The sequence below is a fragment of the Arthrobacter sp. zg-Y916 genome (assembly GCF_020907385.1).
GTDB lineage: Bacteria > Actinomycetota > Actinomycetes > Actinomycetales > Micrococcaceae > Arthrobacter_B > Arthrobacter_B caoxuetaonis.
The window spans coordinates 1-115,343 of sequence record NZ_JAJJOD010000003.1; the positions used below are offsets into that span (position 1 = coordinate 1).

The following is a 115,343-nucleotide window of genomic DNA, read 5'->3' on the forward strand; positions in this document are numbered from 1 at the left end:
CCGGCGGGGGGGGGCCCCGGCCTCAAAAAAAAACCGCCCCGCCCGCCCACCGCTGGCGGGGGGGCCCGCCCGTTTCTGGTGGATGACTCAGCGCTTGCCGAGCTCCGCCGTCGGGGTCCGGAAGGACTCCTTTGCGGTCAGGGCTGAAATGGTGGCGATCAGGCAGATAGCTGCGGTGAACCAGCTGATCACGACCCAGCCGCCGGGCTGCAGGCCGCCCAGGGCAGCCACGATGGACGGCGCGAAGCCGGCCATGAGGAAGCCGAGCTGGGTGCCGATGGCCAGGCCGGAGAAGCGGACCTTGGCGCTGAACATTTCAGCGTAGAAGGACGGCCAGACCGCGTTCGCAGCGGCGTAACCGCAGCCGAAGACCACCACGGAGAGGGTGAACTGCAGCAGCGAGTTACCGGATTCCATGGAGAGCAGGTAGAACGGCATCACGATCGCGCTGGACAGGGCGCCGTAGATGAACACCGGTTTCCGGCCGAAGCGGTCCGCCGCCATGCCGAACAGCGGCTGGGTGAACAATGCGGCGATGTTGCCTGCGACGACCAGCCACAGCGTGATGGTGGCGTCAACATTGCCCACCTCGGTGCCGTACTTGATGGCCAGGGTGCCGTAGACAGTGGAGACTGCGGCGATGAAGGCGCAGCAGATAACGCGCAGCACGTCGCGCCAGTGGTGCTTCAGCAGGTCGCCGACGGGAAGCTTGGAAATCTCGTTGTTGGCCTTGGCTTCCTGGAAGGTCGGCGTCTCGTGCAGGGTGCGGCGGATAAAGAACGTCACAATCACGACGACGGCGCTGAGCCAGAACGGGATGCGCCAGCCGATGCTGTACTTGATGTCGTCCGGCAGTGCCATGACCGGGATGAAGACCATGGCAGCGAGGATCTGGCCGCCCTGGGTGCCGGTGAGGGTCCAGGAGGTGAAGAACGCACGGCGGCCGTCAGGCGCGTGCTCCAGGGTCATGGAGCTGGCGCCGGCCTGCTCTCCGGCAGCAGAGAGGCCCTGGGCCAGGCGGCAGAGGACCAGGAGCGTGGGCGCCCACCAGCCGATGGTGCTGAAGCTCGGCAGGCAGCCGATGAGGAACGTAGAGGCACCCATGAGGATCAGGGTGAACATCAGGATTTTCTGGCGGCCGACACGGTCGCCGAAATGGCCCAGGATGACCGCGCCGACGGGACGGGCGATATAGGCGAAACCGAAGGTGGCGAGCGACATGATGCTCGCCTGTGCATCCGCGTCCGGGAAGAAGACGTGCGGGAAGATCAGCGATGCCGCAGTGCCAAAGATGAAGAAGTCGTAGTACTCGACCGCGCTGCCCATGAAGCTTGCCGCGGCGGCCTTCTTCGGGGTCTTTGCGGTGGCTGAAGCGGTCTGTGCGGGCACAGCGCTCATGGGGCCTCCAGGTAGTGATGTGTGCGTAAAACGCACGATTGTTTTACATGCGAACACCACAAGTTATACCGGCGGGTAGTGAGACGCAAGCCATATGTGCGCTGTACGCACAATTGTGCAAAATGTGAACAGCCGGTACCGTTGGCGTTGCCCGGCGTACGGGCGCCGAAGGGAGAACCACTTGAGCACCATCACTGAATCCCTGCTCGTCGGATTGATTGGCGACGGGATCACCGCATCGCTGACTCCGCCCATGCATGAACGGGAAGCAGCAGCGTGCGGGCTTCACTATCTGTACCGGCCGGTGGATCTCGCCGTGAACGGCCGTTCCGCCGCCGACGTCGGAGACCTTTTGCGCTACGGGCGGGATCTCGGCTTCAACGCATTTAACATTACGCACCCGTGCAAGCAGCTGGTCCTGGAGCACCTGGACGAGGTTTCCGAGGACGCCGCCCGGCTGGGAGCAGTGAACACTGTCCTGATCCAGGACGGACGGTTCATCGGCCACAACACGGATTACTCCGGGTTTGCCACCGCCCTGGCCCAGGGACTGCCGGATGCTGCACTGGATGCAGTGGTACAGCTGGGAGCCGGAGGCGCCGGTGCTGCAGTTGCCTACGCCCTGCTGAAGGCCGGAACGCGGGAACTGACCCTGATCGACCTGGATCCGGAGCGGACGCGTGAACGCGCCGCAGCCCTTGCCGCTCTCTTCCCTGATGCGGTTGTCCGCCCGGGGAGCCGTGAAGATCTTGGGCCGGCCCTGTCCTCGGCAGACGGATTCGTGCAGGCAACACCTGTGGGAATGCACTCGCATCCCGGCCTGCCGCTGGACCCGGAACTGCTCCGTCCGGAGAGCTGGGTGGCGGACGTGATCTACCGTCCCGTCCGCACACAGCTGGTTGACGCGGCTGAGGCCCGCGGCTGCAGGGTGCTCGACGGCGGGCACATGGCGGTGGGGCAGGCTGTGGATGCCTTCCGGCTCATCTCCGGAGTAGAACCTGACGCTGCCCGCATGCGGGCCCACTTCCTGGAACTGGTCAACAGCGGCCGCTGAGCCGCCTTCGAAAGGACTCCATGCGCACCTCTATTGCCACGGTCTGCCTCAGCGGCACCCTGGAAGACAAACTGCGCGCCTGCGCGGCAGCCGGTTTCGACGGCGTGGAGATCTTCGAACAGGACCTGGTGGTGAGCCCCTCCAGCCCTGAGCAGATCCGCAGCCTGGCCGCCGGCCTGGGACTGACGCTGGACCTCTACCAGCCCTTCAGGGACTTCGAAGGGGTGACCGAGGACCTGCTGGCGGAGAACCTCCGCCGCGCCGAAGCCAAGTTCCGGCTGATGAACCGGATGGGAATCGACACCATGCTGGTCTGCAGCAACGTGGCCACGGCCACTGTCGATGACGACGCCGTTGCCGCGGCCCAGCTGCGGCGCATGGGCGAGGTGGCCGCGCGTTACGGGATCCGCCTGGCGTATGAGGCCCTGGCCTGGGGACGGTTCGTCAGCGACTTTGAGCATGCCTGGCGCATCGTCGAAATGGCAGACCACCCCAACGTGGGCACGTGCCTGGACAGTTTCCACATCCTTTCCCGCAGGTGGGATCCGGAAGCAATCGAAAAGATCCCCGCTGAGAAGATTTTCTTTGTGCAGCTGGCGGATGCGCCCGAACTTTCCATGGACGTGCTGTCCTGGAGCCGCCATTACCGGGTATTCCCGGGAGAAGGCGCGTTCGACCTCGTGCGGTTCATGGGCCATCTGGTCCGGAGCGGGTATGACGGACCGGTTTCGCTGGAGATCTTCAACGACGTCTTCCGGCAGGCCGCCGAAGAACGGACGGCCGTCGACGCCATGCGTTCCCTGATCAGGCTGGCCGAGCGGACCTCGATCCACCTGCAGGAGGAAGGCAACGGACTCGGCACCATGGAGCTGGCCACGCTCCCTGGCGTGGGCGAACCGCTCGGATTCAATTTCGCCGAGGTGAAGGCAGGCGACCCGGAGCATATCCGGACACTGCTCTACCAGCTCGGATTTACCAGCCTGGGACAGCACCGCACCAAGCAGGTGGAACTCTGGGCCCAAAACGGCGTCCGGATGATCATCAACAGCCAGCAGGCCGACGGAATGTCCCCGGGCATCTCCGCGGTGGGGCTGGATGTTCCTGACGCACCTGCCGCGGCATCACGCGCGCTGCAGCTCAAAGCGACCCCTGTGACCCGCCGCAGCCAGGCGAACGAGGAAGTGCTCCAAGTCGTCGCCGCGCCGGACGGCACCGAAATCTTCCTGTGCCAGGCTGAGCCCGCGGGCCCGGGCTGGATGAGCGAGTTCGGCGGCGGCACCACCGTTCCGGCTCCCGGCAGCATCACCGCGATTGACCACGTCAACCTCTCCCAGCCCTGGCAGCACTTCGACGAAGCCGTGCTGTTCTACGAATCAACCCTTGCCCTCTCTCCCCGTCCCAGTGTGGAGGTGCCCAGCCCCATGGGCCTGGTTCGGAGCCAGGTGATGCACAGCTCAGACGGGGCTGTCCGGATCGCACTGAACATTGCACCGCTGGTGTTCGACGGTGCCGGCGACGGTTCCGGGTATCCGCAGCACGTGGCGTTCGCCTGCAGCGACCTCGTCAGCGTCGCCCGCACCGCCGTCGCCCGCGGCCTGGAGTTCCTCCCGGTTCCGGAGAACTACTACGAAGACCTGGAAGCCCGTTTCGGGCTGGACCAGGCGTTCCTGGCAACGCTCAGGGAGCTGAACCTGCTGTACGACCGGGACGCCGACGGCGAGTTCCTGCATTTCTATACCGCCACGATCGGCAACGTGTTCTTCGAAGTCGTGGAACGCCGGACCGGCTATGAAGGATACGGCGCGCCGAACGCACCCGTCCGGCTTGCGGCACAATATCAGGGGTCCCGCGCCTGACCTGCAGGGATGCCCGCCCTTAGCCTGCTCGTCGGGTAGGATCGTGCTCGGCGCCCGGAGCGGGGGCAGGAGGGCAGGGGGACGTGGTGCGCAGCAGTCAGGCCTGGTACGTAAAGTCGGTCGAGAAGACCTTTGCCGTCCTTGGTGCCTTCACGGCAGAGTCTCCCCGGCTGAGCGTGAGCGAGGTTGCGGCCGCTGCCGACCTGAGCCGTGCCGCGGCACGGCGGTTCCTGCTCACGCTGGCAGACCTTGGCTACCTGTCCGGGGACGGCGCACGCTATCAGCTGGCTCCGCGTTCATTGAACATCGGCTCTGCTTTCCTTTCGAGCCTCACTCTCCCGGCCCTTGCGGAACCGCACCTGAAAACCCTCTCGGCGGATCTGCAGGAGACGGCGTCGATCTGCATCCTTGACGGAGAACACATCGTCTACGTTGCCCGGATCACATCCCCGCGGCTGGTCAGCGTTGCGGTGCATGTGGGTACGCGGTTTCCGGCATGGGCGACTTCCATGGGCCGGGTGCTCCTCGCCGCCCTTGAGCCTGAAGACATGGAGTCCCGGCTGGACCGGTCCGACCTGCGTCCCTACACGCCCAACACACTGTGGGACCGGGCGGCGCTGCTGGATGAAATCGACGGCGTGCGCCAACGCGGCTGGTCCGTTGTTCTTGAAGAGTATGAGGAAGGCCTGAGCGGAGTGGCAGTTCCCATCCATCAGGGGAACGCAGTCGTGGCCGCCGCGAATGTCTCCCTGCACCACCGGAACCCCACGGGCCCGGCCCTGAGCGAGACGGTGCTGCCCCGGCTGAGGGACGCTGCTGCTGCCATCTCCGCGGACTACGGAATCCGGGTTACGGGCTAGCCCCGGCGGCCAGGGTACCGGCCATGTTCCGCGCTTCCGCGCTTCCGCGCCGGGCAGCGAACTGCGGCGGAGGCCCGTTCGCCAACCTCCACCGCAGTCCGGTCTCATCCGGATTCGCCTGTCCCTTTACGCTGAGGCGTAATCCGAGGCGCTGTACAGGTTCAGGTTCAGGGCCGAGGCAATCTGCGCCACGGCCTTGCGTGCGCGCACGCTGTTGCCTGCGGCGTCCAGGGGCGGGGAGAACGCCGCGATGGCCAGGACCCCGGGCATGACCGCGAGGACACCTCCGCCCACGCCCGATTTACCCGGCAGGCCCACCCGGTAGGCCCAGTCGCCGGAGGCGGTGTAAAGCCCTTCCATGGTCATCTCCGCCAGCATGGGCGGAACAATATCCGGGTGGGAGATGGCAGCCTTCTTCGTGACGGGGTTGGTACCGCGGGCGGCGATGGTCGCCCCCATGGTGGCCAGATCAACCGCGGTCACCAGGGTGGAGCACTGACGCGTGTACACGTCACAGGCTTCCATCGGATCCGAGTACATCGTCCCGCCCGAGTAGAGCAGCCACGCGATGGCACGGTTATGGAAGTTGGTGGACTGCTCCGAGTTATTCACGGCATCGCTCATCTTGATCTCCCGGCCCGCGAACGCAGACTGGGTGGCCAGGATCTTCTGCCAGCGCTCTTCTGCGCTTCCGGCCGGGATGAGTGACACCGTGGACATGGCTCCGGCGTTGACCAGCGGCGAGAGGGGTTTGTCTCCATGGAGGGCTACGGCGATTACCGAGTTGAACGGTTCTCCGGTGGGGTCCGCACCCACCTTGTCGTGGAACTGGGGCAGTCCCACTTCATCCATGGCCCGGGCCATGGAAAAAACTTTGGAAATTGACTCCAGGGCGAACTCGAAGTTTGAGTCGCCGGTTTCGAACACCTCGCCGTCGACGGTCACTACGCTGATGCCGAACAGGGCAGGATTCACCGAGGCGAGATAGGGAATGTAGCTGGCATTCTCTCCGCCCTGGTCCGGCCTGAAGTCACGGTGGGCAGCGTTTACGGCAGCCTGGACCGCTGAGCTGTCGACTTTCATACCGCTGTACTCCCGCCTGCTGCCGGGCCGGGCCGCGGCCGGTGCGCCCTGGTGCGCCCTCCCTGCTCCGTTCCCCGGGACCCCGCACCGGCTGCCGAAGGCTTTCCGGAATGCTTCCCGGCTGTTGTGCCGGGACTTGCGCCGGCTGCGGCTCCGCCTTCTGTGGTGGCGTCAAAAGACTGCTCCCACTTTTCGGACAGCTCGGCGGTGGCAGTCGAGGATTCGTTGACTGTCCCCGGATGCTTGTGTTCCAGCTGCCAGGTGAAAGGCACAAACTCCGTCTGCGGATCCTTCCAGTGCGGCTTCCGGAACGCGTAAATGACCATGGGAAGGATGATCAGCAGCACCGCGCCGCCAACGAGGATGCCCACGTAGGTTTCCGGGGATCCCACGGAGATCTGGTCTGGCGGAATAAAGCTGAAGACGAATGCCATCAGCGATCCCAGGAACCCGACGCCGCCAATCAGCCACATCCCAATGTCGCCGCCGGGCACCCGGTAGGGGCGGGGCCGGTTCGGCTGGCTGTAGCGCAGGTAGATGGCGGCAGCGAACATCAGCAGGTACATGACCAGGTACAGGATCACGGTCAGCTGGCTCAGGATCTGGTAAGCCGCCTGAACCGACGGCAGGACCACGTAGACAACACCCAGGGCCGTGACCATAAACGCCTGGAAGAGCAGGATGTGGGTTCCCATGCCGTGCTTGTTTGTGTGCTGCCAGAACCGGGGAAGATACCCGGCCCTGCCCACAGCGAGGAGGCCGCTGGATGGTCCGGCGACCCAGGTGACCACACCTGCCAGCACGCCGATGAGGAGCATGGCAGCGACAATCGGAGAGGCCCAGCCGATGCCGGCCCATTCGAACATGTCATTGTAGGAGGTCAGCAGGCTCTGGGTCAGGTTGATGTCCGCCTGGGGCACCACGAAGGCGATTGCCAAGGTTCCCAGGACAAAGATCACCACCGTACCGGCCGCTGCTATCAGCACTGCCAGCGGATAGTTCCGTGTCGGGTTCTTGACGTCCCTGACGTGGATGGCGTTCATCTCCATGCCGGCGTAGAAGAGGAAGATGCTGGCTGCCAGCACAACGTTGGAGAAGTTGGAGAAGTCCGGCAGTACCTCACCCCAGCCCATCTCGATCTGCGGCGTGTTGCCCGCGAAGTAGTAGGAAAAGCCCAGGACAATCAGGATTCCGGCAGGGATCAGGGTGCCGATAATGCCGCCCCACTGGGCAACCTTGGAGAATGCAGCTGCACCGCGGAAGGCAATGAAGGTGGCCAGCCAGTAGACCACCAGCACCACAGCCAGGACAAAGGCTTTGTTCCCCGAAAGCTGTGCATCGATGTTTTCGTCGGTTCCCGTGTAGGCCAGGGATACCGCACCGAAGGTCAGGACCGTTGGGAACCAGATGGTGACTTCTATGAAGAGCATGAACATCGCCAGGAAGGCCCAGCGCGGACCGAAAGCTTCGCCAACCCAGCGGAACACACCTCCGGTCTCCGGCCAGCCGGTCGCAAGTTCGGCCGCCACGATGGAAACAGGGACCAGGAAAACGACGGCGGCAAAAACGTAGTAGAAAATCGAACTCAGTCCGTATTCGGCCTCCGCCGGCAGTCCGCGAAGGCTGACAACGGCCACGATGTTCATGACTGCGAGTGCGCCGATGGTGATCGACGCGTTCTGCTTGGCGCGGCTTTTGCGGTCCGGTGCTGATCCGGCGGATGCGGTCGATGCAGTGGAATCGCTCATACCACTCACCTCCTGGATCTAGTGATGGAACCCCGGGTGCTCCTGCTCCGCGGGCATAGGGGCACTGAGATTCTCCAGATAGGAGGTCTCGGCCTGGATATCAGCCAGCAACCGTCCCGCGAGATCCATGCTCAGGCCGTTGCGCACCACGATCCGCTCGACCGTGAGATTGCTCAGGTTGTCCGGCATGGGGTAGGCCGGCACCAGCCAGCCCTTGAGCCGCAGGCGGTCCGCAAGGTTGTAAAGCGTCCACCGGTCGGTGTGGCCCTCCTTGAGGCGCCAGGCGAAGACCGGAATATCCGAACCGTCGTTCCATAGTTCGAACGGTCCCATCTGCGAGATCCCGTGCGAGAGGAAGAGCGCCACGTCCTGGCTGTCCTGCTGGACTTTTTGATACCCGTCGAACCCGAGACGGAGGAACATGTAGAACTGCAGAACCACCTGCGCCCCAGGCCGGGAGAAGTTCAGTGCGAACGTCGGCATGTCGCCGCCGAGGTAGCTCACGTAGAAGATCAGGTCCTCCGGGAGCCACTGCCGTTCGCGCCACACCACCCAGCCCAGTCCCGGGTAGACCAGTCCGTACTTATGGCCTGACGTGCTGATCGAATGCACGCGTTCGATCTGGAAATCCCATTCCAGGTCCGGCTGGATGAAGGGGGCGATCATGGCACCCGAAGCACCGTCCACGTGAATGGGAATGTCCAGTCCGGTGGATGCCTGGATCTCGTCAAGCTTGGCGGCAACCTGCTTCACGGGCTCATACATCCCGGTGTAGGTCACGCCCATGATGGCCACGACGCCGATGGTGTTCTCGTCAACATACTTTTCAAGTTCAAACCCATCGAGGCATTTGTGCTCCTCGCTGATCGGCACCAGCCGGGCCTCGACGTCGAAGTAGTTGCAGAACTTCTCCCAGCAGACCTGGACAGCCGAGCTCATCACCAGGTTCGGCTTCTCGGTGGACTTGCCCTCAGAACGGCGCTTGTGCTGCCACAGCCGTTTGAAAGCCAGGCCACCGAGCATGCACGCCTCGGACGAACCAATGGTTGACGTTCCGATCGTGCCCTCGGGATTGGGGGAGTGCCACAGTCCCGCAAGCATCTTCCAGCAGTACTGCTCGATTGCAGCGGTCTGGGGATACTCGTCCTTGTCGATCATGTTCTTGTCGTAGGTCTCGGCGTAGAGCCGGTTCGCCTCGTCGTCCATCCAGGTGCTGACGAAGGTGGCCAGGTTCAGCCGGGCATTTCCATCCAGCATCGTCTCGTCGTGCACGATCTGGTAGGCCGTTTCCGGCATCATCTCGTGTTGCGGAAAGGTGTGCTTCGGTGCTTGCGTGGACTCTCCCGGCCGGGAGAACACCGGGTTGACCGTAAAAAACTCCTGGGGTTCGTTCTGCGGCATGGCTTCGACCTCTCGTAAGGAGTGTCCAACGTGATTACCGGCCGCGGTGGGCGGCGCTAAAGGCCCCACAGGTGTGCGCGCGTTCGACTATACGCGCGGCTGATCGGCCATTCTAGGTATCAGAGGGCATTCTGCTGCGTAGCGCCGGGACATCATGCGAGTAACTCAAAGCTGGCCCTCCGGCAGCCTTCCCTGCCCGCCTCCCGTTGAGCGGGGGTGCTGCCGCGCGTACGCTCTGATGACTTATTCGTTTCCCGCAGCAGTCCCGGTACCCGGAGGCTCCCCAGGGAGCCGCGGGGAAACCGGGGGAGCGGTGCAACCGCAGGAGAAGCCATGGCTGGACTAAGCCGCCGAGACCGTTTTGACCTTCCAGAACCCATGCGCCGCCTGTTTGAAGGGGACTGGGAGATGCCCGCCTTCAGGGTGGAGGAGTATCGGGACACCAACGCGATGGTGGTGCGGGCAGAGCTTCCGAGCATAGATCCGGAGAAGGACCTGGACGTGACAGTTTCGGACGGCACCCTGCGGATTAAAGGCGAGCGCCGGGAAGAGACCTCGAACCGGTCCAAGAACGGATACCGCTCCGAGTTCAAGTACGGATCCTTCAGCCGGGATATCCGGCTGCCTGCAGGCAGCAGCACCGATGAGGTAACAGCGTCCTACCGGGACGGTGTTCTGGAGGTTCGGGTGCCGCTCCAGGATGAGGGCAGCACCGGACGGAAAGTACCGATCAGCCGAAGCTGACGTCCGGCGGCTTCCGGTCCGCCGAGGGAGACGCCCAGGCCGTTTCGACAGTTCGGCAGGGGACGGCAGCTACGAACTGCCGCTGCCGTCCCCTGGCCGGTACGTGCTCAGTGTGGCCGAAGCGTCAGGGGCCACCCACACCCGGCTCATCCTGCTGCCCGCGGCAGACACTGAGGTGGACGTCGAACTTGGCGGGGACCCGCCGTCGACCATCCTCAGGGTCTAGGCCGGAGCACCTGCGTATTCGGGGTAATCCGTGTACCCGTCCGCACCGTCAGAGTAGAAAGTTGACGGGTCCGGTTCATTCAGGGGCAGGCCGTTCTGCCAGCGGAGCGGAAGGTCCGGGTTGGCAATCGCGGGACGGCCTACAGCGACGGCGTCGCACAGGTCCCGCTCCAGCAGTCCGGCGGCTTCTTCCCGGGTGGTCACGACGGCGAAGCCGGTGTTCAGCAGAACGGGCGATCCGAAGCGGCGGCGGAGTTCCTGCACCAGGCCGCCCGCCGGATCGTCGTGGAGGACGCTCAGGTATGCCAGCCCCAGCGGGGCGATCTCATCCACCATGGCACCGTAGGAGGCCAGGGTCTCCTCGGCGTCCCTCTCCCACACGTCCTGGACGTTGTGTTCGGGGGAGATTCGCAGCCCAACCCTCTCCGCGCCAACCGCGGCGGCTACGGCGGTGACGACTTCCACCACAAAACGGGCGCGTGCCTGCGGCGAACCGCCGTAACCGTCCGTGCGGCGGTTCGAGGACGGGCTCAGGAATTCGTGCAGCAGGTAACCGTTGGCCCCGTGGAGTTCGACGCCGTCGAACCCCGCCTCCACGGCAGAGACGGCGCCGCGGACAAAGATGTTCCGCATTTCATCCAGTTCCAGTTCACCGAGCTCGCGCGGCTGGACGTGCGGCAGCTTGCCCGCCGGCGTGCGGATAACGCCGTCAATGGCGACGGCGCTGGGAGCCACGGTCTGGAAGCCGCCGTTCAGCTCCGGGTGGGAAACCCGTCCGGCGTGCATGACCTGGGCAAAGATCCGGCCGCCGGCGTCATGCACCGCATCGGTCACCTGCCGCCAGCCGGCCAGCTGCTCCTTGGTGACGAGGCCCGGCTGTCCGGAGAATCCCTGCCCCTCGCGGGAGGGGTAGGTTCCTTCGGAAACAATCAGGCCCAGGGACGCGCGCTGGCGGTAATGCTCGGCCACGAGCGGACCGGGGATCCCTTCGGTGCCGCTGCGCACACGGGTCAGGGGCGCCATCACCAGGCGGTTGGGCAGCTGGAGCGAGCCGAGGGTCAGGGGAGAAAACAGATCTGTCTGCACGTACTTCCTTTCGGCAGGCACGGCGAAGTCACCTGCGCATTGGGGATACCTGCCCAAACTCCCTTTGCCCCGCGCCTATTCCCGTGAGGGCGCCTACCGAACCTCACGGATGAGGTTGGTGATGCGGGCGGTGGAAAGCCGGCGCCCCTCTTCGTCGGTCATGACAACCTCGTGGGTTGTGACCGTTCCGCCCAGATGCACGGCTGTGGCGGTGCCCGTGACGAGACCGGTTGAAACAGACCGGTGGTGCGTGGCTCCCACCTCAATGCCGACGGCGTAGCGCCCGGGACCGGCATGCAGCGAAGCGGCGAAGGAGCCCAGGGTTTCGGCCAGGACCACGTGGGCGCCGCCGTGCAGGATCCCCGCAACCTGCTGGTTTCCCTCCACCGGCATGGTCGCCACGATGCGGGAGGGGGACATTTCCGTGAACCGGATGCCCAGCTTCACCACCAGTGCCCCAACCCCCGATTCCCCCAGCCAGGGATGCAGTTCGGCCGGCACGCCGGCGTCGATCAGTTCCTGCAGCTTGGGGACCTCGCCCTGCGCGGGGCCGGCCTGGCCCGGCGTGAAAATGTCGCTCATGCCCACTAGGCTTACACCTGTGAGTGAAACTGCCAAACTGGCCTCTGCCCCTGTCTCTTCAACCGACTCCGGAACCGTCGCCGACCCCGCGGATTCCCTTGACGGGCTGGGGATCGCCGAGGTCCCCGAGTCGCCGGACACCGCGGCTGATGCCCCGGTCGGAAGCCACGCGGCACCCACGCCTTCCGCAGTACCGCTCGGTACCCTCAACGCCGCCGGGAACAACCGCCTGCTGGTCCTTGACGGGCACTCCATGGCCTTCCGTGCCTTCTACGCCCTCCCGGCGGAGAACTTCTCCACGGACACCGGCCAGCACACCAACGCCGTCTACGGCTTCACCTCCATGCTGATCAACCTGATCAAGAATGAGGAGCCGACACACATCGCGGTGGCCTTCGACCTCGACACCCCGACGTTCCGCACCGAGGAGTACTCGGAGTACAAGGGCGGGCGGAACAAGACGCCGGAGGAGTTCCACGGGCAGGTGGACCTGATCATCAAGGTCATGGAAGCCATGCGCATTCCCACCATCTCCCTGGACGGCTACGAAGCCGACGACATCCTGGCCACGCTTGCAGAGCAGGCCTCGGCCCGGAACTGGGATGTCATGGTGGTCTCCGGAGACCGGGACGCGTTCCAGCTGGTGGATGACCGCGTCACCGTTTTCTATCCCAAGAAGGGTGTCTCCGACCTGCCGCGGATGGATGCTGCCGCAGTGGAAGAGAAGTATCTTGTGCCGCCGGACAAGTATTCGGACCTGGCTGCGCTGGTGGGGGAGTCCGCTGACAACCTGCCGGGCGTCCCGGGTGTTGGCCCCAAGACTGCTGCCAAGTGGATCAAGCAGTACGGCGGACTCGAAGGAATCCTCGAGCACCTGGATGAAATCAAGGGCAAGGTCGGCGACTCCCTCCGCGCGAACATTGAAGACGTAAAGCGCAACCGGCGGCTGAACCGGCTGCTGCGCGACCTCGACCTGCCGGTGGACCTCGACGCCATGGCTGCCCAGCGGCCCGACCGCGAGGCCATCGAGGAACTCTTCGACGCACTGCAGTTCAACGCGCTGCGCAAGCGTCTCTTCGACGTCTACGGCGAAGAGGAGATTCCCGGGGACCATCCGGAGCTGCTGCCTCCGGCCCACAGCACGCTCACGTCCGCGGATGACCTCCAGGCCTGGTTCCAGGCCACCAACCAGAAACCGGCCGGGATCCGGCTGGTCACGGAAGGGGCCGGTGAATCCCGGGAAGCGACCGGACTTGCCGTCGTCACCGACGAGTCAGCGGCCTATATGCCGCTGCTTGAGCTGGACGCTGAAGCGGAGCAGGTCCTTGCCGGCTGGCTGGCGGACAGCAACGCCCCGAAGGTGGTCCACGACTTCAAGGACGCCTACAAGCTGCTCTCCCGCCGCGGACTCCGTCTGCGCGGGGAGATCGATGATCCCGCGATTTCGGGCTACCTCATCCAGCCTGACCGGCGCAGCTACGACCTGGCGGACCTGAGCCTTCAGCACCTGAAGCTGTCCCTGGATTCCGCGGCTTCGGCCAGCAACCAGCTGGAACTCTCCCTGGACGGCGAGGACACAGCCGCTCCGGCCGTGATGGAGGCCTTCGCTGCGCTGCGCCTGAGCGAGCACTTCTCCGGCCTGCTGGTTGAGCGCGGAGCCAACCAGCTGCTCGGTGGGCTGGAACTGCCGCTGTCGGAAGTGCTGGCAGAGATGGAGCTGGCCGGGATCGCCGTCTCGACCGACAAGCTGGACGGCCTGCTGGACGAATTCGGGCGCACCATCGAGGTCGCCAAGGAGGAGGCCTTCGCCGTCATCGGCAAGGAAATCAACCTCGGCTCCCCGAAGCAGCTCCAGGTAGTGCTCTTTGAGGAACTTGGCCTGCCCAAGACCAAGAAGATCAAGACCGGATACTCCACCGACGCCGATGCGCTCTCGGACCTGATTATCAAGACGAACGGCCATCCGTTCCTGGCCCACCTGCTGGCCTACCGTGACGCCTCCAAGCTCCGGCAGACGGTGGAAGGCCTGCGCAAGTCGGTGTCCGACGACGGCCGGATCCACACCACCTACGCGCAGACCGTTGCCGCGACTGGCCGTCTGTCCTCCATCAACCCCAACCTGCAGAACATCCCGATCCGGTCCGAGGAAGGGCGCCGGATCCGGGAAGTGTTCGTGGTCGGGGAGGGTTATGAAACCCTGCTGACGGCGGACTACTCCCAGGTGGAAATGCGGATCATGGCTCACCTCTCCGGTGACGAAAGCCTGATCCAGGCCTTCCGCGACGGCGAGGACCTGCACCGGTTCGTCGGCTCGCACATTTTCGGGGTTCCCCCGGAAGAGGTCACCAGTGCCATGCGTTCCAAGGTCAAGGCCATGTCCTACGGCCTGGTCTACGGCCTGAGTTCGTTCGGCCTCTCGAAGCAGCTCTCCATCCCGGTCGACGAGGCACGCACGCTGATGCGGGACTACTTCACCCGCTTCGGAGCCGTCCGCGACTACCTGCGCGGCGTCGTCGAGCAGGCGCGCAAGGACGGCTACACCTCCACGATCGAGGGCCGCCGCCGGTACCTGCCGGACCTTGCCAGCACCAACCGGCAGCTGCGCGAAATGTCCGAGCGTGCCGCCCTGAACGCACCGATCCAGGGCTCCGCAGCGGACATCATCAAGAAGGCCATGCTGGGCGTGGACGCAGAATTGAAGAAGCAGGGCCTGAAGACACGTATGCTGCTGCAGGTGCATGACGAACTCGTCCTGGAAGTCGCCCCGGGTGAGCGGGAGGCAGCGGAGAAGCTGGTCCGGGAGCAGATGGCCGGCGCCGCTGACCTCTCCGTACCGCTGGATGTCTCAGTGGGCTGGGGCGCAAGCTGGCACGAGGCAGGGCACTAGGACAAACCAGCCAGGGGGAGACAGATGACGGCGGAAACTGCGGGCACAGCCCTGCGCACGGAACGGTTCGCGGCGGGCCTGTCCCACGCTGACCACCAGCGTGTCGATGAGCGCACCGCGGACTGGCTGCAGGCCGTCAACCTGGGGTTCCACGATCCGGCCTGGAAGCCGGAACAGATGGCTTCCATCGTCGAGGCGTACCGAGCTGACGGGCGCATGCTCACCGGTGTCTATGACGACGCCGCACCGGAGTATGCCTGGAACCCGGCAGCACCCGTGGCGACGTACGCCACCATGTCCAACGGCCTGAATGCCGGCGGCACCCTCCTGCAGGCCCACCAGATCACTTCAGTGACGGTCCGCCCGACCCACCGCCGCCGGGGAATCCTGAACGGCATGATCACTGCGGACCTGCTGCGCGCGGGGGAGGAAGGGTTCGCGGTTGCGGCACTGCTTGCCTCCGAGGCGGTCATTTACGGGCGCTTCGGATTTGGTGCAGCGACGGCCGAGGCCACGGTGGAAGTCGACGCGCGCGGCCGGCTGGAGCTCAAGGTCCCGCCGTCGGGTTCCACAGTGCTCGCCGACGCCCCGAAGATGGAGGAACTGGCCCCGGAGATCTTTTCCCGGCACCTCCATGCAGCCCGGGGCGCGCTGGGACGGCAGGCCGGGTACGCCAAACGGGCGGCAGGGTTGTGGGGAGACGTTCCCGAAGTGCAGCAGGATGTGCGGGCCGCCGTGCACTACGACGCCGCGGGGACGCCGGACGGCTACGTCACCTACCGCTTCCTTCCGTGGGAAACCGAACCCCATACCCTCAAGGTCCTGGACCTGGTGGCAGTCGATGACACTGCCCGGCTGGAACTGTGGCGGTATCTGGGTTCCATTGACCTCGTCGAGAAGATCACGGCATCGGCACCGGTGGCGGATCCGCTTCCCTGGGCCCTGGCCGACCGGCGGCGCTATCAGGTCACGGGTGTCGAAGACACCCTGTGGCTGCGTCCGCTGGATCCGGCCGCAATGCTCCGCGCCAGGGGTTTCGAATCCGACGGCACAGTTGTCCTCACGGTCGCTGACCCGCTGGGCATTGCTGCCGGCCGCTGGCTGGTCCAGGTGGACGGGACCGCCGTTACTGTCACCGAGCTCGTTCCAGGGGAAGACGGACCGTCCGGCGTGCCTGCTGTCGAAGCGGATGCGGCGGCCTTTGGTTCCCTGTATCTCGGCGGCGTCAGCGCACAGGTCCTGGCCGTTTCCGGCGGGGTGCGGGGCACGGAGGAGGGCGTTGCAGCCCTGGACCGTCTCTTCGCCGTGGCCCGGCCGCCGTACTGCAGCACCCATTTCTAGCCGGGGGCTACGGGTATTCCGTACGGATTCGGTCGGGTCAGGCAATTCGGGTACTGGTTTTACCAACCGGCTTTGACCTGACTTGGAGGCTGCGGCTAGACTAAACAGGCGCGTTACGCGTGCTGGAGAGGTATTCCGGTCGCCACCGTGCAGCACCAAGATTCATAATTCTGTCCATCTCCGGACAAACAAGCACCGTCTTGAACCTGGTTTCTCCGGGTTGCACGCGAGCCGGTGGGAGCAACATCCGGAATTACATCAACTTCCACATCGGAGTCCCAACTACATGACCATCACCACCACCGAGAAGTCCGGTACCCCGCAGGTCGCCATCAACGACATCGGATCCGCCGAGGACTTCCTCGCCGCCATTGACGCAACGATCAAGTACTTCAACGACGGCGATCTCGTCGAAGGTACCGTCGTCAAGGTTGACCGCGACGAGGTTCTGCTCGACATCGGTTACAAGACCGAGGGTGTCATTCCTTCCCGTGAGCTTTCCATCAAGCACGACGTCGATCCCGGGGACGTTGTCTCCGTGGGCGACCAGGTCGAAGCTTTGGTCCTCACCAAGGAAGACAAAGAAGGCCGTCTGATTCTCTCCAAGAAGCGCGCACAGTACGAGCGTGCCTGGGGCGACATCGAAAAGGTCAAGGAAGAAGACGGCGTCGTTACCGGTACCGTCATCGAGGTTGTCAAGGGTGGTCTTATCCTCGACATCGGGCTGCGCGGCTTCCTGCCCGCATCCCTCGTGGAGATGCGTCGCGTCCGCGACCTGGCTCCGTACATCGGCCAGCAGATCGAAGCCAAGATCATCGAGCTGGACAAGAACCGCAACAACGTGGTCCTGTCCCGCCGTGCATGGCTCGAGCAGACCCAGTCCGAGGTCCGTTCCACGTTCCTCAACAAGCTGGAAAAGGGCCAGGTTCGTCCGGGCGTTGTTTCCTCCATCGTCAACTTCGGTGCTTTCGTGGACCTTGGCGGCGTAGACGGTCTCGTCCACGTTTCCGAGCTGTCCTGGAAGCACATCGACCACCCCTCCGAGGTCGTTGAAGTTGGCCAGGAAGTCACCGTTGAGGTTCTGGAAGTTGACCTCGACCGCGAGCGTGTCTCCCTGTCGCTGAAGGCTACGCAGGAAGATCCGTGGCAGACCTTCGCCCGCACCCACGCCCTGGGCCAGGTTGTGCCGGGCAAGGTCACCAAGCTGGTTCCGTTCGGTGCGTTCGTGCGCGTCGAAGACGGCATCGAAGGCCTGGTCCACATCTCCGAGCTGGCTGTGCGCCACGTTGAACTGGCAGAGCAGGTTGTCTCCGTTGGAGACGAGCTGTTCGTCAAGGTCATCGACATCGACCTCGAGCGTCGCCGCATCTCCCTGTCGCTGAAGCAGGCGAACGAGGGCGTCGATCCCGAGGGCACCGAGTTCGATCCGGCTCTGTACGGCATGGCCGCAGAGTACGACGAAGCCGGCAACTACAAGTACCCGGAGGGCTTCGACCCCGAGTCGAACGAATGGCTCGAAGGCTACGAGACCCAGCGTGCAGCTTGGGAGCAGCAGTACGCTGACGCCCAGGCCCGTTGGGAAGCTCACAAGAAGCAGGTTGCCCAGCACAACTCTGAAGACGTTGCTGCAGCTTCGGACTCCGTTGAGTCCAGCTCCACCAGCTACTCTTCCGAGCCTGCTGCATCCGAGTCCGCTGCCGGCACCCTGGCATCCGACGAGGCTCTTGCGGCACTGCGCGAGAAGCTGACCGGCAACTAATTTCTGTTGCTAAGGCACTAGCTGCCTGAAAAGGCGGGTTTCCACTTCGGTGGGGACCCGCCTTTTCTTTATGCCCGGCGCTCCGGTGCTCCCTTGGTAGGCTGGGTGCGCCGTAAGGGCTGGAGGACAGGGAAACAGCAACAGGGGGAAGCACATGCAGGGCCACGATTCGATCTCACCGCAAACCGCAGAAGTTGAACCGGAGATCCGGCGCCGGACGCAGGCAGCGGCCAGGCTCCTGACACCGGTCCAGGCCGCCAATCTCGTCAACGGAGTCGCCGCGGCGGAACGGGAAGCTGAGTCGTGGGAGGAGATCAAGGCCTCAGAGCAGCTGGAAAGGGACCTTCACGAGCGGTACCCGGAGTACTTTGAGGCAGCAGAGGCCGTACGTGACGGAGAAGCGCGTGCCGACCTGCCCCGGTTCCGCGCCTGGGGCCGGGAACAGCGGCGGCTGGCGCGGGAGGCGGACGGCTGGCTGGCAGGCAACGCTGCCCGGATAAGAACCATTGGCGGCGTCCTGCTTGGGGCGGCCCTGCTGGCCAAACCGTTCGACCTCATCTCGAGTGAAGTGTTCGGCGCTGCCGCCGCCGTTGCGGCCGCACTTCTGGTGCTGGGAACCCAGCTGCTCAAGAAGCGCCGAAGCCCCCTGTGGAACGGTGTCTTCGCCGACCCCAAGATGGCTTCCGCCTACGTGTGGGGGTGCGCCTCACGGGCAGCCGCAACAGCCCTGATCAGGACGCGTGAGCCTGATGCCGGTGCATGGGAGACCAATATGCTCCAGATTGAGGCCATGTGGGACCGCCGGACCCGCCGCAGTGAGCTCTTTGCCGAGGAAGACTACAGCGGCATCCGCTACACGTCCGCCTAGCTGTGTGACCAGAGAAGCTAGGCGGACTCCCGCACCACGAGGGACGTGGGCAGCCGGCAGACCCTTTCCGCCGCGCGGCCCTCGATGAGTTCCACCAGCATGCGGGCCATCTTTTCGCCGAGTTCAGCGATGGGATGGTGGACAGTGGTTAGGGCGGGCTCGACGCCGGTGGCGAACTGGTCGTCATCAAAGCCCACCAGGGCGATGTCTCCGGGGATCCGAAGACCGTGCTTCAGGATGACGGCGTGCGCACCCGCAGCCATCTGGTCGTTCGCAGCGAAGACGCCGTCAACAGGCTTTCCGCGGGCAAGCAGGCGTTCCATCGCCATCGCGCCGGAGGCGACGGTGAAGTCACCGTACTCCACCAGTGCATCATTCATCCCGGCACGGTGCAGCCCGGCCCGCCAGCCGGCAAGCCGGTCGACGCCCGGAGGCATATCCTGGGGGCCCGCGATCGTGGCGATGTTCTGCCTGCCGGTCTTGATCAGCCGCTCGACGGCAGCCAGTGCACCTTCCTCGTTGTCCACCTCTACGTAATAGCTGTCCGCGGCATTAAGCAGGGGACGGCCGGCGAACACGATGGGCAGGGCATCGCTCAGGTGTTCCCAGGAATGGTCCCCGCTGTGGTGGGAGACCACCAGGACGCCGTCTACGTTTCCGCCCATCAGGTAGCGCTGGGTCTTGCCCGGATTCGCCTCCGAGGAGGTGACCATGTTCAGCATGTAATCCGTGGAGTTCAGGTACTTCGCGACCCCTTCGACCACAGTGGCGAAGAAGGGGTCGGCGAAGACCTTGGATGTCGACTCAGGAACCAGCAGGGTGATGGTGTAGGTACGCCGGCTGGCGAGGCTCCGCGCTGCCCGGTTCGGCACATAATTCAGTGTCCGGACGGCCTGCTCCACGCTGTGCACAAGTTCGGGCGCTACCGAAGTTGAACCGTTGACAACCCGTGACACCGTGGCCCTGGAGACGCCGGCCAGTGCAGCCACCATTTCCAGGGTGGGAGCAGGCCGCACCTGGCCAGTCTCAGTACCCAATGCGGTCTCCTTTTCCTGGCGTCCTCTGCCGTTTTCCGAAGCCGGGCTCAGCTTTCAATCGTAGTTCCCCTACCGCGCGCCGGCCGCAGCCGGAGAGCTTTCGAGGGTTCCAGATTCCGTGCCCTGCCGAACCTGCCCGATGAACCGGCCGTAGGCCAGCCCGCTGTCCTTGATGATGCGTTCCTGCGTCTGGTAGTCCACGTGGATGATGCCAAAGCGCTTGTCGTATCCCCAGGACCACTCGAAGTTATCCAGCAGGGACCAGACAAAGTACCCCCGGACATCGGCCCCTTCGGCAATGGCCTCACCGACCGCCTGGATGTGTTCCAGGATGAAACTGGTGCGTTCCGTGTCATGGACCGCCCCGTCTTCCGTCACTTCGTCGTCGTAGGCTGCACCATTCTCCGTGATGTACAGCGGGGGCAGCTGCGGGTATTCCTTGCCCAGGCGGACCAGGAGCTTCCGGAGGCCATCAGGATTAACTTCCCAGTTCATCCCCGTCCGCGGCAGTCCGCGGCTGGGGAACGTGATGTGTTCGGCGCCAATCCAGGGCGAGGCCTTGGGCAGCACACCGCCGCCGCCGTGGCCGTCCTCGCCCGAGGTATCCGGGTGCCCGCTGATTTGGTCATCGTGGTAGTGATTGACACCCAGGAAGTCGATCGGTGCTCCGATGATCTCCATGTCTCCGGGCAGGATCACCTCGTGCAGTCCGTACGGCTCCAGGTCCCGGAGAGAGTCCTCAGGATAGGCTCCCCGCAGGATCGGATCCAGGAAGATCCGGTTCTGGAGAGAGTCGAATAGCCGGGCAGCTTCTACGTCTACGGGATCCGCCGGATCCTTTGGAATGGAGTTGCTCAGGTTCAGGGTGATGCCGATTTGTTCAGCTCCCAGGCTCCGCAGCTCCGAAGTGGCCATGCCGTGGGCCAGGTGCTGGTGATGCACGGCCGCGATTGCTGCACGCGGCTCCTGCCGGCCCGGTGCGTGGACTCCTGAGCCGTAGCCCAGCAGGGACGAGCAGAAGGGCTCGTTAAATGTGGTCCAGTGCCGAACCCGGTCACCGAGCGCGGCGTATACGTCCTGCGCGTACTCCACGAAGCGGCAGGCCGTGTCGCGGTTGGCCCAGCCGCCCTTTTCCTCCAGCCCCTGGGGGAGGTCCCAGTGGTAGAGCGTCAGCCAGGGGAGGATCCCTGCCTCAAGCAGTTCGTCCACGAGACGGGAGTAGAAGTCCAGGCCCGTGGGGTTCAGTGCCCCGCCGCCCGGCCTAACCCGGGCCCAGCTGGTGGAGAAGCGGTAGGAGTCCAGCCCCAGTTCCTTCATCAGGGCCACGTCCTGCGGCATACGGTGGTAGTGGTCCACTGCCACGGCCGGGGTGTCCCCGTTAAGGACGTTCCCAGGAACGGCCGCGAAGGCATCCCAGACCGAATCCTCTTTGCCGTCTTCCCTGGCGGCTCCTTCTACCTGCGCGGCAGCGGTTGCTGACCCCCAGATAAAACCGGGCGGGAAATTGCCGTGGTTCCGAGTAGAGGAATTGTTCGTCATTAGCCCTTCACTGCTCCCTGCATGATTCCGGAAATAAGTTGCTTGCCTGCTGCCACGAAAAGAACCAGCAGCGGAATGGTTGCCAGCACAGCGCCTGTCAGCACGATCGAGTAGTCGACATAGCGGGCCGACTGCAGCTGGCTGAGTGCCACCTGCAGGGTTGGGTTGTCTGCCAGCACGAGCATTGGCCACATAAAGTCGGTCCACGCGGTCATGAAGGTGAACAACCCCAGGATGGCCATGGCGGGCCGGGCCGCCGGCAGTGCCACATGCCGGAAGGTTCCGAGCATGCTGGCCCCGTCCATGCGGGCGGATTCGATCAGTTCATCAGGGATGACGTCCACCAGGTACTGGCGCATAAAGAAGACGCCGAAGGCGGTCACAAGCCCGGGCACGATCACCGCACCGAGTTCTCCGGTCCACCCAAGCTTCTGCATCACCATAAAAAGCGGGATGATGCCCAGCTGCGTGGGAATGGCCATGGTGGCAATGACCGCCACCATAAGGACCCCGCGCCCCCTGAATCTGAGCTTCGCAAACGCGTAGCCTGCCAGCGTCGAGAAGATCACCACGGAGACGGTTATGGTGCCGGAAATGATCAGGCTGTTCCCAAGCGCCTTCCAGAACGGCACGGTGTTTACGACCTCGGAGACGTTACTCCAGAAACGCCCCCCGGGAAGCAGGGGAGGCCATTCCTGGCCCAGCGCAGGATTTCCGTTGCTGCCGATGAGGACGGACCACCAAAGGGGGTAGGCAGAGCAGAACAGGAAAACCAGAAGGATGCCATAGGTCAGGAACCCGGGACGCCGTCCGCTCCCGAAAGACTGCCCCTGGCGCCGTTTGCGAATCGGTTTCCCGGCCCCTGACCCGGTCCCGGTGCCCGGGACAGCCCGGGCTCGCTGCAGGACGCTCATGACTTTCTCCTTGAAACACGTGGCCGCTGGGAATCCCCGGTGGCGATCCGCTTGGAAATGAAGAAGTTGACCAGGCCCACCAGCACAATGATCAGGAACAGCAGCCAGGCCACGGCGGAGGCCTTGCCGAAGTTCTGCCTCTGGAAGCCCATGTCCCACAGGAACAGCACAGTCGTCTGGAACTGACCCTGGATTCCGCCGGCGTTAACCGGGTCGAACAGCTTGGGTTCGGCAAAGATCTGCAAGCCGCCGATAGTGGCGGTGATGATAACGAAGATCATGGTGGGGCGGATGCTCGGCAGGGTAATGCTGAAGAATCGCCGGAAGGCACCGGCGCCGTCGATCGCTGCTGATTCGTAAAGGTCGCGGGGAACGGCCTGCATGGCGGCCAGCAGGATGAGGGCGTTGTAGCCCGTCCACCGCCAATTGACCATGGTGGCGATCGCTATATGGCTGGGCAGTGTGCCGTTCTGCCACATGATCGGGTCAACGCCGAAGTTGCCCAGCAGGTTGTTCAGCAGTCCGTTCTCCTCGGCAAACATCTTGGAGAAGATCAGTGCCACCGCCACGGGCGTTACAACGTAGGGCAGCAGCACCGACATGCGCCAGAACGTTTTCGCCCGCAGATGCTGGTCCAGGATGGCGGCGAGGAACACGGCCACTATCAGCTGGGGAATAGCGGAAAGCAGGAAAATCGAGAAGGTGTTGAATAGCGAACCCCAGAATCGGGTGTCGCCCAGCACGCCTGCGAAGTTCTGCAACCCGACAAAGTCGCCCTGGCCCTTGAGGAGGTGCCATTCGTGCAGTGACACCCAGAAGGTATACACCAGGGGGAATAAGCCGGTAATGCCGAAGAGAATAAAGAACGGAGAAATGTAGAGGTAAGGGGACGCCTTCATATCCCATTTGGAGAGGCGCTGGCGGAACGTTGTCCGCGGCTTAACCGGCAGCTTCTGGACAGGCCGGTTCAGTGTGGCGGTCATGGCAGACTCCCGTGCTCCGGACGGGGCCCCCCGGAGGAGGCCCCGTGTGCGGTGCTGCTAGTTGTTGATGACCAGGTCGTTGAGGAGCTTCAGTGCCTTCTCCCATGCCTGGTCCGCATTCGCGGTACCTGTCTCCATGTCATCGATGGCCGGGCCAAAGACCTTTTCCTGGATGACTGAATCGTCCGGTCCCTTGAACTGCGCCACAACGTTTTCGGCGCGCGAGGCCAGGATGGCTCCGGTGGGAGCGTCGTTGAACCACTCGTTCGGAGTTGCGTCGGAGGCAAGCTGTTCCTGCGCCTCAAGGGTGCTGGGGAAGTTACCGGCTGCTGCGGACTGCTTGATCTGCTGTTCGGGGTCTGTCAGCCAGGCAGCGAGCTTGGCTGCTTCCTCCTTGTGGTCCGAGCTTTCAGGAACCGAGAGGAAGGCACCGCCCCAGTTTGATGCACCGCCCGGGAACACGTCTGCAAAGTCCCAGCCGCTGTCAGTTGAGCCGCCTGCGGTTTCAATGCCGCCCTGAATGTTCCCAAGCATCCAGCCGGGGCAGACCATGGTGGCGAAAGTGCCGTCCAGGAACGACTGCCCGCTGTTCCACTTCCACTCTTCCTGGTTCGCGGACAGTCCGTCCTCAATGGAACCGGAGAGCATCTTGAAGTTTGCGATCATCGCATCGTTGCCCTCGATGTTCAGCTCGCCGTCCTTCGTGTAGTAGCCCTCCTCCATCTGGTTCACCATGGAGTTCCATACGAAGCCGGCCTGGTCGAACCAGGCTTTCCCGCTTGCGGCCTTGTACTGGTTTCCGACTTCGAAGTACTTCTCCCATGTGGCGTCTTCCCCGCCCAGGAGTTCAGCAACGGCTTCGCGGTCACTCGGCAGCCCCGCTGCTTCGAAGAGCTTTCCGTTGTAGCAGATGCCCTGCGGTCCGATGTCCGTGCCGTAGCCGATGACGCGGCCGTCGGGGTCTGTGCCCTGCTTGTACTTCCAGTCGACCCAGTTATCCTTGAGGTCCTCTGCGCCGTATTCGTTCAGGTCCACGAACTTGTCCGAAACCTCCATGATGGCGCCTAGCCAGCCCTCTTCAATGGCCACCACGTCGCTGACGCCTGAACCTGCGGCAAGCTTCGTGAAGAGATCAGTCCGTGCGTTGCCGCCGGTGTCGATGTTGTTGGCCTTGATGGTGATGCCCGGGTTGGCCTCCTCGTATTCCGCGTAGAGATCGTCGTAGCCGAAGGTTCCGAACGTGGTGACGGAGAGTTCAATCGGATTCTCCTCCGAGGCGGGCTCGCCGCTGTTGCTGCCTCCGCCGCAGCCGGCGGCGAGCAGTGCAAGTGCCGCAGCACCCGCCACGACACCTGCTGAATTTCGGAACTTTTTCACGGTCACTCCTTTGTGTGTGTCTTGCCGGTTGATATCCCGGGGAGGACCGTGCCGAATGGAAACTGGGCTTGTCCTGGGACGGGACGCTAACTGTGGATCCTGTCCAGAGAGCCCGTTGCGGTTCGAAACGCCCGACCCGCTTCAGAGAGCGCTCTCTGATCTTGCTCAGAGCCTAGATGTGACACGCTTCACTGTCAAGAGAGCGCTCTCTCAGATTTCCGGGAGTCAGGTTGCTGTTACGGCCGTTGCCCCAGTTGGCCCGCCGGGAGCATGGCTAGCGCCGAGTCGACACCGTGACCGTGAACCGGGGATTCCGGGCTACCTGCCGCGTGGGCCCCACCAGCCGGTTCAAGGCTGGCCGATAGGCCAAATGGGAGTTCCAGACCGTCCACAGTTCTCCACCCGGGCGAAGCACGCGGGCTGCGTCGGCAAAGAGCTTGTGGGCAATGCCGGTGTGCACACTGGCACCGATGTGGAAGGGCGGATTAAGTACCACGAGGTCCTGGGACCGGTCCGGGAGCCAGGTCAGGGCGTCTGCGCGCCGTACTACGGCATGGTCCGAAACGCCGTTGGCTGCCAGAGTCAGCCGGGTGGAGGCAACGGCTGCTTCGGATTGGTCGGACGCCAGCACCCTTATGCCCGGACGGTGGAGTGCCAGGTACGCCGCAATCGCGCCGTTGCCGCAGCCCAGGTCCACTGCTTCACCGGCCCCGCGGGCCTGGGCCAGGAACGGCAGCAGGAACCGGGTACCGGGATCCAGCGATGCTCCGCCAAAGGCTGCCCCGCGGGCCCGCAGCTGCAGCGGAACCGGCAGGCCGACGTCGTACGCCGCCTCCAGAGGGAAGCGGGATACAGGGAACCTTTCCGCCGGCAGCGGGCTCATCACAGTGAGCACGCGGGACTTCTGCCGTGCGAGGCCCGCCGTTACGGACTGGAAATACCGGCCCAGGACGTCGTTCATGGCGGTAGTCATGTGCTTGATCCGTCCGCCGGCATAGATCCGGACACCGGACGGGGCATGTTCGGCGACGAGCCGGGCAATTTCATCAAGGGCATCCAGTGAGCGGGGCAGCCGCAGCAGGATGACGCCGGCCCCGGTTACCAGCCCCGGCTCCAGGGCCCAGTGTGTGTAGCTTCCTGCCAGGCCCAGAGCTTCGGCATTGCGGTCCAGTGCGAGCTCCCCAGAGAAGGGATCCTGATGCACCCGGATCCCGGTAAGAGAATACCGCGCTGCAGCTCCGAGCGTGAGCGCTCCATAGGAATCCCCGATGACGACGGGCGCACCACTGCCGCTTGAGGCCGCGGGCTCAAGGTCACCGGCAGCGGTGTCCAGCAGCAGCTTGTCAGCGGCGTCGAACGCCTGCAGGTTCTCCGCCTCCACATCCGGAGCCCGCCCCAGCAGGTCGAAATCGAACGAAGCTTCGGAAGCAGTGCTCACAGGTCAATCCATTCAGTGGCTAGCGGTTCGGCTTCGACGTCGCCCGCGCTGAGCGCAGCGAGCCGGTCCTGGAATGCGGAGCCGGACCCGGCGGTGTCGGGAAGTGCGACCGTGATGACGGCGCCGCCGGCGCCGTACTCGGTCCCGCGGACGGTATACCCGGCATTCCGGAGGTCATTCTCCAGGCGTCCGGCACCGGCGTGGGAGGCCGGCACCGCGTAAAGCTGCATGCGGGCGCGCCGCAGGAGGGGAGCGGTGGATAAAGCCGACGAGACAGACTCGGAGTATGCGCGGACCAGCCCTCCGGCGCCGAGGAGAATCCCGCCGAAATAGCGCACTGTCACAGCCGTGATGTCGCTCAGGTCTGCCGCGCCGTCAAAAGTCTCGCGTTTGGTCAGGGCCTCGAGCATGGGAAGGCCGGCGGTTCCCGAGGGTTCCCCGTCGTCACTGGAGCGCTGGACCTCCCGGCCGGGCCCCAGGACAAAGGCGCTGCAGTGGTGCCGGGCATCGTGGAACTCCCGGCGCAGCTGAGCCACCAGCGCGCGGGCCTCTTCTTCGGTTTCAGTGCGCCGCAGCACGGTAATGAAGCGGGAACGCTTGATCTCAAGCTCGGTCCGGTGCTCTCCGGCGACGGTTGTATACCGTCCCTCCACCGCACCCAAATCACTCACTGACCCAGTCTAGTTTGTGGTGCCGCCGAAGAGCGCTCCGGGGGAGTGCCGGGGAGCCGGGGTAGGGTGGTGGCCATGCTGAAAGTTGGTCTCACCGGCGGAATTGCCGCCGGCAAATCCCTGGTCGCCCGGACGCTTGTGGACTGCGGGGCGGTGCTGGTGGACGCCGATGCCCTGGCCCGCGAAGTGGTGGCACCGGGCACTGAAGGCCTTGCCGCGGTCGTGCGGGAGTTTGGCCCGGAGATCCTTGCCGCTGACGGCAGCCTGGATCGCCCGGCCCTGGCAGCTCTGGTCTTTAGCGACGCTGCAAAGCGGGAAACGCTGAACGCCATCGTCCATCCGCTGGTACGGGCCCGCGCTGCGGAGCTGGCAGCCCAGGTACCCCGGGACGGCATCCTGGTCCAGGACATCCCGCTGCTGGTGGAGACCGGGCAGGCCGCCGCGTTCGATTTCGTCCTGGTGGTCGAAGCACCCGAAGCGGTCCGGCTCGAGCGGATGGTCCGCGACCGGGGGATGGACCCCGCCGACGCGCAGGCCCGGATCAACGCACAGGCCAGTGCGGAACAGCGGGCAGCTGCTGCCGACGTCGTGCTCCAGAACACCGGAAGCCCTGAAGAGCTGGTCGGGGCAGTCCGCGAACTGTGGCGGACCCGCCTTGTTCCGCTGAACCGGGAACGCCTGCGGGCAGCGCAGCAGGAGTAGCTCGGAAGCAGGTCCGCACGTTATGCCGTCAGCAATACGGACAGCACCTGACCGCGTCCCGGAGTAGCGTTGAACCATGAGTCTTGCGCAGGACATCAAACGCGTTGTCGCCCCTTTTGAAGTCATCAGTGACTACTCGCCCGCCGGCGACCAGCCGACCGCCATCAAGGAACTGGCAGAACGCATCCAGGCCGGTGAAAAGGACGTCGTCCTGATGGGCGCCACCGGCACGGGCAAGAGCGCCACTGCTGCCTGGCTGGTGGAGCAGGTGCAGCGGCCCACGCTGGTGCTGGTGCAGAACAAGACCCTGGCGGCCCAGCTGGCGAACGAGTTCAGGGAACTGCTGCCCAACAACGCCGTCGAGTACTTCGTGTCCTACTACGATTACTACCAGCCCGAGGCCTACGTCCCCCAGACGGACACCTTCATCGAGAAGGACTCCTCCATCAACGAGGAAGTCGAGCGCCTGCGCCACTCGGCCACCAACGCCCTGCTGACCCGGCGTGACGTCATCGTCGTCGCAACGGTCTCCTGCATCTACGGCCTTGGAACGCCGGAAGAGTACATCAAGGGCATGGTGACGCTGCGCCGCGGCATGCAGATGAACCGGGATGACCTGCTTCGCCGGTTCGTATCCATGCAGTACGTGCGCAACGACATGGATTTCCACCGCGGCACGTTCCGGGTCCGCGGCGATACCGTGGAAATCATCCCGATGTATGAAGAACAGGCACTGCGCATCGAGTTCTTCGGTGACGAGATCGAGAGCATCCAGACGCTGCATCCCCTGACCGGTGACCTGATCCAGGACGAGGAGGAGATGTACGTCTTCCCGGCCTCGCACTACGTTGCCGGACCGGAGCGGATGAACCGCGCCATCACCGGGATCGAAAACGAACTCCGCGAACGCCTCTCCGAACTGGAGAGCCAGAACAAGCTCCTTGAAGCGCAGCGGCTGCGCATGCGCACCACGTATGACCTCGAAATGATGCAGCAGATGGGTTTCTGCAACGGCATCGAGAACTATTCTCGCTGGATTGACGGGCGCGGGCCTGGGACGGCACCGCACTGCCTGCTGGATTACTTCCCGGATGACTTCCTGCTGGTCGTGGACGAGTCCCACGTGACGATCCCGCAGATCGGTGCCATGTATGAAGGTGACATGTCCCGCAAACGGACGCTGGTGGAGCACGGCTTCCGGCTTCCCTCGGCCATGGACAACCGGCCGCTGAAATGGGACGAGTTCCTCGAGCGCATCGGCCAGACGGTCTACATGTCCGCCACCCCGGGCAAGTACGAGCTGGGGAAGTCCGACGGCGTGGTGGAGCAGATCATCCGGCCCACCGGGCTGGTTGACCCCGAGGTTGTGGTCAAGCCCAGCAAGGGCCAGATCGACGACCTCCTGGCGGAGATCCGCACCCGCACTGAAAAGGACGAACGCGTTCTGGTCACTACCCTGACCAAGCGCATGGCAGAAGACCTCACCGGTTACCTACTGGAAAACGGGGTGAAGGTTGAGTACCTGCACTCCGACGTTGACACCCTGCGCCGCGTGGAGCTGCTGCGCGAACTCCGGCTGGGCACCTTCGATGTCCTGGTGGGCATCAACCTGCTCCGTGAAGGCCTGGACCTGCCCGAAGTCTCACTCGTCTCGATCCTGGACGCGGACAAGGAAGGGTTCCTGCGCAGTTCTACCTCCCTGATCCAGACCATTGGACGTGCTGCTCGAAACGTCTCCGGCCAGGTGCATATGTATGCCGACCGGATTACGGACTCCATGGCCCACGCCATTGACGAAACGAACCGGCGCCGGGCCATCCAGGTCGCCTACAACAAGGAACGCGGCGTGGACCCGCAGCCGCTGCGCAAGAAGATTGCGGACATCACCGATTCCCTGGCCCGGGAAGACGCTGACACCAAGGCCCTGCTGGCGGAAACCGCCAAGACAGGCAAGGCAGGCAAGGGAGGCAAGGGAGCCAAGGGTATCCGCAAGGATGGCCTGGCCGCGGCTCCCGCGGAGGACCTCGCCGGACTGATCGCGTCGATGACCGAGCAGATGCACGCCGCTGCGGCTGAGCTCCAGTTCGAGCTGGCGGCCCGGCTCCGCGACGAGGTGGGGGACCTCAAGAAGGAACTTCGGCAGATGCAGAACGCCGGGCACGCCTAGGCAGTGCGGTAGACTGCTTGCCGGTGGTGGGGCAGCTTTCGTAGTCACGGAGGCTCCCCGCCTTTTTCCGTGCTCTGAAAGGTCTGTTTCCCATGCCCGCATTACCTGTCGTCTTCGAGGTCGGCACGTTCATCATCCTGGGACTGGTCCTGCTTTTCGACCTGCTCCTGGTCGTCAAGCGCCCCCACGAGCCCTCCATGAAAGAAGCCGGCCTCTGGGTCGGCTTCTATGTCGGGCTGGCGCTCATGTTCGCCGTGATGATGTTCATCTTCACCGGCCCGGAATACGGCAGCCAGTTCGTTGCCGGCTGGGTCACTGAGTACAGCCTCAGCATCGACAACCTTTTCGTGTTCATCATCATCATGGCCCGCTTCTCGGTACCGCGTAAGTACCAGCAGGAAGTGCTGATGTTCGGCATCATCATTGCCCTGATCCTGCGCGGCATCTTCATTCTCATCGGCGCTGCGGTGATCGAGAACTTCTCCTGGGTCTTCTTCCTCTTCGGTGCCTTCCTGCTGTGGACGGCCTGGAAGCAGGCGACGGACAACGGTGAAGACGAAGAGGGCGGCAGCGACAACAAGCTGGTCCGCAAGCTCACCGGCTTCCTGCCGATGACCGAGAACTTCGACGGCGGCAAGATCCGCACGGTGGTGGACGGCAAGAAGGTCTTCACGCCGATGGTCATTGTCTTCATCACCATCGGTGTCACCGACCTGATGTTCGCCGTCGACTCCATTCCGGCGATCTTCGGCCTCACCCAGAGCGCGTTCATTGTCTTCACGGCCAACATCTTCGCCCTGATGGGCCTGCGCCAGCTCTACTTCCTGCTTGGCGGGCTGATGGACCGGCTCATCTACCTCAAGCACGGTCTCTCGGTGATCCTGGCGTTCATCGGCGTCAAGCTGATCCTGCACGCGCTGCACGTCAACGAACTGCCCTTCATCAACGGCGGTGAGTCCGTAGCCTGGGCGCCGGAGATCCCGACCTTCGTTTCGCTGGCCGTCATCCTCGGCACCATCGTGATCGCCACCGTAGCCAGCCTGCTGAGCCCCAAGGCCAAGGCCGTGCACGCGGTGGCCTCTCTCGAAGCCGCATTGAGCGTCTACCGCAGCCTGGGCGAGGACGCTCCGCACCAGGAACGGACCCAGGCCTACAACGACGTCACCAAGACCTACCGGGCCGCGGAAAAGGCAGCGGAAACACGGTCCGACGTCGTACTGCCGGAGATCACGGATGAAGCCCGGGCAAGGTTCCTCGCCTCGGATCCCCGCGATCCCGGCGCCCGGCAGTAACCGGCAGGCACAAACAAACAGCAGCAGGACGACGGCGGTTCCCGGCCATCAAGTCGGGGGCCGCCGCCGGCGTATCCAGTGCCGGCGTATTGAGCGTCGGGACTCTCGTAGTTTGCGCCTGACGGCGCCCGCCGAAGGCAGTCTGGATCTTCTTCCTCCTCTTCGTCCCCTACATCACAGCCCTGGTCTACGTCATTGCCCGCGGCCGCGGCATGGTATCAAGGAGTGCCCGCAGGGCCAGCGAATCCCAGGAGCAGGCAGACGCCTACATCCGGCGCGCTGCCGGCAGCCAGAGTGCGGCGGAGCAGATCTCGTCAGCGAAATCCCTGCTGGATGAAGGCCTGATCACCAACGACGAGTTCGGCCGCCTCAAGGCCAAAGCCCTCGTCTGACCGGATCGCCAGTCTGACGGGTTCCTCTGTCTGGCCGGATCGTAAGCCGGCTGTTCTTCACGCCGCCGCCAGCGGCGTCCGGGAACGTCTGCCCAGCACCTCCAGGACGACGATCACGCCTACCATCACCAGGGCAATGCCGATGGTGGTCCCGGCGGTCAGGCCGGGCAGGAAAAGCACCAGCACGGTGATTCCTGCGGCAACGCCCTGGCACACCCGCTGATGCCGCAGGGCCCACGGTTCCCACCGGCTGGTATGTCCGGCGGCCCAGAGCACCAGCACCGCCAGGACGGACAGGACCACGACTGTCCGCAGGGCGGCTGCCAGCGGATCCAGGAATGCGCCCGTGAGTGCCGCAGCGGCATCCGGTGAGAGGGCACTGCCGGTCACGGAATCGATTCCTGCCTGCTGGCGGACCCGCAGCACCAGTACCGCTGCCAGTCCGGCGGCAGCACCGGACACGGCGATGACCAGTCCGGAGCGAAGCCGCCGGCCCTTCGGGGCCGTTAGGACAGCGCCGGCGGCGGCCGCTGCGGCCAGCCACGGGAGGACGGCGGCGACCGTACCCAGAGTGTTCAGCGCGGACAGCGACGACGCGAGTCCCGGAGCGTTGAAGACGGTGTAGTCCCGGCCGGCATCATCCGGAATGGCTGAAGCCGCGGACACGCCCTGGGCCAGAAGTCGGGACTTCACTTCGCCGATCATCGCCGTGGTGGAGACAGTGATGTCTCCGTTCGGCGCAATGGCGGCGACGCCGCCGGGATCGTCCTGCACGGCCCGGACCAGGACTTCATGGGCCCTGCGGTTCGCGTCGGTCCAGAGGCTGGCGAAGGCCGGGCTGGCGACCGCCTTCGCGACGGTGTTGTCGATGAGCGCGTTGGTCCGGTCTGCGACCATGGGTGCGATGGCAGCTGAGAGTGCCTGCGCTGCCCGTGAGTCGTCAATTCCGGAGAGCGCATCGTTGACGGAGGTGCTCACATCCAGCCGGCTGGTGACCTGCTCACTGATCTGCCCGGAGAGGTCGGACTGCACCGCCGGGTCGTGGATCACCGGCCCGACCGTGGCCACGTACCGGTCGGTGTTGGCTACCAGGCTGCCCGCGTAACCGGCCGTTACCGACGCGACGAGCAGCAGCGCGGCCAGTACGCCCAGCACCGTTGAGGTGATCCGGCGCCAGGTTGGGGCCTTCGGAGGGGCTGCACCGGGCCGGGGCCGTGATGAAATGTAGTAACGCTTGCTGGGTGCCATGGCCGGGCCTTCCGCCGCCGCTGTTCGCTGCCCCAGCCAGAATATTCCCCAATCCTGGCGGCAGCCACAGCCTGCCCGATCTCAGCGCCCTGGAACCGGAAGATCCGGCTTAGGGCCTCTCGCCGCGCACCATGCCCAGCAGCCGGTTGAAAATGCCCTCGCCGTCATCGGCAATTCCGTCGTGGTGGAACTCGTCCGTCTCCCACACTTGCAGTCCCTGCACCGCGGCGGCTGTCTCCAGCGACAGGTCCCGGTCCACGTAGATGTCGTGGGTGTACACGGCAGCCGCCGCCGGAACAGGATTGCGTGCCAGCTGCCCGGGATCGTAGAGAGCCGGCCAGTCGGACTTCGCGGCCAGCAGCTCGGCGGTCCGCTTCAGCGGACGCAGCGCCGGATCTTCTTCGAAGTACCAGGGGTAGACCATTTCGCCCGTGTACAGCGGTTCCGCGGCGTCTGGCAGGAAATCCGGCCGGGACTGCAAAACCCGCCAGGCGGCCCATTCGGTTGCCTGCCCCTGGGCGTAAATCGATTCGTGCATCAGGGCGTACAGCGGGTTGGTGGAACGCTCGGCAAGCTGCCACATGCCGGCCAGGAAGGTGTCGGAGAGACGCATTCCGTCCGGGGTGCCGATGAAAGCCTCTTCCAGCAGATGGTGCAGTCCGTCCATGCGGGTGTTGCCGCCAAGATAGGACCCGGCCATCTGGAACCGCCGAGGCGTCAGGCGGGTGCCGTCGGGCAGCTGTTCGGGCACAGTGTCCAGATGGCGGGTTATTCGGGTGGTGAGCTCCCGGTCGCCCGGGTACTTGGCGAAGTACTCCGCGTTCCGTGCCGCGACCCTGCCGAAGGTGGCCTGGTAGACCCGGTCGGCGGGGCCGGACAGGGGCGCCAGGCCACCGGTGACCAGGACCTCCTTCAGGCCCGACGGCGCGAAAGAAAGATAGGTCAGCGCACAGAACCCGCCGTAGGACTGTCCGAAGATGCTCCACGGACCGGAGCCCAGTGCGTTCCGGATGAGTTCGGCGTCCGCAACGATTGAATCCGCGCGGAAATGGCTGAGGTATTCCGCCTGGGCTGCCGCATCCCCGCGCAGGGCAAGGCTCTGCCGGTTGGCAGGTGTCGAGAGTCCAGTGCCGCGCTGGTCCAGCATGAGGATGCGGAAGCGGCGCGAGGCAGCCTTGGTCCAGCCGCCGAACTGCAGCAGCCGGCTGCCTTTGCCTCCCGGTCCGCCCTGCAGGTACAGCAGCCAGGGAAGGTCGGAGGCGGGGGAGACCCCCGGGTCTGAGTACTCACGGGCAAAAACAGTGATCTGTTCGCCGTCGGGCTGCGCATGGTCCAGCGGAACAGTGAAGCGGTGCTCCACGACCCGCATGCCGCGGACATTCACCGGCTTGGAAGCGGTGTGCGGCACGCTCATGCCGCGTCCGGGGTGCCGAAGTCCTCCAGTGCTCCGCCGGTGAGGCGGTAGGTCGTCCACTCATCCATGGGCTGGGCCCCCAGGGACTTGTAGAAGGCAATGGACGGCTCGTTCCAGTTCAGGACGCACCATTCCACCCGGGCGTAGCCGCGCTCGACGGCGAGCTGGGCCAGGCTGCGCAGCAGCGCTTTCCCGTATCCGCGGCCCCGGGCCTCCGGACGTACGTAGAGGTCCTCCAGCCAGATGCCGTTGACCCCTTCCCACGTGGAGTAGTTCAGGAACCACAGGGCAAAGCCCTGCACGCCTGCCTCGTCCTCAAGCACGTGCGCGAACACTGCGGGGTGCTCGGCAAACAGGTGGCCGGCCAGGGCCTGCGGGGTATTCCGAACCGCGTCCGGTTCCTTTTCGTAGACGGCCAGCTCATGGATGAGCTCGAGGATTACGGGAACGTCGTCTTTGCGGGCGGCTCGAATCTGCATGGTTTCCAGCCTAGTCCAGGCGCCCTGCGTGGATAATTCGGATGACGGCGGAGCCGGCTTCGTCCGACTCGGCGAGGTCGACTTCCGCATTGATGCCCCAGTCCAGGTGCCCGGCAGGGTCCTTGAAGATCTGCCGGACTTCCCACTTATCGGCCAGTTCCTTAATGATCAGCAGCGCCGGGCCCCGGGCCTCGGGTCCGTCGTCAATGTCCTCGTGCTCCTCGAAGTAGTCATCCAGGACCCCGGCCCACCGTTCCGCGTCCCAGCCCGAGCCGCCGTCCAGGGCGCCGAGGGCGGCGTCGTCCTCATCCGCGAAGAGCTTGACCCGCTGGAACATCTCGTTGCGGACCATCACGCGGAACGCCCGTGTGTTGGCCGTGAGCTTGTCCGGTGCAGGCGGCAGGACAGGTTCGCTGCCCGCTGAGGAATCGACCCCGGCCGCCAGCTCCTCCCATTCGTCCAGCAGCGAGGAGTCCGTCTGGCGGACCAGTTCCCCGAGCCATTCAATGATGTCGGAGAGGTCCTCGCGCAGGGCTTCGGGCGGCACGGTCTGCAGCAGCGCCTTGTAGCAGTCCGACAGGTAGCGCAGCACCACGCCTTCGGACCGGGCCAGGGAGTAGAAGGCCACGTATTCGCCGAAGCTCATGGCGCGTTCGTACATGTCACGGACGATCGACTTGGGCGTGAGCTCAAAGTCGCCGAGCCACGGGGCCGAGGAACGGTAGACCTCGAAGGACTGGAAGAGCAGCTCTGCGAGCGGCTGGGGGTAGGTGACCTCCTCCAGCATGGCCATCCGCTGCTCGTACTCGATGCCCTCGGATTTCATCGCTGCCACGGCTTCGCCGCGGGCCTTCTTTTCCTGTGCGGAGAGGATCTGGCGCGGTTTCTCCAGCGTGGCTTCAATGACCGACACAACATCGAGGGCGTAGGAGGGGCTCTCCGGGTCAAGGATCTCCAGGGCAGCCATGGCGAACGGGGAGAGCGGCTGGTTCAGTGCGAAGTTCGGCTGCAGATGCACCTTCAGCCTCACGGTGCGGCCGTCCGGCTCGGGCGCGGGGAGCTTCTCAACGATTCCGGCGGTCTTCAGTTCCCGGTAGATCCCCAGCGCCTTGCGCATCAGCTTCAGCTGCGAAGCCCTGGTCTCATGGTTGTGGGTGAGCAGGTGCTTCGCGGCCCGGAACGGATCCCCGGGACGTTCCAGGATGTTCAGCAGCATGGCGTGGGTGACGTTGAAGCTGGAGGTCAGCGGCTCGGGAGTACCCTCCACCAGCTTCTTGTAGGTAGGTTCACCCCAGGAGACAAAGCCTGCCTGCGGCTTCTTCTTTGCCACCTGGCGCAGCTTCTTCTGGTCATCGCCGAACTTCGCCTTGGCTTTCGCCATCGCCTTGGCGTTCTCAATCACGTGCTCCGGGGCCTGCACGACGACGGTCCCGGCCGTATCGTAGCCGGCCCGGCCGGCGCGCCCGGCGATCTGGTGGAATTCCCGGACCTTCAGCGGCCGGGTGCGTACGCCGTCGTACTTGCTGAGGGCCGTGATGAGCACGGTGCGGATCGGCACGTTGATGCCGACGCCGAGGGTGTCGGTTCCGCAGATGACCTTCAGCAGGCCGGCCTGGGCCAGCTGCTCCACCAGGCGCCGGTACTTGGGAAGCATGCCCGCGTGATGCACGCCGATTCCGTGCCGGACCAGCCGGTTGAGGGTCTTGCCGAAGCCCGGAGCAAAGCGGAAACCGGCAATCAGCTCGCCGATCCGGTCCTTTTCCTCGCGGGTGCAGACGTTGATGCTCATCAGTGCCTGGGCGCGGTCGATCGCTTCGATCTGGCTGAAGTGCACCACATAGACCGGAACCTGCTTGGTGGCCAGCAGTTCTTCCAGGGATTCCTGGACGGGCGTCTCGACGTAGTAGTAGTGCAGCGGGATGGGCCGCTCCACTGACGTCACGGTGACGGTGTCCCGGTTGGTGAGCTCGGAAAGCTCCGTGGCGATCCGGGTCATGTCGCCCAGGGTGGCGGACATCAGCAGGAACTGCGTCTGGGGCAGCTCGAGGAGGGGAACCTGCCAGGCCCAGCCGCGCTGCGGATCGGAGTAGAAGTGGAACTCGTCCATGATGACGGTCCCGACGTCGGCGTCCGGTCCTTCCCGCAGGGCGATGTTCGCGAGGATCTCCGCAGTGCAGCAGATGATGGGGGCGTCCTTGTTCACGGAGGAATCCCCGGTCACCATTCCGACGTTGTCCGCGCCGAAAATGTCACAGAGAGCAAAGAACTTCTCCGACACCAGTGCCTTGATCGGCGCGGTGTAGTAGCTGCGCTCGTCGAGTGCCATGGCGTAGAAGTGTGCCGCTATGGCAACCATGGACTTTCCGGACCCCGTAGGCGTGGCGAGGATGACGTTATGGCCGGACACCAGCTCCATCACGGCCTCATCCTGGGCCTGGTACAGGGACATTCCGCGGCTTTCCACCCATTCCAGGAAGGCCATGTAGAGGGCGTCCGGGTCGACGGCGGCGGTGTTGGATGCTGCGGCGGGCAGCTGTTCAAGTAGTTTCATTGCACTACCAGCCTAGCCGGGCGGGGGAAATGCCCGTTCGCGGCAGTACGGACTGCTAGGCTCGCGGCCATGAAATGGGATCCCACACAGTATTCGCGCTTCTCCGGCCTCCGGGACCGGCCGTTCCATGACCTGTTGGGCCGGGTCGGAGCAGACTCTCCGGCATGGGTCACTGATCTCGGCTGCGGGAGCGGGGAACTGACCGCTGTCCTGGCTGCGCGCTGGCCGGACGCAGCAGTGCGGGGGATCGATTCGTCCGTGGACATGATCGGCTCGGCCCGGGCCTTGGCGGGTGCGCCGGCCAATCTGGACTTCTCCGCCGGAAGCATCCAGGACTGGGAACCGCCGCAGGGGCAGGGTCCCGGGGTACTGCTTTCCAATGCGGCACTGCAGTGGGTGCCCGGACACCAGGAACTCCTCCGGCACTGGTCCAAGCAGCTTGATGCCGGATCGTGGATCGCTGTCCAGGTCCCGGGCAACTTCGGCGCGCTTTCCCACGTGCTCATGCGCGAACTCGCCCAGACTCCCCGGTGGTCCTCGGCGCTCGCGGGTGTCCTGCGGGGAGAAGACTCCGTGTCTGAACCCGATGAGTACCTGGAACTGCTGGTAGAGGCCGGATACGACGCCGATGTGTGGGAAACCAGCTACCAGCAGGTTTTGGCCGGATCCGACCCTGTCCTTGACTGGGTGCGCGGCACAGCGCTTCGTCCGGTCATGAATGCACTGCCGGCCGGGGATTACCAGGCTTTCGAAGCGGAGTACGGCCAGCTCCTGCGGACTGCCTACCCGCCCAAGAGCTGGGGAACTGTCTTTCCGTTCCGCCGGATCTTCCTGGTGGCCCGCAAGCGCGCCTAACCGGGCAGGGCAGTTCCTACCAGCCCCGCTCCTTCCACTCCGCCAGGTGCGGCCGCTCTGCTCCCAGGGTGGTGCCGGCGCCGTGTCCCGGGTGCACGATCGTGTCATCGGGCAGGTATTCGAAGATACGTTCGATTACGTCGTTGATCAGCGACGAGAACCGTGCCGGATCCTTCTGCGTATTGCCGACGCCTCCGGGGAAGAGGGAGTCACCGGTGAACAGGTGGGCGGGCCCGTCAGGGTCCCGGAAGAGCAGGGCAACGGATCCGGGGGTGTGGCCGCGGAGACCAATGACTTCCAGGTCGAACCCGTCGAAGTCCAGCACATCGCCGTGCTTGAGGGGAACGTCCGTGGGGACCGGGATGTCGGCGATGTCTTCGGATCCCGCGGCGGTGCGCGCGCCGGTGGCTTCGGCTGCCTCGGCGAGCGCCCGCACATGGTCCCAGTGGCTGTGCGTGGTGATGATCATCCGCACGGAGGCCTGCGACACTCCGCCGTACAGGTCGCCTGCACCGGCGTCGAGCACTTCCTGGATGCGGGCGAAGTCATCCGCCGCATCAATGAGCACCTGGTCTCCTGAATTCTTGGCCGTCAGCACATAGACGTTGTTGTCCATAGAGCCCACGGAGGCACTTCGAATAGAAACATTTTGGGTATCCAGCATGCGCCTTAGTCTAGAGGCAGCCGAGGGCCGCACACCCAGACGCGTCAATCCCTTGTACCTCCCCGGTGCCCGGGCGTACGTTCTTATGGTGCCGGCGTACTGCCGGGCTATCCCGGGAGGACAGGGTGCTTGTAAGGCTCGTTCGAGAAAACCTGGCACCCTACAAGGGCGCCGTCGCAATCGTCGTCATCCTGCAGTTCCTGCAGACCGCTGCCACGCTGTTCCTGCCCACGCTGAACGCGGACATCATTGACCAGGGCGTCGTGAAGGGGGATACCGGCACCATCGCGTCCATCGGGACATGGATGCTTGCGGTCACTGCAGGACAGGTCGTGTGTTCCGTCGCGGCCACCTACTACTCCGCCCGGACCGCCATGCGGGTGGGCCGGAACGTGCGCGGGGCGCTCTTCACCAACGTGGAGACGTTCTCCGCCCGGGAGGTGGGGATGTTCGGCGCGCCGTCGCTCATCACGCGCACCACCAACGATGTCCAGCAGGTTCAGATGTCCCTGCTGATGACCATGACCATGATGGTCTCCGCACCGATCATGGGGGTGGGCGGCGTCCTGCTGGCACTGAACCAGGACATTCCGCTGTCAGGGATCCTGCTGCTGATCCTGCCGGTCCTGTTCGTGGTCATCATCCTGGTCCTGCGGCGCCTGGTCCCGCTGTTCAGGAGGGCGCAGCGGCAGATCGACCGCGTCAACGGGGTCCTGCGGGAGCAGATCATGGGCATCGCCGTCATCCGCGCCTTTGTCCGGGAACGGACAGAGGAGCAGCGCTTCGACGGCGCCAACCGTGATCTCACGGGCACCCAGCTGCGTGTCTCGCAGTACCTGGCGCTCCTGTTCCCGGCAACGATGCTGGTGGCCAACCTGGCAACTGTTGCGGTGGTGTGGTTCGGAGCCTTCCGGATCGATGCGGGGCAGATGCAGATTGGCGCCCTCACCGCGTTCATCGCCTACATCATGCAGATCCTGATGGCAGTTCTGATGTCGATGTTCATGATCATGATGCTTCCCCGCGCGGCGGTGTGCGCAGAGCGCATCTATGAGGTGCTGGACACGCGCACCAGCGTGCAGGACGCGCCCGGTGCCGCGGCATTGGAGTACGACGGCGGCCGGCTGGTGTTCTCGGACGTGGGCTACACGTATCCAGGCGCCGAGGCCCCGGTACTTCACGGCATCACTTTCGAAGCACTTCCAGGGCAGACGACGGCGGTCATCGGTTCCACGGGATCGGGAAAGTCCACACTGCTCAACCTGGTCCCGCGGCTGCTGGACCCGACTGCGGGACACATCACCGTAGACGGACAGGACACCGCCGCAGTAACGCTGCAGTCCCTCCGCAGCGGAATCGGTCTGGTCCCGCAGCGGGCACACCTGTTCTCCGGGACCATTGCCACCAACCTCAGGTTCGGGAAGCCGGACGCCACGGACGACGAACTCTGGGAGGCACTGGAGATTGCGCAGGCGGCGGATTTCGTGCGTGCAGCCGAAGGCGGACTCGATCACGGGGTGGAGCAGGGCGGCGGGAACTTCTCCGGCGGGCAGCGGCAGCGACTGGCCATCGCCAGGGCGCTGGTGGTCCAGCCGGACATCTACCTCTTCGATGACAGCTTCTCGGCCCTGGACTTCGCCACTGATGCGAGGCTCCGCGCGGCCCTGAAGGAACGGACCGCGCACGCGACAGTGGTGGTTGTTGCCCAGCGGGTCAACACGATTACGGACGCCGCGCGGATCGTGGTCCTTGAGGAAGGGCGTATCTCCGGGATCGGCAGCCACGCCGAGCTGATGGAGTCCAGTCCTGCCTACCGCGAGATCGTGTCCTCCCAGCTCACGCCGGAGGAGGCCCTGTGAGCATGCACGGGCGCGCACCGGCAGCCAAGCCGGTCAACTTCGCCTCCTCCACGGCCCGCCTGCTCCGCCTGCTCTCCCCGGACAGCTGGCGGGTCGCGGCAGTCCTGGTGTTCGGCATCGTCTCCGTCGCGCTCGCAGTCACGGCACCAAAGGTCCTCGGTGACGCAACCAATGTCATCTTCGACGGAGTCATCGGGGCGACGCTTGCTCCGGGGGTCCCGAAGGCAGACCAGGTGCAGGCCCTGCGCTCCTCAGGCGAGGACCAGCTCGCCGACATGCTCGCTGCCATGGACGCCGTACCGGGCCAGGGAATCGACTTCGATGCCCTGGCAGCCCTCCTGGCCGGAGTGCTTGCCATCTATCTGGCTTCCTTTTTCTTCGGCTGGGCGCAGGCACGCGTAACGGCCCGGGTCGTGCAGAACGCCATGTACCGCCTGCGCCGGGACGTAGACGCGAAACTGTTCCGTCTGCCCATGTCCCACTTCCAGCGCCAGTCCCGCGGCGACGTGCTGAGCCGGGTCACCAATGACATCGACAACCTGGCGCAGACTCTTTCCCAGAGCATCACCCAGGTCATTACCTCAGTGCTCACCATCATCGGGGTGCTGGGCATGATGCTGTGGATCTCGCCGCTGCTGGCACTGATCGCACTGATTACCGTCCCCCTGTCAGCGCTGGTGACCATCCTGATCGCCCGGCGCTCGCAGGTTCAGTTCAAAGCGCAGTGGAAGACCACGGGCGAGGTTAACGGCTACATCGAGGAGATGTTCACCGGACAGGACGTGGTGAAGGCGTTTGGCCAGCAGGAGCGCGTCGTTGAAGGATTCCAGCCGGCCAACGAGTCTCTCTATTCATCCTCCTTCCGGGCACAGTTCGTTTCCGGAATCATCATGCCGACCATGACGTTCATTTCGAACCTCAACTATGTGGCGGTCGCCGTCGTTGGCGGTATCCAGGTTGCCGGCGGTGCCTTGTCCATTGGGGGAGTGCAGGCGTTCGTCCAGTACAGCCGGCAGTTCAGCCAACCGCTGGGACAGCTCGGCGGACTGATCAACATGCTCCAGTCCGGCATTGCCTCGGCTGAACGGGTCTTCGCCCTGCTCGATGCGCCCGAAATGGGACCCGATCCGAAGGACCCGGTCCGGCCGGGCCTGGTCCGCGGAGACGTCGCCTTCCGCCACGTGTCCTTCTCCTACTCCCCGGATGCCCCCCTGATCCAGGATCTTTCCTTCGAGGCCAAGCCGGGGCAAACCGTCGCGATCGTGGGACCCACCGGTGCTGGAAAAACCACCCTGGTGAACCTCCTGATGCGTTTCTACGACATTGACGCCGGGGAGATCACCATTGACGGGGTCAACACCATGGACATGACGCGGGACGACGTGCGCCGCTGCATCGGCATGGTGCTGCAGGATGCCTGGCTGTTCGAAGGAACGATCCGGGAGAACCTGGCATACGGAGCACCGGATGCCACCGAGGAGCAGATCGTTGCCGCTGCCCAGGCCACCCATGTGGACCACTTCGTCCGTTCACTGCCCGAGGGATATGACACTGTCCTGGGCGCCGACGGCGGATCGCTGAGCCAGGGCCAGCGGCAGCTCATGACGATCGCCCGCGCCTGGCTGGCCAACCCGGCAATCCTGATACTGGACGAGGCCACCAGTTCGGTGGACACCCGTACCGAAGTAGCTATCCGGCTCGCGCTCGGAGCCCTGCGAGAGGCACGGACCAGTTTCGTGATCGCCCACCGTCTCTCCACCATCAGGGACGCGGACGTCATCCTGGCAGTGCGGGAGGGCAGGATCGTGGAGCAGGGCACGCACGAAGCCCTGCTGGAGGCCGGCGGCTTCTATTCGGAGCTCTACCGCTCCCAGTTCAGCGAACCGGCCACCGCGGCAGAACTCCCCGAATAGTCCCGCCGCCGCACCCCGAACCGCCCGCTGGCAGCCCTGGCGTGGCAAGATGGATCAGGACCCCGCACGGGCGGGCGCAGACAGCAGAACAGAAAGCGGTGGCATGGACGACGGCGTACTCGGCTGGGTGCGGATCGACGGAACCAGTTCGGTCCCGCCCTTCGAACAGCTGCGGCTGCAGATCCTCGATGCCGCCAATGACGGAACCCTGGCTGTCGGAACCCGGCTGCCTCCTGTCCGGGCGCTGGCCGCCCAGCTGGGACTGGCCGTCAATACCGTCGCCCGGGCCTACCGTGAGCTGGAGCAGGCAGAGATCGTCACGACCCGGTCCCGCGCAGGTACTGTCGTGGCTGCCGCCGGAGACAACGGCCGCAGGCGTGTCGCCGATGCGGCCCGTGTCTTTGCCGACGCGGTCAAGGCCAACGGCATGGATCCGAAGGCCGCGCTCTCCTACGTGGAAGCGGCCCTACGCCAGGGGTGAACACGCCTGCCGTCGAATACATTTTCGAATCAGGATTGATCTACAGTGGAAAACGTGTCTATCGCGACTTCACTGACTTCTGGCCAAAATCCGCATCAGAGCGCAGATCTCTCCCGTCTGGTCGTTAAGGGCGCCCGGGAACATAACCTGCGCAACGTCGACCTGGACCTTCCCCGGGACGCCATGATCGTGTTCACCGGCTTGTCCGGGTCCGGCAAGTCCTCCCTGGCCTTCGACACCATCTTTGCCGAGGGCCAGCGCCGATACGTGGAGTCGCTGTCCTCCTACGCCCGGATGTTCCTGGGCCAGGTGGACAAGCCGGATGTCGACTTCATCGAGGGGCTTTCTCCCGCGGTGTCGATCGACCAGAAGTCCACCAGCAAGAACCCGCGGTCCACGGTCGGCACCATCACCGAAATCCACGACTACATGCGCCTGCTCTGGGCCCGCGTAGGCACCCCGTTCTGCCCGGTCTGCGGTGAGCCGGTCAGCCGGCAGACGCCCCAGCAGATCACGGACCAGCTGCTGGAACTGGAAGAGGGCACCCGCTACCAGATCCTGGCGCCGGTGGTCCGGGGCCGCAAGGGCGAATTCGTGGACCTGTTCAAGGACCTTGCCGCCAAGGGCTATTCCCGGGCAAAGGTGGACGGGAAGCAGATCCAGCTTTCGGATCCGCCCAAGCTCGGCAAGCAGTACAAACACACCATCGAGGTGGTCGTTGACCGCCTGGTTGCCAAGGAAGGCATCCGGCAGCGGCTTACCGATTCCGTGGAAACCGCGCTGGGACTGGCCGACGGCCGGGTGCTGGCCGACTTTGTGGATCTGGAAGAGGACAGCCCCGAGAGGATCCGTTCCTTCTCGGAACACCTGGCCTGCCCGAATGAACATCCGCTGGCCATTGACGAGATCGAACCCCGGTCCTTCTCCTTCAACAACCCGTTCGGTGCCTGCCCTGTCTGCACCGGCATCGGCTCACGCCTGGAAGTCGATGAAGAACTCGTTGTTCCCAATCCGAACCTGAGCCTTGCTGCGGGAGCAATCGCCCCCTGGTCCATGGGTACCGCGACCAGTGAGTACTGGAACCGCCTGCTCGCTGGACTGGCCAAGGACATGGGCTTCTCCATGGACGTTCCGTGGAAGAAGCTCCCCGCCAAGGCACGCGAGGCCATCCTGCACGGCAAGGACCACAAGGTCGTCGTGCAGTACCGCAACCGCTTCGGCCGCGAACGGAAATACACCACCGGGTTCGAAGGCGTCATCGGGTACATCAAGCGCAAGCACCAGGAAACCGAGTCTGAGAGCTCGCGGGACCGCTACGAAGAGTACATGCGCGAAATTGCCTGCCCGGAGTGCGGCGGTGCGCGACTGAACCCGGCTTCGCTCTCGGTCCTGATCAACAAGCGCAACATCGCCGAGGTCAGCGGCATGCCGCTGCGGGACGCTGCAGACTTCTTCGAGAACCTGACCCTGACGCCGCGTGAGGCGAAGATCGGCGAGCAGGTCCTCAAGGAGATCAAGGCACGCCTGACCTTCCTGCTCGACGTCGGACTCGAATACCTCAGCCTGGACCGCCCGGCCGCGACCCTGTCCGGCGGCGAAGCCCAGCGCATCCGCCTGGCCACCCAGATTGGTTCCGGCCTGGTGGGCGTCCTGTACGTCCTCGACGAACCCTCCATCGGTCTGCACCAGCGGGACAACCGCCGCCTCATCGAGACGCTGGCGCGGCTGCGCAACCTCGGCAACACCCTCATCGTGGTTGAACACGACGAAGACACCATCCACGAAGCCGACTGGATTGTCGATGTGGGACCCGGTGCGGGGGAGGCCGGCGGCGAAATCGTCCACTCCGGCCCCTTGTCCGAGCTCCTGACCAACACCCGCTCCATCACGGGCGACTACCTCGCCGGCCGGCGGAAGATCGAAATTCCGGCCAAGCGCCGCAAGATCGACAAGGCCCGCCAGCTGAAGATCATCGGCGCACGGGAAAACAACCTGCGCAACCTCACCGTCAACATCCCACTGGGCGTTTTCACCGCGGTCACCGGGGTGAGCGGCTCCGGCAAGTCCACCCTCATCAACGACATCCTCTACCGGGTGCTGGCCAGCAAGCTCAACGGCGCCAAGCACGTGGCCGGCCGCCACACCCAGGTGGACGGCCTGGAGCACCTGGACAAGGTCATCCACGTTGACCAGAGCCCCATCGGACGCACCCCGCGGTCCAACGCGGCCACCTACACCGGCGTCTTCGACCACATCCGCAAGCTGTTCGCGGAGACCACCGAAGCCAAAGTACGCGGCTACCTGCCGGGACGGTTCTCCTTCAACGTGAAGGGCGGCCGCTGCGAAGCCTGCCACGGTGACGGAACGCTGAAGATCGAAATGAACTTCCTTCCGGATGTCTACGTGCCCTGCGAGGTCTGCCACGGCGCCCGTTTCAACCGCGAAACCCTGGAAGTCCATTACAAGGGCAAGAACATTGCCGAGATCCTGGACATGCCGATTGCCGAGGCCGCAGAGTTCTTTGCAGCTTTCAGCCCGATTGCCCGGCACCTGAACACCCTGGTGGACGTTGGACTGGGCTACGTGCGCCTGGGGCAGCCGGCGACCACCCTGTCCGGCGGCGAAGCCCAGCGCGTGAAGCTGGCCGCCGAGCTGCAGAAGCGCTCCAACGGCCGCAGCGTCTACGTCCTTGACGAGCCCACCACCGGGCTGCACTTCGAGGATGTCCGCAAACTGCTCATGGTCCTGCAGAGCCTGGTGGACAAGGGGAACACCGTAATCACCATCGAGCACAACCTCGATGTCATCAAGAGCGCCGACTGGATCATCGACCTCGGTCCCGACGGCGGTACGGGCGGCGGCCAGGTTGTCGCCTCCGGAACCCCCGAGAAGGTGGCGAAGTCGCCCGAGAGCCACACCGGGCATTTCCTGGCCGAGATCCTCAGCTAGGGTTCCCGGAAGGAGCCCGGCATGCCGGAGACATATTCCTTCCGCGTCATACGTTTTTCCCGGTGACCGTTCCTCTGTGGGAAGCTAGGCCGGTGAAACATCTCCGGCTCCTGGTCCTCTTCGATCTCGACGGGACCCTTGTAGACCCTGCAGGCAGCATCACCGGCGGCATTAGTGCGGCGCTTGCCGCTTCCGGACTTCCCGTCCCGCCGCCCGCGGACCTCCAGCAGATGGTGGGACCGGCCCTGTCAGAGTCCCTGACGCGTATAGCCCGGGTGCCGGCCGACCAGCTGGACACCGTGATCGCGCACTACCGCCGGGGCTACCGGGACACGGGAATGGCCGCCAGCCGGCCCTACCCCGGCATCGCCGACGCCGTCCGGGAACTCCGTGACGCCGGCTGCATCACTGCAGTCGCAACGCAGAAACCGGAGCCGCTTGCCGGCGATCTGCTTCGCGTCCAGGGCCTTGGACACCTTTTCGCTTCCGTGCACGGTTCACCTGCCGACGAGCGGGCCGTGGCCGCAGACGGAAAAGCATCCATCATCCGGGCGGCCCTGGAGCGCCATGCGGGAGAGTATTCCGCTGCAGTCATGATCGGCGACCGGATGCATGACGTGCACGGTGCCGCAGCAAACGGCGTTCCCTGCATCGGGGTGTCCTGGGGTTTCGCTGCCCCGGGGGAACTGGCAGCAGCAGGAGCTGCCGCCGTCGTTGACCTCCCCGGCCAGCTCAGGGACGCCGTGCGGTCCGCGGCGGAAACGGCAGGTGCCCGTGGGGCTGTATAACCTGACCCGTTCCAGCACGCGCGGCGTGATCAGCCTGTGCCGGCCCACCGTGACCGGCTTGGAGCACGTGCCCTCGTCCGGACCCTTCATCGTTGCCGCCAACCATCTCTCCTTCCTGGACAGCGTGCTCATCCAGGCCCTGATGCCGCGGAAGGTCGGATTCTTCGCCAAAGCGGAGTACTTCACCACCCCGGGGCTGAAAGGTGCAGCCATGCGCAGCTTTTTTGAGAGCGTGGGGTCCATCCCGGTGGAACGCGGCCAGCAGGCGGCCAGCGTCGCTGCCCTGAAGTCGCTGCTCGACGTACTGGAGTCCGGGGGCGGGATCGGCATCTACCCCGAAGGAACCCGCTCCCGCGACGGCCTGCTCTACCGCGGCCGCACCGGGGTCGGCTGGCTCGCCCTCACCTCGGGCGCACCCGTGGTGCCGGTGGGGCTGATCGGAACGGAAAAGCTCCAGCCCGCCGGAAAGAAATGGGTCAAGCCCCGGCCCTTCACGATGGCGGTGGGGCGCCCGCTGTACTTTTCCAAGACCGGACCCCAGCATGCCCTTCCGGAGCGGCGCCGAGTCACCGACCAGGTGATGGACTCTATCGCCGAACTTTCCGGGCAGGAGCGCAGCGCCGCGTACAACCAGAACAAGCCCGACGGCGCCTAGCCCGGCGCACTTCAGCGGGCCGCGAAACGGCCGGCCGTACGTCCGGCAGCGGCGCGGTGCCGACTTAGGATGGAAAAGTGGCAGATCCAGCAACCTACCGGCCCCGGGCGGGGGAGATCCCGACCGAACCCGGGGTATACCGCTTCCGCGATGAGCACCGCCGGGTCATCTATGTCGGCAAGGCCAAGAACCTCCGTTCCCGGCTGAACTCCTATTTCGCCAATCCGCGCCAGCTGATGGCCAAGACCCGCACGATGGTGTTCACGGCCACCAGTGTGGAGTGGACGGTGGTGGGCACCGAACTTGAAGCCCTCCAGCTCGAGTACACCTGGATCAAGGAATTCAGTCCGCGGTTCAACATCATGTTCCGGGACGACAAGTCCTATCCCTACCTCGCCGTCACCATGGGCGAGAAGTATCCGCGCGCCCAAGTCATGCGCGGGGACCGCCGGAAGGACACCCGGTACTTCGGTCCGTTCTACCCGGCCAAGGCCATTCGAGAGACTCTCGATACCCTGCTGCGGGTCTTCCCGGTACGCACCTGCAGTGCCGGCGTCTTCAAGCGTGCCGAACGAACCGGCCGCCCCTGCCTGCTGGGCTATATCGACAAGTGCTCCGCGCCCTGCGTGGGTCGGATCAGCGCCGAAGACCACAAGGCCCTGGCCGCCGAACTCTGCGCCTTCATGGCCGGAGACTCCAAGCGCTTCATCCAGGACCTGGAGCGGCAGATGAAAGACGCAGTGGCCAACCTGGACTATGAGTCCGCGGCTCGCATCCGCGATGACATCGCGGCCCTGAGGAAGGTCTTCGAACGCAACTCCGTCGTGCTTTCCGAGGACACCGACGCCGACATCTTCGGACTGGTCCAGGATGAGCTGGAAGCCTCGGTGCAGGTCTTCCACGTCCGCGGCGGGCGGATCCGCGGACAGCGCGGCTGGGTTGTGGAAAAGGTCGAAGACACGGACACCGGGCAGATCGTAGAGCACCTGCTGCAGCAGGTCTACGGGGAGGGCGCCATGTCCGACAGGATCCCGCGCAAGGTCCTCGTCCCGGTGCTTCCGGACAATACCGAAGAACTGCAGGTCTGGCTGCGCGGGCTGCGCGGCTCGAAAGTCAAAATCTCGGTTCCCCAGCGAGGCGACAAAAAGACGCTCATGGAAACCGTCACGCGGAACGCGGAGGACGCCATGCGCCTGCACAAGAGCCGGCGGGCCGGTGACCTGACCACCAGGTCCGCGGCGCTGTCTGAACTGCAGGAGGCACTGGAGATTCCCGTTCCGCTGCTGCGCATCGAATGCTACGACATCTCCCATGTGCAGGGCACCAACGTCGTCGCGTCCATGGTGGTCGCGGAGGACGGCCTGATGAAGAAGTCGGACTACCGCCGTTTCTCCATTACCGGGGAGGCGGCGCGGGACGACACCGCCTCGATGTACGACGTAGTCTCCCGCAGGTTCAGGCACTATCTGGCCGAGAACTTCGACCCGGCTGCCGCCGTTCCGGATGCCGACCCGGACCGCCCGGTGCCCGCCGCCGGGGACGGCTCCGCCCAGGCCGGGCAAGTGCACGCAGGCCAGGCGTCCGGACCCGTCGCGGACACTCTGACGGCAGCGCCCAGGGCCAAGTTCGCCTATCCGCCAAACCTGGTGGTAGTCGACGGCGGCAGGCCGCAGGTGGCAGCGGCGTCGCGCGCCCTGGCTGACCTCGGCATCTCTGACGTCTACGTGGTCGGCCTGGCCAAGCGCCTGGAGGAGGTCTGGGTTCCGGACAGCGAGTTCCCCGTGATCCTGCCCCGGTCTTCCGAAGCGCTGTTCCTGCTGCAGCGCATCCGCGACGAAGCGCACCGCTTCGCGATCACCTTCCACCGGCAAAAGCGGGGGAAGTCAATGACGGCGTCGGCGCTGGACGGCATCCCCGGACTGGGGCCGGCCAAGCAAAAAGCCCTGATCAAGCATTTCGGCTCCGTCCGCAAGCTCAGGCAGGCTGACGTTGAAGCGCTGATGGAAGTTCCCGGAATTGGACCCGCGATGGCTGCCGTCATCCATACCTCCCTCGCCGAAGCCGGGGCGGAAACTGCCCCCGCCGTGAACATGGCCACCGGCGAAATTATTGAATCTTAGCTAGGCTGGTGGGAGCCGTCGCCGGCGGAGAAATCCGACCGGCGCCGGCCAGCCTTTGGGGCTCCCCGGTCCGGGGAACCCGGTGACTGACGGGAACAAGGAAAACATGACTGAAGTGGACGGGCTGCAAAGCGTTAAGCCTGCCGAGTCCGAACTGCTCGTCGTCACCGGCATGTCCGGTGCCGGCCGGAGTACCGCAGCCAATGCGCTGGAAGATCACGGCTGGTACGTGGTGGAGAACCTGCCGCCGCTGATGCTGGGGACACTCACCGAACTGGTCTCCCGCATGCCCCACTCGATCCCCAAACTGGCCGTGGTCATCGACGTCCGGAGCAAGGAACTCTTCCAGGACATCCGGGAGGCCCTGGGCAACCTCCGGGCCGCCGGCGTCGACTACCGCGTGCTTTTCCTCGAAGCCTCAGACCAGGCCCTGGTCCAGCGCTTCGAATCCGGCCGCCGGCCCCACCCGCTGCAGGAAGACGGAAGCATCCTGGACGGTATCGCCGCAGAACGGGACGTGCTGCGCGAACTTCGCGATGCCTCGGACGTCATCGTGGACACCTCCAAGTTCAACGTGCACGCGCTGGCAACGACGATCACCGAGCTCTTCACGGAGCAAGGTCCGATCGTCCTCCGGCTGAACGTGATGAGCTTCGGCTTCAAGTACGGCCTGCCCGTTGACGCGAACTTCGTGGCGGATGTCCGCTTCATCCCAAATCCGCACTGGGTCCCGCAGCTGCGCCCGCACACCGGGCAGGATGCAGACGTCCGGGACTATGTCCTGGGGGCGCACGGCACCGAGGATTTCCTGGACCGCTACGTCGATGCGCTGGCTCCCGTCATTGACGGCTACCGCCGCGAGAACAAGCACTACGCCACCATCGCCGTCGGATGCACCGGAGGCAAGCACCGGTCTGTCGCGGTCACCGAAGAACTCGCCAAGCGGCTGGCTAAGCTTCCGCACGTCACGGTAGCAGCGCACCACCGAGATCTCGGGCGGGAATAGATGGGGTTCCTCACCGGGCCCCTTCCGATCCTTCCCGACGGAGGAAGCCTGCGTCCGCCGGGCGGCGGCACGTCACCGGCGGTAGTCGCCCTGGGCGGCGGCCATGGGCTCTCCGCCACGCTCTCGGCCCTGCGCCTGCTCACCACCGACCTCACCGCCGTTGTCACCGTCGCCGATAACGGCGGCTCCTCCGGCCGCCTGCGCCAGGAGCTGGACGTCCTTCCGCCGGGAGACCTCCGCATGGCCCTTGCCGCGCTCTGCGACGACACGGACTGGGGCAGGACCTGGCGGGACGTCATGCAGCACAGGTTCCGTTCACGTCCGGGCGCCGAAGGGTCCCTGGACAACCATGCGCTCGGAAACCTGCTCATCGTCACCCTGTGGGAACTGCTGGGTGATCCGGTGGCCGGACTGCAATGGGCCGGAGCCCTGCTGGGTGCCCGCGGCCAGGTCCTGCCCATGTCCACCCTCCCGCTGACGATCGAAGGCGACGTCCTGCGGCAGACGGAGACAGGACTGCGGCACGAGACCGTCACGGGCCAGGCCGAACTGGCCGTCGCTGGAACCCAGTCGAGCGTCGTGAACGTCCGGCTGCTTCCACCGGATGCACCGGCCTGCTCCGAGGCAGTATCTGCAATCGGCCGGGCCGACTGGGTGATCCTGGGACCCGGATCCTGGTACACATCGGTCCTGCCGCACCTGCTGCTGCCCGAAATGCGGGAGGCGCTCGGCAGCACAGGTGCCCGCCGGTGCCTGACCATGAACCTGAGCAATGAGACGAAGGAAACTGCGGGCATGAGCGCAGTGGACCACCTGCAGGTCATCCGGCGCTATGCTCCCGGCTTCAAGGTGGACGCCGTGCTGGCCGATCCCAGCGTTGTGGAGGACAGGAACGAGTTCAGCGCAGCTGCCGCCGAAATGGGTGCCCGCGTTGTCTTCGGTAAGGTAGGGGCAGCGGCCGGCAGTCCGATTCATGATCCGCTGCGGCTTGCGGCCGCTTATCACGATGTATTTGGGGAACTCTAGGAGTGTGCTTGTGGCGCTGACTGCTGCAGTCAAAGAGGAACTTTCACGGCTTACCGTGAAGAAGTCCTCCGTTCGAAAAGCCGAAGTTTCGGCAATGCTGCGTTTTGCAGGAGGCCTGCACATCATCTCGGGGCGCATCGTCATCGAGGCTGAAGTGGACCTCGCGTCGACAGCCCGGAGGTTGCGGGCCGCCATCGCCGAGGTCTACGGGCACGCGAGCGACATCGTTGTCGTTTCGGGTTCGGGGCTGCGGCGGGGCAACCGCTATGTTGTCCGCGTCGTGAAGGATGGAGAGTCCCTGGCCCGCCAGACCGGGCTCCTGGATGCCCGGGGGCGGCCCGTGCGGGGCCTGCCCTCCGTCGTCGTGAACGGTTCCGCAGCAGACGCCGAAGCTGTCTGGCGCGGCGCCTTCCTCGCCCACGGGTCCCTCACCGAGCCCGGACGCTCATCCTCACTCGAAGTGACCTGCCCCGGCCCCGAAGCAGCCCTCGCACTGGTCGGTGCTGCGCGCCGGATCGGAATCGCGGCCAAGGCACGCGAAGTCCGGGGTGTGGACCGGGTCGTCATCCGTGACGGTGACACCATCGCGGCCCTGCTGACCCGGATGGGCGCCCACGATGCCCTGATGGTCTGGGAGGAACGCCGGATGCGCAAGGAAGTGCGCGCTACGGCCAACCGCCTGGCGAATTTCGACGACGCAAACCTCCGCCGCTCCGCGCAGGCGGCCGTTGCGGCAGGGGCGAGAGTGGAGCGCGCACTGGAGATCCTGGGTGAGGACGTTCCTGAACACCTGCGCTACGCCGGCGAGCTCCGGGTCGCCCACAAGCAGGCCAGCCTTGACGAACTGGGCCGTCTGGCCGAACCTCCCATGACCAAGGACGCAATCGCCGGCCGGATCCGCCGCCTGCTCGCGATGGCGGACAAGCGGGCCTCTGAACTGGGAGTTCCGGGTACGGAGGCCAATGTGACCGCCGAAATGCTAGACCAGTAGGCTCACGCTTAGGATGGACTAAGCGTGCTGATTTATTCAGCATCATCAACTTCCGGGTGGACACGCCGTCCGGATAAATGGATCCGAGTATCAACGGAGGATTTTCGTGAACGAATACACACTGCCGGAACTGCCGTACGACTACGCAGCGCTGGAGCCCCACATCTCGGCTCGCATCATGGAACTGCACCATGACAAGCACCACGCCACCTACGTGGCCGGCGCCAACACTGCACTGGCCCAGATGGCCGAAGCCCGCGAAAAGGGCGAGTTCGGCAACATCCCGAAGCTCTCCAAGGACCTCGCGTTCCACCTCGGCGGACACACGAACCACTCGATCTTCTGGAACAACCTCTCACCCGAAGGCGGCGACAAGCCGGTCGGCGAGCTGGCAGCGGCCCTGGATGACTTCTTCGGATCCTTCGACGCGTTCCGCGGACAGTTCACCGCGGCCGCGAATTCCCTGCAGGGTTCCGGCTGGGCCATCCTCGCCTACGAACCCCTCGGCGGAAACCTCGTGATCGAGCAGCTTTACGACCAGCAGGGCAACATCCCCGTTGGAACCATTCCGCTGCTGATGCTGGACATGTGGGAGCACGCCTTCTACCTGGACTACGTCAACGTCAAGGCTGACTACGTCAAGGCGTTCTGGAACATCGTCAACTGGGCCGACGTCGCCGCCCGGTTCGACGCAGCCCGCGCCGGCGCAACGCAGCTGGTGCTCCCCGCGTAATCGGGGAAACCGACCGGGTTTAAGGTGCCGCCGGTGTATGACCGGCGGCACCTGCGCGTAAGATGGAGCACACGGCTCATGCAGCGCCAGACCGGCAACCCGTGCGCTGAAGCAGGTCCGGGACGCGCCGCTCCTGCGAAGTCAACTGAAGTGGCCTTGTTCCACTGAGGTCACTAATTCTCGAACGACCCGCTATCAAGGAGAGAACAAAAGTGACTACTCGTGTTGGAATCAATGGATTCGGGCGTATCGGACGCGGCTACTTCCGGGCAGCACTGGAGCAGAATGCGGATCTGGATATTGTTGCGGTTAACGACCTGACAAGCCCGGAGACCCTGGCCCACCTGCTCAAATACGACTCGATCACAGGCCGCCTCGAAGAGGGCGTAGAGGTCCAGGACGGCAACCTGGTGGTGGGCGGCAAAACCGTCCGCGTCCTCGCCGAACGCGATCCCGCAAAACTGCCCTGGAAAGACCTGGGCGTGGACATCGTCATCGAGTCCACCGGGTTCTTCACCAAGGCTGAGGATGCGCGCAAGCACATTGAAGCCGGCGCCAAGAAGGTACTGATCTCCGCCCCGGGCAAGGGCGCCGACCGGACCATCGTGATGGGAGTGAATGACAGCGAGTACAACCCTGCCACTGACACCATCATCTCCAATGCTTCCTGCACCACCAACTGCCTGGCTCCGCTGGCGAAGGTCATCAATGATGCGTTTGGCATTGAACGCGGACTCATGACGACTGTCCACGCCTACACCGCTGACCAGAACCTGCAGGACGGCCCGCACCGGGACCTGCGCAGGGCACGGGCAGCGGCCCTGAACATCGTGCCCACCACCACGGGTGCTGCCAAGGCGATCGGCCTGGTGATCCCGGATCTGGACGGCAAGCTCGACGGCTTCGCACTGCGTGTGCCCGTCCCCACGGGATCCGTCACCGACCTGACCGTGAACCTTTCCCGGGAAGTCAGCGTCGAGGAGATCAACCAGGCCTATAAGGCCGCCAGCGAGGGTCCCCTCAACGGCTACCTCCGCTACACCGACGAGCCGCTCGTGTCGTCCGACATCGTGACTGATCCGGCGTCGTGCATTTTCGACTCCGGCCTGACCCGTGTCATGGGCAACGAGGCCAAGGTAGTCGGCTGGTATGACAACGAATGGGGCTACTCGTGCCGCATGGTGGACCTCACCACCTTGGTAGCTTCGAAACTCTAGGTCCCCGTCCTCCGCCCCACCGGGCACAGAAACAAAGGCAGATATGACAATCAAGACACTTGACGAGCTAATCAGCGACGGCGTCGACAACCGGTACGTTCTGGTCCGCTCGGACCTCAACGTCCCCCTCGCCGACGGGAAGGTTACCGACGACGGGCGCGTCCGCGCTTCGATTCCTACGCTGCAGCTTTTGGTGGAGCACGGCGCCAAGGTCATCGTTATGGCACACCTGGGACGGCCCAAGGGCCAGCCGGACGAGAAGTACAGCCTGCGTCCGGCCGTGGACCGGCTCGATGAGCTCGCCCCGTTCGCGGTGGAGTTTGCCGACGACGTCACCGGCCCCAGTGCCGTCGAACGTGCGGGAACCCTGGCAGCCGGCAGCGTCCTGGTGCTCCAGAACATCCGGTTCGACCCGCGGGAGACGTCCAAGGACGATGCCCAGCGGATGGAGCTGGCCCGTGAGCTCGCTGCCCTCACCGGTGGCAGCGGGGCGTACGTCGACGATGCTTTCGGGGCTGTCCACCGCAAGCACGCCAGCGTCTATGACATTGCCGAAGTCCTGCCTGCCTATGAGGGCAATCTGGTACGCAGCGAGCTGGAAGTGCTTTCGCGCCTGACGACGGACCCCGCCAAGCCCTACGTCGTGGTGCTGGGCGGTTCCAAGGTCTCGGACAAGCTGGCGGTGATCGAGAACCTCATGACCCGGGCCGACAGCCTGCTGATCGGCGGGGGCATGGTCTTCACGTTCCTCGCCGCCCAGGGACACAAGGTTGGAGCATCCCTGCTCGAAGAGGACCAGATCGAAACGGTGAAGGGCTATCTGTCCCGTGGCGCGGAGCTGGGCTGTGAGTTCGTCCTGCCGACCGACATTGTGGTGGCAGACAAGTTTGCAGCCGACGCCGAACACGAGGTAGTGCCCGCTGACGCGATGGAGGACAGCCGCTTCGGTGCGGCCGGGATCGGTCTCGACATCGGACCGGATTCCGCGCGTACCTTCGCTGACCGCATCGCGTCGGGTGCAACCGTCTTTTGGAACGGACCGATGGGTGTGTTCGAATTCGACGCCTTCGCCGGCGGTACGAAGGCAGTGGCCGAGGGTTTGAAGCAGTGCAGCGGCCTGACCGTGGTCGGTGGCGGGGACTCGGCCGCGGCCGTGCGCAAGCTGGGCTTCTCCGACAGCGACTTCTCGCATATCTCCACCGGCGGCGGAGCGAGCCTGGAATACCTTGAAGGCAAGGAACTGCCCGGCATCGCCGTCCTCGACAAGTAATCGGTGAACGGGCCTGCCGGGATTCTTCCGGCAGGCCCGTTGCCCTGTCCACCATCTATCGAAACCACCACATGAACCGGAGCAGAGATGACTACCTCGACCAACGGCAAGTATGACCGCACACCGCTGATCGCGGGCAACTGGAAAATGAACATGGACCACATGCAGGGCATCACCCTGCTGCAGAAGCTTGCGTGGACCCTCAGCGACGCGAGGCACGACTACAACCGCGTCGAGGTCGTCGTTTTCCCGCCGTTTACCGATCTCCGGAGCACCCAGACCCTCGTGCAGGGAGACAAGTTGAAGGTGGCTTACGGCGCACAGGACCTCTCGCCCGAGGATTCCGGTGCGTACACCGGCGACATTTCAGGCCAGTTCCTGTCCAAGCTCGGCTGCAGCTATGTCCTGGTCGGGCACAGTGAGCGCCGGAGTGTCCACGGCGAGTCAGACGAACTCCTGAACGCCAAGCTGAAGGCTGCCTTCCGCAACAACCTGGTCCCCATCCTCTGCGTGGGCGAAGGCCTCGAAGAGCGGCAGGCAGGCAACCACCTGCTGCACACCCTGGAGCAGGTCCGCAATGACCTGGCCGGTCTCACCGCGGAAGAGGTTTCCAGCCTGGTCATTGCCTACGAACCGGTGTGGGCGATTGGCACGGGCGAGGTTGCCGGGCCGGACGACGCCCAGGAAATGTGCAACACCATCCGCGCCGAGCTCGCCGATCTGTACGACGACGCCGTCGCTGCAAAGGTCCGGCTGCTGTACGGCGGGTCGGTTAAGGCCTCGAATGCTGCCAGCATCCTGAAGGAGCGTGACGTCGACGGCGTGTTGGTGGGCGGCGCCAGTTTGGACGTGGCCGAATTTGCTAATATTGTCAGGTTCGAGGAACACCTGGTGACCGACTGACCTGCGCAGCGGCAGCGTCTCCAATTCAATGCGTCACCCGTGAAAGGCCGTAAGTGGAAATTCTGAAGATCATCCTGCTGGTCCTGCTTGGCCTGACCAGCCTGCTGCTCACGCTCCTGATCCTGCTTCACAAGGGTCGCGGCGGAGGTATGTCCGACATGTTCGGCGGCGGCATGAGCACCAGCATGGGTTCTTCCGGGGTCGCGGAAAAGAACCTGAACCGTTTCACCGTCATCCTTGGCCTGTCCTGGGGCCTGGTCATCGTGGCCCTGGGCCTGATCCAGCGTTTCGCCGGCGAGTCCTAGGGACCCGGAGCGGGACTGCGCCGCCCTTCGGCAGCGCATACAACCACAAGCACATAGGAAAGGCCCCGGGTTATCCCGGGGCCTTTCCTATGTGCCAGCAGTCCCTAGTGCCGTTCTTCGGGCTGCAGCAGCTGTTCCGGGAGCTGCGAAGCCGCGGCCTGGTCAATCAGCCATCTGGTCTTCGAACGTCCCCGGGGTCCGGCTGCAGGCACCTGTACCGGTCCTGCCCCCGCAAGAGCGAGCCCGACGGCGCCCGCCTTATCCTCACCGGCTACCGTGAGCCAGACTTCATCCGCCGTATTGATGGCTTCCAAAGTGAGCGAGATGCGCTCGGACGGGGGTTTGGGGGAGTCCCGCACAGCCACCACCGTCTCGCCCGTGGTCCGGATGCCCGCCATCTCAGGGAAGAGCGAGGCGACGTGGGCGTCTGGTCCGACGCCCAGCAGCAGGACGTCGAAGCGCGGAAGGCGGGGATCGGTTTCCTCAAAACCCTCCGCGAGGTCTTCGGCCTGTGCCGCCGCGGCCAGTTCAGCAGCGTAAGCGGCAGCGGCCTCTTCCACCGTGGAGACACTATCCGTAGACGCGGCTTCATGCACCCGTGCCTGGTCCACTCCGAGGCGGGTGAGCATCGCCTGCCGGGCAGCCAGGGCGTTGCGCTCGGGGGAGCCGGGAGCAACGAACCGCTCGTCGCCCCACCAGAAGTTGACCCGCTGCCAGTCGACGGCTGTCCGGGCCGGCGCGGCGGCCACAGCAGCGAGCACACCGATGCCTGCTGTACCGCCGGTGAGGACTACCGTTACTTCGCCGCGCCGGTTCTGTACATCCACCAATTTGGTGATCAGCCGGGCAGCGGTTGCGTCGATCAGCGCCGCGGCGTTGGGATGGATGCTTACGCCATGGGGAGATTGCCTCATGCGGTGGTCCCTTCCGGGACCAGGCATGCTGCCAGCCCCTCCGTCAGTACTTCTCCGAAAACCTCGTCTGGATCCAGCCTGCGCAATTCCTCGGCCAGGCACTCGTGCAGTGTCCGCAGCGGCAGGGCAATCCGCTGCTCGGGCTGTCCGGGCTGCATCAGGTGGGCCATGCTGCCGCCCTCGGGACGGTAAAGCTCAATCGCACCCGCTTCGCGTTCCATCCGGACACGCCGGATGCCGGCACCGGCGGGGTCTTCAATGATCTTCACGGGAACCTTAAGGGCGTGCTTGAGCCAGGCGGCCAGCAGGAAGGTGCTTGCTGAGTCCGACGCACCCTCGACAGTGACGGACTGAAGGCCGCCGGCACCGTTCTGTTCCAGGACCGCCGCCAGCTGGATACGCCAGTGGGTGAGCCGGGTCCAGCTGAGGTCGGTGTCCCCGTCCGCGTAGGTCCGGCTGAGGTCCAGCAGTGACTGCTTGGGATCCGGCTCATTGGCAGCATCGGTGATGCGCCGGTGTGCGATCCGGCCCAGGGGAGTGGACGCCGCCGAACGCGGAAGGCCATGGGGCCACCAGACGACGATTGGCGCGTCGGGCAGCAGCAGGGCCGAGACCAGCGACTCGCTCTCGGCCGCGAGCTCACCGTAGCCGTAGAGCAGGATGACTTCGGAGGCACCGGCATCTCCGCCGACCCGAATCTGCGCGTCCAGCCGCGAGGGCTCATCGGCAGAACCGGCGACCAGCACGATCACGCGGCACGGGTGCTCCCGGCTGGCGGTATTGGCGGCTTCAATCGCTTCTTCGACGAAGTCCGGCGCGGTGACTACGACCAGCGTGAGGACTCGGCCCAGGGCGACAACGCCGCCTTTTTCCCGCATGGCGACGATTTTCTTGGACACCTTGGAGGTTGTGGTGTCAGGCAGTTCAACAATCACGGCCTTCTCCAGGTCCTTCCGTCGCGTGCGAGCAGTTCGTTCGCAGAAGCCGGTCCCCAGCTTCCAGGGGCATATGGTTCAGGCTGTTCATCCAGCGATGCCCAGTACTCCTCGAAGGGATCAACAATCTTCCAGGAGAGCTCAACCTCCTGGTGCCGCGGAAAAAGCGGGGGTTCGCCAAGGAGGACATCCAGGATGAGCCTTTCGTAGGCCTCCGGACTGGATTCCGTAAAGGAGTGTCCGTAGCCGAAGTCCATGGACACGTCCCGGACTTCCATCTGGGTCCCGGGAACCTTCGAGCCGAACCGGATGGTCGCGCCCTCGTCCGGCTGTACCCGGATCACGACGGCGTTCTGCCCGAAATCGTCTTCGGCATGGTCCCGGAAGAGCAGGTTGGGGGCCCGTTTGAAGACGACGGCGATCTCTGTCACCCGCCGTCCGAGCCGCTTTCCGGCTCGCAGGTAGAACGGAACTCCTGCCCAGCGGCGGGTATTGATGTCCAGCCGCACAGCGGCGAACGTCTCCGTCTTCGACTCCGGGTTGAAGCCCTCTTCCTCCAGGAAGCCGGTGACTTTCTCACCGCCCTGCCAGCCGCCGGTGTACTGCCCGCGGGCAGAGTGGCGGGAGAGGTCCTTCGGCAGCCGGACCGCGGCGAGCACCTTTTCCTTTTCGGCCCTGAGGTGGGCCGCATCGAAGGAAATCGGTTCTTCCATCGCGGTGAGCGCCAGCAGCTGCAGGAGGTGGTTCTGAATGACGTCGCGGGCGGCCCCTACGCCGTCGTAATAACCTGCACGTCCTCCGATGCCGATGTCCTCGGCCATGGTGATCTGCACGTGGTCAACAAAGTTGGCGTTCCAGATCGGCTCGAAAAGCTGGTTGGCGAAACGCAGCGCGAGGATATTCTGGACCGTTTCCTTGCCGAGGTAGTGGTCGATCCGGAAGACAGAGTCAGCGGGGAAGACTGACTCCACTACCTCGTTCAGGTCCCTTGCCGACTGCAGGTCATGGCCAAAGGGCTTTTCAATGACCACCCGCCGCCAGCGTCCGTCCGTCGACTCGGCGAGGCCGTGGCTGGAGAGCTGCTGGCAGACCTGTTCGAAGCTCTTCGGCGGCACGGAGAGATAGAACGCCACATTGCCGCGTGTCCCGCGCTGCTCATCGAGTTCCTGCAGGGTGGTGCGCAGCGTGTCGAAGGCCTCGTGATCGTCGAAGCCGCCCTGCACGAACCGGATGCCTTCGGCCAGCTGTTTCCACACGTTGTCACTGAACGCGGTCCGGGAGCGGTCCTGGACCGATTCCTTAACGTAGGCGGCGAAGTCCTCGTCGCTCCAGTCCCGCCGGCCAAAGCCTACAAGCGAGAAGCTCGGCGGCAGCAGCCCGCGGTTGGCGAGGTCATAGACAGCGGGAATGAGTTTCTTGCGGGCAAGGTCGCCGGTGACGCCGAAGATCACCAGCGATGAAGGACCCGCGATGCGGCTGAGGCGCCGGTCGCGCGGGTCCCGCAACGGGCTGGGGGAGCCGTTGTCGTGCTCTGGGGACATCAGTTAATTACCGTCCAGATCCTTGATGGTGTCAGCGAGCTGCTCAGATCCCGCAGCCCGGTTCAGCAGGTTCAGCCTCAGGACCGGGCGGCCGTTGTCGGCGAGGACCTGGGCATCTCCGGCTGCCTGGGCCGCAATCAGGTCGCCGAAGCTGAAGGGACGCCCCGGGATCGCGACGTCGGTTGCGGGTGCCCCGGTGATTTGCAGGTAGACGCCCTGCGCCGGACCGCCCTTGTGGAACTGCCCGGTGGAGTGCAGGAAACGCGGACCCCAGCCGAACGTCACGGGACGCCCGGTGATTCCGGCCAGTTCCGGGCGCAGCCGCTCGAGATCCGACTGGGCGCTGCGGTCCAGGTAGGCCTGGACACTCAGGTAGCCATCCGCGCCGAGCTGGTCCAGGAGGGCACCGAGTGCTTCCTTAAGGGTTTTCGACCCGCCAAGCAGCTGAGCATCGCCGCGGACCTCGATGTTCCCGTCGACGAACGACGGCGCCACGGGCTCCGGCTGTGCGTCCAGCAGGCCGCGTGCGGCTTTCTTGGCAGCCTCGACGTCCGGCTGGTCGAATGGATTGATCCCCAGCAGGCGTCCGGCAACGGCCGTTGCGTACTCCCACAGCATCATCTGTGCGCCGAGGCTTCCGGAGACGACCACCTGGTTGCCCTCCGGCAGGGCTTCCGCTTCCGGAGAGGTAATCCGGACCACCAGGACATCCGGTGCGCCGGCAAGGGTTTCGGGAGCCTGCGGCTCCGCCACCACCGGCAGCACGCCGGTGCCAAGTTTTCCGGTGGATTCGGCTATGAGCTGCTCCGCCCAGTCGGGAAATCCAACCAGCCCGGAGTCCTCGTCAACGATCACAATCTTGTTCCGCAGCGGATCGGTGCCGCCCAGGGCCGCGCCCAGGGCGAGGCCGATGTTGTCTTCCGCGTTGTCGCTGAGGATCTCCGCCGTATCTTCTGCTTCGTCGAGCAGCGTCTCAATGTCCGCGCCCGCCAGCCCTGACGGAACCAGGCCGAAAGCCGTGAGCGCAGAGTAGCGGCCGCCGACGTTCGGGTCCGCGTTGAACACCGCACGGTAGCCTGCCTCGCGGGCAGCGGCGTCCAGCGGAGACCCCGGATCCGTCACCACGACGATCCGTGAGGCAGCATCGATTCCTGCCTGGGTGAAGGCCTCTTCAAAAACGCGGCGCTGCGAGTCTGTTTCCACGGTGGAGCCGGATTTGGAGGACACCACAATAACGGTGGGGGCGAGGTCCTGCGCCAGGGCGGCAGCCACGGAGTCGGGATCCGTGGAATCCAGCACCGTGAGGTCCACCCCGGCGGTGCCGGTGATGACCTCCGGCGCCAGCGAGGAGCCTCCCATTCCGGCGAGGACCACGCGGTTGACTCCCTCGGCTGCCAGTGCCTGGCGCAGTTCGCGAATCTGTCCCAGCAGCGGCCGGGAGCTTTCGCCCGGGTTTAGCCAGCCCAGGCGGATGGACGCTTCAGCTTCTGCATCGGGCCCCCACAGTGTGGGGTCCTGGGCGAGGAGCCGGGTGGCTACCTCGTCCCGGACCAGGCCGGGAACCTTGGCCTCCACGGCGTCACGGGCAGCTCCTGCTGCTTCAAAGGACAGAGCGGTCATGGGATTAGGCCTCCTGCGCGCTGGTCAGTGCTGCGGACACGGTTTCCAGGAGCTCGCCCCAGGACACCACGAACTTCTCCAGGCCTTCAGTCTCCAAAAGGCCAACGACGTCGTTGTAATCGATGCCGGCACGGTCCAGGTCGTCCAGCACAGCGGCGGCCTCGGCGTATGTTCCGGTGACTGTGTCTCCGGTGATGACCCCGTGGTCGGCAGTAGCCTCGAGGGTTTTCTCCGGCATGGTGTTCACGACTCCCGGAGCCACGAGCTCGGTGACGTAGAGGGTGTCCGGCAGGTTCGGGTCCTTGACGCCGGTGGAGGCCCACAGCGGGCGCTGCGGCCGGGCCCCGGCAGCGGCCAGCACCTGCCAGCGCTCGGTACTGAACTGCTCTTCCCAGACCTGGTAGGCCAGACGCGCGTTTGCCAGCCCTGCCTTGCCCTTCAGCGCCTTGGCGTCATCGGTGCCGACGGCGTCAAGCCGCTTGTCGATCTCGGCGTCGACGCGGGAGACAAAGAAGGAAGCCACGGAATGGATGGTGGAGAGATCGTGGCCGTTTTCCCGGGCCTGCTCGATCCCGGCCATGTACGCGTTGATGACCTCGCGGTAGCGCTGAAGCGAGAAGATCAGGGTGACATTGACGCTGATGCCGGCGGCAATCACAGCCGTGATGGCCGGGAGGCCTTCCGGCGTCGCCGGGATCTTGATCAGGACGTTGCTGCGGCCGACCTTGTCAAAGAGTTCCTTGGCCTCGTTGATGGTTCCCTGCGTGTCGCGGGAGAGGCGGGGGTCCACTTCGATGGACACGCGGCCGTCAACGCCGTCCGTCGCTGCGGCGACGGGAGCGAAGACGTCGCACGCCTGGAGAACGTCGTCGGTGGTGATCTCGAAGACCGCCTTGTCGACGCCGGCTCCGTTGGCCGCAAGCTGCTGGACCTGTGTCGCGTAAGACTCACCGTTGGCCAGTGCAGCCGCGAAGATGCTCGGGTTCGTGGTGACGCCCACGACGTTGCGGGAGGCGATGAGGTCCTTCAGTGATCCGGAGGTGATCCGCTCACGTGACAGGTCATCAAGCCAGATGGAAACTCCGGCGTCGGAAAGTGCTGCTGTGGGGCTGGAAGTCATAGGGATACTCCTTTTTCCTTTTACTTCTGGTCGCCGGTCTCGGTGGAGGCGGCGCCCGAAGGTGCGGCAGGGGTGCCGGCAGGTGCGGCGTCCTGTCCGTGGACCGCTGCGAGGGAATCCCTGGCAGCCTGGGCGACAGCATCGGCGGTAATGCCAAACTCGTTGAACAGCGTCTTGTAGTCGGCTGAGGCGCCGAAGTGTTCCAGTGAGACCATGCGTCCGTCGTCCCCGACGAACTCGCGCCAGCCCTGGGCGATCCCGGCTTCAACGGAGACGCGCGCCTTGACGGAGCGGGGGAGGACGGCTTCGCGGTAGTCAGCGTCCTGGCGGTTGAACCACTCGACGCTGGGCATGGAGACAACCCGCGCTGCGATGCCTTCTGCTGCCAGCGCTTCACGGGCAGCCACGGCGAGCTGGACCTCGGAGCCGGTGCCGATCAGTACGACGTCGGGAGTAACGGTTTCCCCGTCCCGCACCGCTTCTGCGAGGACGTAACCGCCGCGCGCTGCGCCGTTGGCCGAACCGAAGGAAGCTGCGTCGGCTGCGCCGGTGCCCCGTTCCCACGTGGGGACATTCTGGCGGGTCAGGACGATGCCGGCCGGGTTTTCCGTGTTCTCCAGGATGGTGCGCCAGGCAACGGCGACCTCGTTGGCATCCGCAGGACGGACGACGTCGAGTCCCGGGATGGCGCGGAGCGATGCCAGCTGCTCAACGGGCTGGTGCGTCGGGCCGTCCTCGCCCAGGCCGATCGAGTCATGCGTCCAGACATAGATGGAGGGAACGCCCATGAGCGCGCCGAGCCGAATCGCGGGCCGCTGGTAATCGCTGAAGATCAGGAACGTGCCGGAGAAGGCGCGGGTGTTGCTGGACATCGTGATGCCGTTGACGATCGCGGCTGCGGCATGTTCGCGGATGCCGAAGTGCAGCACGCGTCCGTACGGGCCGCCGGACCATGTCCCGGTCTGCCTTGACGCGGGGATGAAGGACGGAGCGCCTTCGATTGTGGTGTTGTTCGACTCGGCGAGGTCGGCCGACCCGCCCCACAGCTCCGGGAGAACCGGGCCAATGGCACTGAGCACCTTGCCGGACGCGGCGCGGGTGGACACGTCCTTGCCTGCTTCGAAGACCGGCAGGCTGTCTTCCCAGCCCTCGGGCAGGGTTCCGGCCTGGATGCGTTCCAGGAGCTTTGCGCCCTCCGGATTGCTCTGGCGCCAGGCTGCGAAGGCGTCGTTCCAGAGGGCGTGTTCCTTCGCGCCGCGGGACACAGCCGCGCGGGAATGCTCCAGGACCTCGTCAGCAACCTCAAACGTCAGCTCGGGGTCGAAGCCCAGCGTTTCCTTCAGGGCTGCGACTTCGTCCTTGCCCAGGGCCGAACCGTGGATCTTGCCGGTGTTCTGCTTATTCGGTGCCGGCCAGCCGATGATGGTGCGCAGCGAAATGATGGACGGCCGTCCGGTTTCGGCCTTGGCCGCAACCAGCGCGTTGTAGAGACCGTCGACGTCTTCCTTGTATTCCCCGCCCGCAGTCCAGTCCACCCGCTGGGTGTGCCAGCCATAGGCTTCGTAGCGCGCCAGGACGTCCTCGGTGAAGGCAATGTCAGTGTCATCTTCGATGGAAATGTGGTTCTCGTCGTAGATCACCACGAGGTTCCCGAGTTCCTGGTGCCCGGCGAGGGAGGAAGCCTCGGACGTGACGCCTTCCTGGAGGTCGCCGTCGGAGGCGATGACCCAGATAGTGTGGTCGAAGGGGCTGCTGCCAGCCGGGGCATCGGCGTCGAACATTCCACGCAGGCGGCGCTGGGCATAGGCGAAGCCGACTGCGGACGCCAGCCCCTGGCCCAGCGGGCCGGTGGTGATTTCGACGCCGTCGGTGTGGCGGTACTCGGGGTGTCCCGGGGTCTTCGATCCCCAGGTGCGCAGCGACTTGAGGTCATCCAGTTCCAGGCCGTACCCGGAAAGGAACAGCTGGATGTAGAGGGTCAGCGACGTGTGCCCGGGGGAGAGGACAAACCGGTCACGGCCCAGCCAATGGGGATCTGCCGGATCGTGGCGCATGAGTTTCTGGAAGAGCAGATAGGCGGCGGGGGCCAGGCTCATGGCCGTCCCGGGGTGTCCGTTGCCAACCTTTTCGACGGCGTCAGCTGCCAGGACGCGGATAGTATCCACTGCCTTGCTGTCGGTCTCGGTCCAGGTCAGGTTCTGCTCTTCCAAATGTGGCACGTTTACCGGGCCCCTCTCTGCTGCGGATGAACGGTGCCCCTGGCACCGGAAGCGGCGTCTGCCGCTCCAAACCGGATGTTGCGCTGAATCGTTGCCGGACAGCTGCACTGTTCAGCCCGGTCCGGCGGCTCATTCACTGTTGCCGGACCCGCTGGTTGCACACGCTGCGCACAGCACTTTTCGGTGCGGCGGCAATGTCCGTTCCAACCTTATCCCGAAGGCCGTGCCAATGGGCGTATCGTGTCGGGCAAACCGGTGATAGGGGCACCGTTGGTCTGCACTGCCGGGCGACGAGGGCGGAAGGGCTCTTCTGCTTCGTTTTCTACAGGGGATAGAGGTTATGATGAACTCGGACTTTTCCAGCCCAGACAGGACTAAGTGATCGTTTCGTGAGTACGCAGCATGCCCCCGCCGAGGTTCCGGTGTACGCCGGAAAAATGAGCGTGGGACGTAAGCTACGGGCCTACGTGGCGCTGACGAAGCCGCGCGTCATTGAGCTCCTGCTCGTCACGACCCTTCCCACCATGTTTTTTGCGCAGGGTGGCGTTCCGTCCGTCTGGCTGATGGTCTCGACGATGGTTGGCGGCGCACTGGCCGCGGCCAGTGCCGGTGTCTTCAACTGCTACATCGACCGGGACATGGACCGGCTCATGCGCCGGACCGAGAAGCGTCCCCTTGTGACCGGCGAGGTCAGCCCCCGTGAGGCGCTCGTCTTCGGCTGGGTGCTTGGCATCATCTCCATCGCGCTGCTCTGGTTCGGCGCCAACCCGCTCACGGGCCTGCTGGGCCTCGGTGCGATCCTGCTCTACGTCGTCTTCTACACGCTGATCCTCAAGCGCCGCACCACGCAGAACATTGTCTGGGGCGGAGCGGCCGGCTGCATGCCGGTACTGATTGCCTGGGCCGCCGTGACCAACACGGTGGAATGGCCCGCCGTCATCCTCTTCATGGTGATCTTCCTGTGGACGCCGCCGCATTACTGGCCGCTGTCCATGAAGTACGGGGAGGACTACCGCAACGCCTCCGTGCCGATGCTCGGCGCAGTGGCCGGAGCCAAGCTCGTCTCCGTGCAGGTGGTGCTCTACGCCTACGCCACGGTGGTCTGCTCCCTGCTGCTGATTCCCGTGGGCGGAGCCGGCTGGGTCTACACCGCCGGTGCCGTCCTGAGCGGCGGCTGGTTCCTGGTCGAAAGTCATCGCCTGCACTCCCTTGCCCAGCGCGGGGACGTGACGGACAAGTCGGCCATGAAGGTTTTCCACGGCTCGATCAGCTACCTGACCATCCTCTTCCTGGCCCTGGCCATCGATCCCTTCGTCGGCGGCCCGCTCTTCTAGCTGATTCGCCCTGCGGCCTAAGCGGCCCGCTGCGCCCCGACCAGGGACCACTCCACGCTGCTGGCCCGGGTCACCGTCGGTTTCGGCGTCGCCTTCGGCGGACTGATGACCGCGCCGGCCGTTGCCGCCCCGCCGTGAATCAGGAAGCCGGGGCTGAGCCTTGGAATCGGAGGTGTCCTTGCAGCGGGCCTGGCCGCAGCCCATCCGGCTCTCGCACTCGTTGGGGCAGCGACGCCCTGCTGGTGTGGATCTTTATCCCGGGGCACGGTGATAATCGGCCCCGCCGGTAAAGGTCCTTGCCGGAGGCTTCTGGAAGCTCGTGATCTCGATGCCGGACGTGAGACAGCCGTCCGCGCATGTGCGCTGGTGAACGCCTACCGTGCTAACGCGGCGGACACGGCTGCACGCTAAGCCGGCGGCCTGGCTTCGGCGGCCTGCGGCAGCCTCTGCTGTCCTATGCCTTGGGACTCTGTTCCGGAACCTTTCGGGAGAACCCGGTGTAGAACACCTGTGCAGCAGCAGCCGTCATCAGCGAAGCCCCCAGCATGTGCAGTGCCACCAGGGCGATTGGCAGCGCCAGGAAGTGCTGCGCGTAGCCAATAACGGCCTGGGCCAGCACGACGGCGGTGAAGAGCAGCAGGGAGCGCTTGAACCGGACATCCACGGTACGCCGGTAGACCAGGTACAACGCGACGATAAGCGTGAAGACCAGCAGGTAGACGGGAACGACGTGAATCCGGGTCATCAGGTCCGGGTCAAGGTTGTTGCGGGCTGCGCCATGGTCTCCGGCATGCGGGCCGGCGCCGGTGACGATCACGCCCAGGACTACGGTAATGGCTGACAGCACCGCAATGGCCCAGACCACGGGACGCAGGGTCCGTCCGGCCAGCGGCTCGTGCCGCTCTGCGAGCTGGCCGGGGCTCAGCCAGGCCCGGTTCACCAGGACAACCGCCACGGCGATGATGATCATCGACACGATGAAGTGCAGGCCCACAACCCACGGATTCAGGCCGGTCCAGACCGTGATGCCTCCGATGAACGCCTGCGCCGGGATGCCGGCCAGGGCGGCAACCGAGAGCCGCATCAGGTCAGGGCGCGCAGAACGGCCCTTCCAGACTGACGCCAGCATGCCGAACGCAATGGCGGTGAGCACGAACGTCAGCAGCCGGTTGCCGAACTCGATCACCCCGTGGATGCCCATCTCCGGCGTCGCGACCAGTGAATCGGCAGTGCAGAGGGGCCATTCCGGGCAGCCCAGCCCCGAAGCGGTCAGCCGGACGGCACCGCCGGTAACGACGATGCCGATGTTGGCCACCAGGGTGGCGACCGCCAGGGAACGGACCAGTCGGCTCGTCGCAGGCCCGGCAGCCGGTTCGGCAGCACGCGCAGCGGACGTGGGGGCGGGGGTATTCGGCACGGGTACTAACTCCATTTGAACCAGCGGACGGCTGCAAGACCGCCCAGGATTGTCCACGCCAGCAGGATGAGCGTGGCGGAAAGGTTGAACTGTGCTTCGAGAAGCGCCGACCTCAGCACATCCCCGAGGGCGGCTGAAGGCAGTGCCTGGATCCAGGGTTGCAGATCGGCAGGGAGGCTGGCAGCCGGAATGATGATGCCGCCGATTCCTGCGAGCAGGATCCAGAGCAGGTTGGTGATGGCCAAAGTGGCTTCGGGCCGCACGGTTCCGGCGACCAGCAGCCCCAGGGAGGTGAAGGCAACGGCCCCCAGGACCAGCAGCGCAACTGCCAGCGGGATGCCCGGCAGCGAGGGCTGCCAGCCCATGAACAGGGCGACGACGGTGACGAGCACGGCCTGGATGGCGAGCACCGACAGCACAGCGATGATCTTGCCGGCGATCAGTCCGGCACGGCCCAGGGGAGTGGTGGAGAGATACCTCAGGACTCCGTAGCGGCGGTCGAATCCGGTGGCGATGCCCTGCCCGGTGAACGCCGTGGACATAGCGCACAGCGCCAGCACCCCGGGAACAGCGGTATTGACCCGCGACGATCCGTACGCATCCAGCAGGGGCGTGACGCTGAGTGCAATCAGGCCAAGCAGGGGGAGTACGACGGCGAGAATCAGCTGCTCACCGTTGCGCAGCATGGTCTCGGCCTCGTATTTGCCTTGATTGAAGACCCGGACCGGCAGGGAAGCTGGTGCGCTCATCGGATTTCCCTTCCGGAAAGTTCGAGGAAAACGTCCTCAAGCGTGCGGGAGGCCATGTGGATGCTGTCCGGCAGTATCCCGGCGTCATTCCACCATGCGGCCAAGTTGACCAGGTCAGCGGGCGCGAACGTGCCCCGCAGGGTGTAACTGCCTGGCGCCTCTTCCGTCAGTATCAGGTGATCCAGAGCCGGAACTGAGAGGCTGAGGCCGGCAGGCGCGGCGAAGGTCATTTCCCGGCCGGCTGCATGGTCAGCAGTTCGGGCGGTCAGTTCGGCAACGGTGCCCCGGGCGACCGTGCGGCCGGCATCGATGATGTAGACGTAGTCGGCGAGCTTCTGGGCATCGTCCAGCAGGTGAGTTGTCAGGATGATGCCCAGGCCCTCATCCCGCAGTTCCTGGATAAGCTCGAAGACGATCTGGCGTGACTGCGGATCAAGACCGGCGCTCGGTTCGTCGAGGAAAAGGACTTCGGGGTTCCCCACCAGTGCTGCTGCAAGGGCCACGCGCTGGCGCTGCCCGCCTGAAAGCCGGCGGATGCCGGTCTTCGCGAAACTGCCGATTCCCAGCCGGTCCACCAGTGAGTCGACATCGCGGGGATCGGCATACATGCCGGCGATATGGCGCAGCAAGGCCACCGGCCGGGCCGACGGCGGAAGGCCGCCGTCCTGGAGCATCACTCCGGCCCGCGCGCGAAGGTCCGCTCCGGCTCCGTAAGGGGCTTGGCCCAGCAGCAAAACCTCACCGCCGTCGATGGGCTGCAGGCCCTGGGCACATTCAAGGGTCGTCGTTTTTCCGGCTCCGTTCGCCCCCAGCAGGGCCGTAACCTGCCCCCGCCGTGCGGTGAAGTCCACGCCGGCAAGGACGCGGATCATTTTGCCGTCGAGACCGGGAACAGGACCGCAGTCCCGAATGAGGCCGGTGATAGTCAGGCAGGGGTCGTCGTTAGGCACGCCCATATTCTACGTTAGGTAGTAGTTTCTCCTCGCCCTTTCCTCCCGGGCTGCCCTCCCGCGGGGAAGCCTCGCCTTAGTAGCCCTGCGGAATGGATTAGGTCATGATTGTGTTGTGTATTCTGTGAAGAGTTCAGCGACGCCGGAACCGCCGGTGGCAGCCAAAGAGTCCGAAGAGCGCACCCGGGACCGCGTCCTGGGTGCGGTGCTTGAACACGGCCCCGTCAGCGCCGCCGAACTCGGCGAGCGGCTGGGTTTCACACCCGCAGCAGTTCGGCGGCACCTTGATGCACTGGATCGGCAGGGACTGATCGAAGTCAAACGTGTCTCTGCGCCCGGCGCCGGTGCCGGCCGCCCCGCGCGGCGATACGTTGTTTCCCAGCAGGGACAGTCGTACCTCGGCAATGACTACCTCACGATTGCCGCTGAGGCTCTCCGCGCGCTGGGCCAGGCTGCCGGGCCGGAAGCCATTGAGGCCTTTGCCGCTGCTCGCTTTGCGAAGATGGAGGAAAGGTACCGCCCGGTCATCGAGGCTGCCGGTGACGCCGTCGAGGACAGGGCGCAGGCCCTGGCCGCAGAACTCACGAAGGACGGCTTCGTCGGTTCGACAACCATGATCGGCACCAGCCGGACGCCCAGCACCCTGCTGAGCGTGCAGCTGTGCCAGGGGCACTGCCCCATCCAGGCGCTGGCCAGCGCCTACCCCGTCTTCTGTGACAAGGAGACCGAAGTTTTCTCGCGGCTGCTGGGAGTGGATGTGCGCAGGCTGTCCACTCTGTCCCGCGGCGGGCACGTTTGTACGACCCACATCCCAGTGGGGCGTTCCATGGCTGCGCCCCACCAGCCGGTGGGATCCGCAACAACCCAGTCCACATCCACTCATCAGCAAGAAAGGCCGTGATGACGGATCAAGTAACCCGGAAGGCCGAGGCACCGCAGGTGCCCGACTCCGTGATTTCAGACATCCTGGAAAAGAACCCCGAACTCGAGGGCATTGGCACCTACGAGTACGGCTGGGCCGACTCAGATGTCGCCGGGTCCAACGCCCGCCGTGGCCTCTCCGAGGAGGTTGTCCGTGACATTTCGGCGAAGAAGAACGAGCCGGAATGGATGCTGGACCTGCGTCTGAAGGGCCTGAAGTACTTCGACCGCAAGCCCATGCCCACATGGGGTGCAGACCTCTCGGGCATCGACTTCGACAACATCAAGTACTTCGTGCGCTCCACCGAGAAGCAGGCGAAGACGTGGGAAGACCTGCCCGAGGACATCCGCAACACGTATGAGAAGCTCGGCATTCCCGAAGCTGAGCGCGGCCGCCTGGTTTCCGGCGTCGCCGCCCAGTACGAGTCCGAGGTTGTCTACCACCAGCTCCGCGAGGACCTGGAACGCCAGGGCGTGATCTTCCTGGACACCGACACGGCGCTGAAGGAACACCCGGAGATCTTCCAGGAGTACTTCGGCACCGTCATTCCCGTGGGTGACAACAAGTTCGGTTCGCTGAACACTGCCGTCTGGTCCGGCGGCTCCTTCGTGTACGTCCCGAAGGGCGTCCACGTCGAGATCCCCCTGCAGGCCTACTTCCGGATCAATACGGAAAACATGGGCCAGTTCGAGCGCACGCTGATCATCGCCGATGAGGACTCCTACGTCCACTACATCGAAGGCTGCACCGCGCCGATCTACACGTCGGATTCGCTGCACTCCGCAGTTGTGGAAATCATCGTGAAGAAGGGCGCCCGCGTCCGCTACACGACCATCCAGAACTGGTCCAACAACGTGTACAACCTGGTAACCAAGCGGGCCATCGCCCACGAAGGTGCCACCATGGAGTGGATCGACGGCAACATCGGTTCCAAGGTGACCATGAAGTATCCGGCCGTCTACCTGGTTGGCGAGCACGCCAAGGGTGAGACCCTGTCCATCGCCTTCGCCGGCGAAGGCCAGCACCAGGACACCGGCTCCAAGATGGTTCACATCGCGCCGAACACCAAGAGCTCGATCATCTCCAAGTCCGTGGCCCGCGGCGGCGGCCGTGCTGCGTACCGCGGCCTGGTCCAGGTCCGTGAAGGCGCCAAGAACTCCGCCAATACCGTGCGCTGCGACGCACTGCTGGTGGACACCATCTCCCGCTCGGACACGTATCCGTACGTGGACATCCGCGAAGACGACGTCACCATGGGCCACGAGGCCACGGTTTCGCGCGTCAGCGAGGAACAGCTGTTCTACCTCATGTCCCGCGGCCTTCCCGAGGACGAGGCCATGGCCATGATCGTGCGCGGCTTCATCGAGCCGATCGCGCGTGAACTGCCGATGGAATACGCCCTTGAACTCAACCGCCTCATTGAACTCCAGATGGAAGGAGCCGTCGGTTAATGTCGAAGCTTAATGACGTTGCTGAAAACGTAGTCGAGACCGTGGCCGAAAAGGTCAGCAGCGCAGTGGAAGGCGTCAAGGCACGTATCGGGGCTCCGTCCGGAGACCGCCGCGTCCGCATTGACGGCTTCACCGAAGAGGGCGAAAACCTCTCTCCGCTGAATGAGTCTTCCCCGGTCCTGGGCGGCGACAGCAGCAAGTCCCACAGCCACGGCGCAGGCGCCGGCATTCCCGACAGCTCCCGTGCGGGACGCATGACGTCCTTCCACCGGGCGGACTTCGGCAAGCTCACCGGCCGCGAAGAGGACTGGCGGTTTACCCCGCTCAAGCGCCTGCGCGGCCTGCACACCGAGGAACTGACCGGCACAGCCCCCGAGGTCGCCGTCGTCGCCCCTGAGGGCGTCACTGTGGCCGGAATCGGACGCGATGACTCCCGGATCGGAACTGCGGGCATCCCCGAAGACCTGGTTGCCGCTGCTGCCTGGGAAGCCTTCACCGAAGCCACCCTGGTCAGCATTCCCAAGGACACCCAGGCCGAAGGCACCGTGACGCTGTCCATCACGGGCGCCGGCACGGATCCCGCAGCGCAGCACATCCTGATCGAGGCCGGTGCCTTCTCCAAGGCGGTCGTCGTCCTGGACCACAAGGGTTCGGCCACGCTGTCCCAGAACGTGGAAATCCTCGTCGGTGACGGCGCGGAACTGACGGTCATCTCGGTCCAGGACTGGGACGACGACGCCGTCCACGCTTCTGCGCAGTACGCCCGGATTGGCCGCGACGCACGCTTCAAGCACGTCGTCGTCAGCCTCGGCGGCGACCTGGTGCGCGTCACGCCGTCCTCGAAGTTCACCGCCACCGGCGGCGACGTTGAAATGTTCGGCCTGTACTACGCCGACGCCGGCCAGCACCTGGAACAGCGCCTCTTCGTGGACCACGCAGTTCCGAACTGCAAGTCCCGCGTCATGTATAAGGGTGCACTGCAGGGCAAGGACGCACACACCGTCTGGGTTGGCGACGTGCTCATCCGCAAGGAAGCCGAAGGAACGGACACCTACGAGGTGAACCGTAACCTGCTGCTCACCGACGGCGGCCGTGCCGACTCCGTGCCCAACCTCGAAATCGAGACCGGACTCATTGAAGGCGCCGGCCATGCCAGCGCCACCGGCCGGTTCGACGACGAGCACCTGTTCTACCTGATGGCCCGCGGCATCCCCGAGGACATCGCACGCCGCCTCGTCGTGCGCGGCTTCCTGAACGAAATCATCCAGCAGATCCGGGTTCCGGAGCTGGAAGAGCGCCTCACCGCCGCCGTCGAGCGTGAGCTCGCACAGGTTGAGAACTAAGCACTCTTCCCCCAACACAGAACCTGCAGACCGCACCGCACGCGTGCAAAGAGAAAGCGAACAACGCATGTCCACTCTTGAAATCAAGGACCTTCACGTCAGCATCGAGACCGATCAGGGCTCGAAGCAGATCCTGAAGGGCGTCAGCCTGACCATCAACACCGGCGAGACCCACGCCATCATGGGCCCCAACGGCTCCGGAAAGTCGACCCTGGCTTCCACCATCGCCGGCCACCCCCGCTACACGGTGGACAGCGGCTCCATCACCCTGGACGGCGAAGACGTCCTGGCGATGAGCGTCGACGAGCGTGCCCGGGCCGGCCTGTTCCTGGCCATGCAGTACCCGGTTGAGGTTCCGGGTGTCACCATGACCAACTTCCTGCGGACCGCCAAGACGGCGCTCGACGGTGAAGCTCCGTCCCTGCGCCACTGGACCAAGGACGTCAAGGCCGCCATGGCCCAGCTGCGCATCGACGCCGACTTTGCCCAGCGCAACGTCAACGAAGGCTTCTCCGGCGGTGAGAAGAAGCGCGTGGAAATCCTCCAGCTTGAACTCTTCCACCCGAAGTTCGCAATCCTCGACGAGACCGACTCCGGCCTGGACGTGGATGCGCTCAAGGTTGTTTCCGAAGGCGTCAACCGGGAGCATGCCGAAGGAAAGATGGGTACGCTGCTGATTACGCACTACACGCGGATCCTGCGCTACATCAAGCCGGACCACGTCCACGTCTTTGTTGACGGACGCATCGCCGAGCAGGGCGGCCCGGAGCTGGCCGACCGGCTGGAAGAAGAGGGCTACGACCGGTTCACGAACGCCGGCGCAGCCAGCGCCTGAGCCTGAGCGCAGCGCCGGAAGGAGAAGGAGCACAATATGACTGACGCCAACCTGGCCCAGACATCCCTTGAGGATGTCGAAGAGGCCCTGAAAGACGTTATCGACCCCGAACTGGGTGTCAACATCGTTGACCTGGGCCTGCTGTACGGACTCAAGTACGCCGAAGACGGCGCCCTTCTCATCGACATGACGCTCACGACTGCGGCCTGCCCGCTGACGGACGTCCTCGAAGAGCAGACCGCCAAGGCCCTGGAGGGGGTCGTGGACGAGTTCCGGCTGAACTGGGTCTGGATGCCGCCGTGGGGTCCGGAAAAGATCACCGACGACGGACGTGACCAGATGCGGGCCCTCGGCTTCAACATCTAGGCACTGACCTGCAAAAAGGGCGGGCACCAGACATGGTGCCCGCCCTTTAGCGTTCCCGCTCCGGCACGGGCTCGCCGATGCCGCGGGCCGCGAGGGCGTCTCCGGTCTGCTGGGCGTAGGCGACGGCGCGGATCACGACAGGCACCGCCAGGGCCCGGGGGTTGCGTTCCAGGCCCCGCGCCTTCGCGGAGTCCCGCACGTCGGCGGCCGAACCCATCAGGTAGGGAATGCTGCGAAGCATCAATGCCAGGGCCAGGCCAAACCGTTCGGGGTCCGCTCCAAGGATCCGGAGCGGACGTACCAGGGCGACCGCGCCGTCGAGCAGCTGCGGTACGGGAACCGTGAGGAGCAGCAGGCGTGCTGCCGCCACGCAGACGGCGATGTTTCCCGCCACGGTCACGGCAGCCGACGGGCCCGCCGACCACCACTGGAATCCGCCGACCAGCGCCAGCACGGGCCACATCAGCTTCAGCGGGCGTGCCAGTTCTCCCGGCAGGTACGCGGCCGCATATGCCGCAGCTGTCAGCACGGCTGCCACTGCAGTGGCCAGCGGGTTCGCGAGCACCAGTGTAGTGATGGAACCCGCTGTGACGAGGGTGGCCTTGAAAGCCAGCGGGGCCTTGTGGACAGTGCTGTCCCCGGGGCGGTAGTCGCCGAGGTGCCTGCTGTTCCTCACGGGAGGACCCCGTCAGCGGGATCGGCGGGCACCGCAGGCTCAATGGGCTCGGGTTCCCGGGCCGCCGCCAGCCGGTAGGCGGCGATGGCTTCCTCCGCCGGTCCGTCGAAGACAACGCCGCCGTCATCAACCACCAGGACCCGCTCGGCATCGGCGGCAAACTCCAGGTCATGCGTGGTGTAGATGACCTGCTGGGGGAGCGCGGCCAGGATGGAGCGCAGCCGGGCGGTGTTCCGAAGATCCAGCAGGGTGCTCGGCTCATCCGCCACCAGGACGGCCGGATCCGTGGCAAGCACAGCCGCCAGGGCCATCAGCTGGCGTTCCCCGCCGGAGAGATCGTAGATACTGCGGTCGGCCAGGGGCAGGAGTCCAAAGCGCCGAAGGACCTGCTCGGCCGCACTGCGTCGCTCTCGCGCGTTCCGCACGCTGCGGCGAAGCGAGAGTTCGACGTCGTCCCGGCCCGTGGGCATGACCAGCTGCGAGAGCGGATCTGTGAAGACAAATCCCACGCGGCTGCGCACCAGTGCGCCCTGGCGGGCCGTGTCTGCGCCGTCGACGCTGACGCTGCCGGAAGAGGGGAGCAGCAACCCGTTGATCAGCCGCAGGAGAGTGGACTTCCCCGACCCGTTGGCGCCTATGACCGCAATCCGCCGCTCCGCCAGCTCAAGCGAAACCGGACGCAGGATCGTTCTCCCGCCGGGACCTGCATCCGGAGCCTTTACCGACGCGGCAGAAAACCGGATCGCCATCAGCGGCGTGCGTTCTTTATCCCGGGCACCAGGCGCGGGAACGCAGCGAAGACACTCACTGCCGCTGCCGCGGCCGCCAGGTTCTTGACGACGTCGCCGGGCCAGAAGGCCATGTCTGCTGCCAGGGCAGCCGGGAAGGAGAGCCTGGCGTTCAGCATCATGCCGGCAATGCCCAGGGGATGGATGATGAATAAACTCGTCCCCAGTCCCGCCGCAAACAGCACAGCAAAGCGGGCCCGCCGGATACGGGGCAGCAGCAGGCGCACCAGAAGTCCGGCGACGAGCGCTGCCAGGGGGAAAGCCAGCAGGAAACCGGCCGATGGTCCGGCCAGGACACCGACGCCGGAACTGAATCCGCTGAAGACAGGAAGGCCCGCCAGCCCGGCCAGCACATACAGACCTGCCGCAGCAGCGCCGCGGGCCGGTCCAAGCACCATGCCCGTGAGGATGACCGCCAGCGTCTGCAGGGTGACCGGGACGCCCGCGGCAAGGGGAATCCCGGGAATGAGCGAGAAGGCCGCGATCAGGGCGGCGAAGACGGCGACATAGGACAGGTCCACAGCACCCCACCCCCGCGGAGATGGCAGAAACTGCACGTTAGGGGCCTCATTCGCGCCGTTTCTACCATCTCGATGGGAGGAGTCCCCGGGGGAGGTGTCCGGGACGGGCGAAGCTGCCGCGGACGCGGGAGGCTCGGGAGCAGCAGGCATTCGGGCTCGTTTCGTGGTTCCTGCAGGAGTCGGGTCAAGACCCGGGAGATTAGGTCCGGTGAATCCGAGACTAACCCCGCACCACGGGGCCGGCCTTTGTCGGGTTCCTACAAACTGCGGGTTACCGGTAGACTTGGAAGGCTGCCTTCGCAGATTCCGCGTACCACGCGCTTCCAATCCATTTCCTTCGAAAGGTCCCTCCTTAGTGATTGCCGTATCTGAACTCGAGCTTCGTGCCGGTGCACGCCTGCTCATGGAAGCGGTCTCATTCCGTGTGGACAAGGGAGACAAGATTGGACTGGTGGGCCGCAACGGCGCCGGCAAGACGACACTGACCAAGGTCCTTGCGGGTGAGACCCTGCCTGCCGGCGGGCACATCAAGCGCACCGGGGACATCGGCTACCTGCCGCAGGACCCCAGGACTCCCGATATGGAGCAGCTGGGCCGGGACCGCATCCTCTCCGCGCGCGGCCTGGACAAGGTCATGACGGCGCTGAAGAAGTGCCAGGATGAGATGGCCAGCGACGATCCCAAGGTCTCCCAGAAGGCAATGAACCGCTATGACCGGCTGGAGGCGGAGTTCCTGTCCGCCGGCGGCTACGCGGCCGAGTCTGAAGCGGCAACAATCTGCGCCAACCTCGCGCTCCCGGACCGACTGCTGAACCAGCCGCTGAAGACGCTGTCCGGCGGCCAGCGGCGCCGTGTCGAGCTGGCCCGCATCCTGTACTCGGACGCCGAGACGATGCTCCTGGACGAGCCCACCAACCACCTCGACGCCGACTCGATCGCCTGGCTGCGCGAGTTCCTGAAGAACCACACCGGCGGCCTGATCGTCATCAGCCACGACACCGGGCTGCTCGAAGCCACTGTCAACAAGGTCTTCAGCCTCGACGCCAACCGCGCCACCATCGACATCTACAACATGGACTGGAAGCGCTACAAGGTGCAGCGCGAGACCGATGAGCGCGCCCGCAAGCGTGAACGCGCCAACACCGAGAAGAAGGCCAGCGTCCTGCTCGCCCAGGCCAACAAGATGAAGGCCCGCGCGTCCGGCGCCTCCGCCGCACAGAGCATGCTCAAGCGTGTTGACCGGCTTATGGGAGGGCTTGACGCCGTCCGCGCTTCCGACCGCGTGGCTGCCCTCCGGTTCCCGGATCCCGCACCTTGCGGCAAGACTCCGATGATGGCCGAAGGACTTAGCAAAAGCTACGGCTCGCTGGAAATCTTCACCGACGTCGACCTCGCAATCGACCGCGGTTCCAAGGTGGTCATCCTGGGGCTGAACGGTGCCGGCAAGACCACCCTGCTGCGGATGCTCGCCGGCGTGGATGCCCCGGATACCGGCCGCATCATTCCCGGCCACGGACTGAAGGTCGGCTACTACGCCCAGGAGCACGAGACGCTGGACACCGAGCGCACCGTCCTGGAGAACATGCGCTCCTCCGCACCGGACATGGACGACGCCGAGGTCCGCAGCGTACTCGGCTCCTTCATGTTCAGCGGCGACGACGTGGACAAGCCTGCCGGAGTCCTCTCCGGCGGCGAAAAGACCCGCCTGGCGCTGGCCACGATCGTTGCCTCGTCGGCGAACGTACTGCTCCTGGACGAACCGACCAACAACCTGGACCCGGCCTCCCGCGCCGAAATCCTGGGCGCACTGAGCACCTACTCCGGTGCCGTCGTCATGGTCAGCCACGATGAGGGCGCAGTCGCTGCGCTGAACCCCGAACGCGTGGTGCTGCTCCCGGACGGCGACGAGGACCACTGGAACGAGGGCTACTTGGAGCTCGTGACCCTGGCCTAGTCCGCCCGGACCCTTAAGCCAAAGGGGCCGCTGCTTCCCCGAGGGGATGCAGCGGCCCTTTGGCGTTTCCCGGGGGCACAGCCGCCCGGGAGCGCCCTTCCGGAACTAGAAGCCCTGCGAGTCCAGCAGGGCGTCCTCTTCCTCTTCACCGGTAGGCCCGCGGCGCTTCCGGACCGGGCGCGTCCGCCGCGGTGCCGGAGCCGCCGAGTGCAGCTCATCGGCGTCGTCGTCTTCCCACTCCTCGTCCTCGCCGGATTCGATCCGGTTCCAGGCTTCCTGCCGGGCCGCGTAGCCCAGCCCCACGAAGAACAGCAGCCCGAAGGCGTACCACTGCAGGGCGTACGAAAGGTGCGGACCTTCGTCCAGGGAGGGTTTGGGTGCAGCCTGCGGGCGGGTCTCCGGCGCCGGATCCTCGGTATCCATCAGGACATAAGCAGCCTGTTCCAGGGGATAGCCGAGCTGGGATTCATACTCAGCCAGATCGATCGAAGCGAGCTGCCCGGCAGGAGCACCGCGCAGCAGTGCCGGTTCCGCAGGCTTGAGGCGGGCCGTCACGGTCACTTCGCCCTCCGGGGCGGCGGGAACCTCATCCGGCCACCCGGCTTCATTATTGCCGATGGCGAGCCAGCCCCGGTTGACGGCAACGGCGGTTCCGTCTTCCAGCTTCAAGGGCACCAGGACTTCGTAGCCCGGGCGGCCGTTCAGGGGGCGGTTGCGCACAATGCGCTGATTGGCCGTGTCATAGACACCGGTCATTTCCACCGGCAGCCACTCGGCTGACGGGTCGAACTCCTCGAAGTAGCGGGCAGCTTCGGCGAACGGAACAGGATCGGCTGAGTAATTGGTTTCCACCCAGCCGATGTCCTCCTTGATGGCGTCCCTGCGCTCCAGCTGCCACGTCCCGAGGAAGGCGCAGATTGCGGCCAGCGCGCAGACGAGGGCAAACCAGCCAAGCCAGCGGCTGGAAAGGAGGAACTTGTACATCTATGCGTTGTCGCTTTCGCTAACCGGGGCCCCGGGAAGGGGCAGTGTTTCTTTCCAGAGGGAGCGGACCTGCAGGTATTCCTGCAGCCAGCCGCGGTGATCTTCGCAGGCGAGCCAGATCTTGCGGCGTTCAGGCGGATGGATCCGCGGATTGTTCCACAGCAGCTGCCACGCCGCGTCCGCCCGGCATCCTTTGCGGGAACAGCGCGCGTGCTCTTCGGCTCCGGGGCCTCCGGACAGTTGGTCAAGCAGGTTCATGCGGATGCGCTCCGGCCGTCCGTGCCGTCGATGTCCGTGCCGTCGTCGTCGATGATTTCGCCGGAGAGGACTGTCGTCTCGGGGGAGTCCGCTGCCTCGGGGGCCCTCGCCTCCAGGGCAGGGGCTGGAGCGTCCGTATAGGGGGAGTCCCCCGCTTCCATGTTCCGGGTGTCACTGCCGCCGTTGGCGATGACGACGGCGAACCATGGGAGCACGACGGCGCCCGCGATCACCACCCACATCATCCAGCCATGGACAAAAAAGAGCAGGAAAAGGCAGACCATGCGGATGCTCATCGACACGGTGTACTTGACCATGCGCGAATGCATCTCATCCGTGTGGGCCGTACGGGCATCCGTAATCCGCGGAATACCGCCGCCGGCCTTCTTCAGTCCCTTTATCATCACTCTCCAAACAAGTTTCCCCATTGTCTCACTGACGGCGGTGTTCTTGAAGTTGCTCCCGGCGCCGATAGGATCGTTAGCTCAAGCAACCCGCCCCCCAGCGTAAGGATTCTGCGTGCACAACGATTCCCAGACCCCCACCGGCCGAAGCGTCCTCGTCACGGGAGGGAACCGCGGAATTGGCCTTGCCATCGCGAAAGCGTTCGTTGAAGCCGGGGACAAGGTTGCCATCACCTACCGAAGCGGTGAAGTTCCCGAAGGCATGCTCGGCGTCAAGGCCGATGTGACGGATATGGCTTCGGTCGATGCCGCCTTCACGGAAGTGGAAGCCGCGCACGGCCCGGTGGAAGTCCTCGTCGCAAACGCCGGCATCACCAGGGACACGCTGCTGCTGCGCATGAGCGAAGACGATTTCACCGACGTCGTGGACACCAACCTCACCGGCGCATTCAGGGTCGTCAAGCGGGCCTCCAAGGGCATGCTGAAGCTTCGCCGGGGCCGGGTAGTGCTCATTTCCTCGGTCGTGGGCCTTTATGGCTCCCCGGGACAGGTCAACTATGCCGCGTCCAAGGCCGGCCTGATCGGAATCGCCCGCTCGCTCACCCGCGAACTCGGCTCCCGCAACATCACAGCCAACGTGGTGGCCCCCGGATTCATCGACACGGATATGACCCGCGCACTGCCTGAAGACACCCAGAAGAGCTACCTCTCCTCCATCCCGGCCGGCCGTTTCGCGGATCCCAGCGAGGTCGCCGGCGTGGTCCGCTGGATCGCAGGCCCCGAGGCGGGCTACATCTCCGGTGCCGTGATTCCCGTCGACGGCGGCTTGGGCATGGGGCACTAGTCGCGACACTGCGGGCGCGGGATTCCTTGGAGGTTTCCACCAACGCGCGGCGGCATCCGGGCTGGAAGGATAGGATCCAGCGCTGCAGAGTTTAGTTATCTTCCACAAAGGAGTATGCATGGGCCAGCTAGAGGGCAAAGCCGCAATCGTCACCGGGTCATCCCGCGGCATCGGAGCGGAGGCGGCCAAACTGCTGGCCGCGGAAGGTGCCGCAGTGGTGGTCAACTACCGCCAGAAGGCACCGCGGGCAAACAAGGTTGTGGCGGGGATCGAAGCTGCGGGCGGCCGCGCCGTTGCCGTAGGGGCTGACCTCACCTCGCCTGAGGGGCCCGCTGCCCTCGTGGACGCTGCCCTGGAATCCTTCGGCACACTGGACGTGCTGGTCCTTAACGCCTCAGGCGGCATGGAGACCGGGGTCGGGGACGACTACGCCCTCAAGCTCAACCGCGACGCGCAGGTCAACATGCTCACGGCTGCCGCCGAACACATGAAGCCGGGTTCACGGGTGGTCTTCGTCACCAGCCACCAGGCCCACTTCATCAATACAGTCCCCACCATGCCGGAGTACGAGCCGGTTGCCCGCAGCAAGCGCGCGGGGGAGGACGCCCTGCGCGCAAGGATCCCCCAGCTGGAAGAAAAGGGGATCACCCTCGTGGTGGTCTCCGGCGACATGATCGAAGGCACGGTCACGGCGACGCTGCTGGACCGAGCCAATCCCGGCGCCATCGAAGCACGCCGGGAAGAGGCCGGGCGGCTGTACTCTGTCGAAGAGTTCGCCGCTGAGGTAGCCCGCATGGCCCTCGCCGATGTCCCCACCGGGCACACCGAGTACGTCGGCGGAGCGGACTACCTCAGCGCCTAGCCCTACAGCTTCACGAAGTGCTGAACCACGTCCAGTCCGGGCAGGTTCAGCACAGCATCAGCGGCGGCCTGCACAGCCGGCTTGGCATTGAACGCCACGCCCAGTGCGGCCGCCGCGAGCATGTCCAGGTCGTTCGCGCCGTCACCAACGGCGATCGTCTGGTCTTCGCGGATCCCCAGCTCTGCGGCCCATTCGCGAAGGGACTGCGCCTTGACCGCGCGGTCCACCACGTTCCCGGTTACCTCACCGGTCAGGACACCGTCCTCGATACCCAGCTCATTGGCGCGGGCGAACGTCAGCTCCAGCCGCTCGGCGAGCGGAGCCAGGACCTGGTTGAATCCTCCCGAGACGACGGCGACAGCGTGCCCCGCCGACAGGAAAGCCTTCACGAGGGCTTCTGCGCCGTCGGAGAGTTCGATCCGCGTCCCTACCTCGGCAATCACGGATTCCGGCAGGCCGGCCAGTGTCTTGACCCGCGCGTGCAGGCTCTGGGCGAAATCCAGCTCGCCGCGCATGGCAGCTTCGGTGACGGCAGCTACTTCGGCTTCGCGGCCTGCGTGCGCAGCGAGCAGTTCAATGACTTCCTGCTTGATCAGCGTGGAGTCAACATCCATCACCAGCAGCTTGCGCCCCGGCTCGACCAGGGAAGCGGGGACGACGGCGCTCTGGGCGGGCGCTGCACCGCCGTCCAGCGCCGCAGCGGCTGCGGAGGCGACAGCCAGGCGCAGTGCCTGGAGCCCGCCGTCGTACGTTACAAACAGTTTCGAGACCAGATAGCCGTCCCCTTCCGCGTTCTCCAGCTCGACGATTCGTGCGCCCGCGGCCATGACGGCCTGCTGGACACCCGCCAGATAGGCGTCAGCGAGTTCGCGCCCGTAGCTGACGACGCTGTATTCCGGAGATGCTTCAGGGGTCATGCGGGTTTCCGTTCTGCGTGCGGCGGGGTGCGGCCGGTGGTGGACACGGCCGGTCGGACATGCGGCGGCGTCGCGTTTCGCCAACGCGCCTTTCTTTAGCCTAGTGTCTACTGCTATGAGTGATGTTCTTGAATTTGCCGGAGTAAGTGTCGTCCGGGGCGGAAAAACCCTGTTGGACGGCGTTGACTGGCAGGTGAGGGAAGGGGAGCGCTGGGTCATCATGGGACCCAACGGAGCCGGCAAGACAACGCTGCTGCAGATTGCCGGCGGCCGGATGCATCCGACCCGCGGCATGGCCGGAATCCTGGAGGAAGTCCTCGGCGCCGTGGACGTCTTCGAACTGCGTCCCCGTATTGGGCTTGCTTCCGCCGCGCTGGCCAACCAGATTCCGGAGCACGAAACCGTCCTCAACGTAGTCCTGACCGCTGCCTACGGCATGACCGGCCGCTGGCGCGAGAAGTACGAGAAGCTCGACGAGCGCCGCGCCTTCCGCCTGCTGCACGACTGGGGAATGTCCACCTACATCAACCGCCGCTTCTCCTCGCTCAGCGAGGGCGAACGCAAGCGTGTCCAGATTGCCCGTGCACTGATGACGGATCCTGAACTGCTGCTCCTCGATGAGCCCGCCGCAGGCCTGGACCTCGCCGGCCGGGAAGACCTTGTGCAGCGTCTGGCAAACCTGGCTGCCGACGAGGAAGCGCCGGCAATCGTGCTGGTCACCCACCATCTTGAGGAAGTACCCCCGGGGTTCACCCATGCGCTGCTGATGCGCGACGGCGCTGTCGTCGCCGCGGGCGAAATCGAGGCCGTTTTCACCGAAGACCACCTGAGCAACGCCTTTGACCTGCCGCTGTCCGTCCAGCGGGATGCGTCGGGGCGGTACACCGCAACGGCGCGCCGCTAGCCAGACCCAACATCATGTTCCTGTCTTCGGCAGGGTGGCTTCATGACGCCCTGGTCCTCTTTGCCGGCCTGTGGGCCGGCACCATCAACGCCATTGTGGGTTCCGGAACGCTGGTGACCTTCCCGGTGCTCGTGGCCCTGGGCTATGCACCGGTTGCCGCGACCATCTCCAATGCCATGGGCCTGATCGCCGGCAATGTGGCCGGTTCCTGGGGTTACCGCAGGGAACTGGCCGGACTCGGCGGCACACTGCTGCGCCTGCTGCCGGCGTCGATCCTCGGCGGTATCACCGGCGCCTGGCTGCTGCTGCACCTGCCCGAGGACGTCTTCGGGACGGTGGCGCCGTTCCTGATTGTGGTGGCCCTGCTCTTTGTTGTCTTCCAGCCCAAGCTGCAGTCATGGGTGAGGGAACGCGCCGCCCGGGACACGGAGCCCGGGACCCTGATGCAGGGTCCTGCCCGTCCGTCCTGGACGCTGACGGTGCTGATCTATCTCGCCGGCGTCTATGGAGGCTACTTCGTGGCCGCGCAGGGCATCCTGCTGGTCGGCATCCTCGGGATTTTCCTTCACGGGACTCTCCAGAACGCGAACGCGGTCAAGAACATCCTTGTCCTCGGCGTGAACCTGGTGGCAGCGGCGTCATACATGCTTTTCGCCTTCGACCGCATCGTCTGGCCCGTTGTGGCGCTCATTGCCGTTGGATCGCTGATCGGCGGGTTTGTGGGGGCCGCAGTCGGGCGGCGTCTGCACCCCGTTGTGCTGCGCACCGTGATCGTGCTGCTGGGGCTCGTCGCACTGTGGATTATGGTTTTCTAAGTGAGCGTTATCCACCTCGAATCAGCCGATGACCCCCGCGTCAGCGACTACACCCGCCTGACAGACACCTCGCTGCGCCGCCTGCGGGAGCCCGCAGAGGGCATGTATATTGCGGAATCTTCGAAGGTCCTGCGCAGGGCGGTCGAGGCGGGGCATATCCCGCGGTCATTCTTCCTGGCCGAAAAATGGCTGCCGGACCTGCAGGACATCCTGGACCGCTTCCCCGAGGTACCTGCGTTTGTTGGTACACCGGAAATTCTCGAGTCGATTACGGGTTTCCACCTCCACCGCGGTGCCCTGGCGGCCATGCACCGCCCCGCCCCGCTGCAACTTGAACCAGTGCTGGCCGCAGCCCGGCGCGTGGCGATCCTGGAAGACATCGTGGACCACACGAACATCGGAGCCATCTTCCGTTCCGCAGCTGCCCTGGGCGTTGATGCCGTGCTCGTCAGTCCGCAATGCGCCGACCCGCTCTACCGCCGGTCAATTCGGGTTAGCATGGGCACGGTGTTCCAGGTCCCGTGGCTCCGCCTGACGGACTGGCCCGGTGCGCTTACGAGCCTGCGTGCCGCCGGATTCGTGACCGCGGCGCTGGCCTTGCAGGACGATTCCCTGACCCTGCAGGAACTGGGTGCGCAGCGCCACGACAGGCTTGCCCTGGTTCTTGGAACAGAAGGGGACGGGCTCTCCCGGAGCACTCTGGCGGAAGTCGACGTAACGGTCCGCATCCCCATGCAGGGCGGAGTGGATTCCTTGAACGTCGCAGCAGCCAGCGCCGTCGCATTTTGGGAGTGCCGGGTTCCATAGTTCTCGCTGCTGTTCTGTTCCCGGCCTGCCGGTGCAACACTGGGCCATGCACGATGCGGTACCTCCGGCGAGCACAGGGTCCATTCCATGTCCAGACGCGTTATCCCGTCTAGCCGGCGCCTGACGGCCGTTTTCCTGGCTGCACTGCTGGCGCCGGCTGCCGCGGCCTGCGGGCCAACAGCCGAGCAGGTTGCCCGCCAGGAAGCGGGGACGAGTGCTGTCCCTGCCGTAACCCCGGCTCCGCAGCAGCCCCGGATCCGCACGGCTGAACCGGAACCTTCGCCCTCTCCCTCTGAGACGATGAGCGTTGGGGTCAGCGGGGCGCAGGCCTCCATGGCACAGGACGTCCAGGATGCCTGCCAGTGGCTGCTGCGCCGGGACCCCGGCCCTTACCCCGCCAACCAGTCCGGGGACTGCCTGGCTGCGGCCATGGTCGCCGGCACCGGTGCCGTGCAGAGCGTCTCCACGACGGCCAGCTGGCTCCCGCCCGGAACGTACAGCATGGATTTCTCCACCAGCCCGGAATTCGCCATGGAACTCACCAGCGCTGACAGCGCACTGGAAATCTCGGTGGGCGGCGGCGTCAGGACCCTGCGTACCGGGGAGGGCGCATCCGTAACGGCGAATGCATCCGGCAGCCCGGAAGAAGCCTACGCAGCCATCCTGGTTGACGCGGCCGAGCTGACCAGCAACCCTGACCGGGTACGCGGCCTGCTCGAATCCGCGAATGCAGCGGCCGTCGAGTACGACGCCGTTTACGAAGGCACGCAGGCAACCCGGCTCACGGCAGTTGTCGAAGCCGATGAGCCGGGCGGCTTCTCCGGTTCGCTGGTGCTGGTTCTTGATGACCTTTACCGGCCCCTGGCTATTGAGTACGTCGGCAAGACCCGTGGAATCGATTCCGCCATCAGGGCGAAAATCACCGGGTGGGAGGCCGGCACGGAGCCGCGCTAAAGTAGGGGAAGAACCCGTCTGCCGTGTTTTCGGCATATGGGCGGGCCTTGCGCTAACATTGATTGTTGGCCAACTGGCCGTCCAAGCTTTTGAACCCCATCGTGCCTGGCAAAATCCAGTCACCTAAAGAAGGTATTACTGTGAAGTCTGATATCCACCCCAAGTACGCCCCGGTAGTCTTCCGCGACCTCGCGTCCGACACCGCGTTCCTGACCAACTCCACGGCCACTTCCGCCAAGACAATCGAGTGGGAAGACGGCAACACCTACCCCCTCATCGAGGTGGAAATCTCCTCCGCATCGCACCCGTTCTACACGGGCAAGCAGCGCATCATGGACTCCGCCGGCCGTGTCGAGCGCTTCAACGCACGCTTCAAGGGCTTCGGCGGCAAGAAGTAACAACGTACTTCTTTGCTGCAGCCTAGTATTGAAAGGTCCGTCCGGAATGCTCCGGACGGACCTTTCGTTTTCACACAAGGACATTTCAGGAGGAGCCCACCATGAGTGAACAGCAGGAGTCCCGGCACGGAGAGTACAAAGTGCCCGGCGGCAAACTGGTCGTGGTGGACCTCGAGGTGCGGAACGGAGTCCTGGATTCCGTATCGCTCAGCGGAGACTTCTTCCTGGAGCCGGACGATGCGCTGGAGGACATCAACCGCGCCCTCAACGGATTGTCCGCGGACAGCACCGCGGAGCAGATTGCCCTGGCTGTCCGTTCTCGCCTGCACCCTGATGCCGTCCTGTTTGGCTTCTCACCCGAGGCCGTGGCCATTACGGTCCGGCGGGCCCTGGCGAAAGCCACCGGCTGGGCAGACCACGAGTGGGAAATCATCCCTCCCACCCCGCTGTCCACGCATATGCACGTTGCCATGGACGAGGTCCTGGCCGAGGAGGTGGGTGCCGGACTGCGGAACCCAACCCTCCGCTTCTGGGAATGGGAAACCCCGTCCGTAGTGATCGGCAGCTTCCAGTCGCTGCGCAACGAAGTGGATCCCGAGGGCTCCGAACGGCACGGTGTGACAGTCGTGCGGCGAATCAGCGGCGGCGGCGCCATGTTCATGGAACACGGCAACGCAATCACCTATTCGCTCTACGTTCCCCAGTCACTCGTGGATGGGCTGAGCTTCGCCGATTCCTATCCTTTCCTCGACGCCTGGGTCATGGAGTCCCTGGAGCGGCTGGGCATCAAGGCCTGGTACCAGCCCCTGAACGACATCGCCACGGACCAGGGCAAGATCGGCGGCGCTGCGCAGAAACGGCTGAGCTCCGGCGGGATGCTCCACCACGTCACCATGTCCTATGACATCGACGCCGACAAAATGGTCGAGGTCCTGCGGATCGGCAAGGAAAAGCTCTCTGACAAGGGAACCCGCAGCGCGAAGAAGCGGGTAGACCCGCTCCGGCGCCAGACGGGCCTCAGCCGGGAAGAAATCATCGACACCATGATGCAGACCTTCACCGAACGCTACGGAGCCAAAACCACCGGCATTACCGACGCGGAGATGGAGCGTGCGAAGAAAAAGGTGGAGCAGAAGTTCGACACTTCGGAGTGGATCACCCGGGTCCCGTAGCCGCCCCTATACCGCCGGACGTCTGCCGCCCCTAGACTGCCCAGCATGGAAAAGAAGTCGCTGACGGCGCTTGTCAGAAACCACCTGGAAACCGCCCGGCAGGCTTCGTCCGGCCGCAGTTCCGCCACTGTCTACGGCGGGCACGAGCACATCCTCCGCCAAACTCTCATCACCCTGGCGGCCGGATTCGTCCTGGACGAACACGAAAACCCCGGCGAGGCCACCGTCGTGGTGCTCAAGGGCCGGTTGATCCTCAGCTCCGAAGGCACTGACTGGGAAGGTTCCGCCGGTGACCTGCTGATAGTTCCCCAGGCCAGGCATGCCGTGACCGCCCTTGAGGACTCAGCCTTCCTGCTCACTGTCGCCAAACGTCCCTAGACCGTTCCCCGGGCAGGCCGCTCATTCCCGGCCGGCCACAGTCAGCGCGCGGCCGCCTGGGCGCGGAGGGACCTCAGGAGCTGGTCCTGCTGTTCGATCACGATCCTGCGCAGTGCCGCCGGTGCTGCAGGATTGAGCTCAAGCCATTCCTGGCTGAGCGCCAGAACCGGATGATCGGCGGGAACGGTATGCAGGGGGAGATCCTGCGCCCCGGGATAGAGCCCGGCAACCACACGGGATGCGAGTTCGATGCTGCGGCTGGACCAGACCGATTCCAGGGAAGCAAAGTAATCGCTGACGTAACCGTCCAGCAGCTCATGTCCGCCGAGGGTAATGCCTTCAATCGTGGCAGAGAGCAGCTCATTGGAAAGCTCAACGGTATGAACGGCCCTCTGCCAGGCTTCCGCTTTGATCAGGGGATCGGGGATCGCCGCGGCGGCAACCGTATATCCGACCCGCCCCGCGGCGGTGTTATCCGCAGCCAGTTCCGCCTTGAGTTCCTCGGGACCGGCAGATCCGGTGGCTGACAGCGCCTGCCAGAGCCGCCAGCGCAGGTCCGAGTCCACGCCAAGCCCCGGGTAGGTAACGCTTCCGGAGAGCAGTCCGCGCAGAAGTTCGTTGTGGCTGGTGCTGTGGCGGCCCAGTGCCGCGGCGGTCCGGGCGAATATCAGCTGCCGGTCGGTGCCGGCAGGGGCCTCTGCCAGCTGGCCGCTGACCGCCTCGAAGAGCTGTTCGCGCACTTCGTCCCGAATCTCGGCCGGCGCATAGCGCTCCACTGCGTACCTGGCATTGTCCAGCAGGACCTGCAGGACACCTGCACCGGGTTCTGAGGGAGCCGTACGAATCACCAGGCGAACGTAGTCGCGGGCAGAGAGCAGGCCGTCGCGAACACTGTTCCACAAGGCGGAAAGGGTAATTGCCCGCGCCAGCGGATCCCGCAGCCGCGGAAGGACTTCCAGCACGGTGGCCAGGGACGCGGTATCGAACCGGATCTTGGCGTAGGTGAGGTCGCCGTCATTGGGCAGCAGCAACGCGGGCGGCTCGGTGCCCACCAGTTCCGGAACCGGTGTATGCCGGCCAACGACGTCGAGCTCCACCACACCTGTACGCTCGAGCCAGCCGTCGGGAGTAAACCCGTAGGAGCCCAGCCGGATGCGGTGCGGCCGCGGCACTTGCTCTCCGCTGACGGGATCGGGGGCATCCTGATGCACGACTACCGAGCTGTAGGTTCCGTCAGCACCCGTCTCCGCCTCGACCTCCAGGACAGGCACGCCTGCGGTCTGAAGCCACTGGCGGGACCAGAGCCGCATATCGCGGCCGGAGGCGCTGCTGAGGACATCGAGGAGGTCCTCAAGGGTAGTGTTCCCGTAGGCATGCCGGAAGAAGTAAGTCCGGGATGCCTCGATGAATGCCTCAAAGCCCACGTAGGCGACCAGCTGCTTGAGCACTGAAGCGCCCTTGGCATAGGTGATTCCGTCGAAGTTCTGTTTTGCCGCTTCGAGGTCGGGGATGTCGGCAACGATCGGGTGGGTTGTCGGCAGCTGGTCCTGCACATAGGCCCAGGCCTTGCGCCGGTTGGCGAAACTCACCCAGGAGTTCGTCCAGTCCGTAGCTTCGTCGACGGCCAGGGCACCCATGTAGTCAGCGAAGGATTCCTTCAGCCACAGGTCATCCCACCACCGCATGGTCACCAGGTCGCCGAACCACATGTGTGCCATTTCGTGCAGGATGGTGTTGGCCCGGGCCTCGTACTGGGCCTCGGTCGCCTTAGTGCGGAAGACATAGGCCTCGGTGAAGGTCACCAGACCCGGATTCTCCATCGCACCAAGGTTGTATTCCGGAACGAAGGCCTGGTCATACTTCCCGAAGGGGTACGGATAAGCGAACAGGCGGTGGAAGTAGTCCAGCCCGCGCTTGGTCGTGTCAAAGATGTTGCCCGGGTCGAAATGCTCCGCCATGGACGCCCGGCAATACGCCGCCAGCGGAACCACAAGTTCGGTGCCGTCGCCCAGGACCGTGCTCCAGAGATCAGTGGCCTTGAAGTACCCGCCGGCCAGTACACAGGTGATGTACGTGGAAATGCGCTGGGTGGGGGAGAAGTCCCAGCGGCTCAGCGTCCCGTCGCCCAGAGGGGTACGCGCCGCTTCCACACCATTGGAGGCGACCTCCCAGTCCGACGGCGCCGTGACATGGAAAGTGAACGAGGCCTTCAGGTCCGGCTGCTCAAAGTTCGCAAATACCCGCCGGGCGTCCGCGGGTTCGTACTGCGTGTAGAGGTAGGTCTTTCCATCAGCGGGATCCGTGAAGCGGTGCATGCCCTCGCCGCTGCGGCTGTAGAGGGCGGTTCCTTCGATGCTCACCGTGTTGGTCCCGGCCTGGAGGTTGCGCAGTTCGATCCGCGAACCCGTCACGCTTTCCGCGGGATCGTAGGCTTTCCCGTTCACGACGACGGCCTGGACCCCGCCATGGATGAAATCCACGAAAGTCGCGGCGGCGGATTCGCTGCAGGTGAAGTGGATGGTGCTTCGAGAACGGAAGCCGGGCGCCGCCGGGTCAGCGGCATTCCCCAGGTCCAGTTCGACGTCGTAGGACTCTACCGTCAGCAGGCGGGAGCGGGCAGCAGCTTCATCGCGGCTCAGGTTTTGGTTCGACACCCGTTCATTCAACCATCTTGGGTGCCGGATTCGCAGGCGCCTGCCGGGCACGCCGCCGCCAAGTGCGCCCCGCCAGCTCTTCCGCAGCCTGCAGCGAAAGTGAACCCAGGACAATAAAGTACGGCACGTAGAGGTACAGGAAGCGGGCCCGCCCTTCGGAAAACATCAGGAACACCAGCAGGCCCAGCAGGCCCAGTCTGGCGGTTACCGGGCCCAGCGCCTGGAGCCGCTCTGCCCGGAGGAACAGTGCTGCGCCGCACAGCCCCAGCAGCAGGAACCAGGTGCCCTGCCACACCGAGAGAAGGAACCCGAAGCCCGGACGTCCCGGGCCGTAGAAGTCCTGGACCCAGCGGCTGAAGCTGTCTTCGGCAAGGAAAGCGTTCGCGTCCATGCTGCCTTCTCCCCAGCTGAAGAACGATCCGTCGCCGGTGATCCAGCGCAGTTTCGCGTTCAGGAAAGCTGCGTACCCGCCCGGGCCCATGGACTCGACCCGTTCCGTGTACGCCCGCAGTCCTGCGTTGAACCGCTCCTGCGGATCCTCGACCGCCAGCGTGGTGGTTCGGTCTTTTTCGTTGTACGCACCGTAGTAATCCCCGTGAGGTCCTGGATACTGCTGCGCTCCCACCTTGAGGAAGTGGGTAAAGGGGAGGGCCTGGCTGTCCGAGGTCCCCGCTGCGGGAATACCAGATGCCTCCTTCCAGCTGTTCAGTGCTGCGTTGGTCCCCGCGAAGGTTCCTGCGGCCAGCACGGCGGCAACCGTGCCTGCCAGCAGGTCCTGCCGCCAGTTCGAGCGGCGGATGGACAGCAGGAGCACCAGCACGGCGCCTGCCAGGGCAATCAGGACTGTTGGTTTGATGCCGTACCCGACGGCCGCTGCCGCTCCGGCGGCGGCCCAGAGCAGGAGCCGGCCGGGCAGCCGGGACCGTGCAGCCAACCCCACCAGGCAGAGGATGAGGATCGGAAACAGCAGTCCGGCCGTATCCGAGTAGAAGACCGGCAGCCAGGGAGAAAGCGCAATAAGGATGATCGAGGGCACCAGGGTCAGCCTGGCAGCCTGCTTTCCGCCGAAAAGATAACCACAGGCATACGTCAGCAGCATTCCGGAGAAAAGCACCGCGGCGTTCAGGTAGGCGACTGACTGCCGCAGGTCCACCGCACCAAAGGACTCTGCTGCTTCCAGGTACTTGCCCAGGAGCAGCATGAGCAGCAGGTTGTTGGGGTTCACCTCGAAGTAGCCCCGGTCTGCTGCCTCGGGTGTCCCTTCGGAAACCGCTGTCCCGGAATAGTAGATCGCGGCCGCGTCCCAGTCCGGCGGCAGCCTGACCGCATCGGCCACGCGGGCACTAACCGCAAAGACCGCGGCCCATCCCAGCAGCGCGGCTGGTATCTGCAGCCACCGCACCGGGGACAGGGCGGCATCAAGCCGGGAGAGCAGCCAGGGATAGCCTGCGGCAAGGACCAGCACTGCGGCACCTGCCAGGACGGCAGCCCACGTCTCATAGCGGGAGTAGCCGTAGGAAGGCACCACCAGGTTGGACAGCGCCAGCCAGAGAATGAGCGCGCACCACAGCAGGCCCGCAAAGCGGGGCAGCAGCCCGGCGGTGCGGGTGGTTTGCTTGGACCCGCCAACAGGTCCTTGGCGTGCTGTGTGGCTCATGGTCCCTCGGGCAGCCAGGGTGGGTCGAAAGATTCTCGAGCCTATTGCGCAGGCGGCACCGGGGACAATACTCAGCCGGCGGGCACCAGGAGGACAGCCAGGATTAGCGCGCCGGAGACAATGAGGGACCAGGACACCAGCGAGGCGGCGACTGCCGGACCGCCCGTCCGTGCCAGCTGCCGGAGGTTTACGGAGGCGCCGAGTCCGAAGAGGGCGGCAGCGAACAGTACTTCCTGGAGACCGGCGGCCACGTCGAGGACCCCGGAGGGCAGTACCCCGGACGTGCGGAGCGCCACAGCGGCCAGGAAGCCCGCCACGAACAGCGGGACCAGCGGAGGGTACGTGCCGGTTCCTTCGCTGCGCCGGCGATGGTCGAGTCCGGCCAGGGCACTGACCGGAGCGAGCATCAGCACGCGGACCAGCTTGACGACGACGGCCAGGGCCAGGGCTGCGGGCCCCGCCGTCTGTGCAGTCGCCACGACCTGCCCCACGTCGTGCACCGAAGCGCCGGTGAGGAATCCGAAGGTGTCCGGGGACAGTCCAAGCATGCCGGACAGCAGTGGAAGCACGGCGATGGCCAGAGTTCCGCAGAGGGTCACCATGGCCGCCGGGACAGCGGTCCGCTCAGCGGGGACCGCCCGGGCAGCGGCAACTGCGCCGACGGCGGAGACACCGCAGATCGAGAATCCCGCAGCGACGAGGACGGATTCCTCACCGGGCAGGCGGAAGAGGCGGCAGATGAACCAGGTGGCAGCGAACGAGAAACCGACCAGGGCGATGACGAGTCCCACCGAGATCCAGCCGAGCCCGGCAATGTCGACCAGTGACACCTTCAGGCCCAGCAGGACAATTCCCAGCCGGAGGAATCTCTTGGCAGCCAGCGCAATTCCGGGCCGCCAGCTTCCAGCCGCAAGCGCCGCGGGACCGGGAATATTGCCCGCCAGCAGGCCCAGCACCACGGCCGCGGTGAGCACCGGAATGCCGGCGGCCACCCGGTGCAGGAGGAACCCGGCCAGCACGGCAACAGCCACAGCTGCCAGGCCGGGGGCGAGTTTACGGAGGTCGGCGGGTTGCGGCATGGTCTTACTGTTCATGAGTTGGACCCCCCGGTCCAACTCCGCTGCGATCGGTTACCGCCCGGAGCGCCCGTTGGTAGACTTGGCAGACCATCCGCCGAGCCCAGTACAGGGGCAGCCCATGCAGCATGGCAGCGATCCGCGGGCCGGCGCGTCTCCCGCCCCGGCCACCGATCCCGAGTCCCGCGTACCAGCACCATGGACCCTTCCGGGGCCTGAGGTCGCTTCCCTTCTCGGCACGGACGCCCACAGCGGCCTTACGCACCGCGCCGTCGAGGAACGCCGTTCTGAGTACGGGCTTAACCGGCTGGCCGGGAAGCCCGCGGTTCCGGCGTGGCGCAAGATTCTGGCGCTGCTCTCGGACCGGCTGATCCTGGTCCTCCTCGCTGCCGCCGTCCTCAGCGCCGTCGTTTCCGGGGAACTCGAAACTCCGATCGTCATTCTTGCAGTCGTCATCCTGAACACCACCCTGAACTATGTCCAGGAACGCCGGGCGGAGAACAGCCTGGAGGCCCTCCGGAAAACGGATGTAGGCACCACCCGGGTCCGCCGGGATGGCACGACTGCCACAGTTCCCCGCGAAGACCTGGTTCCCGGGGACATCGTCCTCCTGGACGCGGGGGACTCCGTTCCGGCGGACGGACGCCTGCTGGAAGCAGTGCGGCTCCAGGCAGCTGAAGCGGCCCTTACGGGTGAATCCCAGCCAGTCAACAAGGACGCGCAGGCCACCCCGGACGCAGACGCACCACTCGGCGACCGCCACAGCATGCTGTACATGGGCACGGACATCAGCCGGGGCCGTGCCCTGATGGTCGTCACGGGCACGGGGATGGCCACCCAAATGGGACATATCGCCCATATGCTCGGCAGCACCCCGGATGAAAAGACAACCCTGCAGCGCAGCATTGACCAGTTGGCCGCGCTCCTGACGTGGATCGCCCTTGCCGTCGTGGCACTTGTTTTCCTGCTGGGACTGCTGCGCGGCGAGGACCTGAGCACCCTGCTCCTGACCTCGGTGTCCCTGGCCGTGGCCACCATCCCAGAGGGACTCACCGCCGTCGTGGCCTTCACTCTCGCCATGGGTGCGTCGCGCCTTGCCGCCCGCGGAGCCATCATCAAACAACTCTCCGCCGTGGAGACCCTCGGCGGGACGTCGCAGATCTGCACGGACAAAACCGGCACCCTGACACTGAACGAAATGACTGCGCGCCGCATCCTCGGCCCCGCCGGGCCGACCTTTCGGGTCACCGGGACCGGCTACGGCGTAGACGGCAAGATCCTAAGCCCGGACGGCGACCAGGTTCCGGCACTGACCGAGGCGTACCTCGCCATGGCCCTTTGCAACGATGCCTCCGTCACCGACGGCATCCTCTCCGGCGACCCGACTGAGGGTGCACTCGTGGTGCTCGCCGAGAAGGGAGGCATCGATCCGATGGGAGCGCGGGCGACGCATCCCCGGGTCGCGGAAATCCCCTTCGACTCCGCCTATAAGTACATGGCGACTTTCAACACCAGCAGGAACGAACCGGGAACCGTCCACTGCAACGTCAAGGGTGCACCCGGCGTAGTCCTGGAAATGTGCTCCCACGCAGCCGTTGCGGGCGGCGTCGAACCGCTGGACACCGGTTGGCGGGAACGCCTGGCGGAGGAAGTGGCGGCCATGGCCGGATCCGGGCTGCGGACCATGGCCGTTGCCGGACGCTGGCTGGATGATCCGGTGCCCGAGGACCCGGCAGGCCTCAAGGAAACGGCGGCGAACCTTGTCCTGTACGCCGTCGTCGGCATCATGGACCCGCCCCGCCCCGAAGCGCGTGAGGCAATCGAGCGTGCCCACGGAGCAGGCATCAGCGTCCACATGATCACCGGGGACCATCTCGTCACTGCTTCGGCAATCGCCGAGGACCTCGGTATCCGGGGCAGCGCCGTTTCCGGCGCGGACCTGGACGGGCTCAGCCAGGACGAACTCGAAGCGAGGGCACCGCAGTACGGCGTGCTGGCCCGGGTTTCTCCCGAACACAAACTGAGGGTGGTCGAGGCGCTCCAGGCCGACGGAAGTGTCGTTGCCATGACCGGCGACGGCGTCAACGACGCCCCGGCGCTCAAGCGGGCCGACATTGGAATTGCCATGGGGATCACCGGAACGGATGTTTCCAAGGGCGCGGCGCGAATGATCCTCACCGATGACAACTTCGCCACGATCGTCGACGCTGTCGAGGAGGGGCGCGGCATCTATGCCAATATCCTCAAGTTTGTCCGTTTCCAGCTCACCACTGCGTGGGGATTCGTGCTGATGTTCCTCGCCGCGGCAACGTTCGGATTCGCCGGGGGAGCGCCCTTCACCGCAATCCAGATTCTCTGGGTCAACATCATCATGGACGGGCCGCCGGCGCTGGCACTCGGGGTGGACCGGACCGATCCCAGCGTCATGCGGCAGCCGCCGCGGAAGCCGCGGGAGCCGCTGCTTACCGGCCAGCGGCTGGTGGGGCTGCTGGTGTCCGGGATCGTGATGGCGGCGGGAACCTGCTGGGTCGGGCTTGCCTCACCGTCGATCTTCCCGGGAAGCGAAGCACCGGGGGAGGACTTCGCGACCACCATGGCGTTCACAACCTTCGTGTTCTACCAGGTCTTCAACCTGCTGAACGTCCGCAGCGAAACGTCGTCGGTCTTCTCACTGCAGACCTTCACCAACCGGAGCATCTGGCTGGCCCTGGGCGCCGTCGTCGTGCTCCAGATCCTGGTGGTGCAGGTGGGCGTGCTGGAGAACCTGTTCGACACATCCCCCCTGACCGCGGACCAGTGGCTGCTGTGCATTGGTACGGCTGCCAGCATCATCGTCGTCTCCGAAATCAGCAAGGCAGCCGCCGCCATCCGGCGCCGCCGGGCTACCAGGGAGACGGCCGGTAATCCTTGAGGAAGACCCCGTACAGGTCTTCGCCTGCCTCGCCCATCACGATCGGATCGTAGACCCGCGCTGCTCCGTCAACGAGGTCCAGGGGCGCGTGGAAACCCTCCTCGGCCAGGCGAACCTTGGTCGGATGCGGCCGCTCGTCGGTGATCCAGCCGGTGTCCACCGCCGTCATCAGGATGCCGTCGGTCTCCAGCATTTCGCCGGCACTGGTGCGCGTGAGCATATTCAGCGAGGCTTTGGCCATATTGGTGTGGGGGTGCCCGGGACCCTTGTAGCGGCGGGCGAACTGGCCCTCCATGGCGGAGACGTTCACGATGTACTTGCGCCGGGCGGGGGAAGCGGCCATGGCGGGACGCAGCCGGTTCACCAGCAGGAACGGCGCCGTCACGTTGCACAGCTGCACTTCGAGCATCTCAAGCGGGTCCACCTCGTCCACCAGCTGGGTCCAGCTGTTGACCGGTGCCGTATCCGGAACCAGGCCGCCGGCGTCGATTGCCGTGCCGGCCTCCAGCTTGGCCAGGGACGAGGAGCCGGCTGTCAGCGCCAGGGACGTCACCGCGTCGCCGGCGAGCACGGGATGCTCCGCCACGGAGCCGGCCAGCGCAGTGGGGTGGGCGTTGTAGGTATTGCCAAACGTCACGAGCTCCGGCATCGGCCGGCCCGAGGGAAGTTCTTCATGTTCGGCGTCCACCAGCGGCTGGTAGGCGTTAGACGTCCGCCGGACGGTCTGGGCAGCGTTGTTGATCAGGATGTCCAGCGGCCCGTCGGCGGCGACAGCGTCGGCCAGGGAGATCACCTGCGCGGGGTCCCGCAGGTCAATACCGACAATCTTGAGCCGGTGCAGCCAATCCGCTGAGTCCTCCATGGCCGCGAAGCGGCGGGCCGCGTCCTTCGGGAAACGGGTGGTGATCGTTGTGTGGGCACCGTCGCGGAGCAGCCGCAGCGCAATGTACATGCCGATCTTGGCGCGCCCGCCGGTCAGCAGTGCACGCCGTCCGGTGAGGTCGGTCCTGGCGTCCCGCTTGGCGTGGCTGAAAGCAGCGCACTCCGGGCAGAGCTGATGGTAGAAGGCGTCGACCAGGGTGTAGGGCTGCTTGCAGATGTAGCAGTTGCGCGGCTTCAACAGGGTTCCGGCGGACGGGCCGTGGGCGGCACTGCGCAGCTGCGCACCGCGGGTCTCGTCGTCGATCCGGTCCGGAGCGCCGGTGGCGGTGCGGGCCACGACGGCGCGGTCCGCTTCCGCCACCGCGTCCCGCTTCGCTACTTTGCGGTGCTTCTTGACGGCCTTGAACATCTTGGCGGTTGCCCGGCGGACGGCGACGTGGTCCGGGTGGTCTTCCTCAAGCACATGGATCCGGGAGAGGACCCGGAGGCAGGCCTCCAGGTCTTCAGGGCTGAGGTCGGTGCTGTCAGTGCTGCTCAGGTCAGTGCTGCTCATGGAGTCGTTTCTGGGATGTGGTCCGCCGGGGGTATGCACGGCGGAGGGCAAAATGGTGCACTTCGACCTTACCGCCACGGGCACGCCAAGCCGGAATCAAGCGGCGGGGCCCACAGCCCGGACATCCCAGCGGCCTGCAGGAAGGCTGCCGGGATGCGGGCCGCGGGTTCCGCACCGCCTAGTCGATGCGGACCGTCTGCCCCTTGCTCAGCACGGTGAGGCCCGACGCCGTCACGGTGTAGCCGCGGGCAAGATCAAGCTCCCGGTCCACGCCGACAGTGGCACCCGGCGGGATCTGCACGTTTTTATCCACGATGGCCCGGCGGACAATTGCCCGTTCTCCCACATGCACGCCGTCCATGATCACGCTGTCGCTGACGCTGGACATTGCGTCGACGTAGACGTCATGCGCCAGGACGGACCCGGAGACGCTGCCCCCGGAAATGACTGCACCGTTGGACACAATCGAGTCCAGCGCGGTACCCGGTTCATCGGAAGGGCCGCGGACGAACTTGGCGGGCGGCGAGATGCTCTGCCTGGTGTAAATGGGCCACTGCAGGTTGTACAGGTTGAATGCGGGGACGGGCGAAATCAGGTCCATGTTCGCGTCGTAGTAGGAATCCAGGGTGCCGACATCCCTCCAGTACCGCTGGTCCCGTCCGGTCGCCCCGGGAATCACGTTTTCGGTGAAGTCGTAAACCGCCGCTTCTCCGCGGTCCACGAAATACGGAATGATGTCCCCGCCCATATCGTGCTTGGTGATCAGGCGCTCCGCATCCACCCGCAGCGCTTCCACCAGGGCATCAGTCGTGAAGACGTAGTTACCCATCGAGGCCAGGAAGCTGTCGGGATCATCGGGCAGGCCGGGAGTGCTTGAGGGCTTTTCCACGAAGGCGGCGATCCGCCCCGGCATGGAGGGGTCCGTTTCGATAACGCCGAACTGGTCGGCCATGGACAGCGGCTGCCGGACCGCTGCCACACTGCACGGCGCACCCGAGGCAATGTGGGCGTCGACCATCTGGGAGAAATCCATCCTGTACACGTGGTCTGCCCCGATCACGACGACGATGTCCGGCCGCGCGTCGTCAATCAGGTTCATCGACTGGTACAGGGCGTTGGCGCTGCCCAGGAACCAGCTCTTTCCGACCCGCTGCTGTGCGGGCACGGATGCCACGTAGTTCTGCAGCTGTGTGGACAGCCGCCACGTTTCGGAAATGTGCCGGTCCAGGCTGTGCGACTTGTACTGGGTCAGCACCACAATCTGCAGGTAGCCGGAATTCACCAGGTTGGACAAGGCAAAATCGATGAGCCGGTATTTCCCGGCAAAAGGCACGGCGGGTTTGGCCCGGTCAGCAGTAAGCGGCATCAGCCGCTTGCCCTCGCCCCCGGCGAGGACAACGGACAGGACTTTCTTCGGTGCCATGTGCATACTCCTGACTTCCACCCACAGGTGGGAAACTGTTTAGCCTGCCGGACAGGTAAGCCTGCTGCCCAACAGACTAGATCACCGCACGTGATGTGCACTACGTTGTACAAGTGCGAGTAGATATCGTTTCCAAGGAATTCCCGCCGGAAATTTACGGCGGTGCCGGTGTGCACGTCGCTGAGCTGAGCCGGGTGCTGGCAGGTCTCCTCGACCTCCACGTCCACTGCTTTGGGGCACCGCGCGAGCTGGACTATCACGGAGCCCGGGTCCAGGCCTACCCCGTTCCGGCTGAGCTCGAAACCGCCAATCCGGCCGTTCAGACCCTGGGAACGGACCTGGACATGCTTCAGGGCTTCCAGGGCGCAGACGTCATCCACTCGCATACCTGGTACGCGAACATGGCCGGCCACCTCGGCTCGCTGCTGTACGGGGTTCCGCATGTGCTCAGTGCCCACAGCATCGAGCCGCTGCGTCCCTGGAAAGCCGAACAGCTGGGCGGAGGCTATGCGCTTTCCTCCTGGGTCGAGAAAACGGCGTACGACGCCGCCTCGGCCATCATCGCCGTCTCGGAAGGGATGCGCCGGGACATTCTCCGCGCCTACCCGGAAGTCACCCCCGGGAAAGTGCACGTTGTCCACAACGGCATCGACACCGGCGCCTGGCGGCCTGACCACGACCCGGATGCCCTCCGGGGCCTGGGCATCGACCCGGATGCCCCGTCGGTCGTCTTCGTCGGGCGGAACACCAGGCAAAAGGGCGTCCCCTATCTTCTCCGCGCAGCTGCCCTCCTGCCCCCGGACGTGCAGGTCATCCTGTGCCTCGGTGCCGCGGACACACCCGAACTCGCCTCAGAGACGGCCATCCTCATTGGGGAGCTGATGGAAACCCGCGGCGGTGTTGTCGTGATCGAACGCATGCTGCCCAGGGACGAGCTCATCAAGGTCCTCAGTTCCGCCACGGCGTTTGCCTGCCCGTCGATCTATGAGCCGCTGGGCATCGTCAACCTTGAAGCCATGGCGTGCGGCACGGCGGTCGTGGCCAGTGCCACCGGCGGCATTCCTGAAGTCGTGGACGACGGAGTGACCGGACTCCTGGTCCCCCTGGACCAGCTCGACGACGGCACCGGCACCCCGCTTGATCCCGAGACCTTCGTCCGGGACTTCGCTGCCGCGCTGACCGTTGTTGTCACAGACCCGGACCGCGCAGCCCAAATGGGCCAGGCCGGCCGCCGGCGTGCCGAGCAGGAGTTTTCCTGGGACACCATCGCCCAGGCGACCATCGACGTCTACCGTTCGGTTCTTCCCTAGAAACGTCTGAAGACACTGAAAAAGCGGTGTCCGCAGGGCTGCCTGCGGACACCGCTTTTTTGGTTCAGCTGTTAGCGGCTGGCCTTGGCGGCCTGCTTCTTCCGCTGGATCAGGATCTTCTCGTCGACCGGAGCCGCACCGCTTGCCCGGAGCAGGCGCTGGTACTCCATGGACTCATCCTGGCGCTCCTTCTCGGCGCCCGTGGCAACTGCTGCGCGCAGGTGCTCCGGCCCGTAGCCGAAGGCGTTGACCAGGTCCATGGCGTGCGGGCGGATCTTGGCCAGCAGCCGGTTGATGTACTCGCCCAGGGTGCGGGCGCGCTGGGAAGACAGGCGGCCGTGCATCAGGTACCAGGCCAGGTTCTTTTCGATCAGGCTCAGGCCAAAGAGATCGCGCAGCCAGGTCACTACCTGCCGTGTACCGTCGTCCTCAATCCGCTCCAGGCCGCGGGTGAAGGCCTCCCACTGCAGCAGCTCGGCGTGTGCCCGGGCAGCCTCAATCAGGTCGTGCTGGTTCCGGTTGAACACCGCCGCGGCCTCCGCCTTGGGCAGCTTGCGGGCCTTCTGGAGCTCTCCGGCGACCTCCGCGACCATCGTGGCGACGCGGTCTGCCAGCAGGGCGTGCTGGGTGCGGGCGTCACGCAGGGCAATGGCGGATTTCTTTTCGGAGCCCGTGTCGGCGACGGTCTGCACGATCTGCCGCAGGCCGGAGCGGTGGAAGGTGCGTTCAGTGGCCTGCCCCACCACGTAGCGGGCCAGGACACCGAAGTCGGCGCTCTGGAATTCCTTGGCGTAGTCGGCGAGCAGGCGCTTGGCTACCAGCTGGAGCAGGACGGTGTTGTCTCCTTCGAAGGTGACGTAGATGTCCAGGTCCGACCGGAGGGCCGTGAGGCGGTTCTCAGCCAGGAACCCCGCACCACCGGTTGCCTCACGGCATTCCTGCAGTGTGTCCAGCGCGTGCCAGGTTGAAAGTGACTTCAGCGCCGCGGCCAGTGTTTCAAGGTCCTGGCGGTTCTCGTCCGTGTCGTCCGCGCCGGAGAACACGTCGTCGAACTTTGCCAGCAGTTCATCGTGGGCGAAGGAGGCCGCATACGTTGTGGCCAGCAGCGGCAGCAGCCGGCGCTGATGCTGCTGGTAGTCCATCAGCACTTCCTCGACGGTATCCGAGGCACCGTTGAACTGCCGGCGTTCGGTCGCGTACTTGATAGCGATGTTCAGTCCCAGCTTGGAGGCAGCAACTGCTGCGCCGTCGAGCGATACCCGCCCCTGGACCAGGGTGCCGATCATGGTGAAGAAGCGGCGTCCCGGGCTTTCGATGCTGGACGTGTAGGTACCGTCCTCAGCGACGTCTCCGTAGCGGTTCAGCAGGTTGGTACGGGGAATCCGGACGTTGCTGAAGTGCAGCCGGCCGTTGTCGATTCCGTTGAGGCCGCCCTTGACTCCGTCATCCTCGCCGCCGATGCCGGGCAGGAATCCGTTCTCATCCCGCAGCGGAACGTAGAACGCGTGGACTCCGTGGTCGACGCCCTTGGTGATCAGGTGGGCGAACAAAACGGCGGCCTTGCCGTATACGGCGGCGTTGCCGATGTAATCCTTCCACGCCGCACGGAAAGGCGTGTTGATGATGAATTCCCCGGCCGCCTCGTCGTATTCCGCCGTGGTGGCGATGCTGGACACATCGGATCCGTGGCCGGTTTCCGTCATCGCGAAGCATCCCGGGATTTCCAGGCTCATGATGCCGGGGAGCCACTTCTCGTGGTGTTCGCGGTTGCCGAGGTGCAGGACGGCGGAGCCGAAGAGGCCCCACTGCACGCCGGCTTTGATCTGCAGTGACGGATCTGCCACCACCAGCTCCGCGAACCCGGCGACATTTCCGCCGTGGTTGTCCTGGCCGCCGACGTACTTGGGGAAGGCACGGTGCACGGCATCGGCGTCAACGAGGATTTTCAGCTGGTCCATGACGCGCAGCCGGTGCTCGGTGTGCGTCAGGCCTGCGGGGGTGTGAAGCGCATCGGTACCGGCAAGTGCCCTGGCCTTCAGCCGGATGTCCTCCCACTTGCCCAGGAGCGCACGGCCTAGTGCCTCTACGTTGACGGTAGCCGAATCGTCATCGCTGATGACGGTGCTGGCCGGAATCTGGCGCTCTGGGGTGGAGACTGATTGCGTCATTGCGTGTCCTTACTTGTCGGCACTGCGTCGGAGCCGGTTCGGCCGCCACGCACAGTGGTGGAGGGAGTAACAGTCTTTGCTGAGGGGTCGGGGGTGTCCCAGCCGATCCCGTCGAAAAGCCAAATGGTGAGCTGGTCGGTCATTTCGGCTTCAGTCGGACGGTCCGGTCCGGCCGGCGTCGCGAGCCAGCGTTCGCCGGCTGAACGCACCATCCCCAGGGCTGCGATGGGCCAGAAGCCCGCGGCGGACTGAGTCACGGCATCCGACTGGTGGCCCTTCAGGTACAGCTGCACGGCGTGGTCCATCATGGCGCTGATATTCGCCATGAAATGCGAGAGGGCGACGGCGACACCGGGTTCGCTGCCTGCCGCAGCCTCGCCTGCCGGGCTGCCCGTGACAAAGGCATAGACATTGGGAGAGGTCTCGGCCATCTGCAGATAAGCCGAGACCATGGCACGCATACCCGAGCGGGGGGAGTCCGCGCTGCGCCCGGCGGCCAGGATCTTTTCCTGCATCTGGTTGATCACGACTTCGCCCATGGCCTGCTGAAGTCCTGACTTGTCGCCGAAGTAGCGGTAGTACACGGACTTGGAGGTACCGGAAGCAGCGGCGATTTCTTCCATGGATGCCTGCGCGCCCAGGGTGTGGACGGCGCGGCGGGCGGCCTTGATCAAGGCTCCGCGCCGCTCGGTGCGGTGGGCTTCCCACCGCACGGACCTTCCGTCCGCCGTCCGTGTGTCTTGTTTCACTGCGCTGTTCACGATACTCAGCGTATCAGGTACGCTGAGTTACAGTAACTCTCGTCACACAACGACCCCCAAGGAGAATGACGAATGGCTGCACAACCCGCCCCCGCACCCCAGCCGGTGCAGGGCTCAGGTCCCGCCGTACGGAACGCCGTCGTAATCGGCGGCAACCGCATTCCCTTCGCCCGGTCCGGCGGAGCGTATGCCCACAGCTCGAACCAGGACATGCTGACCGCCGCACTTGACGGACTTGTTGCCCGCTTCGGGCTGCAGGGGGAACGGGTCGGCGCTGTCGCGGCCGGCGCGGTTTTGAAGCACTCGCGGGATTTCAACCTCACGCGGGAGGCAGTCCTTGGCTCCGCACTGTCCCCGGAAACGCCGGCCTACGATGTGCAGCAGGCCTGCGCCACCGGCCTGGAAACCGTGGTTTCCCTCGCAAACAAGATCAAGCTGGGCCAGCTGGAATCCGGCATCGCCGGCGGTGTCGATTCCGCCTCGGATGCCCCAATCGCCGTCAGTGATGGTTTGCGCCGCGCGCTCCTGGACCTTTCCCGTGCCCGGAACACCAAGCAGAAGCTCGCGGCCATCGCCAAGATCCGCCCGAAGGACCTGGCACCGAACGCACCGAACACCGGAGAGCCGCGCACCGGACTGTCCATGGGGGAGCACCAGGCGCTGACCACGGCACAGTGGAAGATCACCCGCGAAAGCCAGGACGAACTGGCGTACAACAGCCACCGCAATCTGGCAGCTGCCTACGACCGCGGCTTCTTCGACGACCTCATGACCCCGTACCGCGGACTGTCCCGCGATTCGAACCTGCGTGCAGACACCTCGCTGGAGAAGCTTGCCTCCCTCAAGCCGGTCTTCGGCCGTGCCCTGGGCGACGAAGCAACCATGACCGCCGGCAACTCCACCCCGCTGACCGACGGCGCATCGGTTGTGCTTCTCGGCTCGGAAGACTACGCCCGGGAACATGATCTGCCGATGCTTGCCAACATCGTCGATGCCGAGGCCGGTGCGGTCGATTTCGTCCACGGCCGCGACGGACTGCTCATGGCGCCGGCCTTCGCCGTGCCGCGCCTGCTGGCCCGCAACAACATGACGTTCGACGACTTCGACTTCTTCGAGATCCATGAAGCCTTCGCGGGTACGGTGCTGAGCACCCTCGCCGCCTGGGAAGATGACGAGTTCTGCCGCACGCGCCTGGGCCTGGAGGGCCCGCTGGGCAGCATCGACCGGAGCAAGCTCAACGTTAACGGCTCCTCGCTCGCTGCCGGCCACCCGTTCGCTGCCACCGGCGGCCGGATCGTCGCCTCGCTGGCAAAGATGCTGTCCGAGAAGGGATCCGGGCGCGGCCTTATCTCGATCTGCGCGGCCGGAGGCCAGGGTCTCGTGGCCATCTTGGAGGCCCGCTGACATGTCGGATACCTATCTGAACCTGGTCAACTCCGGCCTTACCAAGGAGATTGCCAAGAAGCTGGGGCTGCCGCGGCCGGCTGTGCTGCGCCGCTTCGACCCGTCGAAGCCGCTGGTGCCGGGACCCCTCTTGGTCCTGGGGAAAGGCGAGTCCGCTGACGCCCTGGCCTCGGTGCTGCTTTCCTGGCAGCAGGATGTCCGCCGCCACGCGACTCCCAAGGAGAAGCTCGGCGCCATCCTCATGGTCCTGGACGAAGTGATGTCGCCGGAGGACCTCTCCTCGGTCAGCCTTGACGCCGGCGCCAGCCTGCGCGACCTTGCCTCCGGGGGACGGATCGTCACCGTCTCGCGGCCGGCCTCCGAGGCGCAGGACCCCGCTGCAGCTGCCGCGCGCCAGGGTGTCGAGGGCACGCTGCGTTCCCTTGCGCACGAACTGCGCGGCGGGGCGACCGCGAACGGGATCGTGCTGGCCAACGGAACCGGTGCCACGGCTCCGTCCGTGGCCGCCGCCCTGCGTTTCCTGCTCTCCGGCCGCAGCGCGTACGTGAACGGGCAGTTCATCACCGTTGGTTCCGCCGCCGGGGAACTGCCCGCCGAATGGAACGCTTCGCTGGCGGGCAAGACCGCCGTCGTCACCGGAGCCGCACGCGGCATCGGAGCTGCGATCGCCCGCGTGCTGCACCGCGAAGGCGCCAACGTCATTGTGGTCGACGTTCCGGCAGCGGGGGAGCAGCTGGCAGCGGTAGCGAACGAAATCCGCGGAACCGCCCTGCAGGTGGATATCACCCGCGACGACGCTGCCGACAGGATCCTGGCACACGCTTCCGAGCGTTACGGCCGGCTGGACATCGTGATCCACAATGCCGGGATTACCCGTGACAAGCTGCTGGCCAACATGGACGCCTCACGCTGGGATTCCGTGATTGCGGTCAACATCGCTTCACAGCTGAAGATGAACGAGCGTTTCCTGGCTTCGGAGGCGTTCAGCAAGCAGGGCCGGATTGTCTCGCTGGCTTCCACCAGCGGCATTGCCGGCAACCGCGGCCAAACGAACTACGCGGCATCCAAGGCGGGGATCATCGGTATGGTCCGGGCCACCGCACCCCTGCTGGAGCCCCGCGGCGGTTCGATCAACGCCGTCGCTCCCGGCTTCATCGAAACGGACATGACCGCCCGGATGCCGGCGCTGACCCGCCAGGTTGCCCGGCGCCTTTCGAGCCTGCAGCAGGGTGGCCAGCCCGTCGACGTTGCCGAGACCATCGCGTTCCTCGCCTCGGACGGTGCGGCCGGCGTGAACGGCCAGGTCCTGCGGGTCTGCGGCCAGAATATGGTCGGAGCATGAGTGTCCAGGACCTGGAGCAATTCCAGCTCCACGAAATCCCCGCACTCGGCCGGCTGTACCTTTCCGCGGCCGGCAACGCTGCCCGCAGCAAACTGACATCCTCGGCTTCGACCCAGACGCTGCCGGCAGCGCGCCACACCGTCACCAACGCCAGAGTGGATCTGGACCGGCTGACGGACTTCCAGCGCCTGGTGCTCCGGAGCGCCCAGGACACGCTTCCGTCAGGGTACGTTCACACGTTCGCCTTCCCGGTGGCCATGAGCGTGATGGCACGTGAGGACTTCCCCCTGCCCCTGCTGGGCATGGTGCATCTGCGCAACCACGTCACGCATCTGCGGCCCATCCATTACACGGAGCCGCTGAGCGTCACCGCCTGGGCGGAAAACCTGGCCGGGCACCGCGCGGGAACACAGGTGGAACTGGTGGCCGAAGTCCGGTCCGGCACCGAACTCGTGTGGACCGGGCGTTCGGTCTATCTGGCAAAGGGCGTGTTCCTTCCCCGGATCGACCGCCCGCAGGCCCGGACGGAGCGGGAGGACTTCACCCCGCCGCTTCCCACGGCCCAGTGGCGGCTCGGAGCGGACGCAGGACGGAACTATGCCAAGGTGTCGGGGGACTTCAACCCCATCCATCTGAGCAGCCTCTCCGCCAAAGCGCTGGGCATGAAGCGCTCGATCGCCCATGGCATGTACCTCGCCTCGCGGGTCGTTGCGGAAGCGGGTCCGGCCCTGCCGGAACCCTTCGAATGGAGCATCGAGTTCGAATCGCCGGTGTTCCTTCCGGCGACGGTGAGCGTCCGCATTTCAGACGCCGGCGCCCCGGGCGACATGGCAGGGACAACGTTCACGGGGTGGAACCAGCGCAGCCGCCGCAGGCACTTCCACGGCTGGGCCCGGCCGCTCTGAAAGATAAGGATGCCGGGACCGGGACTGCTAGAGTTCCGGCCATGAACGAATCCCGTTTTGCTGAACTGGCCAAGGAACTGGACGCCGCGGATCCCTTGGCTGACCTGCGCGAACGTTTCGTTGGACACAATGACCCGGCCATCAGTGCCTACCTTGACGGCAACTCCCTCGGCCGGCCGCTGGCGGCAACGCTGGACCGGCTGGGGGAGTTCGTTACCCATGCGTGGGGCAGCCGGCTGATCCGCTCCTGGGACGAGGGATGGCTCGCCCTTCCCTCGGCAATCGGCGACCAGCTGGGCGCGACAGTCCTCGGCGCGGCGCCGGGGCAGTGCATCGTGGCGGACTCAACCACTGTGCTGCTCTACAAACTGGCGCGTGCGGCTGTGGCTGCCGGCGCAGGCCGAACCGAGATCGTGCTGGACCGGGACAACTTTCCCACGGACCGCTACGTCATGGACGGAATCGCCCGCGAGTGCGGTATGACGCTCCGCTGGCTGGAGGCGGATTACGACGGCGGCGTGAGCCCGGAAGCCGTGGCTTCCGCTGTAGGGCCGCAAACGGCCCTGGTGGTCCTCAGCCACGTGGCCTACCGGTCCGGTTTTATCGCCGACGTCCCGGCCATTACCGCCCTGGTCCATGAAGCCGGCGGACGGGTCCTCTGGGACCTGTGCCATTCGGCCGGCTCGGTTCCCGCCGAGCTCGATAACTGGAACGTCGATTATGCCGCTGGCTGCAGTTACAAGTACCTGGGCGGCGGTCCCGGCGCCCCCGCGTGGGCCTACGTTGCCCGCCGCCACCAGGAAGACTTCGCCCAGCCCATCCAGGGCTGGCTGGGCGCTGGGGATCCATTTGCCATGGGAGCGGACTACGTACCCGCCGCAGGGATCCAGCGGGTGGTCTCGGGAACACCGCCGATCCTGGGCATGCTGGCCATACAGGACATGATTGCGCTCATCGCCGAGGCAGGCATGGACGCCGTGCGAGCCAAGTCCGTGCAGCTCACCTCCTTTGCCGTGCAGGCCTTCGACGAAATCCTCGCTCCGCTTGGCGTCACGCTGGCGTCGCCGCGGGACACCGCCCGCAGGGGCAGCCACGTCACGATCGACCATCCGTCGTTCAAGGACGTCACGGCCCGGCTGTGGGAACGCGGCATCATTCCGGACTACCGCAACCCCAACGGCATCCGGCTGGGACTTTCTCCGCTGTCCACGTCCTTCGCTGAAACCTGGACCGGAATCGAAGCCATCGCCTCAGAGCTCCGGCACGCCGCCTAATCCCGCAGGGCCTGGCCGGCCTTGACCGCGAGGACCGGGCAGGACGCCTCCAGCAGGATCCGCTGCGCCGTGCTGCCGAGGAAAAGCTTGCCCACCGGCGTGCGGTGCCGTAAGCCGACGACGATCAGCCGGGCCCCAAGCCGCGAGGCAACCGCCAGGATTTCGTCCGCGGGGTCGTAGTCCCCTTCCGGATGGATGATCTCGAAGGACAGTCCTGCCGATTCCAGTTCCGCGGCAATCGAGTTCAGGTCATCGGCGGCATCCTCGCCGTGCGCATGCCCGTGCCCCAGGCCGCGGCCCGTGGTGCGGACGTTGACGACTGCCAGCTCGTCCTGGAACAGCTCGGCCACCCGTCTCGCCTGCGCGAGGGCGGCAGCACCCTCGGCTCCCGGGACGTACCCAACGACGATGCTAGCCATGGAGTTCCTCCGGATCAGTGAAGCGGGTTCGTTTGGCTTTGACCGCCCGGTTCCACAGCCAGGTGAAGAACCACAGGACGACGCCTATCGCCAGCAGGATTCCGGCGATGCGGTACTCGATGGGGTCCTGCGCCCAGGGACCCACCAGGAAGGCGCAGGTGGCGGCCCCGATCCAGGGCATGATGCCGGGGGAGCGGAATGTCTTGCGGACAGCCGCAGGTCCGTCCTCCGTGTTCGGCTGGGGATCCGGCGGACGCCGGCGCAGCACGATGCAGGCTATGTTCACGACCGTGAACACGCAGAGCAGAAGCAGTGCGGTGGTTCCGCCCAGCGCCGAAACCGTTTGCGGACCCATGGCGTTGGTGACCAGGATGATGAGTCCGGTGGCTATTGCCGTGGTGAACACGATCGCCGCCCACGGTGTCCTGCGCCCGGGCAGGATCAGGGCCAATCCACGGGGCAGAACCTCCTGGCGCGACATCCCGTAAAGCAGCCGGCTCGCCATCAGCATGTTGATCAAGGCCGTGTTGGCCACGGCGAAGATCGACAGGAACGGATAAAAGACGTCGATCGGGAACCCCGGAGCGCCGGTCTGCACCACTTCCAGCAGGGGAGTCTGGCTTTCGGAGAGCTGCCCTACCGGGACCACCGCCACGGCGGCGATGGAGACCAGCAGGTAGATGAAGACCGTTATGCCCAGGCCGCTGAGCATCACCTTGGGAAATATCCGCGCCGGGTCCTTCGTCTCTTCGGCCATGTTGACGGAGTCCTCGAACCCGACCATCGAGAAGAAGGCCAGGGACGTAGCCGCGGTGAGCGCCAGGAACACGGATTTCCCGCCCTCGGTCTCGAAGACCATGACCCGGGAGAAGTCCACGTTGCCCTGGCCCATGGCCCAGAAGCCGATGCCGATCACGATCAGGAGCCCGGTCAGTTCCACGATGGTCAGGAAGACGTTGAACTTGATGCTTTCCCCGACCCCGCGGAGATTGATGAGCGCCAAAAGCACCATGAAACTGACTGCTATGGCGGTTACGCCGAATTGCCCCCAGCCGAGGTTAAACCCGACCAGGAAGTTCTCGGCAAGGAATTTCGACGCCGTAGAGGCTGAGGTGATGCCGGAACACAGGACGGCGAAGGTCACCAGGAACGTGACGAAGTGGATCCCGAAAGCCTTGTGCGTATACAGGGCGGCTCCGGCTGCCTGCGGGTACTTGGTCACCAGTTCCAGGTAGGACAGCGCCGTGATCGTGGCAACGGTAAAGGCGATCAGGACCGGAGCCCAGGCCGCTCCGCCAATCTCTCCGGCGATCTGTCCGGTCAGGGCGTAGACGCCGGTTCCCAGCACGTCACCCACGATGAACAGGAGCAGGAGCTTGGTTCCCATCACCCGTTTCAGTTCCGGGCCGCTGCTTTCCCGCGGCGAACCGCCGGTCGCCGCATTCTCACCTCCGGGAACACTCATGCCCGGTATTCTGCGCGCGGAAGCACCGGCGCCGCAATGCACCCGGCAGGATCCATCCATTCGGGCTCCGAATCCGGACCGGCGTGTACCGGCTGCCGGGGGAACTTAGCCCTGGATCCCAGGTTCAGGAATAACCCGCACCGCCTGGATCCTGTGGTGGTCAACCTCCATGACACGCAGCTGCCCGCCCGGTGCAGGGACGGCATCCCCGGGGACGGCCATGCGCCCGAGCTGGTCCAGGATGTAGCCGGCAACAGTTTCGTACTGCCCTTCAGGCAGCACTATCCCGGTGAGCCGGTCGAATTCCTGCAGGATCAATCCGCCGTCGACCAGCATTCCGCCTTCCAGGGCGAGGTGGCGGTCTTCCGGGTCCCGGGCGGTGTCGTATTCGTCGTAGATCTCGCCGACAAGTTCCTCGACGAGGTCCTCCAGCGTGACAATGCCGTCAGTGCCCCCGTATTCGTCAGCCACGACGGCGATGTGGCTGTTTTCCCGCCGCATCCTGGACAATGTGGGCAGGACGGTTGCCGTACCCGGCAGGAACAGGATGGGCCGGGCAATCTCACCGAGCCGGGTCTCGCCGGATGGGTCCGGATCGCGCCCGATGAGGTCCCGGACATGGATGAAGCCGAGCACATCATCCGGTGACGCGCCCATGACCGGATACCGGGAATAGGGCAGCTCATGGACGCGGACCCGTGCTTCGGCCAGGGTGAGTGATGCGGGAAGGAACTCGACCATGGGCCGCGGGCGCATCACTTCCTGCAGGAGCCGGTGGCCGGCGCCGAAGACATCTGCCAGGATGCTGCGGCTCTCATCCGCGATGGTGGGACTGGATTTCACCATCTCCAGCAGCTCCTGCTGGGAAATGGGCACGTTCTTCAGCTGGGGATCTCCGCCCAGCAGGCGGACCACGGCGTCCGTGGAGACAGACAGCAGCCGGATCACCGGGCGCATCACCGCAGCGAAAAGGGACAACGGGGGAGCAAGGACACGCACAAAGCCCTCCGCGTTCTGCATGGCGAGCCGCTTGGGAACAAGTTCCGAGAACACCAGGGACAAGTAGGCGACCACCAGCGTCATGGCAATAAATGCGGCGCTCCGGGCCAGGGAAGGCGCCAGTCCCCAGCCCTCCAGGACCGGGGAAATTGCCGGCGCCAGCGCCGAAGCCCCATAGGCAGCCGAAAAGAATCCCGAAAGGGTGACGCCGATCTGGATGGCAGAGAGGAACAGATTCGGGTTCCGCGCGAGCTGCGCGGTCCGTGCTCCGCGCTTCCCGGAGTTTTCCAGCCGGAGGATCTGGCCCTCGCGAAGTGTCACCAGGGCCATCTCCGCTCCGGCGAACACGCCGCCGAGCAGGATGAAGAAGAGCACCAGGACAATGTTCAGTAATGCACTGCCGTCCATGATGCGAGGGTACCCATGCGCAGGCCGCGGTGACAGGGCCCGAAGTCCGGCGGGGGATGAGATGAAGAACACAGCGGTACCGGGCCGCTGCCCGGCGTCGGCAGGGGATACAAAAAAGACCCTCCTGGTAACCGTGGTTACCAGGAGGGTCTTCGCTGTGCGCGGAGGGGGACTTGAACCCCCACCCTCAATAAGAGGACTAGCACCTCAAGCTAGCGCGTCTGCCATTCCGCCACCCGCGCTTGGGTGTCTTCCGAAGAACGTTTTTCATTCCGTTTCTTCGTTTGCAACGGGAAAAACTCTAACACGGTTTTACCGGGAAGAACGAATCGGCCCAGTTCAGCTCCCGGTTCCGTGACGCGGCTGGAACAAAGCCGGGCTTCCGGCGTGCCCAGTAGCTAGGCTGGCCCTATCCCGCCGAGCAAGGAGAAGTGCATGAGCGTTCGCGCCGAAGACGAAGTCACCCGTATCTGCCAGGATCTGATCCGCATCGACACCTCCAACTACGGTGACGGAACCGGACCGGGGGAGCGGAAGGCAGCAGAGTACGTCGCCGGACTTATCGAAGAGGTGGGACTGTCAGCTGACCTGTTCGAATCCGCACCCGGCCGCGCCTCGGTGGTGACCCGCCTTGAGGGCTCCGATCCCTCCCTGCCCGCACTGGTAGTCCACGGCCACCTCGACGTCGTGCCGGCGCAGAAGCAGGACTGGAGCGTGGACCCGTTCAGCGGCGAGGAACGGGACGGCCTGATCTGGGGCCGCGGGGCAGTCGACATGAAGGACATGGACGCCATGATCCTCGCGGTGATGCGCGAAATGGCCCGCACAGGTACCCGCGGCCGGCGTGACCTCATCTTCGCCTTTTTCGCGGATGAAGAAGCCGGGGGCAGCTACGGCGCCAGCTGGGCAGTAGACAACCGCCCCGAACTGTTCGACGGCGCCACGGAAGCAATCTCCGAGGTCGGCGGGTTTTCGGCGACTATCGGAGGCCGACGTACCTACCTGCTGCAGACCGCTGAAAAAGGAATCTCGTGGCTGCGCCTGAAAGCACACGGCCGGGCCGGACACGGCTCCCAGATCAACACCGACAACGCAGTGACCCGCCTGGCCGGTGCCGTCTCGCGGATTGGTGCCCACGAGTGGCCCATTGAACTCACCGATACCACCCGCGCCTTCCTGGACGGGGTGACCGAGCTGACCGGCGTAGAGTTCGATCCCGAGAACCCTGACAAACTGCTCAGCGAACTCGGCACCGTGGCCCGGTTCGTTGGTGCAACGCTGCAGAACACGGCCAACCCGACACTGTTGTCCGCCGGATACAAGCACAACGTCATCCCGGGTACGGCAGAGGCACTGATCGACGCACGGACCCTGCCCGGCCAGGAAGAGCATCTCCTGGAAGTCATCCGCGGACTGGCAGGCGACGGAATCGACGTCAGCTACGAACACAAAGATGTCTCGCTCGAGGTGCCCTTTTCCGGAAACCTGGTGGATTCCATGGTGGACGCCCTGCAGGCGGAAGACCCGGGTGCCCCGGTGCTGCCGTACACCCTCTCCGGCGGCACCGACAACAAATCCCTCAGCCGCCTGGGAATCACCGGATACGGTTTCGCTCCGCTGCGCCTGCCCGAGGACCTTGACTTCACGGGGATGTTCCACGGTGTGGACGAACGAGTCCCTGTTGATTCCCTGAAGTTCGGCACGAAGGTACTGTCCCGCCTGCTCCGCGGGTACTAGGCACCACCCTTGACCTGCCCTGACCAGACAGCCCGGAAGGATCCCGAACCGATGCCCGCCGCAGATATTCTCACTCCCGGCCTGCTGGAACGGCTGCGCCGCCGTGCACCGGAGTACGACCAGCGCAATGCCTTCTTCGACGAGGACCTCCAGGAGCTGCGCGACGCGGGCTACTTGGCGCTGTTTACGCCGGTGGAGCAGGGCGGTTCGGGCCTGGGCCTTCCGGAGGTCGTGGCGTGCCAGCGGCTGCTGGCATCTGCGGCACCGGCAACCGCGCTTGCCATCAACATGCATCTGGTCTGGTGCGGTGTCGCCCACCTGCTGTCCCTGAAGGGGGATGACTCCCTGTCCTTCGTCCTGGAGGAAGCGTCCCGCGGCGAGGTCTTTGCCTTTGGCATTTCCGAACCCGGTAACTCTGCCGTCCTTTTCGACTCGCTGACGGCTGCGGTTCCGCAGGGCGGCGGAAGCTACGCGTTTACCGGGCGGAAGATCTTTACCAGCCTGTCACCGGCGTGGACCAGGCTGGGCATCTTCGGAAAGGACTCCACAGACCCCGCTGAACCGAGTCTGGTCTTCGGCTTCGCAGACCGGTCCACGGCGGGCATCTCGGCCCTGGATGACTGGGACACGATGGGAATGCGGGCCTCGCAGTCACGAACCACGCTGCTGCAGGACGCCCTCATACCGGCGGACCGGATTGTGCGGCATACGCCTGTGGGCCCCCACGCCGACCAGTTCGTGTTCGGTATCTTCAGCCTCTTTGAGACGCTGCTGTCCGCGGTGTACACGGGGATCGGGGAACGAGCGGTGGAACTGGCTGCCGAGGCTGCCGCAGGCCGCACCAGCCAGGATGTCCCGGCATCGCAGGATCCGCACACCCGCTGGCGGATCGCCGACGCCGCCATCAGGATGGACGGTGTACGGCTCCAGCTTGAAGCCGTAGCCCGCGACCTGGAAGAGGGAGCCGATCACGGCAGTTTCTGGTTCCCCCGGCTCTCCGGCCTGAAGCTGCGTGCAACAGACACCGTGCGTACCGTGGTGGAAACAGCCATGAAGACTGCCGGCGGCCGCAGCTACTTCCGCGGCCAGGAGCTGGAGCGGCTCTACCGGGACGTACTGGCCGGGATGTTCCATCCTTCAAGCGAGGACTCTGCGCATAACTCCATGGCAAATGCACTGCTGGGGCCAGTCCAGGACCAGTGAAATCGGGCCTGCCGGCTAGGCAGTCCGCTGGACCCGCATGACTTTCCTCCGCAGCCAGTACCGGTGGATGCCTCCGCGGTAAATGCGCGTGCGCTGGAGCTCCCACTTGCCGTACTCCGCGTGGTCGGTGATTTTTCGGCGGGCTTCCGGCAGCGACTCATGGGGTCCGACAGAAAGGACCAGATACTCATAGTCCTTGGCGGGAGCGGCAGGAAAGGACCAGTCCGGTTTCAGAATTTGTTCTCGCATTTCCATCCCATTTTGCCTGCTTTGCGGCTAACGTCTAGTCCATGAGCATAGATCCGCGCGTAGCGCTCCAGTCCCTGGTTGCTGCTTTTGAGGAGCACCTTGCTGCTGCTGCCACCCGCCGCGGAGAGAAGGATCCTGCCGTCGAAGGCGCCTACCTGGCTATTGCTGACGCTTTCGAAGTCTACGAGGAAGTGCTCTACGACGCCTACGGTGAAGTCACCCCGCTCGAGATTTACGACGATGAAGAGGCCGACGAGGATCTGCTGGACGAAGACGAGGAAGTCCTGCGAGGATCAGCTGCCGGCAGCCCCTCGGCCTTCGGCACCGAGGAAGAAACCGAAGAGTTCGACGGCGACCCCG

At 65.1% G+C, this 115,343-nt stretch carries 96 protein-coding genes, 1 tRNA gene and 2 pseudogenes; 53 read left to right on the plus strand and 46 right to left on the minus strand.

Going from position 1 to position 115,343, the window contains the following annotated elements:
• Positions 1-87: 87 nt before the first annotated feature.
• A complete protein-coding gene (locus LOC59_RS07025; protein ID WP_227896799.1) occupies positions 88-1,398 on the minus strand; it encodes an MFS transporter in 1,311 nt (436 codons plus the stop codon).
• A gap of 181 nt (positions 1,399-1,579) precedes the next feature.
• Between LOC59_RS07025 and LOC59_RS07030 the strand changes: the two genes are divergently transcribed.
• The 3 genes from LOC59_RS07030 to LOC59_RS07040 all read left to right on the plus strand — a co-directional run bounded on the left by LOC59_RS07030 (position 1,580) and on the right by LOC59_RS07040 (position 5,168).
• Positions 1,580-2,452 carry a shikimate dehydrogenase gene (locus LOC59_RS07030; protein ID WP_229971233.1) on the plus strand — a complete coding sequence of 291 codons (873 nt, stop codon included), beginning with the start codon at positions 1,580-1,582 and terminating at the stop codon, positions 2,450-2,452.
• A gap of 20 nt (positions 2,453-2,472) precedes the next feature.
• Positions 2,473-4,308: a bifunctional sugar phosphate isomerase/epimerase/4-hydroxyphenylpyruvate dioxygenase family protein gene (locus tag LOC59_RS07035; protein WP_229971235.1), complete on the plus strand. Its 1,836-nt coding sequence runs from the start codon at positions 2,473-2,475 to the stop codon at positions 4,306-4,308.
• Between the two features lie 83 nt (positions 4,309-4,391).
• Positions 4,392-5,168 carry an IclR family transcriptional regulator domain-containing protein gene (locus tag LOC59_RS07040; RefSeq protein WP_227917040.1) on the plus strand — a complete coding sequence of 259 codons (777 nt, stop codon included), beginning with the start codon at positions 4,392-4,394 and terminating at the stop codon, positions 5,166-5,168.
• 126 nt (positions 5,169-5,294) lie between these two features.
• On the opposite strand, the gene glsA is transcribed toward LOC59_RS07040, so the two are convergent.
• The 3 genes from glsA to LOC59_RS07055 are packed head-to-tail and all read right to left on the minus strand — an operon-like array spanning position 5,295 to position 9,400.
• On the minus strand, positions 5,295-6,251 hold the full coding sequence (gene glsA / locus LOC59_RS07045; protein WP_229971237.1) for a glutaminase A: 957 nt from the start codon (positions 6,249-6,251) through the stop codon (positions 5,295-5,297).
• Complete coding sequence (gene gadC / locus LOC59_RS07050) at positions 6,248-7,999, minus strand: putative glutamine/gamma-aminobutyrate antiporter GadC (RefSeq protein ID WP_227917038.1); 1,752 nt, start codon at positions 7,997-7,999, stop codon at positions 6,248-6,250. Before gadC ends, glsA begins: the two co-directional genes overlap by 4 nt.
• A gap of 18 nt (positions 8,000-8,017) precedes the next feature.
• Positions 8,018-9,400 carry a glutamate decarboxylase gene (locus tag LOC59_RS07055; protein WP_227896793.1) on the minus strand — a complete coding sequence of 461 codons (1,383 nt, stop codon included), beginning with the start codon at positions 9,398-9,400 and terminating at the stop codon, positions 8,018-8,020.
• Between the two features lie 333 nt (positions 9,401-9,733).
• Between LOC59_RS07055 and LOC59_RS07060 the strand changes: the two genes are divergently transcribed.
• Entirely contained in the window at positions 9,734-10,144 is a 411-nt protein-coding gene (locus tag LOC59_RS07060) for an Hsp20/alpha crystallin family protein (protein WP_227896792.1), read from the plus strand.
• Between the two features lie 222 nt (positions 10,145-10,366).
• Here LOC59_RS07060 and LOC59_RS07065 read toward each other — a convergent pair whose 3' ends face one another.
• Positions 10,367-11,392 (minus strand): alkene reductase, encoded by a 1,026-nt coding sequence (locus LOC59_RS07065; protein ID WP_229971432.1) that lies wholly within the window; start codon positions 11,390-11,392, stop codon positions 10,367-10,369.
• Between the two features lie 156 nt (positions 11,393-11,548).
• A complete protein-coding gene (locus LOC59_RS07070; RefSeq protein WP_227896791.1) occupies positions 11,549-12,037 on the minus strand; it encodes a hotdog fold thioesterase in 489 nt (162 codons plus the stop codon).
• A gap of 253 nt (positions 12,038-12,290) precedes the next feature.
• Here LOC59_RS07070 and polA point away from each other — a divergent pair, with 253 nt between their 5' ends.
• The 4 genes from polA to LOC59_RS07090 all read left to right on the plus strand — a co-directional run bounded on the left by polA (position 12,291) and on the right by LOC59_RS07090 (position 18,892).
• Complete coding sequence (gene polA, locus LOC59_RS07075; RefSeq protein ID WP_229971435.1) at positions 12,291-14,924, plus strand: DNA polymerase I; 2,634 nt, start codon at positions 12,291-12,293, stop codon at positions 14,922-14,924.
• A gap of 24 nt (positions 14,925-14,948) precedes the next feature.
• Positions 14,949-16,265, plus strand: a complete 1,317-nt coding sequence (locus tag LOC59_RS07080) for a GNAT family N-acetyltransferase (protein WP_229971239.1) — start codon at positions 14,949-14,951, stop codon at positions 16,263-16,265.
• Between the two features lie 286 nt (positions 16,266-16,551).
• Positions 16,552-18,024 carry a 30S ribosomal protein S1 gene (rpsA, locus tag LOC59_RS07085; RefSeq protein WP_055241244.1) on the plus strand — a complete coding sequence of 491 codons (1,473 nt, stop codon included), beginning with the start codon at positions 16,552-16,554 and terminating at the stop codon, positions 18,022-18,024.
• 154 nt (positions 18,025-18,178) lie between these two features.
• Positions 18,179-18,892 (plus strand): hypothetical protein, encoded by a 714-nt coding sequence (locus LOC59_RS07090; protein WP_229971241.1) that lies wholly within the window; start codon positions 18,179-18,181, stop codon positions 18,890-18,892.
• 17 nt (positions 18,893-18,909) lie between these two features.
• Here LOC59_RS07090 and LOC59_RS07095 read toward each other — a convergent pair whose 3' ends face one another.
• From LOC59_RS07095 to LOC59_RS07125, 7 genes are all read right to left on the minus strand, one after another.
• The gene (locus LOC59_RS07095; protein ID WP_423723928.1) at positions 18,910-19,929 is read right to left on the minus strand and encodes a LacI family DNA-binding transcriptional regulator; all 1,020 of its coding nucleotides are present in this window, start codon (positions 19,927-19,929) and stop codon (positions 18,910-18,912) included.
• Positions 19,930-19,998: 69 nt separating this feature from the next.
• Positions 19,999-21,468: a GH1 family beta-glucosidase gene (locus LOC59_RS07100; protein WP_227917035.1), complete on the minus strand. Its 1,470-nt coding sequence runs from the start codon at positions 21,466-21,468 to the stop codon at positions 19,999-20,001.
• Positions 21,468-22,382, minus strand: coding sequence for a carbohydrate ABC transporter permease (locus LOC59_RS07105; RefSeq protein WP_227917034.1), 915 nt, complete (start codon positions 22,380-22,382; stop codon positions 21,468-21,470). The genes LOC59_RS07100 and LOC59_RS07105 overlap by 1 nt, the downstream gene beginning before the upstream one ends.
• Complete coding sequence (locus tag LOC59_RS07110; protein ID WP_227917033.1) at positions 22,379-23,365, minus strand: carbohydrate ABC transporter permease; 987 nt, start codon at positions 23,363-23,365, stop codon at positions 22,379-22,381. Before LOC59_RS07110 ends, LOC59_RS07105 begins: the two co-directional genes overlap by 4 nt.
• A gap of 57 nt (positions 23,366-23,422) precedes the next feature.
• Positions 23,423-24,748 (minus strand): ABC transporter substrate-binding protein, encoded by a 1,326-nt coding sequence (locus tag LOC59_RS07115; protein WP_423723927.1) that lies wholly within the window; start codon positions 24,746-24,748, stop codon positions 23,423-23,425.
• Between the two features lie 268 nt (positions 24,749-25,016).
• Entirely contained in the window at positions 25,017-26,180 is a 1,164-nt protein-coding gene (locus tag LOC59_RS07120) for a class I SAM-dependent methyltransferase (protein ID WP_229971243.1), read from the minus strand.
• Positions 26,177-26,851 carry an IMPACT family protein gene (locus LOC59_RS07125; RefSeq protein ID WP_227917030.1) on the minus strand — a complete coding sequence of 225 codons (675 nt, stop codon included), beginning with the start codon at positions 26,849-26,851 and terminating at the stop codon, positions 26,177-26,179. The genes LOC59_RS07120 and LOC59_RS07125 overlap by 4 nt, the downstream gene beginning before the upstream one ends.
• 75 nt (positions 26,852-26,926) lie before the next feature.
• Here LOC59_RS07125 and coaE point away from each other — a divergent pair, with 75 nt between their 5' ends.
• The 4 genes and pseudogenes from coaE to LOC59_RS07145 all read left to right on the plus strand — a co-directional run bounded on the left by coaE (position 26,927) and on the right by LOC59_RS07145 (position 31,404).
• On the plus strand, positions 26,927-27,553 hold the full coding sequence (coaE, locus tag LOC59_RS07130) for a dephospho-CoA kinase (RefSeq protein ID WP_229971245.1): 627 nt from the start codon (positions 26,927-26,929) through the stop codon (positions 27,551-27,553).
• A gap of 76 nt (positions 27,554-27,629) precedes the next feature.
• Positions 27,630-29,720: an excinuclease ABC subunit UvrB gene (gene uvrB, locus LOC59_RS07135; RefSeq protein WP_227896776.1), complete on the plus strand. Its 2,091-nt coding sequence runs from the start codon at positions 27,630-27,632 to the stop codon at positions 29,718-29,720.
• A 92-nt stretch (positions 29,721-29,812) separates the two neighbouring features.
• Positions 29,813-30,808, plus strand: a pseudogene (locus LOC59_RS07140) (TerC family protein); the annotation flags it as partial.
• Positions 30,809-31,224: 416 nt separating this feature from the next.
• Positions 31,225-31,404, plus strand: a complete 180-nt coding sequence (locus LOC59_RS07145) for a hypothetical protein (RefSeq protein WP_229971247.1) — start codon at positions 31,225-31,227, stop codon at positions 31,402-31,404.
• Positions 31,405-31,461: 57 nt separating this feature from the next.
• On the opposite strand, the gene LOC59_RS07150 is transcribed toward LOC59_RS07145, so the two are convergent.
• The 4 genes from LOC59_RS07150 to LOC59_RS07165 all read right to left on the minus strand — a co-directional run bounded on the left by LOC59_RS07150 (position 31,462) and on the right by LOC59_RS07165 (position 37,096).
• On the minus strand, positions 31,462-32,652 hold the full coding sequence (locus LOC59_RS07150; RefSeq protein ID WP_229971248.1) for a hypothetical protein: 1,191 nt from the start codon (positions 32,650-32,652) through the stop codon (positions 31,462-31,464).
• A 109-nt stretch (positions 32,653-32,761) separates the two neighbouring features.
• Positions 32,762-34,066, minus strand: a complete 1,305-nt coding sequence (locus LOC59_RS07155; RefSeq protein ID WP_229971250.1) for an alpha/beta fold hydrolase — start codon at positions 34,064-34,066, stop codon at positions 32,762-32,764.
• Positions 34,063-34,545 carry a GNAT family N-acetyltransferase gene (locus LOC59_RS07160; protein WP_229971252.1) on the minus strand — a complete coding sequence of 161 codons (483 nt, stop codon included), beginning with the start codon at positions 34,543-34,545 and terminating at the stop codon, positions 34,063-34,065. Before LOC59_RS07160 ends, LOC59_RS07155 begins: the two co-directional genes overlap by 4 nt.
• 10 nt (positions 34,546-34,555) lie before the next feature.
• A complete protein-coding gene (locus LOC59_RS07165; protein ID WP_227896769.1) occupies positions 34,556-37,096 on the minus strand; it encodes a DEAD/DEAH box helicase in 2,541 nt (846 codons plus the stop codon).
• A gap of 69 nt (positions 37,097-37,165) precedes the next feature.
• On the opposite strand from LOC59_RS07165, the gene LOC59_RS07170 reads away from it, so the two are divergent.
• A complete protein-coding gene (locus LOC59_RS07170; protein ID WP_229971254.1) occupies positions 37,166-37,951 on the plus strand; it encodes a trans-aconitate 2-methyltransferase in 786 nt (261 codons plus the stop codon).
• Between the two features lie 16 nt (positions 37,952-37,967).
• Here the strand turns inward: LOC59_RS07170 and LOC59_RS07175 are convergent, their stop codons facing one another.
• Entirely contained in the window at positions 37,968-38,615 is a 648-nt protein-coding gene (locus LOC59_RS07175) for an MBL fold metallo-hydrolase (protein WP_227896757.1), read from the minus strand.
• A 125-nt stretch (positions 38,616-38,740) separates the two neighbouring features.
• Here LOC59_RS07175 and LOC59_RS07180 point away from each other — a divergent pair, with 125 nt between their 5' ends.
• The 15 genes from LOC59_RS07180 to secG all read left to right on the plus strand — a co-directional run bounded on the left by LOC59_RS07180 (position 38,741) and on the right by secG (position 56,831).
• The gene (locus LOC59_RS07180) at positions 38,741-40,474 is read left to right on the plus strand and encodes an ABC transporter ATP-binding protein (RefSeq protein WP_229971256.1); all 1,734 of its coding nucleotides are present in this window, start codon (positions 38,741-38,743) and stop codon (positions 40,472-40,474) included.
• A 2-nt stretch (positions 40,475-40,476) separates the two neighbouring features.
• On the plus strand, positions 40,477-42,387 hold the full coding sequence (locus LOC59_RS07185; RefSeq protein WP_227896926.1) for an ABC transporter ATP-binding protein: 1,911 nt from the start codon (positions 40,477-40,479) through the stop codon (positions 42,385-42,387).
• A gap of 103 nt (positions 42,388-42,490) precedes the next feature.
• Positions 42,491-42,868: a GntR family transcriptional regulator gene (locus LOC59_RS07190; protein ID WP_227917021.1), complete on the plus strand. Its 378-nt coding sequence runs from the start codon at positions 42,491-42,493 to the stop codon at positions 42,866-42,868.
• Positions 42,869-42,922: 54 nt separating this feature from the next.
• Complete coding sequence (gene uvrA / locus LOC59_RS07195) at positions 42,923-45,817, plus strand: excinuclease ABC subunit UvrA (RefSeq protein WP_229971258.1); 2,895 nt, start codon at positions 42,923-42,925, stop codon at positions 45,815-45,817.
• 92 nt (positions 45,818-45,909) lie between these two features.
• The gene (locus LOC59_RS07200) at positions 45,910-46,605 is read left to right on the plus strand and encodes an HAD hydrolase-like protein (protein ID WP_229971260.1); all 696 of its coding nucleotides are present in this window, start codon (positions 45,910-45,912) and stop codon (positions 46,603-46,605) included.
• Positions 46,592-47,260 (plus strand): lysophospholipid acyltransferase family protein, encoded by a 669-nt coding sequence (locus tag LOC59_RS07205; protein ID WP_229971262.1) that lies wholly within the window; start codon positions 46,592-46,594, stop codon positions 47,258-47,260. The genes LOC59_RS07200 and LOC59_RS07205 overlap by 14 nt, the downstream gene beginning before the upstream one ends.
• Before the next feature lie 77 nt (positions 47,261-47,337).
• Positions 47,338-49,380, plus strand: a complete 2,043-nt coding sequence (gene uvrC / locus LOC59_RS07210) for an excinuclease ABC subunit UvrC (RefSeq protein WP_229971264.1) — start codon at positions 47,338-47,340, stop codon at positions 49,378-49,380.
• Between the two features lie 106 nt (positions 49,381-49,486).
• Complete coding sequence (rapZ, locus tag LOC59_RS07215) at positions 49,487-50,386, plus strand: RNase adapter RapZ (protein WP_227896748.1); 900 nt, start codon at positions 49,487-49,489, stop codon at positions 50,384-50,386.
• Complete coding sequence (locus LOC59_RS07220) at positions 50,387-51,412, plus strand: gluconeogenesis factor YvcK family protein (RefSeq protein ID WP_227896746.1); 1,026 nt, start codon at positions 50,387-50,389, stop codon at positions 51,410-51,412.
• Between the two features lie 10 nt (positions 51,413-51,422).
• The gene (gene whiA / locus LOC59_RS07225) at positions 51,423-52,403 is read left to right on the plus strand and encodes a DNA-binding protein WhiA (protein ID WP_227896744.1); all 981 of its coding nucleotides are present in this window, start codon (positions 51,423-51,425) and stop codon (positions 52,401-52,403) included.
• Between the two features lie 106 nt (positions 52,404-52,509).
• Positions 52,510-53,136, plus strand: a complete 627-nt coding sequence (locus LOC59_RS07230; RefSeq protein WP_227896743.1) for a superoxide dismutase — start codon at positions 52,510-52,512, stop codon at positions 53,134-53,136.
• Between the two features lie 212 nt (positions 53,137-53,348).
• Positions 53,349-54,353 (plus strand): type I glyceraldehyde-3-phosphate dehydrogenase, encoded by a 1,005-nt coding sequence (gap, locus tag LOC59_RS07235; protein ID WP_227896742.1) that lies wholly within the window; start codon positions 53,349-53,351, stop codon positions 54,351-54,353.
• Between the two features lie 43 nt (positions 54,354-54,396).
• Positions 54,397-55,623, plus strand: a complete 1,227-nt coding sequence (locus LOC59_RS07240; RefSeq protein WP_227917014.1) for a phosphoglycerate kinase — start codon at positions 54,397-54,399, stop codon at positions 55,621-55,623.
• Positions 55,624-55,710: 87 nt separating this feature from the next.
• The gene (gene tpiA, locus LOC59_RS07245) at positions 55,711-56,526 is read left to right on the plus strand and encodes a triose-phosphate isomerase (RefSeq protein WP_229971266.1); all 816 of its coding nucleotides are present in this window, start codon (positions 55,711-55,713) and stop codon (positions 56,524-56,526) included.
• 53 nt (positions 56,527-56,579) lie between these two features.
• Positions 56,580-56,831, plus strand: coding sequence for a preprotein translocase subunit SecG (secG, locus tag LOC59_RS07250; protein ID WP_227896738.1), 252 nt, complete (start codon positions 56,580-56,582; stop codon positions 56,829-56,831).
• A gap of 104 nt (positions 56,832-56,935) precedes the next feature.
• On the opposite strand, the gene pgl is transcribed toward secG, so the two are convergent.
• The 6 genes from pgl to tkt are packed head-to-tail and all read right to left on the minus strand — an operon-like array spanning position 56,936 to position 65,171.
• The gene (gene pgl, locus LOC59_RS07255; RefSeq protein ID WP_227896737.1) at positions 56,936-57,745 is read right to left on the minus strand and encodes a 6-phosphogluconolactonase; all 810 of its coding nucleotides are present in this window, start codon (positions 57,743-57,745) and stop codon (positions 56,936-56,938) included.
• Positions 57,742-58,680 (minus strand): glucose-6-phosphate dehydrogenase assembly protein OpcA, encoded by a 939-nt coding sequence (locus LOC59_RS07260; RefSeq protein ID WP_227896736.1) that lies wholly within the window; start codon positions 58,678-58,680, stop codon positions 57,742-57,744. The genes pgl and LOC59_RS07260 overlap by 4 nt, the downstream gene beginning before the upstream one ends.
• Positions 58,677-60,221: a glucose-6-phosphate dehydrogenase gene (gene zwf, locus LOC59_RS07265; protein WP_227896735.1), complete on the minus strand. Its 1,545-nt coding sequence runs from the start codon at positions 60,219-60,221 to the stop codon at positions 58,677-58,679. Before zwf ends, LOC59_RS07260 begins: the two co-directional genes overlap by 4 nt.
• 3 nt (positions 60,222-60,224) lie before the next feature.
• Positions 60,225-61,841 carry a glucose-6-phosphate isomerase gene (locus tag LOC59_RS07270; RefSeq protein ID WP_229971268.1) on the minus strand — a complete coding sequence of 539 codons (1,617 nt, stop codon included), beginning with the start codon at positions 61,839-61,841 and terminating at the stop codon, positions 60,225-60,227.
• Between the two features lie 4 nt (positions 61,842-61,845).
• Positions 61,846-62,961: a transaldolase gene (tal, locus tag LOC59_RS07275; protein ID WP_227896733.1), complete on the minus strand. Its 1,116-nt coding sequence runs from the start codon at positions 62,959-62,961 to the stop codon at positions 61,846-61,848.
• Between the two features lie 20 nt (positions 62,962-62,981).
• The gene (tkt, locus tag LOC59_RS07280) at positions 62,982-65,171 is read right to left on the minus strand and encodes a transketolase (protein WP_229971437.1); all 2,190 of its coding nucleotides are present in this window, start codon (positions 65,169-65,171) and stop codon (positions 62,982-62,984) included.
• Between the two features lie 446 nt (positions 65,172-65,617).
• Here tkt and LOC59_RS07285 point away from each other — a divergent pair, with 446 nt between their 5' ends.
• The gene (locus LOC59_RS07285) at positions 65,618-66,514 is read left to right on the plus strand and encodes a heme o synthase (protein WP_227896922.1); all 897 of its coding nucleotides are present in this window, start codon (positions 65,618-65,620) and stop codon (positions 66,512-66,514) included.
• A 454-nt stretch (positions 66,515-66,968) separates the two neighbouring features.
• Here LOC59_RS07285 and LOC59_RS07290 read toward each other — a convergent pair whose 3' ends face one another.
• Genes LOC59_RS07290 through LOC59_RS07300 form a run of 3 tightly spaced genes read right to left on the minus strand, consistent with a single transcriptional unit; the run spans position 66,969 to position 69,630 of the window.
• A complete protein-coding gene (locus LOC59_RS07290; protein ID WP_229971270.1) occupies positions 66,969-67,946 on the minus strand; it encodes a COX15/CtaA family protein in 978 nt (325 codons plus the stop codon).
• Entirely contained in the window at positions 67,937-68,680 is a 744-nt protein-coding gene (locus LOC59_RS07295; protein WP_227896729.1) for an ABC transporter permease, read from the minus strand. Before LOC59_RS07295 ends, LOC59_RS07290 begins: the two co-directional genes overlap by 10 nt.
• Positions 68,677-69,630, minus strand: coding sequence for an ABC transporter ATP-binding protein (locus tag LOC59_RS07300; RefSeq protein WP_442860573.1), 954 nt, complete (start codon positions 69,628-69,630; stop codon positions 68,677-68,679). Before LOC59_RS07300 ends, LOC59_RS07295 begins: the two co-directional genes overlap by 4 nt.
• Positions 69,631-69,784: 154 nt before the next feature.
• On the opposite strand from LOC59_RS07300, the gene LOC59_RS07305 reads away from it, so the two are divergent.
• The 5 genes from LOC59_RS07305 to LOC59_RS07325 all read left to right on the plus strand — a co-directional run bounded on the left by LOC59_RS07305 (position 69,785) and on the right by LOC59_RS07325 (position 74,547).
• Positions 69,785-70,531: a helix-turn-helix transcriptional regulator gene (locus tag LOC59_RS07305; protein WP_423722066.1), complete on the plus strand. Its 747-nt coding sequence runs from the start codon at positions 69,785-69,787 to the stop codon at positions 70,529-70,531.
• Positions 70,531-72,003 carry a Fe-S cluster assembly protein SufB gene (gene sufB / locus LOC59_RS07310; protein ID WP_227896725.1) on the plus strand — a complete coding sequence of 491 codons (1,473 nt, stop codon included), beginning with the start codon at positions 70,531-70,533 and terminating at the stop codon, positions 72,001-72,003. The genes LOC59_RS07305 and sufB overlap by 1 nt, the downstream gene beginning before the upstream one ends.
• A complete protein-coding gene (gene sufD / locus LOC59_RS07315) occupies positions 72,003-73,346 on the plus strand; it encodes a Fe-S cluster assembly protein SufD (RefSeq protein ID WP_227896724.1) in 1,344 nt (447 codons plus the stop codon). Before sufB ends, sufD begins: the two co-directional genes overlap by 1 nt.
• A 67-nt stretch (positions 73,347-73,413) precedes the next feature.
• Positions 73,414-74,181 (plus strand): Fe-S cluster assembly ATPase SufC, encoded by a 768-nt coding sequence (gene sufC, locus LOC59_RS07320; protein WP_227896723.1) that lies wholly within the window; start codon positions 73,414-73,416, stop codon positions 74,179-74,181.
• Positions 74,182-74,217: 36 nt separating this feature from the next.
• Complete coding sequence (locus LOC59_RS07325) at positions 74,218-74,547, plus strand: metal-sulfur cluster assembly factor (protein ID WP_227896721.1); 330 nt, start codon at positions 74,218-74,220, stop codon at positions 74,545-74,547.
• A 46-nt stretch (positions 74,548-74,593) separates the two neighbouring features.
• Here the strand turns inward: LOC59_RS07325 and LOC59_RS07330 are convergent, their stop codons facing one another.
• From LOC59_RS07330 to LOC59_RS07340, 3 genes are read right to left on the minus strand one after another with little or no spacing between them, the layout of a single operon-like run.
• Positions 74,594-75,223 (minus strand): energy-coupling factor transporter transmembrane component T family protein, encoded by a 630-nt coding sequence (locus LOC59_RS07330; RefSeq protein WP_229971274.1) that lies wholly within the window; start codon positions 75,221-75,223, stop codon positions 74,594-74,596.
• Entirely contained in the window at positions 75,220-75,975 is a 756-nt protein-coding gene (locus tag LOC59_RS07335) for an energy-coupling factor ABC transporter ATP-binding protein (RefSeq protein WP_442860576.1), read from the minus strand. Before LOC59_RS07335 ends, LOC59_RS07330 begins: the two co-directional genes overlap by 4 nt.
• On the minus strand, positions 75,972-76,532 hold the full coding sequence (locus tag LOC59_RS07340; protein WP_227896718.1) for a biotin transporter BioY: 561 nt from the start codon (positions 76,530-76,532) through the stop codon (positions 75,972-75,974). Before LOC59_RS07340 ends, LOC59_RS07335 begins: the two co-directional genes overlap by 4 nt.
• A 355-nt stretch (positions 76,533-76,887) precedes the next feature.
• Between LOC59_RS07340 and LOC59_RS07345 the strand changes: the two genes are divergently transcribed.
• Positions 76,888-78,486 (plus strand): ABC-F family ATP-binding cassette domain-containing protein, encoded by a 1,599-nt coding sequence (locus tag LOC59_RS07345; protein WP_227896716.1) that lies wholly within the window; start codon positions 76,888-76,890, stop codon positions 78,484-78,486.
• A 105-nt stretch (positions 78,487-78,591) separates the two neighbouring features.
• Here LOC59_RS07345 and LOC59_RS07350 read toward each other — a convergent pair whose 3' ends face one another.
• The 3 genes from LOC59_RS07350 to LOC59_RS07360 are packed head-to-tail and all read right to left on the minus strand — an operon-like array spanning position 78,592 to position 80,132.
• Positions 78,592-79,470, minus strand: a complete 879-nt coding sequence (locus LOC59_RS07350) for an SURF1 family cytochrome oxidase biogenesis protein (RefSeq protein WP_227896714.1) — start codon at positions 79,468-79,470, stop codon at positions 78,592-78,594.
• Positions 79,471-79,728: a hypothetical protein gene (locus LOC59_RS07355; RefSeq protein ID WP_227917003.1), complete on the minus strand. Its 258-nt coding sequence runs from the start codon at positions 79,726-79,728 to the stop codon at positions 79,471-79,473.
• Positions 79,725-80,132, minus strand: coding sequence for a DUF3099 domain-containing protein (locus LOC59_RS07360; protein WP_227896712.1), 408 nt, complete (start codon positions 80,130-80,132; stop codon positions 79,725-79,727). The genes LOC59_RS07355 and LOC59_RS07360 overlap by 4 nt, the downstream gene beginning before the upstream one ends.
• A 115-nt stretch (positions 80,133-80,247) precedes the next feature.
• Here LOC59_RS07360 and LOC59_RS07365 point away from each other — a divergent pair, with 115 nt between their 5' ends.
• Both LOC59_RS07365 and LOC59_RS07370 read left to right on the plus strand, forming a co-directional pair.
• Positions 80,248-80,976 carry a beta-ketoacyl-ACP reductase gene (locus LOC59_RS07365; RefSeq protein WP_227896710.1) on the plus strand — a complete coding sequence of 243 codons (729 nt, stop codon included), beginning with the start codon at positions 80,248-80,250 and terminating at the stop codon, positions 80,974-80,976.
• Between the two features lie 118 nt (positions 80,977-81,094).
• Complete coding sequence (locus tag LOC59_RS07370) at positions 81,095-81,838, plus strand: SDR family oxidoreductase (RefSeq protein WP_229971278.1); 744 nt, start codon at positions 81,095-81,097, stop codon at positions 81,836-81,838.
• Positions 81,839-81,840: 2 nt separating this feature from the next.
• On the opposite strand, the gene serB is transcribed toward LOC59_RS07370, so the two are convergent.
• A complete protein-coding gene (serB, locus tag LOC59_RS07375) occupies positions 81,841-82,755 on the minus strand; it encodes a phosphoserine phosphatase SerB (RefSeq protein WP_227896708.1) in 915 nt (304 codons plus the stop codon).
• Positions 82,756-82,870: 115 nt separating this feature from the next.
• Between serB and LOC59_RS07380 the strand changes: the two genes are divergently transcribed.
• The 7 genes from LOC59_RS07380 to LOC59_RS07410 all read left to right on the plus strand — a co-directional run bounded on the left by LOC59_RS07380 (position 82,871) and on the right by LOC59_RS07410 (position 88,183).
• Positions 82,871-83,659, plus strand: a complete 789-nt coding sequence (locus tag LOC59_RS07380; RefSeq protein WP_227917001.1) for an ABC transporter ATP-binding protein — start codon at positions 82,871-82,873, stop codon at positions 83,657-83,659.
• Between the two features lie 14 nt (positions 83,660-83,673).
• Positions 83,674-84,474 carry a sulfite exporter TauE/SafE family protein gene (locus LOC59_RS07385; RefSeq protein WP_229971280.1) on the plus strand — a complete coding sequence of 267 codons (801 nt, stop codon included), beginning with the start codon at positions 83,674-83,676 and terminating at the stop codon, positions 84,472-84,474.
• A complete protein-coding gene (locus LOC59_RS07390) occupies positions 84,475-85,281 on the plus strand; it encodes a TrmH family RNA methyltransferase (protein ID WP_227916999.1) in 807 nt (268 codons plus the stop codon). It abuts the gene before it with no gap.
• An 87-nt stretch (positions 85,282-85,368) separates the two neighbouring features.
• Positions 85,369-86,235 carry a hypothetical protein gene (locus LOC59_RS07395; protein WP_229971283.1) on the plus strand — a complete coding sequence of 289 codons (867 nt, stop codon included), beginning with the start codon at positions 85,369-85,371 and terminating at the stop codon, positions 86,233-86,235.
• Between the two features lie 140 nt (positions 86,236-86,375).
• The gene (locus LOC59_RS07400) at positions 86,376-86,633 is read left to right on the plus strand and encodes a type B 50S ribosomal protein L31 (protein ID WP_227896700.1); all 258 of its coding nucleotides are present in this window, start codon (positions 86,376-86,378) and stop codon (positions 86,631-86,633) included.
• A 101-nt stretch (positions 86,634-86,734) separates the two neighbouring features.
• A complete protein-coding gene (locus LOC59_RS07405) occupies positions 86,735-87,805 on the plus strand; it encodes a lipoate--protein ligase family protein (protein ID WP_229971284.1) in 1,071 nt (356 codons plus the stop codon).
• A gap of 45 nt (positions 87,806-87,850) precedes the next feature.
• Positions 87,851-88,183, plus strand: a complete 333-nt coding sequence (locus tag LOC59_RS07410) for a cupin domain-containing protein (protein WP_229971287.1) — start codon at positions 87,851-87,853, stop codon at positions 88,181-88,183.
• Between the two features lie 41 nt (positions 88,184-88,224).
• Here the strand turns inward: LOC59_RS07410 and pepN are convergent, their stop codons facing one another.
• The 3 genes from pepN to LOC59_RS07425 all read right to left on the minus strand — a co-directional run bounded on the left by pepN (position 88,225) and on the right by LOC59_RS07425 (position 93,573).
• Positions 88,225-90,837: an aminopeptidase N gene (pepN, locus tag LOC59_RS07415; RefSeq protein WP_229971288.1), complete on the minus strand. Its 2,613-nt coding sequence runs from the start codon at positions 90,835-90,837 to the stop codon at positions 88,225-88,227.
• Between the two features lie 4 nt (positions 90,838-90,841).
• Positions 90,842-92,494 (minus strand): hypothetical protein, encoded by a 1,653-nt coding sequence (locus LOC59_RS07420; protein WP_229971290.1) that lies wholly within the window; start codon positions 92,492-92,494, stop codon positions 90,842-90,844.
• Positions 92,495-92,565: 71 nt separating this feature from the next.
• Positions 92,566-93,573 (minus strand): YeiH family protein, encoded by a 1,008-nt coding sequence (locus LOC59_RS07425; protein WP_229971292.1) that lies wholly within the window; start codon positions 93,571-93,573, stop codon positions 92,566-92,568.
• Between the two features lie 118 nt (positions 93,574-93,691).
• On the opposite strand from LOC59_RS07425, the gene LOC59_RS07430 reads away from it, so the two are divergent.
• Entirely contained in the window at positions 93,692-96,481 is a 2,790-nt protein-coding gene (locus tag LOC59_RS07430) for a cation-translocating P-type ATPase (RefSeq protein WP_229971294.1), read from the plus strand.
• On the opposite strand, the gene LOC59_RS07435 is transcribed toward LOC59_RS07430, so the two are convergent.
• Together LOC59_RS07435 and glgC are read right to left on the minus strand one after the other, a co-directional pair.
• Positions 96,453-97,916 (minus strand): SDR family oxidoreductase, encoded by a 1,464-nt coding sequence (locus LOC59_RS07435; protein WP_227896691.1) that lies wholly within the window; start codon positions 97,914-97,916, stop codon positions 96,453-96,455. The genes LOC59_RS07430 and LOC59_RS07435 overlap by 29 nt on opposite strands.
• Before the next feature lie 178 nt (positions 97,917-98,094).
• Positions 98,095-99,345 (minus strand): glucose-1-phosphate adenylyltransferase, encoded by a 1,251-nt coding sequence (gene glgC, locus LOC59_RS07440; RefSeq protein WP_331460417.1) that lies wholly within the window; start codon positions 99,343-99,345, stop codon positions 98,095-98,097.
• Between the two features lie 107 nt (positions 99,346-99,452).
• Between glgC and glgA the strand changes: the two genes are divergently transcribed.
• Positions 99,453-100,649, plus strand: coding sequence for a glycogen synthase (gene glgA / locus LOC59_RS07445; protein WP_227896690.1), 1,197 nt, complete (start codon positions 99,453-99,455; stop codon positions 100,647-100,649).
• A gap of 71 nt (positions 100,650-100,720) precedes the next feature.
• Here glgA and LOC59_RS07450 read toward each other — a convergent pair whose 3' ends face one another.
• Together LOC59_RS07450 and LOC59_RS07455 are read right to left on the minus strand one after the other, a co-directional pair.
• The gene (locus LOC59_RS07450; protein WP_229971296.1) at positions 100,721-102,817 is read right to left on the minus strand and encodes an acyl-CoA dehydrogenase family protein; all 2,097 of its coding nucleotides are present in this window, start codon (positions 102,815-102,817) and stop codon (positions 100,721-100,723) included.
• Positions 102,814-103,530: a TetR/AcrR family transcriptional regulator gene (locus tag LOC59_RS07455; RefSeq protein WP_229971298.1), complete on the minus strand. Its 717-nt coding sequence runs from the start codon at positions 103,528-103,530 to the stop codon at positions 102,814-102,816. The genes LOC59_RS07450 and LOC59_RS07455 overlap by 4 nt, the downstream gene beginning before the upstream one ends.
• 120 nt (positions 103,531-103,650) lie before the next feature.
• Here LOC59_RS07455 and LOC59_RS07460 point away from each other — a divergent pair, with 120 nt between their 5' ends.
• From LOC59_RS07460 to LOC59_RS07475, 4 genes are read left to right on the plus strand one after another with little or no spacing between them, the layout of a single operon-like run.
• Positions 103,651-104,982 (plus strand): acetyl-CoA C-acetyltransferase, encoded by a 1,332-nt coding sequence (locus tag LOC59_RS07460; RefSeq protein WP_229971300.1) that lies wholly within the window; start codon positions 103,651-103,653, stop codon positions 104,980-104,982.
• Between the two features lies 1 nt (position 104,983).
• On the plus strand, positions 104,984-106,324 hold the full coding sequence (locus tag LOC59_RS07465; protein WP_229971302.1) for a 3-oxoacyl-ACP reductase: 1,341 nt from the start codon (positions 104,984-104,986) through the stop codon (positions 106,322-106,324).
• Positions 106,321-107,229 carry a MaoC family dehydratase gene (locus LOC59_RS07470; RefSeq protein ID WP_227896683.1) on the plus strand — a complete coding sequence of 303 codons (909 nt, stop codon included), beginning with the start codon at positions 106,321-106,323 and terminating at the stop codon, positions 107,227-107,229. Before LOC59_RS07465 ends, LOC59_RS07470 begins: the two co-directional genes overlap by 4 nt.
• Positions 107,230-107,270: 41 nt before the next feature.
• Complete coding sequence (locus LOC59_RS07475; protein WP_229971304.1) at positions 107,271-108,503, plus strand: kynureninase; 1,233 nt, start codon at positions 107,271-107,273, stop codon at positions 108,501-108,503.
• Here LOC59_RS07475 and LOC59_RS07480 read toward each other — a convergent pair.
• The 4 genes from LOC59_RS07480 to LOC59_RS07495 form a co-directional block, all read right to left on the minus strand.
• On the minus strand, positions 108,500-108,922 hold the full coding sequence (locus LOC59_RS07480; protein WP_229971306.1) for a universal stress protein: 423 nt from the start codon (positions 108,920-108,922) through the stop codon (positions 108,500-108,502). The genes LOC59_RS07475 and LOC59_RS07480 overlap by 4 nt on opposite strands.
• On the minus strand, positions 108,915-110,387 hold the full coding sequence (locus tag LOC59_RS07485) for an APC family permease (protein ID WP_423723920.1): 1,473 nt from the start codon (positions 110,385-110,387) through the stop codon (positions 108,915-108,917). The genes LOC59_RS07480 and LOC59_RS07485 overlap by 8 nt, the downstream gene beginning before the upstream one ends.
• Positions 110,388-110,492: 105 nt before the next feature.
• On the minus strand, positions 110,493-111,794 hold the full coding sequence (locus LOC59_RS07490; protein WP_229971307.1) for a hemolysin family protein: 1,302 nt from the start codon (positions 111,792-111,794) through the stop codon (positions 110,493-110,495).
• A gap of 158 nt (positions 111,795-111,952) precedes the next feature.
• A tRNA-Leu gene (locus LOC59_RS07495) sits at positions 111,953-112,036 on the minus strand.
• 193 nt (positions 112,037-112,229) lie between these two features.
• On the opposite strand from LOC59_RS07495, the gene LOC59_RS07500 reads away from it, so the two are divergent.
• Both LOC59_RS07500 and LOC59_RS07505 read left to right on the plus strand, forming a co-directional pair.
• Positions 112,230-113,531: a M20/M25/M40 family metallo-hydrolase gene (locus LOC59_RS07500; protein ID WP_227896677.1), complete on the plus strand. Its 1,302-nt coding sequence runs from the start codon at positions 112,230-112,232 to the stop codon at positions 113,529-113,531.
• Between the two features lie 51 nt (positions 113,532-113,582).
• The gene (locus LOC59_RS07505) at positions 113,583-114,734 is read left to right on the plus strand and encodes an acyl-CoA dehydrogenase family protein (RefSeq protein ID WP_227896676.1); all 1,152 of its coding nucleotides are present in this window, start codon (positions 113,583-113,585) and stop codon (positions 114,732-114,734) included.
• 15 nt (positions 114,735-114,749) lie between these two features.
• Here the strand turns inward: LOC59_RS07505 and LOC59_RS07510 are convergent, their stop codons facing one another.
• Positions 114,750-114,983 (minus strand): DUF5703 family protein, encoded by a 234-nt coding sequence (locus tag LOC59_RS07510; RefSeq protein ID WP_227896674.1) that lies wholly within the window; start codon positions 114,981-114,983, stop codon positions 114,750-114,752.
• A 41-nt stretch (positions 114,984-115,024) separates the two neighbouring features.
• Here LOC59_RS07510 and LOC59_RS07515 point away from each other — a divergent pair.
• Positions 115,025-115,270, plus strand: a pseudogene (locus LOC59_RS07515) (hypothetical protein); the annotation flags it as partial.
• Positions 115,271-115,343: the final 73 nt, after the last annotated feature.

Excerpts from the sequence above, each read along its gene's own strand:
- LOC59_RS07490 (WP_229971307.1), bottom strand. The coding sequence starts at position 111,794 with ATGGACGGCAGTGCATTACTGAACATTGTCCTGGTGCTCTTCTTCATC.
- LOC59_RS07500 (WP_227896677.1), top strand. The coding sequence starts at position 112,230 with ATGAGCGTTCGCGCCGAAGACGAAGTCACCCGTATCTGCCAGGATCTG.
- LOC59_RS07435 (WP_227896691.1), bottom strand. The coding sequence starts at position 97,916 with ATGAGCAGCACTGACCTGAGCAGCACTGACAGCACCGACCTCAGCCCT.
- LOC59_RS07285 (WP_227896922.1), top strand. The coding sequence starts at position 65,618 with ATGAGCGTGGGACGTAAGCTACGGGCCTACGTGGCGCTGACGAAGCCG.
- LOC59_RS07110 (WP_227917033.1), bottom strand. The coding sequence starts at position 23,365 with ATGACCGCCACACTGAACCGGCCTGTCCAGAAGCTGCCGGTTAAGCCG.
- LOC59_RS07220 (WP_227896746.1), top strand. The coding sequence starts at position 50,387 with ATGGGGTTCCTCACCGGGCCCCTTCCGATCCTTCCCGACGGAGGAAGC.
- LOC59_RS07460 (WP_229971300.1), top strand. The coding sequence starts at position 103,651 with ATGGCTGCACAACCCGCCCCCGCACCCCAGCCGGTGCAGGGCTCAGGT.
- LOC59_RS07475 (WP_229971304.1), top strand. The coding sequence starts at position 107,271 with ATGAACGAATCCCGTTTTGCTGAACTGGCCAAGGAACTGGACGCCGCG.
- tpiA (WP_229971266.1), top strand. The coding sequence starts at position 55,711 with ATGACTACCTCGACCAACGGCAAGTATGACCGCACACCGCTGATCGCG.
- gadC (WP_227917038.1), bottom strand. The coding sequence starts at position 7,999 with ATGAGCGATTCCACTGCATCGACCGCATCCGCCGGATCAGCACCGGAC.
- glsA (WP_229971237.1), bottom strand. The coding sequence starts at position 6,251 with ATGAAAGTCGACAGCTCAGCGGTCCAGGCTGCCGTAAACGCTGCCCAC.
- LOC59_RS07070 (WP_227896791.1), bottom strand. The coding sequence starts at position 12,037 with ATGAGCGACATTTTCACGCCGGGCCAGGCCGGCCCCGCGCAGGGCGAG.
- LOC59_RS07090 (WP_229971241.1), top strand. The coding sequence starts at position 18,179 with ATGCAGGGCCACGATTCGATCTCACCGCAAACCGCAGAAGTTGAACCG.
- LOC59_RS07480 (WP_229971306.1), bottom strand. The coding sequence starts at position 108,922 with ATGGCTAGCATCGTCGTTGGGTACGTCCCGGGAGCCGAGGGTGCTGCC.
- LOC59_RS07155 (WP_229971250.1), bottom strand. The coding sequence starts at position 34,066 with ATGAGCGTGCCGCACACCGCTTCCAAGCCGGTGAATGTCCGCGGCATG.
- coaE (WP_229971245.1), top strand. The coding sequence starts at position 26,927 with ATGCTGAAAGTTGGTCTCACCGGCGGAATTGCCGCCGGCAAATCCCTG.
- LOC59_RS07025 (WP_227896799.1), bottom strand. The coding sequence starts at position 1,398 with ATGAGCGCTGTGCCCGCACAGACCGCTTCAGCCACCGCAAAGACCCCG.
- LOC59_RS07150 (WP_229971248.1), bottom strand. The coding sequence starts at position 32,652 with ATGGCACCCAGCAAGCGTTACTACATTTCATCACGGCCCCGGCCCGGT.
- LOC59_RS07055 (WP_227896793.1), bottom strand. The coding sequence starts at position 9,400 with ATGCCGCAGAACGAACCCCAGGAGTTTTTTACGGTCAACCCGGTGTTC.
- LOC59_RS07410 (WP_229971287.1), top strand. The coding sequence starts at position 87,851 with ATGGAAAAGAAGTCGCTGACGGCGCTTGTCAGAAACCACCTGGAAACC.
- sufD (WP_227896724.1), top strand. The coding sequence starts at position 72,003 with ATGTCGAAGCTTAATGACGTTGCTGAAAACGTAGTCGAGACCGTGGCC.
- glgC (WP_331460417.1), bottom strand. The coding sequence starts at position 99,345 with ATGCACATGGCACCGAAGAAAGTCCTGTCCGTTGTCCTCGCCGGGGGC.
- LOC59_RS07270 (WP_229971268.1), bottom strand. The coding sequence starts at position 61,841 with ATGACCGCTCTGTCCTTTGAAGCAGCAGGAGCTGCCCGTGACGCCGTG.
- LOC59_RS07295 (WP_227896729.1), bottom strand. The coding sequence starts at position 68,680 with ATGAGCGCACCAGCTTCCCTGCCGGTCCGGGTCTTCAATCAAGGCAAA.
- LOC59_RS07165 (WP_227896769.1), bottom strand. The coding sequence starts at position 37,096 with ATGAAACTACTTGAACAGCTGCCCGCCGCAGCATCCAACACCGCCGCC.
- zwf (WP_227896735.1), bottom strand. The coding sequence starts at position 60,221 with ATGTCCCCAGAGCACGACAACGGCTCCCCCAGCCCGTTGCGGGACCCG.
- pgl (WP_227896737.1), bottom strand. The coding sequence starts at position 57,745 with ATGAGGCAATCTCCCCATGGCGTAAGCATCCATCCCAACGCCGCGGCG.
- sufB (WP_227896725.1), top strand. The coding sequence starts at position 70,531 with ATGACGGATCAAGTAACCCGGAAGGCCGAGGCACCGCAGGTGCCCGAC.
- LOC59_RS07190 (WP_227917021.1), top strand. The coding sequence starts at position 42,491 with ATGGACGACGGCGTACTCGGCTGGGTGCGGATCGACGGAACCAGTTCG.
- LOC59_RS07505 (WP_227896676.1), top strand. The coding sequence starts at position 113,583 with ATGCCCGCCGCAGATATTCTCACTCCCGGCCTGCTGGAACGGCTGCGC.
- LOC59_RS07145 (WP_229971247.1), top strand. The coding sequence starts at position 31,225 with ATGGTATCAAGGAGTGCCCGCAGGGCCAGCGAATCCCAGGAGCAGGCA.
- serB (WP_227896708.1), bottom strand. The coding sequence starts at position 82,755 with ATGACCCCTGAAGCATCTCCGGAATACAGCGTCGTCAGCTACGGGCGC.
- uvrB (WP_227896776.1), top strand. The coding sequence starts at position 27,630 with ATGAGTCTTGCGCAGGACATCAAACGCGTTGTCGCCCCTTTTGAAGTC.
- LOC59_RS07060 (WP_227896792.1), top strand. The coding sequence starts at position 9,734 with ATGGCTGGACTAAGCCGCCGAGACCGTTTTGACCTTCCAGAACCCATG.
- LOC59_RS07465 (WP_229971302.1), top strand. The coding sequence starts at position 104,984 with ATGTCGGATACCTATCTGAACCTGGTCAACTCCGGCCTTACCAAGGAG.
- sufC (WP_227896723.1), top strand. The coding sequence starts at position 73,414 with ATGTCCACTCTTGAAATCAAGGACCTTCACGTCAGCATCGAGACCGAT.
- rapZ (WP_227896748.1), top strand. The coding sequence starts at position 49,487 with ATGACTGAAGTGGACGGGCTGCAAAGCGTTAAGCCTGCCGAGTCCGAA.
- polA (WP_229971435.1), top strand. The coding sequence starts at position 12,291 with ATGGCCTTCCGTGCCTTCTACGCCCTCCCGGCGGAGAACTTCTCCACG.
- LOC59_RS07360 (WP_227896712.1), bottom strand. The coding sequence starts at position 80,132 with ATGATAAAGGGACTGAAGAAGGCCGGCGGCGGTATTCCGCGGATTACG.
- LOC59_RS07105 (WP_227917034.1), bottom strand. The coding sequence starts at position 22,382 with ATGAGCGTCCTGCAGCGAGCCCGGGCTGTCCCGGGCACCGGGACCGGG.
- LOC59_RS07240 (WP_227917014.1), top strand. The coding sequence starts at position 54,397 with ATGACAATCAAGACACTTGACGAGCTAATCAGCGACGGCGTCGACAAC.
- LOC59_RS07035 (WP_229971235.1), top strand. The coding sequence starts at position 2,473 with ATGCGCACCTCTATTGCCACGGTCTGCCTCAGCGGCACCCTGGAAGAC.
- rpsA (WP_055241244.1), top strand. The coding sequence starts at position 16,552 with ATGACCATCACCACCACCGAGAAGTCCGGTACCCCGCAGGTCGCCATC.
- LOC59_RS07370 (WP_229971278.1), top strand. The coding sequence starts at position 81,095 with ATGGGCCAGCTAGAGGGCAAAGCCGCAATCGTCACCGGGTCATCCCGC.
- LOC59_RS07355 (WP_227917003.1), bottom strand. The coding sequence starts at position 79,728 with ATGAACCTGCTTGACCAACTGTCCGGAGGCCCCGGAGCCGAAGAGCAC.
- LOC59_RS07185 (WP_227896926.1), top strand. The coding sequence starts at position 40,477 with ATGCACGGGCGCGCACCGGCAGCCAAGCCGGTCAACTTCGCCTCCTCC.
- tal (WP_227896733.1), bottom strand. The coding sequence starts at position 62,961 with ATGACTTCCAGCCCCACAGCAGCACTTTCCGACGCCGGAGTTTCCATC.
- LOC59_RS07485 (WP_423723920.1), bottom strand. The coding sequence starts at position 110,387 with ATGAGTGTTCCCGGAGGTGAGAATGCGGCGACCGGCGGTTCGCCGCGG.
- LOC59_RS07290 (WP_229971270.1), bottom strand. The coding sequence starts at position 67,946 with ATGGAGTTAGTACCCGTGCCGAATACCCCCGCCCCCACGTCCGCTGCG.
- LOC59_RS07395 (WP_229971283.1), top strand. The coding sequence starts at position 85,369 with ATGTCCAGACGCGTTATCCCGTCTAGCCGGCGCCTGACGGCCGTTTTC.
- LOC59_RS07175 (WP_227896757.1), bottom strand. The coding sequence starts at position 38,615 with ATGCTGGATACCCAAAATGTTTCTATTCGAAGTGCCTCCGTGGGCTCT.
- LOC59_RS07170 (WP_229971254.1), top strand. The coding sequence starts at position 37,166 with ATGAAATGGGATCCCACACAGTATTCGCGCTTCTCCGGCCTCCGGGAC.
- LOC59_RS07430 (WP_229971294.1), top strand. The coding sequence starts at position 93,692 with ATGCAGCATGGCAGCGATCCGCGGGCCGGCGCGTCTCCCGCCCCGGCC.
- LOC59_RS07325 (WP_227896721.1), top strand. The coding sequence starts at position 74,218 with ATGACTGACGCCAACCTGGCCCAGACATCCCTTGAGGATGTCGAAGAG.
- LOC59_RS07510 (WP_227896674.1), bottom strand. The coding sequence starts at position 114,983 with ATGCGAGAACAAATTCTGAAACCGGACTGGTCCTTTCCTGCCGCTCCC.
- LOC59_RS07450 (WP_229971296.1), bottom strand. The coding sequence starts at position 102,817 with ATGACGCAATCAGTCTCCACCCCAGAGCGCCAGATTCCGGCCAGCACC.
- LOC59_RS07380 (WP_227917001.1), top strand. The coding sequence starts at position 82,871 with ATGAGTGATGTTCTTGAATTTGCCGGAGTAAGTGTCGTCCGGGGCGGA.
- LOC59_RS07385 (WP_229971280.1), top strand. The coding sequence starts at position 83,674 with ATGTTCCTGTCTTCGGCAGGGTGGCTTCATGACGCCCTGGTCCTCTTT.
- LOC59_RS07420 (WP_229971290.1), bottom strand. The coding sequence starts at position 92,494 with ATGAGCCACACAGCACGCCAAGGACCTGTTGGCGGGTCCAAGCAAACC.
- LOC59_RS07470 (WP_227896683.1), top strand. The coding sequence starts at position 106,321 with ATGAGTGTCCAGGACCTGGAGCAATTCCAGCTCCACGAAATCCCCGCA.
- LOC59_RS07405 (WP_229971284.1), top strand. The coding sequence starts at position 86,735 with ATGAGTGAACAGCAGGAGTCCCGGCACGGAGAGTACAAAGTGCCCGGC.
- LOC59_RS07100 (WP_227917035.1), bottom strand. The coding sequence starts at position 21,468 with ATGACGAACAATTCCTCTACTCGGAACCACGGCAATTTCCCGCCCGGT.
- LOC59_RS07160 (WP_229971252.1), bottom strand. The coding sequence starts at position 34,545 with ATGCAGATTCGAGCCGCCCGCAAAGACGACGTTCCCGTAATCCTCGAG.
- LOC59_RS07080 (WP_229971239.1), top strand. The coding sequence starts at position 14,949 with ATGACGGCGGAAACTGCGGGCACAGCCCTGCGCACGGAACGGTTCGCG.
- LOC59_RS07350 (WP_227896714.1), bottom strand. The coding sequence starts at position 79,470 with ATGTACAAGTTCCTCCTTTCCAGCCGCTGGCTTGGCTGGTTTGCCCTC.
- LOC59_RS07065 (WP_229971432.1), bottom strand. The coding sequence starts at position 11,392 with ATGGCGCCCCTGACCCGTGTGCGCAGCGGCACCGAAGGGATCCCCGGT.
- LOC59_RS07425 (WP_229971292.1), bottom strand. The coding sequence starts at position 93,573 with ATGCCGCAACCCGCCGACCTCCGTAAACTCGCCCCCGGCCTGGCAGCT.